The 92,731-nt window shown below is 43.1% G+C and carries 79 protein-coding genes, 6 tRNA genes, 1 other RNA gene and 4 pseudogenes; 38 read left to right on the forward strand and 52 right to left on the reverse strand.

Going from position 1 to position 92,731, the window contains the following annotated elements:
• Positions 1-71 precede the first annotated feature (71 nt).
• From BIW53_RS16175 to BIW53_RS16205, 7 genes and pseudogenes are all read right to left on the reverse strand, one after another.
• Positions 72-1,046: pseudogene (locus BIW53_RS16175) on the reverse strand (transposase).
• Positions 1,047-1,595: 549 nt separating this feature from the next.
• Positions 1,596-1,901: a hypothetical protein gene (locus tag BIW53_RS16180; protein ID WP_070993087.1), complete on the reverse strand. Its 306-nt coding sequence runs from the start codon at positions 1,899-1,901 to the stop codon at positions 1,596-1,598.
• 29 nt (positions 1,902-1,930) lie between these two features.
• A complete protein-coding gene (locus BIW53_RS16185) occupies positions 1,931-2,557 on the reverse strand; it encodes a hypothetical protein (RefSeq protein WP_070993088.1) in 627 nt (208 codons plus the stop codon).
• A gap of 50 nt (positions 2,558-2,607) precedes the next feature.
• Positions 2,608-3,504: a hypothetical protein gene (locus tag BIW53_RS16190; RefSeq protein WP_070993089.1), complete on the reverse strand. Its 897-nt coding sequence runs from the start codon at positions 3,502-3,504 to the stop codon at positions 2,608-2,610.
• 156 nt (positions 3,505-3,660) lie between these two features.
• Positions 3,661-5,505, reverse strand: coding sequence for a hypothetical protein (locus tag BIW53_RS16195; protein ID WP_070993090.1), 1,845 nt, complete (start codon positions 5,503-5,505; stop codon positions 3,661-3,663).
• Between the two features lie 340 nt (positions 5,506-5,845).
• Positions 5,846-5,942: signal recognition particle sRNA small type (ffs, locus tag BIW53_RS16200), an RNA gene on the reverse strand.
• 125 nt (positions 5,943-6,067) lie between these two features.
• Positions 6,068-6,967 (reverse strand): DUF3014 domain-containing protein, encoded by a 900-nt coding sequence (locus tag BIW53_RS16205; RefSeq protein ID WP_070993091.1) that lies wholly within the window; start codon positions 6,965-6,967, stop codon positions 6,068-6,070.
• 158 nt (positions 6,968-7,125) lie between these two features.
• On the opposite strand from BIW53_RS16205, the gene BIW53_RS16210 reads away from it, so the two are divergent.
• A complete protein-coding gene (locus BIW53_RS16210) occupies positions 7,126-8,277 on the forward strand; it encodes a patatin-like phospholipase family protein (protein ID WP_070993496.1) in 1,152 nt (383 codons plus the stop codon).
• A gap of 3 nt (positions 8,278-8,280) precedes the next feature.
• Here BIW53_RS16210 and BIW53_RS16215 read toward each other — a convergent pair whose 3' ends face one another.
• The gene (locus BIW53_RS16215; RefSeq protein ID WP_070993092.1) at positions 8,281-10,248 is read right to left on the reverse strand and encodes a monovalent cation:proton antiporter family protein; all 1,968 of its coding nucleotides are present in this window, start codon (positions 10,246-10,248) and stop codon (positions 8,281-8,283) included.
• 144 nt (positions 10,249-10,392) lie between these two features.
• Between BIW53_RS16215 and BIW53_RS16220 the strand changes: the two genes are divergently transcribed.
• Positions 10,393-11,289 (forward strand): GGDEF domain-containing protein, encoded by an 897-nt coding sequence (locus BIW53_RS16220; protein WP_070993093.1) that lies wholly within the window; start codon positions 10,393-10,395, stop codon positions 11,287-11,289.
• 58 nt (positions 11,290-11,347) lie between these two features.
• On the opposite strand, the gene BIW53_RS16225 is transcribed toward BIW53_RS16220, so the two are convergent.
• From BIW53_RS16225 to rpsB, 19 genes are all read right to left on the reverse strand, one after another.
• Entirely contained in the window at positions 11,348-11,701 is a 354-nt protein-coding gene (locus BIW53_RS16225; protein ID WP_070993094.1) for a hypothetical protein, read from the reverse strand.
• Entirely contained in the window at positions 11,694-13,010 is a 1,317-nt protein-coding gene (gene tilS, locus BIW53_RS16230; RefSeq protein WP_070993095.1) for a tRNA lysidine(34) synthetase TilS, read from the reverse strand. The genes BIW53_RS16225 and tilS overlap by 8 nt, the downstream gene beginning before the upstream one ends.
• 77 nt (positions 13,011-13,087) lie before the next feature.
• Positions 13,088-14,044 carry an acetyl-CoA carboxylase carboxyl transferase subunit alpha gene (accA, locus tag BIW53_RS16235; RefSeq protein ID WP_070993096.1) on the reverse strand — a complete coding sequence of 319 codons (957 nt, stop codon included), beginning with the start codon at positions 14,042-14,044 and terminating at the stop codon, positions 13,088-13,090.
• Positions 14,045-14,060: 16 nt separating this feature from the next.
• Positions 14,061-17,552: a DNA polymerase III subunit alpha gene (gene dnaE / locus BIW53_RS16240; RefSeq protein WP_070993097.1), complete on the reverse strand. Its 3,492-nt coding sequence runs from the start codon at positions 17,550-17,552 to the stop codon at positions 14,061-14,063.
• Between the two features lie 2 nt (positions 17,553-17,554).
• Entirely contained in the window at positions 17,555-18,151 is a 597-nt protein-coding gene (gene rnhB, locus BIW53_RS16245) for a ribonuclease HII (RefSeq protein ID WP_070993098.1), read from the reverse strand.
• Complete coding sequence (lpxB, locus tag BIW53_RS16250; RefSeq protein WP_070993099.1) at positions 18,141-19,295, reverse strand: lipid-A-disaccharide synthase; 1,155 nt, start codon at positions 19,293-19,295, stop codon at positions 18,141-18,143. The genes rnhB and lpxB overlap by 11 nt, the downstream gene beginning before the upstream one ends.
• 89 nt (positions 19,296-19,384) lie before the next feature.
• On the reverse strand, positions 19,385-20,155 hold the full coding sequence (gene lpxA / locus BIW53_RS16255) for an acyl-ACP--UDP-N-acetylglucosamine O-acyltransferase (protein ID WP_070993100.1): 771 nt from the start codon (positions 20,153-20,155) through the stop codon (positions 19,385-19,387).
• A 2-nt stretch (positions 20,156-20,157) separates the two neighbouring features.
• The gene (gene fabZ, locus BIW53_RS16260) at positions 20,158-20,610 is read right to left on the reverse strand and encodes a 3-hydroxyacyl-ACP dehydratase FabZ (RefSeq protein WP_070993101.1); all 453 of its coding nucleotides are present in this window, start codon (positions 20,608-20,610) and stop codon (positions 20,158-20,160) included.
• A gap of 15 nt (positions 20,611-20,625) precedes the next feature.
• The gene (gene lpxD, locus BIW53_RS16265) at positions 20,626-21,666 is read right to left on the reverse strand and encodes a UDP-3-O-(3-hydroxymyristoyl)glucosamine N-acyltransferase (RefSeq protein ID WP_070993102.1); all 1,041 of its coding nucleotides are present in this window, start codon (positions 21,664-21,666) and stop codon (positions 20,626-20,628) included.
• The gene (locus tag BIW53_RS16270) at positions 21,666-22,184 is read right to left on the reverse strand and encodes an OmpH/Skp family outer membrane protein (RefSeq protein ID WP_070993103.1); all 519 of its coding nucleotides are present in this window, start codon (positions 22,182-22,184) and stop codon (positions 21,666-21,668) included. The genes lpxD and BIW53_RS16270 overlap by 1 nt, the downstream gene beginning before the upstream one ends.
• Before the next feature lie 10 nt (positions 22,185-22,194).
• The gene (gene bamA / locus BIW53_RS16275; RefSeq protein WP_070993104.1) at positions 22,195-24,666 is read right to left on the reverse strand and encodes an outer membrane protein assembly factor BamA; all 2,472 of its coding nucleotides are present in this window, start codon (positions 24,664-24,666) and stop codon (positions 22,195-22,197) included.
• Positions 24,667-24,737: 71 nt separating this feature from the next.
• Positions 24,738-26,090: a sigma E protease regulator RseP gene (gene rseP, locus BIW53_RS16280; protein ID WP_070993105.1), complete on the reverse strand. Its 1,353-nt coding sequence runs from the start codon at positions 26,088-26,090 to the stop codon at positions 24,738-24,740.
• Between the two features lie 3 nt (positions 26,091-26,093).
• Positions 26,094-27,287: a 1-deoxy-D-xylulose-5-phosphate reductoisomerase gene (gene ispC, locus BIW53_RS16285; protein ID WP_070993106.1), complete on the reverse strand. Its 1,194-nt coding sequence runs from the start codon at positions 27,285-27,287 to the stop codon at positions 26,094-26,096.
• Positions 27,284-28,150: a phosphatidate cytidylyltransferase gene (locus BIW53_RS16290; RefSeq protein ID WP_070993107.1), complete on the reverse strand. Its 867-nt coding sequence runs from the start codon at positions 28,148-28,150 to the stop codon at positions 27,284-27,286. The genes ispC and BIW53_RS16290 overlap by 4 nt, the downstream gene beginning before the upstream one ends.
• Positions 28,151-28,162: 12 nt before the next feature.
• Entirely contained in the window at positions 28,163-28,936 is a 774-nt protein-coding gene (locus BIW53_RS16295; RefSeq protein ID WP_070993108.1) for an undecaprenyl pyrophosphate synthase, read from the reverse strand.
• A gap of 76 nt (positions 28,937-29,012) precedes the next feature.
• Complete coding sequence (gene frr / locus BIW53_RS16300) at positions 29,013-29,570, reverse strand: ribosome recycling factor (protein ID WP_070993109.1); 558 nt, start codon at positions 29,568-29,570, stop codon at positions 29,013-29,015.
• Positions 29,571-29,593: 23 nt separating this feature from the next.
• Entirely contained in the window at positions 29,594-30,331 is a 738-nt protein-coding gene (pyrH, locus tag BIW53_RS16305) for a UMP kinase (RefSeq protein WP_070993497.1), read from the reverse strand.
• A gap of 148 nt (positions 30,332-30,479) precedes the next feature.
• The gene (tsf, locus tag BIW53_RS16310; protein WP_070993110.1) at positions 30,480-31,331 is read right to left on the reverse strand and encodes a translation elongation factor Ts; all 852 of its coding nucleotides are present in this window, start codon (positions 31,329-31,331) and stop codon (positions 30,480-30,482) included.
• 104 nt (positions 31,332-31,435) lie between these two features.
• Positions 31,436-32,164 (reverse strand): 30S ribosomal protein S2, encoded by a 729-nt coding sequence (rpsB, locus tag BIW53_RS16315; protein WP_070993111.1) that lies wholly within the window; start codon positions 32,162-32,164, stop codon positions 31,436-31,438.
• Positions 32,165-32,428: 264 nt separating this feature from the next.
• Here rpsB and map point away from each other — a divergent pair, with 264 nt between their 5' ends.
• The 3 genes from map to dapD are packed head-to-tail and all read left to right on the forward strand — an operon-like array spanning position 32,429 to position 36,681.
• On the forward strand, positions 32,429-33,214 hold the full coding sequence (gene map, locus BIW53_RS16320) for a type I methionyl aminopeptidase (protein WP_070993112.1): 786 nt from the start codon (positions 32,429-32,431) through the stop codon (positions 33,212-33,214).
• A 9-nt stretch (positions 33,215-33,223) separates the two neighbouring features.
• Positions 33,224-35,842, forward strand: coding sequence for a [protein-PII] uridylyltransferase (gene glnD / locus BIW53_RS16325; protein ID WP_070993113.1), 2,619 nt, complete (start codon positions 33,224-33,226; stop codon positions 35,840-35,842).
• 11 nt (positions 35,843-35,853) lie between these two features.
• Positions 35,854-36,681, forward strand: a complete 828-nt coding sequence (gene dapD, locus BIW53_RS16330) for a 2,3,4,5-tetrahydropyridine-2,6-dicarboxylate N-succinyltransferase (RefSeq protein ID WP_070993114.1) — start codon at positions 35,854-35,856, stop codon at positions 36,679-36,681.
• A 59-nt stretch (positions 36,682-36,740) separates the two neighbouring features.
• Here dapD and BIW53_RS16335 read toward each other — a convergent pair whose 3' ends face one another.
• The 8 genes from BIW53_RS16335 to pspA form a co-directional block, all read right to left on the reverse strand.
• Entirely contained in the window at positions 36,741-37,085 is a 345-nt protein-coding gene (locus BIW53_RS16335) for a 4a-hydroxytetrahydrobiopterin dehydratase (RefSeq protein WP_070993115.1), read from the reverse strand.
• Between the two features lie 10 nt (positions 37,086-37,095).
• Entirely contained in the window at positions 37,096-37,893 is a 798-nt protein-coding gene (gene phhA / locus BIW53_RS16340) for a phenylalanine 4-monooxygenase (RefSeq protein WP_070993116.1), read from the reverse strand.
• A 219-nt stretch (positions 37,894-38,112) separates the two neighbouring features.
• Positions 38,113-39,291 carry a trans-sulfuration enzyme family protein gene (locus BIW53_RS16345; protein WP_070993117.1) on the reverse strand — a complete coding sequence of 393 codons (1,179 nt, stop codon included), beginning with the start codon at positions 39,289-39,291 and terminating at the stop codon, positions 38,113-38,115.
• A 137-nt stretch (positions 39,292-39,428) separates the two neighbouring features.
• The gene (locus tag BIW53_RS16350) at positions 39,429-40,472 is read right to left on the reverse strand and encodes a TIGR01620 family protein (RefSeq protein WP_070993118.1); all 1,044 of its coding nucleotides are present in this window, start codon (positions 40,470-40,472) and stop codon (positions 39,429-39,431) included.
• Positions 40,469-41,875: a YcjX family GTP-binding protein gene (locus tag BIW53_RS16355; RefSeq protein ID WP_070993119.1), complete on the reverse strand. Its 1,407-nt coding sequence runs from the start codon at positions 41,873-41,875 to the stop codon at positions 40,469-40,471. The genes BIW53_RS16350 and BIW53_RS16355 overlap by 4 nt, the downstream gene beginning before the upstream one ends.
• A 76-nt stretch (positions 41,876-41,951) precedes the next feature.
• Entirely contained in the window at positions 41,952-42,353 is a 402-nt protein-coding gene (gene pspC / locus BIW53_RS16360) for an envelope stress response membrane protein PspC (RefSeq protein WP_070993120.1), read from the reverse strand.
• The gene (gene pspB / locus BIW53_RS16365; protein WP_415839071.1) at positions 42,350-42,580 is read right to left on the reverse strand and encodes an envelope stress response membrane protein PspB; all 231 of its coding nucleotides are present in this window, start codon (positions 42,578-42,580) and stop codon (positions 42,350-42,352) included. The genes pspC and pspB overlap by 4 nt, the downstream gene beginning before the upstream one ends.
• Positions 42,581-42,656: 76 nt before the next feature.
• Complete coding sequence (pspA, locus tag BIW53_RS16370; RefSeq protein ID WP_070993122.1) at positions 42,657-43,319, reverse strand: phage shock protein PspA; 663 nt, start codon at positions 43,317-43,319, stop codon at positions 42,657-42,659.
• A gap of 186 nt (positions 43,320-43,505) precedes the next feature.
• Between pspA and pspF the strand changes: the two genes are divergently transcribed.
• From pspF to BIW53_RS20980, 13 genes are all read left to right on the forward strand, one after another.
• Positions 43,506-44,591: a phage shock protein operon transcriptional activator gene (pspF, locus tag BIW53_RS16375; RefSeq protein ID WP_070993123.1), complete on the forward strand. Its 1,086-nt coding sequence runs from the start codon at positions 43,506-43,508 to the stop codon at positions 44,589-44,591.
• A 2-nt stretch (positions 44,592-44,593) separates the two neighbouring features.
• On the forward strand, positions 44,594-46,198 hold the full coding sequence (locus BIW53_RS16380) for an ABC transporter substrate-binding protein (RefSeq protein ID WP_070993124.1): 1,605 nt from the start codon (positions 44,594-44,596) through the stop codon (positions 46,196-46,198).
• The gene (locus BIW53_RS16385) at positions 46,198-47,232 is read left to right on the forward strand and encodes an ABC transporter permease (protein ID WP_070993125.1); all 1,035 of its coding nucleotides are present in this window, start codon (positions 46,198-46,200) and stop codon (positions 47,230-47,232) included. The genes BIW53_RS16380 and BIW53_RS16385 overlap by 1 nt, the downstream gene beginning before the upstream one ends.
• Positions 47,219-48,112: an ABC transporter permease subunit gene (locus tag BIW53_RS16390; protein ID WP_070993126.1), complete on the forward strand. Its 894-nt coding sequence runs from the start codon at positions 47,219-47,221 to the stop codon at positions 48,110-48,112. Before BIW53_RS16385 ends, BIW53_RS16390 begins: the two co-directional genes overlap by 14 nt.
• Positions 48,112-49,119: a peptide ABC transporter ATP-binding protein gene (locus tag BIW53_RS16395; RefSeq protein ID WP_070993127.1), complete on the forward strand. Its 1,008-nt coding sequence runs from the start codon at positions 48,112-48,114 to the stop codon at positions 49,117-49,119. Before BIW53_RS16390 ends, BIW53_RS16395 begins: the two co-directional genes overlap by 1 nt.
• A complete protein-coding gene (locus BIW53_RS16400; protein ID WP_070993128.1) occupies positions 49,104-49,865 on the forward strand; it encodes an ATP-binding cassette domain-containing protein in 762 nt (253 codons plus the stop codon). The genes BIW53_RS16395 and BIW53_RS16400 overlap by 16 nt, the downstream gene beginning before the upstream one ends.
• A 437-nt stretch (positions 49,866-50,302) precedes the next feature.
• Positions 50,303-50,992, forward strand: a complete 690-nt coding sequence (locus BIW53_RS16405; RefSeq protein ID WP_084228218.1) for an ABC transporter ATP-binding protein — start codon at positions 50,303-50,305, stop codon at positions 50,990-50,992.
• A gap of 10 nt (positions 50,993-51,002) precedes the next feature.
• Positions 51,003-52,325: an ABC transporter permease gene (locus BIW53_RS16410; RefSeq protein WP_070993130.1), complete on the forward strand. Its 1,323-nt coding sequence runs from the start codon at positions 51,003-51,005 to the stop codon at positions 52,323-52,325.
• 9 nt (positions 52,326-52,334) lie between these two features.
• A complete protein-coding gene (locus BIW53_RS16415) occupies positions 52,335-53,546 on the forward strand; it encodes an ABC transporter permease (RefSeq protein ID WP_070993131.1) in 1,212 nt (403 codons plus the stop codon).
• A gap of 285 nt (positions 53,547-53,831) precedes the next feature.
• Positions 53,832-54,086 carry a helix-turn-helix domain-containing protein gene (locus BIW53_RS16420; RefSeq protein WP_070984186.1) on the forward strand — a complete coding sequence of 85 codons (255 nt, stop codon included), beginning with the start codon at positions 53,832-53,834 and terminating at the stop codon, positions 54,084-54,086.
• The gene (locus BIW53_RS16425; RefSeq protein ID WP_070993132.1) at positions 54,086-54,295 is read left to right on the forward strand and encodes a hypothetical protein; all 210 of its coding nucleotides are present in this window, start codon (positions 54,086-54,088) and stop codon (positions 54,293-54,295) included. The genes BIW53_RS16420 and BIW53_RS16425 overlap by 1 nt, the downstream gene beginning before the upstream one ends.
• A 3-nt stretch (positions 54,296-54,298) precedes the next feature.
• Complete coding sequence (locus BIW53_RS16430; protein ID WP_070993133.1) at positions 54,299-54,901, forward strand: hypothetical protein; 603 nt, start codon at positions 54,299-54,301, stop codon at positions 54,899-54,901.
• Between the two features lie 8 nt (positions 54,902-54,909).
• On the forward strand, positions 54,910-55,113 hold the full coding sequence (locus BIW53_RS20980; RefSeq protein WP_070993134.1) for a helix-turn-helix domain-containing protein: 204 nt from the start codon (positions 54,910-54,912) through the stop codon (positions 55,111-55,113).
• 437 nt (positions 55,114-55,550) lie between these two features.
• On the opposite strand, the gene BIW53_RS16440 is transcribed toward BIW53_RS20980, so the two are convergent.
• A complete protein-coding gene (locus tag BIW53_RS16440) occupies positions 55,551-58,736 on the reverse strand; it encodes an amidohydrolase family protein (RefSeq protein ID WP_070993135.1) in 3,186 nt (1,061 codons plus the stop codon).
• 110 nt (positions 58,737-58,846) lie between these two features.
• Positions 58,847-59,677 carry a M90 family metallopeptidase gene (locus tag BIW53_RS16445; RefSeq protein WP_070993136.1) on the reverse strand — a complete coding sequence of 277 codons (831 nt, stop codon included), beginning with the start codon at positions 59,675-59,677 and terminating at the stop codon, positions 58,847-58,849.
• 108 nt (positions 59,678-59,785) lie between these two features.
• Between BIW53_RS16445 and BIW53_RS16450 the strand changes: the two genes are divergently transcribed.
• Positions 59,786-62,113: a DEAD/DEAH box helicase gene (locus BIW53_RS16450; protein ID WP_070993137.1), complete on the forward strand. Its 2,328-nt coding sequence runs from the start codon at positions 59,786-59,788 to the stop codon at positions 62,111-62,113.
• A gap of 403 nt (positions 62,114-62,516) precedes the next feature.
• Positions 62,517-64,742: a TonB-dependent receptor gene (locus tag BIW53_RS16455; RefSeq protein WP_070993138.1), complete on the forward strand. Its 2,226-nt coding sequence runs from the start codon at positions 62,517-62,519 to the stop codon at positions 64,740-64,742.
• A gap of 46 nt (positions 64,743-64,788) precedes the next feature.
• Here BIW53_RS16455 and BIW53_RS16460 read toward each other — a convergent pair whose 3' ends face one another.
• The 3 genes from BIW53_RS16460 to BIW53_RS16470 form a co-directional block, all read right to left on the reverse strand.
• Entirely contained in the window at positions 64,789-66,138 is a 1,350-nt protein-coding gene (locus tag BIW53_RS16460; protein ID WP_070993139.1) for an alpha/beta fold hydrolase, read from the reverse strand.
• Positions 66,139-66,653: 515 nt separating this feature from the next.
• Entirely contained in the window at positions 66,654-68,666 is a 2,013-nt protein-coding gene (uvrB, locus tag BIW53_RS16465) for an excinuclease ABC subunit UvrB (RefSeq protein WP_070993140.1), read from the reverse strand.
• Positions 68,666-70,042 (reverse strand): MATE family efflux transporter, encoded by a 1,377-nt coding sequence (locus BIW53_RS16470; RefSeq protein WP_070993141.1) that lies wholly within the window; start codon positions 70,040-70,042, stop codon positions 68,666-68,668. Before BIW53_RS16470 ends, uvrB begins: the two co-directional genes overlap by 1 nt.
• A gap of 1,028 nt (positions 70,043-71,070) precedes the next feature.
• On the opposite strand from BIW53_RS16470, the gene BIW53_RS16475 reads away from it, so the two are divergent.
• The 12 genes from BIW53_RS16475 to nth all read left to right on the forward strand — a co-directional run bounded on the left by BIW53_RS16475 (position 71,071) and on the right by nth (position 80,373).
• Positions 71,071-71,147, forward strand: a tRNA-Asn gene (locus BIW53_RS16475).
• Between the two features lie 19 nt (positions 71,148-71,166).
• A tRNA-Asn gene (locus BIW53_RS16480) sits at positions 71,167-71,243 on the forward strand.
• Positions 71,244-71,260: 17 nt separating this feature from the next.
• Positions 71,261-71,337 (forward strand) — tRNA-Asn (locus tag BIW53_RS16485).
• A gap of 27 nt (positions 71,338-71,364) precedes the next feature.
• Positions 71,365-71,441 (forward strand) — tRNA-Asn (locus BIW53_RS16490).
• Positions 71,442-71,567: 126 nt separating this feature from the next.
• Positions 71,568-73,511, forward strand: a complete 1,944-nt coding sequence (locus tag BIW53_RS16495) for an EAL domain-containing protein (RefSeq protein ID WP_070993142.1) — start codon at positions 71,568-71,570, stop codon at positions 73,509-73,511.
• A gap of 200 nt (positions 73,512-73,711) precedes the next feature.
• Positions 73,712-74,293, forward strand: a complete 582-nt coding sequence (gene rsxA / locus BIW53_RS16500) for an electron transport complex subunit RsxA (protein WP_070993143.1) — start codon at positions 73,712-73,714, stop codon at positions 74,291-74,293.
• A 2-nt stretch (positions 74,294-74,295) separates the two neighbouring features.
• Positions 74,296-74,850, forward strand: coding sequence for an electron transport complex subunit RsxB (rsxB, locus tag BIW53_RS16505; protein ID WP_070993144.1), 555 nt, complete (start codon positions 74,296-74,298; stop codon positions 74,848-74,850).
• A gap of 9 nt (positions 74,851-74,859) precedes the next feature.
• Positions 74,860-77,337, forward strand: coding sequence for an electron transport complex subunit RsxC (gene rsxC, locus BIW53_RS16510; RefSeq protein WP_070993145.1), 2,478 nt, complete (start codon positions 74,860-74,862; stop codon positions 77,335-77,337).
• Positions 77,334-78,392 (forward strand): electron transport complex subunit RsxD, encoded by a 1,059-nt coding sequence (gene rsxD, locus BIW53_RS16515; RefSeq protein WP_070993146.1) that lies wholly within the window; start codon positions 77,334-77,336, stop codon positions 78,390-78,392. The genes rsxC and rsxD overlap by 4 nt, the downstream gene beginning before the upstream one ends.
• Positions 78,389-79,027, forward strand: coding sequence for an electron transport complex subunit RsxG (gene rsxG, locus BIW53_RS16520; protein WP_070993147.1), 639 nt, complete (start codon positions 78,389-78,391; stop codon positions 79,025-79,027). Before rsxD ends, rsxG begins: the two co-directional genes overlap by 4 nt.
• Positions 79,024-79,722: an electron transport complex subunit E gene (locus tag BIW53_RS16525; RefSeq protein ID WP_070993148.1), complete on the forward strand. Its 699-nt coding sequence runs from the start codon at positions 79,024-79,026 to the stop codon at positions 79,720-79,722. Before rsxG ends, BIW53_RS16525 begins: the two co-directional genes overlap by 4 nt.
• Positions 79,723-79,740: 18 nt before the next feature.
• The gene (gene nth / locus BIW53_RS16530) at positions 79,741-80,373 is read left to right on the forward strand and encodes an endonuclease III (RefSeq protein WP_070993149.1); all 633 of its coding nucleotides are present in this window, start codon (positions 79,741-79,743) and stop codon (positions 80,371-80,373) included.
• A 186-nt stretch (positions 80,374-80,559) separates the two neighbouring features.
• Here nth and BIW53_RS16535 read toward each other — a convergent pair whose 3' ends face one another.
• The 4 genes and pseudogenes from BIW53_RS16535 to BIW53_RS16550 all read right to left on the reverse strand — a co-directional run bounded on the left by BIW53_RS16535 (position 80,560) and on the right by BIW53_RS16550 (position 84,035).
• A complete protein-coding gene (locus tag BIW53_RS16535; protein ID WP_070993150.1) occupies positions 80,560-81,603 on the reverse strand; it encodes an NADP-dependent oxidoreductase in 1,044 nt (347 codons plus the stop codon).
• Between the two features lie 73 nt (positions 81,604-81,676).
• Positions 81,677-82,834, reverse strand: coding sequence for an iron-containing alcohol dehydrogenase (locus BIW53_RS16540; RefSeq protein WP_070993151.1), 1,158 nt, complete (start codon positions 82,832-82,834; stop codon positions 81,677-81,679).
• A gap of 50 nt (positions 82,835-82,884) precedes the next feature.
• Positions 82,885-83,297, reverse strand: a pseudogene (locus BIW53_RS16545) (organic hydroperoxide resistance protein).
• 51 nt (positions 83,298-83,348) lie between these two features.
• Positions 83,349-84,035, reverse strand: a complete 687-nt coding sequence (locus BIW53_RS16550) for a type 1 glutamine amidotransferase domain-containing protein (RefSeq protein WP_070993152.1) — start codon at positions 84,033-84,035, stop codon at positions 83,349-83,351.
• Positions 84,036-84,202: 167 nt separating this feature from the next.
• Here BIW53_RS16550 and BIW53_RS16555 point away from each other — a divergent pair, with 167 nt between their 5' ends.
• A complete protein-coding gene (locus BIW53_RS16555; protein ID WP_070993153.1) occupies positions 84,203-85,117 on the forward strand; it encodes a LysR family transcriptional regulator in 915 nt (304 codons plus the stop codon).
• A gap of 84 nt (positions 85,118-85,201) precedes the next feature.
• Positions 85,202-85,357, forward strand: a pseudogene (locus tag BIW53_RS21265) (endonuclease III); the annotation flags it as partial.
• A 117-nt stretch (positions 85,358-85,474) separates the two neighbouring features.
• Here the strand turns inward: BIW53_RS21265 and BIW53_RS21230 are convergent.
• Positions 85,475-87,040 (reverse strand): methyl-accepting chemotaxis protein, encoded by a 1,566-nt coding sequence (locus BIW53_RS21230; RefSeq protein ID WP_070993154.1) that lies wholly within the window; start codon positions 87,038-87,040, stop codon positions 85,475-85,477.
• A 185-nt stretch (positions 87,041-87,225) separates the two neighbouring features.
• On the opposite strand from BIW53_RS21230, the pseudogene BIW53_RS21135 reads away from it, so the two are divergent.
• Positions 87,226-87,373: pseudogene (locus BIW53_RS21135) on the forward strand (endonuclease III); the annotation flags it as partial.
• Positions 87,374-87,421: 48 nt separating this feature from the next.
• Here BIW53_RS21135 and BIW53_RS16565 read toward each other — a convergent pair.
• The 3 genes from BIW53_RS16565 to BIW53_RS20985 form a co-directional block, all read right to left on the reverse strand.
• Positions 87,422-88,072, reverse strand: a complete 651-nt coding sequence (locus BIW53_RS16565; RefSeq protein ID WP_070993155.1) for a hypothetical protein — start codon at positions 88,070-88,072, stop codon at positions 87,422-87,424.
• A 144-nt stretch (positions 88,073-88,216) separates the two neighbouring features.
• The gene (locus BIW53_RS16570) at positions 88,217-88,777 is read right to left on the reverse strand and encodes a hypothetical protein (protein ID WP_070993156.1); all 561 of its coding nucleotides are present in this window, start codon (positions 88,775-88,777) and stop codon (positions 88,217-88,219) included.
• Between the two features lie 19 nt (positions 88,778-88,796).
• A complete protein-coding gene (locus BIW53_RS20985) occupies positions 88,797-88,952 on the reverse strand; it encodes a hypothetical protein (protein ID WP_175442159.1) in 156 nt (51 codons plus the stop codon).
• A gap of 381 nt (positions 88,953-89,333) precedes the next feature.
• On the opposite strand from BIW53_RS20985, the gene BIW53_RS16575 reads away from it, so the two are divergent.
• Both BIW53_RS16575 and BIW53_RS16580 read left to right on the forward strand, forming a co-directional pair.
• Complete coding sequence (locus BIW53_RS16575) at positions 89,334-90,140, forward strand: LytR/AlgR family response regulator transcription factor (RefSeq protein WP_070993157.1); 807 nt, start codon at positions 89,334-89,336, stop codon at positions 90,138-90,140.
• Between the two features lie 129 nt (positions 90,141-90,269).
• Positions 90,270-90,812 (forward strand): cytochrome b, encoded by a 543-nt coding sequence (locus BIW53_RS16580; RefSeq protein ID WP_070993158.1) that lies wholly within the window; start codon positions 90,270-90,272, stop codon positions 90,810-90,812.
• A gap of 35 nt (positions 90,813-90,847) precedes the next feature.
• Here BIW53_RS16580 and BIW53_RS21310 read toward each other — a convergent pair whose 3' ends face one another.
• Positions 90,848-91,048, reverse strand: coding sequence for a hypothetical protein (locus BIW53_RS21310; protein WP_139158877.1), 201 nt, complete (start codon positions 91,046-91,048; stop codon positions 90,848-90,850).
• A 10-nt stretch (positions 91,049-91,058) separates the two neighbouring features.
• Here BIW53_RS21310 and BIW53_RS21315 point away from each other — a divergent pair, with 10 nt between their 5' ends.
• Positions 91,059-91,238, forward strand: coding sequence for an amidohydrolase family protein (locus BIW53_RS21315; RefSeq protein WP_139158878.1), 180 nt, complete (start codon positions 91,059-91,061; stop codon positions 91,236-91,238).
• A gap of 20 nt (positions 91,239-91,258) precedes the next feature.
• Here BIW53_RS21315 and BIW53_RS16590 read toward each other — a convergent pair whose 3' ends face one another.
• From BIW53_RS16590 to BIW53_RS16600, 3 genes are all read right to left on the reverse strand, one after another.
• Positions 91,259-92,182: an SDR family NAD(P)-dependent oxidoreductase gene (locus tag BIW53_RS16590; protein WP_070993160.1), complete on the reverse strand. Its 924-nt coding sequence runs from the start codon at positions 92,180-92,182 to the stop codon at positions 91,259-91,261.
• Positions 92,183-92,392: 210 nt separating this feature from the next.
• A tRNA-Glu gene (locus BIW53_RS16595) sits at positions 92,393-92,468 on the reverse strand.
• A gap of 73 nt (positions 92,469-92,541) precedes the next feature.
• Positions 92,542-92,617: transfer RNA gene (locus BIW53_RS16600), tRNA-Glu, on the reverse strand.
• Positions 92,618-92,731: the final 114 nt, after the last annotated feature.

Below are 92,731 nucleotides of genomic sequence, written 5' to 3' on the forward strand. Positions count from 1 at the left end.
ATGTGTTAAACGCAATGGTCCCTGCCTGTTACAGCATATCCCGCTTGGTGTGGATAATTGCTAGCTGGATATTAGGAAAATAGCGCTTCACTAATTTTGATACTTCGTCGCCGTTTATGCTGTTGTCGCTCACAGTACACATCAAGATTATGTGTTTTACCTACTGCGCCATGAAACACCTTTTCAAATTGCGTTGTGAGCTTTATCCAGTTGTAAGCTTGAATGTTTAATCGTTGCAAGATGGGCGCTTCATGTTCTTCTATGTAGCCACGTTTGTCTAAGCGAATACATTTACCTGTGAGCTCAACAAGCTGTAAGTAAGATTTAAGTTCGAATGGCAAACCCTTTGGTATATGTTTTCTGGGACTACCCGCAAAGCGTGCAAGCTGTTTTGGTTGTTTACCTGCTTTTGCATGTTGGCAACGTAGTTTAATACTGGTATGAGCTGAGTCTTCTGGTGTTTTTGCCATCTCCGCCCTGATAGGGTTTAAATCTATATAGGCCATACAGGCCATTAGAGCCGCGTCATCTAATAGCGCTTAGCTTTTGAACCGCCCTTCCCAAAAATGACCTGTGCATTTATCTTCTTTATTCGCCCTGCGCGCGATGTTTTCATTAAGGACACGCATAAACCAACTGATGCTTGAGAGTCTGTTTCTGTATTCTTTTATCTCTTTGTCTAAAAAGAAGCGCTGACCTTCATCTAAGCACTCTCCTTGTAAGTACATCAGAGCACGCTTTGAGCCTTTAAACAGCTTGTGCCAGCGTAGTAACACCGCTTTGTCACTCAACCTCTGTGCTTTTTCAGCATCTATATACAACACTACATGGGTGTGATTACTCATGACTGCAAAAGCACACACATCGATGCAAAACACCTTCGCTAAGAACAGTAAACGCTGCTCTACCCAGCCGCGGCGATGTTCATATGATTTACCCGTCAGCTTATCTTCTCCGCATAAAAATGCGCGGCGAACACAGCGTGACACACAGTGATAATAAGGTGTATCTGACAAACTGATTTGCCGCTTCCTTGCTAATCCCATCGTTCACTCCTTGAACTTAGAATTGATTATAAAATTGAAGAATTAATAGCTTAGACAAGACAGCTAAAGTTTCAAGTGGGAGTGACTGTCCATGTTACTATGATTGCCACAGGGGTAAATAGTGAAAACTATTGATTTAGAGAGCTAGTAATAAGGTTTAGCTTAATGAGAGAGTTGGTACAGAATTAGTATAGCTTTAGAGGGTATAGATGAAACGAGTGTTGGAGCTAGAAAAATTGGTGTTTGAAGTGACTTACAAATTTATAGTGGAAATCATACTAAATATACAAAAAATAATTAAAACAACAAGATATGGTAGTAAAAAATTAGTAACCCAAAAAGAAAAGTCAAAAACATAACGATTCATTTGTACTGGTCAACTTGACACGCTTCGTGCCAATAACAGACTTCAAGGCATGAATCTGAAACTCTGTTGGGTGACGCCTTCGGCTTAACCAACCTACCTTTGATGTAGGTCGGCATAAGGCGCGCAGTGCCGCCATCCGACAGAAATTATGAATTTACTCAGAAACAATGCGACTTACCGCGTTACCCTAAACACTCTTTTATAGCTTTAGTCATTTCTAAAATTTCAGGGCCATGCAAACCCAGAGTATTACGATTAAGGTTAGCAGCCTTCATGTTTTCAATATGCCTAAGCCAAGTCTTATGGTGATGCTCATTTCTTCTTATAACACTAATTCTAGATTCTTTTGTTTTAATTTTCGTCCAGTTATCATGTTCAGAGTCGATATAGCGATGATAAAGGTAAGAAACGAGAAAAGTAGCACCGATAGTTGTAAGCTGCTCCCCCCCTTCAAACGAAAAAGTATGCCTATGAAATTTAGTCACCATCACTTTCTCCAACTCAAGAGCTTCAATTATTATTTATCCACGCTATCCATAATTCTTTTAAGTAGCTTTTCTTGCTTTCCTTCCAACACATCAATAAGCTGCTTCGAGAGTTCAGTTATATTTTTTATCATCTTTTTATCTGCTCCATAAGCTTTCCAATGAACTGGCAAAACAAATGGTTCAAATCTACTTTTACCAGCCACATCTTCTACGTAAAGGACATAGCCATTTTCAAATGGGTCATCACCACTATGAGCCGCAAGGTTATGCCTCATTCTTCGTAACTCATCATGAACCACAATGTATTGCTTAGGTACAAGCTTCCTATTTAACTGAACTCCATGTCGCCCTTTTGTATCGGCGAAACACTTCCAGTAAGTCGTGAGCATTGACACAAATAAACTGTGCAGGATTGTTTTATTTTCAGGTGGTTGAATCTTTCTATCAAGCAAAGTCATAGCAATGTTTCCCCAACTCAACACACTTGCCAAATCAGCAATGATCAACTTATGGCCAATGTAGCTTTGAGATAATCTATCACCTAGGACTCGGGTTTTAAGGAGTTTTCTACGGTACGTCACTTTGTGAACTAACTGCCCTTTATCAGAATCAAAGAAAGCTTTAACCTCAAAACCTCCAATTTTTTCGTAGTACACTGAAACTCTCCTTTGGTGCTTACAAATTACTCCCATAGCCCGTGCGATTACTAGTTTCCCGCACTTGCTAAAACCTGTTTATATTCGTCAAACATTTCTTTGAAATTAAATGCCGATTCAGGATGGCTTAGCATGTACACCTCATTAAGCCCTGATTTTGAGCTAAGGTGAAGTTCTCCATACTGAACAACAGGAATTTGATAGTTGTCTGTATAACGTTTATCTCTGCTGCCATCTTTATTTGACATTGCCCAAGTATGATCAACCACTTCAGCATCACTTGGTACGGATTCACTTTCTATAAAATTTGTCAGAGTAAATTCTACATCAACGTCAAGTAAATCAATCAGAGCGAAGTCATCGCCGCTATCGACAAAGAGAAACTGAGGAAAAATATGCAAATCACCACCGTTAGCATTTTCTAAATGAAGTGCTTTGTAGTCACATTGTATTTTGCTGTTGCTTGTTCTCTTTAAACTGATCTCTTTGCGCTCAATGACATTGTTTGCAACCGTTCTTTCTGCAACACGATCTATCGACTGCGATGTTGTAATATCCCATACTTTCTTTATGTTAAGAACCTCTGAGAATCTATCATCAAGAGTACCAAAAGCGGCTTCAAGCTGGTCAGTCAGCTCAACTTCAAGCCCCAACGTGTGATTTTCATAGTCTTGCTCTTTTTTCCTTAGAACCTCGCTAGTTTTTGCTATAGCTTGTTTTTTTGATTCGATCTTACTTTGAAAAAAAAGTTTTAGAGGAAACCAATTAATCCACGAAAGCTCCGACTCCTGCTTTTTAAGCTGTTCGTTTGTGGCTTTGATTTCACTTTCGAGTTTACTCTTGCTACCCTCAATTTCAGTGAGAGTAGATTTGAGCTCATTCAAACTCTGTGATGACAACCTTCCTACTGCTTTGCTTTTGAAGTAAATCTTATCGAAATTATTCATACTCTTCCCTTTGAGACTACCTTTATATTAAAGTCAGTATATGCTTAAGGGTTAGATCTTGCGTTCTGTCATAGAACTGAGTATTAGCAAGTCAAAAAGCAAAACTTGACCCATTATTTAGTCTTTAAATTATGTTTAAAATTAAAGCACCCTCAATCAAATGTTCTTCGCTATTAGATCTGCTTTTAAAAGTCCGCCTTTGGTGAAAAGCTTTGCAGAGAATTTGGGATTTCGCCTAGATTTATATGCGTCTAAGATACGCTTAAGCCCTTCAGCTTCTAAAAGAGAAATATTAACCTCTGTATCCATTTCTGCGCTTTCTACAAAGTCATCAGAAAAAGTGGGAGCAACAATTAATACCTGAGCAACACGTTTCCCTGCGGACTCACAACGATTCACATAAGCCTTCACTTGCCTAGAGGTCGTTGAATACTTTGCAAAATCACCATTTTTACACGTTTTAACTTCACCAACGATCACATCGTCTTCACTCAAAGAAATCAGCACGTCAGCTTTGTCTTTCGATGTGTTGACCACTCTTCTCAAGTCTTCGTCTACTGCAAGTCCAAGCTGTTCAAATATAGCTTTAGTCACTTCTTCAAACTTGAAGCCAATATCAGTCTCGGCAATATCAATATTACTTGCTTTCAAAGATGCTAAGTCTCTACGAGCAAGTGCTGAATAGTTGTCTATCAGTTTGTCAGTCGCATCGGCAAAGCTATTTAAGATATTTAGACGTAAGTTTCCGCGCTTCTTAATACCCATACTTTCTACAACAATTTTGACTTCTTCATTGGTTAACATATAAAGAATGTCATATGGAGTGATGCTAAGCCCGCGCAGCTTTTCTACATCGAGCTCTTCTTGCTCTTCAAGTTCAAATTCATATCTGAGTACTTTTGAAAGCATGGGGAAGTGATTCTGAAGTGCAGAAAAAAGCTCTTTGAAGCCTGTGGCGCTGAGCACATTAAATTCATGCTCTGCACAGTTATTTAGAGAGTCTAGTATTATGCTTATTCTCTCTTCAAGGGTGCTGCCAAGCTTATCCAGATCCAATTCTAGATCTTGTATAAGAGTCTTTAACCTATCTTTCCTTTCATTGATGGTAACTTCATCACTAAATAGGTCATGCTGTAAGATTTGTGTTACTGGAATACCAAGTTTCATGATGTTTGAAACTTTCTCTTTACGCTCGACGCCTCTAATTTTTTTTCTGTGGTTTTTAAGTACATTCGATAACTCTGCGTCACTAAATGTTCTGAGAATCCTTAACAAGTGTTTATCTGCTAATTCTTTACCTTGAATGCGATGCATTAAACTCACAATTTCATCTGGAACATATACTGTTTGTAACTTTTTACTAATGAACACCAAACCAATTTCTCGTAGTTCATTCAAAGCTTCTTGAACGCCCCCCTTTGGTATCTTATCTACCAGATGCTCAATTCCAGCTTGATCATCTGCCGTTACATCCAACTGTTTAGCAAGCACATTGAGAATACCTCTTTCGTCATCTGTTATTTTGGCTTCTCTATTAATCCGCTCATCGTTAGAGTGAGCTTCGCTAAAGCATGCATAATAGATTCCCAGCCGTTTAGCGTCACTAAATGACTCACTGTCATCTGCCAGGTCGATCTCAGCTTTCAACTCAGTTGAGCGGCGATTAATGACTTTCCATTCTTTAGCATAAAGTGATTCTACCCAAGTCACTCTCGCTATACTGTTTCCATCTCGACTGAGTATATTCGTTAACAGAGTTGCTTGAGCCCCCAACATAGCTAGTCGTTCTCTCACGGCTTTTTCAAAGTAGGGTAGGATAATTTTAAATAGCTGAGTTATGTCAGTGCTAGAAGCATTTTTTATTTGTCCGTCAAGCTTGTTAAGTTGCGCCTCAATTTTTTTATCATGCTTAACCGCATCGCTACAAATACGGTCTACAGCATTTATAAATTTAGATTTTTCAACTTGGTTAACCAATGACAAAACATTTGATAATTTCATAAGCATCCTTGTTATTTATAATATTTTTTTATAGTTGGTCTGAAATTAACCATAGACCGCTAATACGTATACTGGCAAATAGTAACTACATAAATAGTTCATAAGAACTGTTATAAAGTACGTAACACACTCACAGAGCAATGACTTTGCCTAGCACAGCAAACGAAACCATTTGGTATAGTTGAGTTTTAGTTGATTAGTAGAAATAGACTATTGATTTAGAGGGCTAATAATATGATTTAAATAAGTTTAATGAGAGAACCGAAGATTAATAAAGCTTTAAAGGGTATAGATGAAACGAGTGTTGGAGCTAGAAAAATTTTTGGAGTTTGGGTGGTAGTCTTACCAGCCACATCCCGGCACACAAGTCACAAGCTGTGGCTGCTCCCTTCCGGGCCTGACCAGATTCACCTGCTATTGTTGCGAGAGGACCAATAAGACTACCATTGAGGGCCTTGTTTGGCGCGGGAGGGATTATCTCTACTTTCGGGTGCAGTTTCAAGGGAAAACTAGGTTAATTAAGCCAACTGCTTAAACATCCAGCAGTTGGCTGTTGGAGTTGCTACTTATTGAGCGACTTTTGCAGGGCTTCTAAGCGCTGTTTTACTTTCTTCATGTTTTCAGGACCCATACGCAAAAACTGTTTTTGCGCCTCAGATAGCTGCTCCCATTCAGGATAAGCATATCGATATGTCACAGAGTCTTTGATAAGCGGAATATTACTCTCTGGGATCGGTGTGTTTAAAAGCTCGGTGATGGCTTTATCCAAAGTCAGGTTAAAGTCATCTCCATCGTAACCAATTTCCTCATAGGCTTGCGATATTAGCGGCTTAAACTTATCAAATAGGCGTACTATCTGAGCGGTACTCATACTTGATAGCATATCAACGTATGGTGTGTAACGCTCAAAGCTGTTTGGGTCAGTCACCACAATGTCGCCTTCAAGAGCCATAAATGGTTCCTGAGGTTTTTTCACTGGCATATGCTTTTGCGCAACTTTACCTTTGGCGAGGTTATCAACAAATACCACGCCACGGCGAACCATGTCGTCACTCACCAACAGCGCCAAGGCTTTTTCACTCATCATCTGCGCCACACTTTGCTTAACGGCTTCATCGCTGCTATCAAGCGGTGGGAGCTCTGGGGCTTCTGGTGTTGCCGTGCGCACGTCTAATGGCTCTTCGTTGCGCTGTGCTTGCGGCGGTTGTTCAACGGGCTCAGGGGCACTGTCCTGTTCAGGTTCTTCCTGTTTTGATTGTGCGGTATTAATCTGTTGCGAGGTTTGCTGCTGTTGCTTTACCACGTCCTGCGAGAACTTAGCGTTTTCTTGCTTTTGTTCATTTTGTTTTGATAACACAAAAGTTACCACTATCACCAACGCCACCAGCACGCTGGCCGCCAGTAACAACTGACTGCGTGACGGACCCTTTTTGTGAGTATGCTCCGAACTGTGCTCTGACATAACCGCTCCATAAAATTAGCTTGAAAAACAATATTCTTTTTGAATATTTAAAAATTAAAACATAAAGTAAAAGTGAAAGCACTTATACTGCGATGATAGCAGGACTATTATCTACTGATGAGCAATATAGTAAAAAGTTCATTATTTTTCGAGGATATATGAATTTAAAGCAACGTAAAGCTAATCGCCCAAAGGTGGCCTTGCTGCTAACGGGAGGTGGTGCCCGCGCCGCATATCAGGTTGGCGTGCTCAAAGCACTGGCTCTTAGTATGCCGCGCACAGCGCCGGTTCCGTTTCAAATCATTAATGGCACCTCCGCCGGGGCCATAAACTCAGCGGCGTTGGCCTGCTATGCCTCTTGTATGCACCTTGCGGTACGTAAAATTGAATGGGTATGGAAGAGCTTCCAATCGCATATGGTGTATCGTAGCGACTTTCTAGGCTCATTTGGCTACCTTATCGCCAATGCCATGCGTAGTTTTCAGTCAAGCCATCTAAATCATCCACCTGCAAGCTTGCTTGATAACTCACCGCTGCGCAGTTTACTCAGTCAAGTATTAGATTTAAGTCGGATTGAGCGCAATATACACAAACAGTTTATCGATGCTATCTCTGTCACCGTATCGAGTTATTCAACTGGCCGCTCGGTGGCTTATTACCAAGCCAAAAATGCCGAAACCTGGCAACGCGCAAAACGTGAGGGTGTACCTGGCAGAATTTCATTAGATGTGTTGATGGCCTCCAGTGCCATTCCTATGGTTTTCCCCAGTGTACGGGTTAAACATCATTACTACGGTGATGGCTCAATTCACCAATTGTCACCGCTGAGCCCTTCTATTCATTTAGGGGCAGAAAAAATATTTGTGATTGGTGTAGAGCAGCCAAAAATACGCGCACCGCTAGGCTATGAGCCGCATTTCCCAGGTATGTCTGCAATTGCTGGTCACTTGCTCGATAGTGTCTTTAGTGACACGCTACAGTCAGATTTGGAGCGACTACACCGCGTCAACCGCACCATTAACTTGTTACCATCCAAAGACAAACACAAAGAGCTCAAGGCCATCGAAACATTAGTGATCAACCCTACGGTAAACTTCAGAGACATTGCCGAACAATATTATGATGATATGCCGCTGGCAATTAAGTTACTGATGCGTACTTTGGGTGTAAAACGCCACTCCAGCTCAAGTTTAACCAGCTATCTATTATTCGAGAAAAGTTACACGCAACATCTGATAGAAATTGGGTATCAAGACGGCATGGCTAGGCTTGATGAAATACGGGCATTTTTAGACTTAGATGATAAGTAACGGCTAACCATTTAACAAATACTGCTCGGCACGCTCTACTCTTCTAGGTTTACCTTTTAGCAGTAAGACATCATTGGCATGTAAAACCATACTTTGTACGGGAGCAGACAGCTCCTGCCCCCCTCGACGCAGTGCCGTGATCACCACTTTTTGTTTGTCTAAACTTAATTGCTCAATGGTCTTATCAACCGCGAAGGCTGACTCAGGCAATGCTAATGCGTGGAGGTACTCAAGCCTATCTACGTTGGCCTCTAATGGGTCTTGCTCATCTCCGGCAAAAAAGCCGTGTAAGTATTCATAGCGATTATGGCGCTCTTTACTGACTCGCTTGAAAATGCGCCGCATGGGCACACCTGACATATGCAACACATGCGACACTAGCATCAAACTGGCTTCCAACGCTTCTGGCACAACTTCGGTAACACCAAGCTCTTTTAGCGCATCAAGGTGACTATCATCGGTTGAACGAGCCAGTATTTTTACATCGGGTGCAACACGTCGTATCGCGTCGATGACCTCATGACTTTGATTGAAGTCTGAGCAAGTGATGATCACCAATCTGGCTTTATCCACATTAGCTGATTTTAGCAGTGCCGAAGAGCCCGAATAACCAAACATCACGGGCTCCCCTGCTGTCTGTGCTTCTTGTACTAGATTCGGGTTGCGCTCTATGGCCAGATAAGGAATGGCTTCGGGTTTTAAAAAACGGGCTATTGTTTGACCAACTCTCCCATACCCTAATATAACTACATGATCACTTAGCGTTTCACTATTGAACAGCTGGCTGTAGTCATTTTTATGATGGCCACCGTTAATATTGAGTTTTCGTAAAATCACAGGCGTTCTATCGATTAAATAAGGAGTAATAGCCATTGATAACACGCCTAAGGCCACCAAAAATGAGGTACTGTTTGCATCAAGTAAATTGTGCTTACTTGCTAATGCCACCAAAACAAACCCAAACTCCCCCATCTGCCACAACAATATTCCCGTTGCCATCGCATCTTTTTTACGCTCACCCATTAGCTGAGCAAGCAAAGCGATGATAAGCACTTTGAATAACAACAATGCCCCCAAAGCCAAAACGATATACCCTATTTTGTTCGCAACATATGGCACATTGAGCTGCATTCCGATAGTGACAAAGAATAACCCCATCAAAATATCACGAAATGGTCTGATCTCGGCCTCAAGCTGGTGCCGATATTGACTCTCACCAAGCATCATACCCGCTAAAAATGCGCCCAAAGCCATAGATAGCCCAAACAAGTAGGTCAACGCCCCTGCACACAAGGCAACCACAATAGTGGTCAGCACAAACAATTCATCGGTGCGCACCGAGGCGACTTCATTAAATATTTTCGGCAGGCACCACTTACCAATCGCCCAAAGCAACAAACATACAAATGCCCCTTTTGCCAAAGCAAAGGCCAGAGCACCAACTAATACCTGATTTTCTGATTGAGCGATCAGCGGAAAAGCAATTAATAAAGGTACCACGGCAATGTCTTGGAACAGCAACATGCCAATAGCCAATTGCCCTCTGCGTAAGTTTAAAGTGCCGCTTTCTTTGAGTATTTTGACTACCACAGCAGTTGACGAAAGCGCCATTAAACTGGCAATTACAAAAGCGCTTAACCAATCATAGTTAAGTGCTTTGACAGCAAACATTCCTACAATGGTGGTTACTAACACCTGTAAACTGCCAAGACCAAACACCAAGTTACGCATTGCCATGAGTTTTGGAACTGAAAACTCCAGCCCTAAACTGAACAATAAAAACACAATACCCAGCTCGGCGATAAAGTGCATCTCATAGCTGATACTCATCCAGCCAATACCATAACCACCAGCGAGCACCCCAGTCACTAAATAGGCCAAAATTGCTGGCAAGCCCACACGCTTAAACAACCACACCAAAACCGCAGCGGCAAGCAATAGGGCAAAAACCTCGGCAAAAATGTTCTGCAAGTGGCCTCCAAAGTGTCAAAAATCTGGGAAATAGCGAAGACGCTTGTCATTAAATATAGCAAGCAATTGTTTTTCAGCCAGTTTAAATTATTGGCACATTTTTCGCTTAGAGTAAGACAATAGTAGTACTTAGGGGAATACTGAATGGAAAATGTCCATATTTTGGCTCAACGCGTGTCAACACGCGGCGATTATTTGCCGTTCAACACCGAGCAATATACAAACCGTGAGGCGGATCCCATCCATAAACTTGTGGAGCAATTACAAACCACGCTTCATATAGATGAGTTGCTGACTGTGTTCGCCGAACACGCGCAACGCATTATTAAGTTGTCTGGTTTACAGTTTCACTCATCACTGGGTGTGGCACAAATGTACAATAGTGACAATCAGCATATACCGTTTAAGTTCGATCTTGAGTTAAACGAAGAGCATCTAGGCCAGCTTGTTTACTTTTGTCAGTACCAAATAAGCGATGCAATCAAAGCAAAGCTATGCCGCTTACACTGTGCACTGCTATACCCGATGCGCAATGCGTTGACCTATAACAGAGTATTAAAGCTTGCAACGAAAGATTCTTTAACGGGTCTTTATAACCGCAGCCAATTTAGTGATAGTTTGGCACAGCGTATTGAACGTACTCGCCGTTTGCAAAGCAATTTCAGTTTAATGTTGCTGGATTTGGACAATTTCAAACAAGTAAATGACCGCCATGGCCACAGTGCTGGTGATGATGTGTTAATTAAATTTGCTGATATCTTAAAGCAATCGGTACGCAGTACTGATACGGTATACCGCTTTGGTGGCGACGAGTTTGCCATCATAATTGACGACCCGCAATTTACTACCAATAAAGTGATTGCAGAGCGAGTTATGCATACGGTTCGTAAATGTCATTTACTGTCTAAATTTGGTGTTACCACCAGTATTGGTTTTACACTATCCAATATACAAGATTGCGAGGCGAGTATTTTTGCTCGTACCGATAAAGGCTTGTACAAAGCTAAAGCGCACGGGCGCAACTGCGCACGAACCAGTTAATCATTTTTAGCAGGCTCTGCTCCTTGAGCGGAGCGCCCCTAGCGGAGCCTGCAATTTTCTAATTAACCACAGTGTCTTTTAGAAATGCTAATCGGTAGATGATTAGTGCAATAGCAAAGCCAAAGAAGTAACCATTTATTACCCAAGCCAACGCTATAAAATTATTCAACTCACTCAATATGATCAAAAGTAATGGCATTAGTAATGCGAAAATAAAAAAGCTGCCACCTTTTTCATGCCAATAAAGCAGAAGAAGTGCTGTACTTATCGCACCAAACAACAACGCAAACAGAAGGTTTGCCAACAGTGGCGCCCCATCGATCACACCTAATAACGCAAACAAAGCAATATTAAGCAATAACGCCCAAGGCGCTTTACTTGCCAACGATTTTCCGATTTCTTGACTATTCACTTCTCGTTACTTCCCATTGTATACCTTGCTGTGGTTCGTACAGCGTATGTTCCAAATAAAATCCTACTACTTGCACCAACTGCTCATTATAATAAATCAGGGGTACGTGAGCACGTTGCCAACTGGGTACACCCGCTTCTTTAAGCCAGTGCTTTAGTGTATTGCGGCCCGGTTTATTCAACGGCCTTATTTTGTCACTCATACGGCCAAACACAACCGAGACTTGCTCATTTTCAGTGGGTAAGCGCACTCCCGGTCCAAATATGGCCTTGAGCATTTGCAAATCATCTATTGCTACGCAGTTTAGGCCAGTAATGACTTGCGACTGTGGCGTTATTTTCGGTGTGACCAAATATAAGTGCTGTCGATACCGCTTAACCTCGGCTTGCCCCATAACAATACTAAGTTGAGCATCTTGTTTACTGGTAAAAGCTTGATGTAACAACTGCTCCAATACCACCTTAGAGGGCATATTCATGCTATGGCTTTGCAACCAAGCTCGCACTACATTGGCTTGCCTAGCCTGACTCAGCTTTGACAGCGCCACAAGATTTAAGGTGCGCTCAGCCGTTTGACACAGTTGTAAATCTTGTGCGGTGATTTCATCAATCAACAATTGCTGTTGCTGTAGTAACTCAATACTACGCAAAGCACTGCTTAAAAACCCTTTAAAACGAGATTTAAGCAGTGGTAATACTTGGTTTCTAAGAAAGTTACGATCAAAACGATCATCTTGATTGGAATAGTCTTCGATGTGGGAAATAGCAAATGTTCTTGCAAACGCTTCAATATCTTGTCGGCTCACACTGAGCAATGGCCTAATACACTGACGCCCCGATTCAAGCTCGGCGCTTTGACGCATTGACGCCAAGCCACTTAGTCCTGAGCCACGCTTTAATCTAAGTAAGAATGTTTCCAGTTGATCATCACCATGCTGCCCTAATACCAAGAGGCTATCTTCGTGTGCAAGTTTATCCAACGCGGCATAACGTGCATCGCGAGCTTGTGACTCCAAACTGTGCCGTGCTTTTTGTTCGATAACCACCGAAGTGGTTTTAAACTCAACATGTAAAGTCTGACAAAGACGCTCACAAAACTGCTGCCAGGCTTTTGAGTCGGCTGATAAACCATGGTCAATATAGATAGCTTCTATGCGCAGATCAGTTTGTTGTGCACATAAAGTATGGCAAAGGTGGAGTAACACCACAGAATCAACGCCCCCCGACAAGGCTACGCTCATGGGCCGTCGATGAGGGTTTAGCGTATTAACCGCTGATAAAAACTGTTTATATAGCGTGGTATTTTTCATAATTCACAACGTAAAAAAGCCGCACATAGCGGCTCTTTTATTTTATCACTGGATCAGTGCATAAATACAGCAGACTTTTAGCAATAACCAAAAGACATAAGTCTCTGATAGCGCTGCTCTAGCATCTTATCAGTACCCAATTCTTCTAGCTCAGCCAAGTCGCGCTTTAATTGCACTTTTAGGTTCTTAGCCATTGCATCATAATCGCGATGTGCGCCACCTAACGGTTCTTCAATGATGTTGTTGATTAAGTCCAACTCTTTTACTCGTTGCGCAGATACACCCATAGCCTCAGCAGCCAGTGGTGCCTTTTCTGCACTCTTCCAAAGAATCGACGCACAACCTTCAGGTGAAATAACCGAGTAGGTGCTGTATTGCAACATATTAACGCGGTCGCCCACACCAATTGCCAATGCACCACCCGAACCACCTTCACCGATCACAGTACAAATAGTTGGCACTTTTAATGCGGCCATAACTTTTAAGTTACGGGCGATGGCTTCACTTTGACCACGCTCTTCAGCACCAACACCAGGATAAGCACCCGGAGTATCAATAAAGGTCATAATAGGCATTTTAAAACGCTCAGCCATTTCCATCAGGCGTAATGCTTTGCGATAACCTTCAGGTTTTGGCATACCGAAGTTGCGTTTAATTTTCTCAGCCGTGTCGCGCCCTTTTTGCTGACCGATCACCATAACTGGCTTACCGTCAAGACGTGCAACACCACCTAAAATAGCCGGATCATTGGCAAAAGTACGATCACCTGCAAACTCATCAAATTCCGTGAAAATACGGTTGATATAATCGCGAGTGTACGGACGAAGCGGATGACGAGCCAACTGAGAAACCTGCCAAGCACCTAAGCCTGAAAAGACTTTTTTGGTTAACTCAACATTTTTCTCTTTCAAGCGCGTAATTTCTTCTTCAAGGCTCAGATCTAAACTGCCTGAACGGCTAACATTTTGTAACTCTTTTATTTTTACTTCCAATTCTGCAATTGGAAGTTCAAAATCAAGATAATTGAGGCTCATGCTCTAAACTACCTAATTAGTTAAATTCTAGTTCTATTTCTTGCGCCGCCATTTGTGATAATCGAGTCAATAGATCATCAGTAGGCGTCACACACCATTGGGTTCCCAGCGTTAACTCAGCTAACGCATCTGGACGTTGGTACGTTATCTTTATCGGACACGTACCAAACTTGTAAGGTTCCAGTACTTTTCGTAAATTTTCGAAGAAGTTTGCTTCAATTTGCACCATATTTAGCGTCATTTTTATCGCACGAATACGTTTTTCTCGTGCCTGAGCTATAGTACACACGTCTCTGGCGGTCATTGTAATGCCCCCAGAGAAGTTATCAAAGCTGACCTGTCCGGTTATTACCAAGATTTGGTTAATTTGCAGCAATTCTTGGTACATTTCAAACTGTTCAGGGAATAAGCGTACATCAATCCGGGCACTCTTGTCATCTAAAGTTATCAAGCCCCAGCGATTCCCTTTCTTATTTATCAGGGTTCTTGCATTGATCACTAAACCCGCAGCGGTAGACTGAACGTCGCGGTTAGTGGGCTGCAAGTCAACTAGTCTGCCAGAAGTGTAGTGCTTTAATTCTTTTCTGTATTGATTGATCGGGTGACCGGTTAAATACAAGCCTAATGTCTCTTTCTCACCGTCTAACCACTGGTTGTCAGTAAGTGGTAAAGCACTGGTAAAGGCTTGTTCTACTTGCTCTGGCTCAACCGCTAACAGACCAAACAAGTCTGATTGACCAAGCGACTCTGCCTTGTGGTGTTGTTCAGCAGACTTCATTGCTCCTGTCAGACTAGCCAACAATGTAGCTCTTCCAGGCTGATTTTTCTCCGGCCCAAGTTTGTCTAAAGCGCCCGCATAAATGAGCTTTTCAACGACTCTTTTATTTAGCCGTTTTAAATCAACACGCGCACAAAAATCAAAGAGATCTTTAAACTCACCGCCTTTTTCTCTGGCTTCAAGAATTGCTTCGACTGGTCCCTCACCAACACCTTTAATGGCGCCAATACCGTAAACAATTTCGCCCTGACGATTTACGGTAAATTTATATACACCTGCATTCACATCTGGCGGCAATAAAGTGAGTTTCATGTTCTCACACTCATCAACCAATGTGACGATTTTGTCGGTGTTATCCATATCGGCAGACATTACCGCAGCCATGAATTCAGCCGGATAATGGGTTTTCATCCAAAGTGTTTGGTAAGACACTAATGCGTAGGCTGCCGAGTGAGACTTGTTAAAGCCATATCCCGCGAATTTCTCCACCAAATCGAAGATTTTCATCGCAAGTTCGCCATCAACGCCGTTAGCAATCGCCCCCTCTTCAAAAGTCGAACGCTGCTTGGCCATCTCCTCAGGCTTTTTCTTACCCATAGCTCGGCGCAGCATGTCTGCTCCGCCCAGCGTATACCCCGCCAGAACCTGAGCAATCTGCATTACTTGTTCCTGATACAAGATAATACCGTAGGTAGGCTCAAGAATTGGGATCAGGCTATCATGCTGCCACTGTACATCTGGGTAAGAAAGTTCTTCACGTCCATGCTTACGGTCAATGAAGTTATCTACCATGCCCGATTGCAATGGTCCCGGTCTAAATAGTGCAACCAGGGCTATCATATCCTCAAAGCAGTCAGGCTTTAGACGACGGATCAAATCCTTCATACCACGGGATTCTAGCTGGAATACCGCCGTGGTCTCTGCTCGTAACAACAGCTCAATACTAGGTTTGTCATTTAGTGGAATGGCGTTAATATCAACGGGTTCTTTGCCTTCGCGAGCTAGACGCTCGTTGGTCATATCCAGCGCCCATTGCAAGATAGTGAGCGTTCTTAACCCCAAGAAGTCGAATTTAACCAAACCTGCTGTTTCAACATCGTTTTTATCGAACTGGGTAACTGGAAACTTACCTTCTTCATCACAATATAAAGCAGCAAAGTCGGTAATTGTGGTCGGCGAGATAACAACACCACCGGCGTGCTTACCGGCGTTTCGTGTACACCCTTCCAAGATGCGACACATATCGATGAGATCTTTAACTTCCTCATCGCCATCGTATGCCTCTGGCAGCCTAGGTTCGACGTCAAAAGCTTTTGCCAGCGTCATACCTGGGTCGCCCGGCACCAGCTTAGAAATACGATCAACAAACCCATAAGGGTGCCCAAGCACACGACCAACATCTCGGATAACGGCTTTTGCTGCCATAGTACCAAAAGTGATGATCTGTGATACGGCGTCACGGCCATACAACATGGCTACATGGTCAATTACCTCATCTCGACGGTCCATACAAAAGTCAACGTCAAAGTCAGGCATCGAAACACGTTCAGGGTTGAGGAATCGTTCGAAAAGTAAATCAAACTCCAATGGATCAAGGTCGGTAATTTTTAACGCATAAGCGACCAATGAACCTGCACCTGAACCCCGTCCAGGGCCTACTGGAATATTGTTATCCTTACTCCACTGAATGAACTCCATTACTATCAAGAAGTAGCCGGGGAATCCCATCTGGTTGATAACGTCCAGCTCTATTTGCAAACGCTCATCGTATTCGCCACGTTTCTCGGCCCGTTCCTGATCATCTGGGAATAGAAACTGTAAGCGCTCTTCCAACCCATCTTTGGAGACCTTAACGAGGAAGTCCTCAATTTTCAAATCACCTGTGGGGTAATCGGGTAAGAAGTAGGTACCAAGTTGCACTGTAACGTTACAGCGTTTGGCGATTTCTACTGAGTTCTCAAGCGCTTCTGGAATATCACTAAATAACTCCAGCATTTGTTCAGGTGTTTTTAAATACTGCTCTTTGGAGAAGCGCTTTGGACGACGTTTATCTTCTAACGTGTAGCCATCATGAATAGCAACTCGGATCTCATGGGCTTCAAAGTCTTCTTCATGCAAAAATACCACTTCATTGGTGGCCACAACAGGTAAGTCTCGCTCGCTTGCCAAAGCGACTGCCGCATGTAAGTACTCTTCTTCTTGTGCTCGACCTGTACGTGTGAGTTCTAGGAAAAAATGGTCTTTAAAGTGTTGCTCGTAAAACGCCAACACATTCAGCGCTAATTGTTGATTACCTTTGAGTAGTGCCTTACCTACATCGCCATCTTTGGCACCGGACAGAAGAATAAGTCCTGATTTATGTTCTGCCAGCCATTGCTTATCAACCACAGGGCGATGAAAAACATGCCCCCGTTGATATGCTCGAGAAATAAGTAAAGTGAGATTTTTATAGCCTTCGTTGTCTTTGGCCAATACTACCAAACGACTAGGTTCATCAGGAAACTCATCGCTTTTTAGCCATATGTCCGCGCCCACAATCGGCTTAATTCCCGCCCCGTGAGCCGCATCATAAAAACGCACCAGACCACATAAATTCATTTGATCGGTAATAGCAAACGCGGGGAGCCCGAGTTCCTGTGCTCTGGCGACAATGGGTTTGGTTTTGGCGAGTCCATCCACCATGGAAAAATCACTGTGAACGCGTAAATGAACAAACTCTGGGGCAGCCATACCTATAGCTCCTTCATAGCCAATATACGCTGCACCGGTTTAAAGCTTTTCCGATGGTGCGGTGTAATACCATGCGCTTCTAACGCAGCAAAGTGTGCTTTAGTAGGGTAACCTTTGTGCCCCGCAAAACCAAATTCTGGATATTTAGCATCTAGCTCCATCATTTGATGATCACGCGCAACTTTAGCTATGATTGAAGCGGCACTGATCTCAGCGACAAGGCTGTCACCTTTGACAACACTTTGGGCTGGCATTAACAGCTTTGGTAAACGATTGCCGTCTACAAATACAAAATCAGGCTGAATACTCAGCCCCTCCACCGCTCTGCTCATCGCAAGCATAGTGGCGTGTAATATATTCAGTTCGTCAATTTCTTCTACCGACGCTCTGCCGATGCTAAAGCTCAGCGCTTTTTCTTTTATTTCTTGCGCCAGGAGTGTGCGTTTTTTTTCAGTCAGCTTTTTTGAATCATTCAATCCTTCAATTGGATTGTGAGGGTCTAGGATGACCGCAGCGGTCACCACATCACCTACCAGGGGCCCACGACCAACTTCATCTACGCCGGCGATATACTGTACGTCAGGGCGTTCAATCTGCATTAATTAACTCCTCAACTGCATTTGCCGCTTGTTTGCTGGCATCAAGACGAATGTTGTTGTGAATTTCATAAAACTTACTGATTAACGCGTCATTATCCCCTTTGAGCATGGGATACAAAGCGTCAACAAGTGCATCAGAGTTACACTCTTGCTGCAAAAATTCTGGTACTAAACGCTCGTCGGCCAATAAATTTGGCAAAGAGAAATATTTGATATTGAAGGTGAAAAAATTCTTAAAAATCCAATAACTTAGCGGTTTAAACTTATATCCAACCACCATTGGCTTTTTGTACAACATAGCTTCTAATGTCGCCGTTCCTGATGCCAGTAACACAGCATTAGCAGCAGACATCGCTGTACTAGATTGACCATCAAGCATCATAACGCTAAGGTCTGGTGCGGTTTGCTTTAGAACTGCTTCAAACTGTGCGCGGCGCTTAGCATTCACCAACGGAACAATGATTTTTAATGATGGTAAGCGCAACTTAAGTTTTTGCGCAGCATGTAAGTATGTTTCACTTAACAGCCCTACTTCTGAGCCTCTGCTTCCCGGTAATAAGGCAAGTACTAAATCGTCTTCACTTAAACCCAGCTCCGCACGCGCAGCACTGCTATCGTGGTCCAGTTCAATTTCATCAGCAAGCGTATGACCGACGAATCTACAAGGTACACCATGTTTGTCATAAAATGATTTCTCAAACGGCAGTAAAGACAGAACTAAATTAGTTGCCTCTGCAATGGTATAAATGCGCTTTTGACGCCATGCCCAAACTGAGGGGCTCACATATTGAACGGTCTTAATACCCGCCTTTTTGAGTGGTTTTTCAACTCGTAGATTAAAGTCAGGAGCATCTATGCCAACATAAATATCTGGTGGATTATCAATAAAGTATTGCACGAGTTGTTTACGGATCTTAAGTAATCTAGGCAATCGGCCTAACACTTCTACAAGCCCCATTACAGCTAATTCTTCCATGTCGAACAAGGTACGACACCCAGCGGCCTGCATTTTTGGACCTGCGATACCTACAAACTCAGCATCTGGATATTTCTTTTTTAGTGCGTTAATGAGTCCTGCGCCTAAAATATCACCCGATAATTCACCCGCCACCAGGCCAATAGTTAATTTTTTGTTATTTATCATCACATTAATCTATTTTATAAATAAAAACGCCATACATAAGCTTTGTATGGCGTTCATCAGCATATAGGCCTTGCTATCACAGTTTTTCGTTACCGAATAATACCGCGATCCGACGTATCTAAGAAATCTATCATTTGCTGCACAGCGGCAAATTCAGATGCTTCTTGCTGCATCGCTGCAACCGCTTCATCCAAACTTAAACCTTTGCGATACAGAGCTTTATAAGCTCGACGTACAGCCATGATTTCTTCACTGCTAAAGCCTCGGCGTTTCATACCTTCAGTATTTATTGCTGCTGGTTTTGCTGGGGTTCCCGTCGTTGTTACGAACGGCGGCACATCTTTGCTAACCCCAGAGTACATACCGATAAAGGCATGAGCACCAATCTTACAAAACTGGTGAACCCCTGTATTACCCGCCAAGATAGCCCAATCACCCACATGTACATGACCTGCAACACTGGCACCATTAGAGAAAATAACATTGCTGCCAATCACTGCATCGTGAGCTACATGGGTGTAGGCCATAAATAAGTTATTGCTGCCTATTTTTGTGACGCCCTGATCTTGAATTGTACCACGGTGGATTGTGGCACATTCACGGATGATATTGTTATCACCCATAATTAATTGTGTTGGTTCATCCTTGTACTTCTTATCTTGGCAAGCTTCCCCCACTGACGCGAACTGATAAATATGATTACCAGAGCCAATGGTTGATGGTCCTTTGATCACCACGTGAGATTCGATGATACAGTTATCACCAATCACTACATCATTCCCGATATAGCTATAAGGACCCACAGAGACGTTATCGCCTAGCTGTGCGCCTGGTTCAATAATCGCAGTAGGATGGATCACTATTACAACTCTCTTCTTGCACACATAAGGTCAGCGCAACAAACGACTTTACCATCAACCTTTGCTTCACCGTAAAACTTCCAGATATTACGACGCTCTTTGACAAATTCAATATGCAAATTCATCACATCACCTGGAAGAACAGGCTGCTTAAAGCGCGCATTATCAATTGCTGCAAACAAGTATAGCTCGTTCTCGCTGCGATTCTCTACCGTTTTAAAACCCAGTAGTCCAGTAGCCTGTGCCATAGCTTCGAGGATCATTACCCCCGGGAAAATAGGCTGGTCTGGGAAGTGGCCTGTGAAAAGTGGCTCGTTTACCGTCACATTCTTAACCGCGTGTAAATACTCACCTACTTTGTAATCAATAACTTTATCAACCAACAACATTGGGTAGCGGTGTGGTAATAACTTTAAGATTTCTTGGATATCAAAACCGTTCAGTTCGTTTGCCAAAATAGCATCCTTTTATTATTCATCTATCTTTTTTAGCTGCTCTGTTAAAGATTCAAGCGCCTTCAAACGCTGCTTAAAATCTGTCAGATTGCGTAAATGAGCCATATTGCGTCGCCACTCTTTGTTGGTACTGTGAGGTACACCTGAGGAGTAAACACCCGCCGTAGTAATCGATTTGGTGATCATTGTCATACCGGTGATCACAACACCATCGCAAATTTCCATATGACCATTGATACCTACTAACCCAGCAATTTGGCAATGCTTGCCAATTTTAGTGCTACCAGCAACCACCGATGCACCAGCTATCGCTGTGCCTTCACCAATTTCTACGTTATGCGCTATTTGAATAAGATTATCTAAAATTACATTATTATGAATAACCGTGTCATCTAATGCCCCGCGGTCAATCACGGTGTTGGCACCCACTTCAACACTGTCGCCAATAATAACGCGTCCAACTTGAGGGATTTTTACCCACGTTCCCTGATGGTTCGCATAACCGAAACCATCACTGCCAATGACTGCTCCCGACTGAAATAAACAATCTTTGCCTATTTCTACCTCGTGGTACACGCTGACATTCGCCCACAGTTTAGTGTTATCACCGATTTTTGCGCTGTTACCTACAAAACATCCAGCGCCAATTTGTACATTGTCACCGAGCTGTGCATTTGCTTCAATAACTGCATTAGCAGCGATTGAAACATTTTTTCCAAGCTTTGCCGACTCATGGACCACCGCACTTGGGTGCACACCTTCAGCACTGCGAGGTGTCGTATCCATAAGTTGAGCTAATTTGGCATAGGCAATATATGGATTTTTTACGATTAATTTATTGCCTTTGAAATGTTCGGCATCAGACTCAGATAATATCACGGCACCGGCATGAGTGGTTGCCAGTTGAGCACGATACTTACTGTTCGCTAAAAAGCTAATATCTTTATCTGTTGCCTGCGCGAGTGTCGCAATCTTATCGATTTGACACTCGCCGTTGCCAACCAGCACAGCATCAATCGATGCCGCCAGTTGAGCTAAACTATAATGTTTGGTCATTACTTTTTGCTTACCGCTTCAACAACTTTGTCAGAAAGGTCCGCTACTTTATCAGGGTTGAAGTAAATTGTCGTATCTTTTACTTTAACTTCATCGAACTTACCGCTTTTAGCGACATCTTCAATTACATCAATGATTAACTTTTGAACTTTTGCAAGTTCTTCATTTTGACGCTGTTTGATTTCTTGCTCAAGAGGACGACCTTTTTCTGTCAGCTCTTTTTGCATCCCCTGAATTTTGTCACGCAAAGTCGCTTTTTGCTCATCGCTCATAGTCGCGCCTTCACGCTGGAACTTTTCCATTTCAAAGCGAATGTCGCCTTGTAACTTCTCTAATGCCTGACGACGCTCAGCGAATTCTCCTTGTAGCTGCTGTTCGATTTTAGCTACTTGAGGAATATTTTTGTAGATCTGCTGCATGTCTACAATACCTACTTTATGCGCCAATGCACTTGCAGATGTCCCCATCATTAATGCTGCCATTAAACCCATTGCAGTTGTTTTTATAAGTGTTTTCACAATTAACTCCTTAGAATGTATTACTGATATTAAAACTGATCGTCTTGGTTTCGTCATCATCTTCTTTTTTCAATGGATAAGCGAAACTGATCAGCATGGGGCCCATCGGCGAGATCCACTGAACCGATAAACCGGTAGAGACCCTAAAACGGGTTGGATCCGAGTAATCCGAAAGCTTCTTATATTGATCTTCATGTAAGTTTGAATAACGGTCCACATCAAACTCAGTATCCCATACGTTGGCAGCATCAACAAAGAAGCTGGTACGTACAGAGCTGGTGTTGTCTTCGTCTAAAAATGGCGTTGGTACGATTAATTCAGCACCTAGTGTCGCTTTTGCGTTACCACCGATACGACCACCTGGCACAAGCGAATCGAATTCGCTGCTGCCACCGATATTCGAGGTGGTCGTGCCATCTGGTAACGTTGAGCCAGGGATCTCGGTCATTCTGCGCTGAATTGCACGCGGTAGTATGGTGTTGCGCTCAAAACCACGTAACTCATTTTCAGATATCCTAAAGAACTCTTGGAATGGTAAGGTCTGCTCATAACCATTTGTCTCACCATATCCGTTACCGTATGCAAGTCCCGCACGAGTTGAGAATACCCAGCGATGGTCATTACTGATAGGCCAGTAAAAACGTGAATCATAATCTACTTTAAAGTAGTTAAGGTCTGAATTTGGCGACGTAGCTCTAAACGTTAAGCTCTGGCGAGAACCCGCTGTTGGGAACATGCCTCGGTTTACGGTCATACGAGACCAGCCCGCACTCAGCTCGTATTTAGTAAAGTTATACGCGCCATCTGGGTCTTCTGGGTTTAGAAATGCTAGACGCAAAATACGTGTTTGCTCGTAGTCTGCGATGTAATCAAGCTTTTCGTCAATCCAACGTATACCAAAGTTGATTCTGTTAATCGCGTTGATTGGGAAACCGAAGTTAGTTCCAATACCATACTGACGAGAGTCGTAACCTATCAGGCCTAATTTACTGCCATCAAAGCTACTATAATAAATACTGCTACCTTGAGACACACCATCTGGCGTGAAGTATGGGTCTGTGTAAGAGATGCTGTAGTTATTCTGACTTTTTGAGGTATTGATGTTAAATGCAAGCTGATTACCCGTACCTAGGAAGTTAGACTCGCTCACCCCTACGTTGAACTGCATACCGCCGTATGAACCATACGCGACACCGGCTTGGAAACTACCTGCTGGTTGTTCTTTAACAGTAAAATCAACATCAACCATATCGTCAACGCCCGGTAGAGGCTTCACTTCAAAATCAACCTTTTCCATATAAGGTAAACGTTGGATCTGAAGCTTAGAACGCTCTAGATTCTGGTTAGACAACCACGCGCCTTCAAGCTGCGTCATTTCTCGACGTACCACTTCGTCAGCGGTCACTTGGTTACCGTTAACAAGAATACGACGGACATACACGCGCTTACCCGGGTTTACCGATAAGGTGAGCTGCACTTCTTTTGTTTCGTCATCGATTTCAGGAATGGTACGAACTTCGGCGTTGGCATAACCAAAACGCGCTAAATAACCTTTGATGAATTCCTCAGATGAGGTCACGATTGAACCGTTATATAGCTCACCCGCTTTAAGTGGAATAATACTCTTGATCAGCTCTTCACGGCCCAATAGATCACCGATGAAGTCATAGCCCTTAACGGTGTATGTATCCCCTTCGGAGATATTTGCCGTTACATAGACTGACTCTCTTTCAGGGCTAACAGACACCTGTGTAGAGTCAATATTGAAACGCAGATAACCTCTGTCTAGATAAAAACTACGGATTTTCTCTAAATCACCTTCAATGGTTTGCTTTTGATAGCGGTCGTTTGACATAAACTTCCACCAAGGCAAATCTTGTTGTGATTCAACTAAAGAAAGTAATTCCTCGTCAGAGAATAACTCGTTACCCACAAGGTTAATTTGACGAATTGATGCTGCATCACCTTCGTTAAACTCTAGTTTTAATCGCACACGGTTACGTGGTAAATCAACAATGCTCATCTCAATCTTGGCATTATATTTACCAATACTGTGGAAAAACTCGATCAACCCTTTTTCGATATTATCAATGACCGTTTTATCTAACGGCTCACCGACTCGAATATTCTGCTGCTCAAGGCTTTCATTAAGCTGCTCATCTTTGATGTCTTTGTTGCCATCAAAGTCAATTCCCGCAATAGTTGGACGCTCTTGAACCTTGAAAATGATTTGCTCACCGTCACGATACGCTACGATATCGTCAAAGTGACCAGACTTATATAACGCCTTAATAGTCTGAGAAATCGTGTACTGATCGACAGTATCACCAACGTTAATCGGAATATGCGTTAATGCCGCACCTAGTGCAACACGCTGCAAACCTTCCACTTTCAAATCTTCAACGATAAAGGAGTTTTGCCCTAAAGCGGCAAAACTAGCGCCAAGTAAACTCGTTACTGCAAGATGTTTTTTTATAGGCATTTTATTATCTTTATCCTTTACAACAGTTAGCGCCCTAAGCGCTTTGATGGACGTCACTCACGCCATTCGAGCTACAGCCTCGAGACATCGTTAAGTAATGCAAAACAAGTTAAAGCTATCAGTACTAATGCACCGACCTTAAACCCTAACTCTTGTGTCTTTTCAGAGACTGGTTTTTTGCGAATTAGTTCAATTATGTAATACATTAAATGCCCACCGTCCAAGACAGGTAGGGGCAATAAGTTAAAAACACCAAGGTTTACACTAATTAGTGCTAAGAAGCTTAAAAACGCAACAATTCCATAGCTAACACTGTTACCTGCACCAACGGCAATGCCAACAGGGCCACTTAAGTTTTTGACCGACACTTGCCCTGTAATGAGATTACCTATCATATCAAAACTCAGGCGGATCAACTCGAAAGTTTTCTCAGCGCCAAGCACCATACTATCCCATGGACCATAATGTCTAGTTTCCACATATCCATCTGGCCATTTTTCAAACAATGGCACAACACCCAAAAAGCCCTGTGATACACCATTTGGCCCAACTCGCTCTTGTGGAGTTACGGGCAATTCAACAATCTTACCCCCCCTAGACACACTGAGCATCAGCGGAGTATTCGCTGAGGACTGGATACTCTGTACAAACGCCTGCCAACTCTCAATTGGTTCACCATCTAGTGCGATTAAGGTATCGTTGACTTGTAATCCTGCTTGTTGCGCAGCAGAATCATCAGCGATGTGTCCAAGAGTTAGAGTTAGTGCGGGTCTAAAGGGAACAATACCAACAGCATTCAGTGGAGCTTCATCCTGTTTATCCAGTTTCCAGCCCTTAATATCTAGCGTTCTGATAGCAATTTGCTGATGCGCATCCTGCACTTTAATCTCTATGCGCTCTTCGCCAAGGTGGCGCATTAAACCAAAGGTCACATCCTGCCAAGAACTGACTTCTTTACCTGCCATGGTAAGAATATGATCACCGCTTTGAATATTGGACTGTGCGGCTCTTGAGTTGAGCTGAACCTCACCAACGATTGGTTTGGCATTTTGTACGCCAATCATATACATTGCTGCGAGCACAATAATAGCGAATAAGAAGTTAGCAATCGGGCCTGCTGCAACGACCGCTATACGAGACAGTACTGGCTTATTATTAAATGCGAGGTGGCGTTTTTCTGCGGGCACTTCATCGACTCGTTCGTCCAACATTTTCACGTAACCACCCAAGGGGATCATAGCAATCACGTACTCAGTCCCCTGTTTATCGTACCAACGACAAAGTGGCTTACCAAAACCGATGGAAAATCTTTGAACCTCTACACCAGCGCGCCTTGCTACCCAAAAATGACCATATTCATGTACTGTAACAAGGATACCTAAAGCAACAATAAACGACGTCAGGTTCCACAGAAAATCAAACATAACTTACCTTATCCGACTTACACATTCATGTGCCAATGCTCTGGCTTGCGCATCTTGCGCCATAATTTCGTGTACCGAGTTTAAAGAATGTAACGTGGACTTTTCAAGCACCTCAGCGTTAACACGGTAAATATCACAAAAACCGATCTGTCGGCGCAAAAATGCCTCAACTGCAATCTCATTTGCCGCGTTTACAACCGTTGTGGCAGCTTGTCCTGAGCGACAAGCATCAATAGCAAGAGCCAAATTGGGATAACGAGTAAAGTCTGGTTTGGTAAAGGTAAAGTCGCTGAGCGCAGCAAAATCTAAAGGTTTAACGCCCGCATCAATTCGCTCTGGATAGGCCAAGCCATATGCTATGGGTGTGCGCATATCGGGCTGACCCATTTGTGCGATAATAGAACCATCAGTATATTGGACCATGGAGTGGATCATACTTTGCGGGTGGATCACCACTTCTATATCTTCAGCCTGACAAGCAAACAACCACTTGGCTTCAATAAACTCTAAGCCTTTGTTCATCATAGTTGCAGAGTCTACCGATATTTTTTGCCCCATGGACCAGTTTGGATGGGCCACCGCTTGCTCAACTGTCACGTCTTTTAGGCTCGATAAATCACGCGTTAAAAAAGGACCGCCAGACCCCGTTAACAGAATTTTGCTAACGCCAAACTGACTTAGCCCCTGCTTTGCGTCTTGTTGCAAGGCGTGTGGCAAACATTGGTAAATTGCATTATGTTCGCTGTCAATCGGTAGCAAAGTCGCGCCGTGTTGGGCTACTTTGTCCATAAACAGTTGGCCTGACATCACCAGTGATTCTTTATTGGCTAGTAAAATCTTTTTGCCCGCTTCAACAGCCGCCAACGTAGGCATAAGACCTGCTGCGCCAACGATAGCTGACATCACTGTATCCACATCACTATGAGCGGCTACCTGCGCCATCTGCTCACAACCTTGTAGGACCTCTGTTTTTGTATGTGCTAGGTTTTCGCGTAATGATTTCGCCGCTTGCTCACAATCCATAATCGCAAACTTCGGCTGATGAGTAACACATAACTGCGTCATTAACTCAACATTACGACCCGCAGCCAAAGCATAAATCTTATAACGCTCACTGTTGCGCGCAATCACGTCTATGGTAGACAGACCGATAGAACCCGTTGCCCCTAAGATAACAACTTGTTCTACTTGCCTCATAGCGTTACCGTCCATGCGTAAAACAGTGCAAATATCGGCGCAGCCGCTGTGAGGCTGTCAATTCTATCCAAAATACCACCGTGTCCCGGTAAGCAAGAACCTGAATCTTTTAAGCCTACTTCACGCTTAAACATACTTTCCAGTAAATCACCAACCGCAGAAAACAAAGCGATAAACAGCGTCATTACCGCGTATATTGGCCATAGCCTTTGTTCAACTTGGGCAAAGTAACAAAATAGCACCACGAATATCACTGCTGTGATAGCGCCACCGATTAAACCTTCAATTGTTTTGTTTGGACTCACGTTAGGCATTAACTTATGTTTGCCAAAGTTTTTACCCGCAAAATAAGCGCCAATATCTGCGCTCCAAACAATCCCCAATACCACCATAATAAGTGTTGAACCGTATTGGTGGGCTTGTTGATACTCTGCACTGCGTAAAACGTTTAGTGCTAACCACAAAGGTACTAAAGTCAGTAACCCCGCCACTGCGCGCATTACAATCCCTTCATTCCATGCTTTTGCCATTCGAGGGTATTTAACAATCAAAAAGGTAGCAACCAACCACCACGCAAAGGCCAAAGTAAAGACATAGTTTGCATCAGCCAGTAAACGCCCCTCCTGCCACAAAGTGGTGATAGGCCAGTGCAAATGCAGCAATAGTAAAACACCAGACATTAAGATAACAAAGCTACTGCGCTGCTTTACTGACGACAAACCAATAAACGCAGACCATTCCCATGCGCCGAGCAATACAATTGCACCAGCAATAAAACTAAATAACGCTAAAGGTGTATAGAACACCAAAAGCATCGCCAATGGCGCAAGCACCACTGAGGTTAAAATTCGTTGTTTTAGCAAACTAATTTACCTTTAACTTGTTGTTTTGGACGCAGCGAGTAGTTGTTTTATTTGATCGCCGGTGCAGCCAAAGCGCCTTTCTCGAGATACATAGCAGGCAATTGCCTCTGAAAACGCCTCATCATTAAAATCAGGCCATAAAGTATCTGTAAAATAGAGCTCAGCGTAAGCTGCCTGCCAAAGCAAAAAGTTACTAATGCGGTAATCACCGCCAGTTCGTATCAGTAAATCAAGTTCGCTTTGGTTTGCCATTGTAAGATGTTTTGAAATTTCATCTTCCGTGATCTGTTCAGGTGTAAAGCTTCCTTCAGCCACCTGTGTCGCTAACTTTTGCGCTGCCTGAGTAATGTCCCAGCGGCCACCATAATTAGCAGCAACATTAAGTTGTAGTCCAGTATTTTCACTCGTCAACTGATGAGCGGTATTAATTCGCTCCTGCAAAGATGAGGGAAAACGAGCTAAATCTCCAATAACAGTTAATTTAACGTTGTTTTTATGTAGTTTCTTAACTTCTTTTGTCAGGACTAATAAAAACAGCTCCATCAGTGTGCTCACTTCGTCTTCTGGACGACGCCAGTTCTCGCTGCTAAATGCAAATAGCGTCAAAGATTCAATGCCCAACTTTGTGCAAAATTGCACAGCGTTGCGAACGGAGTCGACGCCCTTCTTATGCCCATATGTACGTGGTCGATTTCGAGACTGCGCCCAGCGACCATTCCCATCCATAATGATGGCAACATGTTTTGGCAAAGATTGCTGTGAAATTGTTTCAGCGTTTAAAACCATAATCCCGATTTAGATAAAAAAAAACGCCGCCTAGTATACCCCAGACGGCGTTGCAAAACTAATAGTTTTGAATTGCTTAGATTTCCATCAACTCAGCTTCTTTTGCGCTCAATTGTGTATCCATTTCTTTAACAAACTTATCTGTTAGCTTTTGAATTTCATCCTCTGCTTGACGTGCTTCGTCCTCAGAGATTTCTTTGTCTTTCAAAAGTGCTTTAATGTCACCGTTTGCATCACGTCGAATGTTACGAACAGCAACACGGCCACCTTCAACTTCGCCACGCACGACCTTGATTAAATCTTTACGACGTTCTTCCGTTAGCGGAGGAAGTGGAACGCGAATAATAGTACCCGCTGACATTGGATTTAAGCCTAAATCCGATGACATAATTGCCTTTTCAACTGCCTGCGCCAAAGACTTGTCAAATACACTGATTGTTAGTGTACGTGCGTCTTCTGTAGATACATTCGCTACCTGATTAAGTGGTGTATCTGCGCCATAATAAGAAACGGTAATACCGTCTAAAAGAGCTGGGTGAGCACGGCCAGTACGGATTTTAGATAATTGGCTAGCAAGTGCTGCTACGCTTTTTTGCATGCGCTCCTGCGCATCTTTTTTAATATCGTTAATCACAATTCAATCCTAGTCTTAACTGATTATTCCGAGGCTGCAGAAGAGATCAATGTGCCCTCTTCTTCGCCCATGATAACGCGTTTTAAAGCGCCTGGTTTATTCATGTTAAATACGCTCAAAGGCATATCATGGTCACGGGCTAGCGTAAATGCGGCTAGGTCCATCACCTTTAATTCTTGTTCTATCACTTCATTATACGTCAAATGGCGATAAAGTGTGGCGTCTGGGTTTTTCACCGGATCATCACTGAACACACCGTCTACTTTTGTTGCTTTGATAACTGTATCGGCTTCAATTTCGATACCACGTAAACACGCAGCTGAGTCAGTAGTAAAGAATGGATTACCAGTACCTGCAGAGAAAATTACCACTCGGCCAGACTTTAGTAAGCTGATCGCTTCTGCCCAGTTGTAAGCATCACATACCCCATTTAGAGGGATAGCGGACATCAAGCGCGCATTTACAAACGCACGGTGCAATGCATCACGCATTGCTAAGCCATTCATCACAGTGGCAAGCATTCCCATGTGGTCACCCACAACTCGGTTCATACCTGCTTCTGCCAATGAGCCACCGCGTAAGAAGTTACCACCACCGATAACTAAACCCACTTCTACGTCGAGCTCTACAAGTTCTTTGATTTCTTGTGCCATGCGATCCAACACTTTTGGATCGATACCAAAGCCTTCATCTCCCATTAAAGCTTCACCGCTTAATTTAAGAAGAACGCGTCTAAAAACAGGTTTTCGATTGATAGTCATATTTTCCGGGCCATTTGTGAAAGTGAGATAAAAAATAACCGCGCTTATGATATTCATAAATGCGCGGCTATTTTAAAGAATTTTCAGCATCGAAGCAAAAGCAAATCGAGGAAATACCATCGGTATTTGCCTTTGCCACTGAACAAAATTACTCGCCTTTTGCAGCAGCGATTTGTGCAGCAACTTCAGCAGCGAAGTCTTCTTCTTTCCTCTCGATACCTTCACCAACTTCTAAACGTACGAAGTTAGATACTGTAGCACCTTTCTCTTTAAGGATTTCGCCAACAGTTTTCTTAGGTTCCATGATGAAAGCTTGACCAGTAAGAGAAACCTCACCAGTGAACTTCTTCATACGGCCAACAACCATTTTCTCAGCGATTTCAGCAGGCTTACCTTCGTTCATCGCGATGTCGATTTGTACCGCTTTTTCTTTTTCAACTACGTCTGCAGGAACGTCTTCTGGGTTTACGTACTCAGGCTTAGAAGCAGCTACGTGCATTGCAACGTGCTTAAGTGTCTCTTCGTCAGCTTCACCTGCAACAACAACACCAATACGCTCACCGTGACGGTAAGTCGCAAGGTTAGCACCGTCGATGTACTCAACGCGACGAACGTTGATGTTTTCACCGATTTTAGCAACTAGAGCAACACGTGCTTCTTCGAACTGTGCTTGAAGATCAGCAATCGTTGTTTTAGATGCAGCAGCAACGTCTAGTACAGAGTTAGCGAACGCAAGGAAGTTAGCGTCTTTAGCAACGAAGTCAGTCTGACAGTTAACTTCTAATAGAGCAGCGAAACCTTCGCCTTCTTTGATAAGGATTGTACCTTCAGCAGCGATGTTACCCGCTTTTTTAGCAGCCTTTGCAGCACCGCTCTTACGCATATTTTCAATCGCTAGCTCAATGTCACCATTGGTTTCAGTTAGCGCTTTTTTACAATCCATCATGCCAGCGCCAGTACGCTCGCGTAATTCTTTTACTAGGGCAGCAGTTACAGCCATTAGAATATCCTCAAATATGAATTCTGTTTTAGGGAAGCGGAATAACCGCTCTTCAAGAATATCAAGTCTTCACCTCATTTAGATGAAGACTTGATGACAGCTAATTACTCAGCTTCTACGAAATCGTCGCTTTCTGCTTGAGCAACGATGTTGCTTTCACGACCTTCAGTGATAGCAGTAGCTACAGCGCCAGTGTAAAGCTGGATAGCGCGGATAGCATCGTCGTTACCAGGGATGATGAAATCAACACCATCTGGGTTCGAGTTAGTATCAACAACAGATACTACTGGAATACCTAGGTTGTTAGCTTCGCGAATTGCGATGTGCTCGTGGTCAGCGTCGATAACGAAGATAGCGTCAGGAAGACCACCCATATCTTTGATACCGCCAAGGCTCTTTTCAAGCTTTTCCATTTCACGAGTTAGCATTAACGCTTCTTTTTTAGTCAGCTTCTCGAAAGTACCGTCTTGGCTTTGAGCTTCAAGGTCTTTAAGACGCTTGATTGATTGACGAACTGTTTTCCAGTTAGTCAACATACCACCTAACCAACGGTGATTTACGAAGTACTGATCACTTTGAAGAGCTGCTTCTTTAACTGCTTCGCTTGCAGCGCGCTTAGTACCTACGAAAAGAATTTTACCTTTGTTAGATGCAGTGTTCTGTAAGAACTTAAGTGCATCGTTGAACATAGGAACAGTTTTTTCTAGGTTGATGATATGTACACGGTTACGAGCGCCGAAGATGAAAGGTTTCATCTTAGGGTTCCAGTAACGAGCTTGGTGACCGAAGTGAACACCAGCCTGAAGCATATCGCGCATTGAAACGTTTGCCATTTTAATTTCCTCTAATAGTTAGGGTTAAGCCTCCACATATCCCATAGCACCAACATGCTTAGATTTACCAAGACATGCACCCAAGTGTATGTGTCGATATGTGTGTGTGTTAATATGAATGTGTTTATCTTAAATACAAACAACCCCGTAAGATTTATTTGTAAAAAGACGGCGCGCTTTATACCATATAAAAGTGCATAACTCAACGATAAGTACAAAAATTGTGCGTTGTTGCTAACTTAAAAAAACCGACTTGGAGTGTCAATGAGTGCAGTGATTAAAACCCCTGATGAAATCGAAAAAATGCGTGTTGCCGGGCGTTTAGCCGCAGAAGTGTTAGAAATGATTGGGCCATATGTGAAGCCTGGGGTCACTACAGATGAGCTAAATACAATTTGTCACGATTATATTGTGAATGAGCAAAATGCGATACCAGCGCCACTAAATTATCATGGCTTTCCTAAATCAATTTGTACGTCTGTGAATCATGTTATCTGTCATGGTATTCCTAACGACAAACCGCTTAAAGAAGGTGACATTATTAATATCGATGTCACGGTGATTAAAGATGGTTACCACGGCGATACATCAAAAATGTTCTACGTTGGTGAGCCAACAATTCAAGGTAAGCGCTTGAGCGAAATTACCCAAGAAAGCCTTTACCTTGCCATCAAAATGGTGAAACCTGGCGTGCGTTTAGGTGACATTGGTGCCGCTATTCAAAAATTTGCTGAGGGCTTTAATTACTCTATCGTTCGTGAATATTGTGGACACGGCATTGGTAAAGAATTCCACGAAGAACCACAAGTCATGCACTATGGTAAACCAGGTACTGGCGAGATGCTAAAAGCTGGCATGTGTTTAACCATTGAGCCGATGGTTAATGCGGGCAAGCGTCAATGTAAGTTGCTAAAAGACGACTGGACTGTTGTAACCAAAGACCGTAGTCTATCAGCTCAGTGGGAGCATACATTACTGGTCACTGAAAATGGCGTTGAGATCCTTACCCTGCGTAACGACGAGACAATTGACAGAGTGATTGAACACTAGGAGCCTTAGGTGGCACTGCCTAACAGAGTAAAAAAGCTGCTCGACGATGCCGAGCAGCTAGATGATTATAAAGATTGTTCTGCTTATTTTTATAAATGGCTACACAACGAATTTTCAAAGCAACCTGTACGAAACCTGATCAACGCTCGCGCCGAGTTTATCGACCGCCTGTTGATTAAGTTGTTTAATGACACAGGTCTTGCACAATATCCAGAAATTGCTCTGATCGCTATCGGAGGCTATGGCCGAGGTGAGCTTCACCCCTACTCTGATGTTGACTTCTTGCTATTGGTACAATCACCTCCCGACGAACAACTCAAAGGTTGCTTAGAAACCTTTGTGACTCTATTGTGGGATTTAAATTTAGAGATAGGCCACAGCGTCCAAACACATGAGCAGGTGCTTGAACAAAAAAAGCAAGACGTTCACTTTACTACCAGCTTACTAGAAAGTCGCTTGATCTGCGGCAACCACATTGAATTTGAACGCTTAAAAAGTCACATTATGGAAACGCCGATCTGGCGTTCTGATGAATTTTTTATCGCCAAAGTAGACGAACAAAAAGTTCGTCATAGAAAGTGTCACGGCACCGCCTATAACCTTGAGCCAAATGTTAAAGAGAACCCTGGTGGATTACGGGATTTGCAGACCATTTTTTGGGTCGCAAAAAAGCACTTCCACGCTGAAACCCTCGAAGAGTTAATTAGTCATGGCTACCTGACTCATGAGGAGTATCAAGAGCTTCTAGAATGTATTGAAAACTTATGGAACATCCGCTTTGCTCTGCATTTAGCCGCTGGTCGTAACGAAAACCGCTTGTTGTTTGACCATCAACCCAATGCCGCTGAGTTACTAGGCTTTGGTGCCGAAGGTAAAGCATCGGTTGAGCGCATGATGAAACGCCTGTTTAGGATCATGAGTCGCGTACGAGAAATGAATCAGATGCTTTTGTCTTATTTTGAGCAAAGTATCTTACCAGAAAGCAGTGAGCAGGCCGTTGTGCCACTTGATAGAAACTTTGAGCGAGTGGGCAATAAAATTCGTGTTAAAAACCCTTCGGTGTTTTTCAGACGTGAACAACTATTTGTGCTTTTTGAACATATTGCCGACAACCCCGAAATTATTAGTATTGACCCAAATACCATCAGAACAATGCGTCAAGTACGACGAAGACTACTTGGCGACCTACAAGATTATGCCGGTTGTAGAGATGCGTTTTTACGTCTGTTAAAACACCCAAACGGCATGGGACGTGCGTTTACACTAATGCACAAGCATGGTTTGATGGCCGCTTATTTACCACAGTGGCGGAATATTTTTGGCCAAATGCAGTTCGACCTATTCCACGCCTACACTGTGGACGAACACACCCACAAACTTGTTAAAAATATTTATCACTACTTTGATAAAACTCAACCGAGTGAATTTCCTATTTGTAGCGAAATTGTCACTCGAATGGACAAACCCGAGTTACTGTATCTTGCGGCGATATTTCATGATATTGCCAAAGGCCGCGGGGGAGATCACTCTGAGTTAGGAGCTGTGGATGCATTAGCATTTTGTAAAATGCATGGTTTTACAACTTCAGATTCACGTCTTGTTGCCTGGCTGGTCAAAAGCCACCTGTTGATGTCTGTGACTGCACAACGAAAAGACATCAACGACCCTGATGTTATCAATGAATTTGCCTCACAGGTTAAAAACGAGCGTCAGTTAGATTATTTATACTGCCTGACAGTTGCTGATATTCGAGCAACCAACGACAACTTGTGGAACGATTGGAAAAATACCCTGCTTCGCGAGCTCTACTTACATGCGCAACGCGCATTGCGCCTCGGTCTTGAAAACCCTATGGATATGCGTGATCAAATCCGTGATAAAAAGCACCAAGCCAAGCAGCGACTGATCAACAAAGGCTTCGAAGAAGAGTTCATCGACCTAAGTTGGTCACGTTTTAAAGCGAATTACTTTACCGCATTTAGTGAGCAGCAAATATCTTGGCATAGCGAGCACTTACTTAAGTCCAAAGACCTAAGTCAAGCCAGTGTAATGGTCAGTGAAAAGCCTCTTCATGGCGGAACGCAGGTATTCGTATATAGTCCCTATGAAGTCACATTGTTTGCCAAACTGGTGAGTGTCATTGGCTCTAAAAAAGCACAGATCCAACACGCACAAGTCATGACGACCAAAGACGGCTATGTCGTATTTAGTTTTGTGATCTTGGAAGTCAACGGTAATCCTATTGCCAGTGCTCGAGCTAACTCAATTCGCAAGGGTATCGAGGCTGTATTACAAGACCCCAAGAAAAAAATACGCGTTAAAAAGAATCGCTCACAGCGTTTTAAAGACTTTAATATCAAACCAAAAGTCATCGTGCGCCCTCATCCGCGCAATGACAGAAACCTAATTGAAATTCAAGCGATTGATATCCAAGGTTTACTAACCAAAATAGCCGAAGTATTTCAAGCTAATTCACTGCATATTCATGCCGCGCGGATTACAACCGTGGGCGAACGTGCGGAAGATTTCTTTGTGGTATCCGATGAGAAGTACCAAGCTTTAAGCGAAGAACACAAAGCCGAATTGCATCGTGATTTAATGAGAAAATTAAACGCAGAATCCGAATAAAAGAGGACATTATGTCAGATCTAAAATTAATCATTGAACAAGCGTGGGAACAACGTGACAGCATCACACCGACGCAAGTATCAGAACCCGTAAAAAGTGCGATCACTCAAGTGCTGGAACTGCTTGATTCTGGTGCAGCTCGCGTGGCTGAAAAAATCAGTGGCGAGTGGGTAGTACACCAATGGTTAAAAAAGGCGGTATTACTATCATTTCGAATTCGTGACAATCAGCCTATGCACGATGGTGTAAGCCAATATTTCGATAAAGTACCTTTAAAATTCAGCGACTATACGCCTGAGCAGTTCAAACAAGGCGGTATGCGCGTTGTTCCTAACGCTGTAGCACGTCAGGGCAGCTTTGTAGGTAAGAACGTAGTGTTGATGCCTTCTTACGTTAACATCGGTGCTTATGTTGATGAGGGCACGATGGTCGACACATGGGCCACTGTTGGCTCGTGTGCGCAAATTGGTAAGAATGTACACCTATCGGGCGGTGTGGGCATAGGAGGCGTGCTAGAGCCGCTACAAGCCAATCCGACTATCATTGAAGATAATTGTTTTATCGGCGCTCGCTCTGAGATTGTTGAAGGGGTGATTGTTGAAGAAGGTGCGGTAATTTCAATGGGTGTGTACATTTCTCAAAGCACTCGAATCTACGACCGAGAGACTGGCGAAATTCACTATGGCAGAGTACCAGCGGGGGCTGTTGTAGTACCAGGGTCACTACCAAGCAAAGACGGCTCACATAGTTTGTATGCCGCAATTATTGTGAAAAAAGTTGACCAACAAACACGAGAGAAAGTCGGCATTAACGCCTTACTTCGCTCTGTTGATGAATAACCGAATCAGCTATTAAAAAAGCGCCAATTGGCGCTTTTTTTATCTCGAATCGCTATTCATTACAGGGCAGCAAATACGTCATCAGTTTTCGCGGCACAAACAAAATCGTTCTTATGAAGGCCCTTGATAGAGTGGCTCCACCAAGTTACGGTCACTTTACCCCACTCCGTTAACAATCCTGGGTGATGACCTTCTTCTTCTGCCATCGCACCGACTTTGTTGGTGAACTCAAGCGCGGCTTTGAAGTTTTTGAACTTGAACACGCGCTCAAGCTGCATGATGCCATCACGCACTTCAGGAACCCAATCAGGGATCTGCTTAATCAATACCGCTAGTTCCTCATCTGACACTTTAGGCGCATCCGCACGACACGCTTCACATTTTTGTGCACTTAAATCAGACATCTATAAATCCTTAACTTGCTAACTTTTCTTTAGGGGGAAATTTTGGCTCGAATAAGCCCAACTCTTTTGCTTTTTCAACCAATGACATGATATCCATTTGTGAAATATCAAACAAATCATGGATTGAGTTAATTGTGTAGTACACAGGCTGCATAATATCAATACGATACGGTGTACGAAGCACATCTAATACTTCCAGCGGTGAGATCTCTGGCTTATCTGTGTAAACGTATTGAGTCTCTCCTGGGCTTGATAAAATACCACCACCGTAAATACGCAGACCCTTTTCGGTTTGCATTAAACCAAATTCAACTGTAAACCAATATAAACGCGCCAGATACACTCTGTCTTTCTTTTGCGCCGCATAGCCTAACTGACCATACTTATGCGTAAACTCCGCAAAGTCAGGGTTGGTTAGCATTGCGCAATGACCAAAAATCTCGTGGAAAATATCAGGCTCTTGTAAGTAGTCAAACTCTTCTCGGCTACGTATAAACGTCGCCACAGGGAATTGTTTATTTGCTAACAAACGAAAGAATTCATCAAAGTCGATAAGCGCAGGAACAGGAGCCACTTGCCAGCCGGTTTCTTTACCAAGTACTTCATTAAGCTCATGCAACTGCGGTATACGATCCTGAGGTAGATTGATCTTCTTCAACCCCTCCATATATTCATCGCAGGCTTTGCCTTCAATGCACTTTAATTGACGAGCCACTAGCTCTGACCAAATTTTATTTTCTTCATCACTCCAAGCAATAATGCCATTTGCATCAGGTTGCTTTGAAGTATATTTGCTCGATTTAGCCATTTTAACCTTCTTATTACATCGGTCGATCTTTGATGATCGCGCCTCAACTTGTAACTACGATATTATGTAAAAGTAATAGAAAGTGTAATAGCTGACCCTCACTGCGCCACCTGAGCAACATGCAAATTTGTACACTTTATAATACAAATTTGTAATGAAAAACAAACACCCGCCAAAATGACGGGCTACAGTGGAGGTTTAAGTAAACACAAGTTTACACTAAAATGCTTTAAAAGCGTTATCCAAGTCATCGATGATGTCTTCAACATCCTCTAGACCGATAGAAATACGGATCAGGCCATCAGAGATACCTGCAGCTTGACGCTCTTCAGGAGTGTAAGGAGAGTGTGTCATTGATGCAGGATGCTGAATAAGTGTTTCAGGGTCTCCCAAGCTAACAGCAAGCGTGCACAGTTCAGTCGCATTGATAAATGTTTCACCATCTTGCAAGCTGCCAGCTATCTCGAAAGCAATCACACCGCCAGCGCCTTTCATCTGCTCACCCAAAAACTTATAACCTGGGTGAGATGCAAGCCCTGGGTAGTACACCTTGCTCACTTTAGGGTGCTTTTCCAAAAACTCTGCGACTTTTTGTGCACTTTCACAGTGACGGGCCATGCGAACAGCCAAAGTTTTCAGGCCTCGGTTAATTAACCACGCATCGTGTGGGCTTATCGTTGCTCCAATGTCTTTTAGCACCGTCAGTTTGATTAGTTCAATATGTTCTTTGCTTGCGCATACTATTCCAGCAACCACATCACCATGACCATTTAAATACTTAGTCGCACTGTGAATAACGATATCAATTCCAAAATGCTTAGGCTTTTGTAAAAGAGGCGTCATAAATGTATTGTCTATTACGCTTACCAATTGATGCTGCTTTGCAAAATCCCCCAACATTTTTAGGTCCAGAACCGTCATGTTTGGGTTGATAGGTGTTTCTGCAAATAACATTTTACTGTTCGGCTTTAAAGCTGCTTTCAACTCATCTTCATTAGTCATATCAACAAAAGTTACCTCAATACCGAACTTAGGTAACATGTGCGCAAACAATGCAAAGCTGCAACCATACAACGCACTTGAAGCTATCAGGTGATCCCCTTGTTGTAGGAAACTTAGCACAGAAGCAGAAACCGCCCCCATCCCTGTTGCAGTGGCAGCCGCATCTTCCATTTCTTCAAGTTGAGCGAGCTTTTGCTCCAGCTCACGTGTTGTTGGATTACCAAGACGGGTGTAAATGTAACCTGCTTCTTCCCCTGCGAAGCGCGCTGCCCCCTGTGCTGCGTCTTTAAATGCGAAAGTGGATGTTTGATATAGTGGCGCAGTGAGAGCACCATGTGGGTCATTGAAATGCTCAGGGCCGTGAATACATTGCGTGTTATCGTGATACTTCTTCATAAATTAACCTGCTAACTTATTATTCTTTAATTGATTTGCCTAATAAATAAGTCAGCATGGTAAAATTCACAAGCAAGCCAGACGCTAAGACGGCTAGCTCACTCTACTCGCTTGCTCACAGGTGTACATAATTGTTGTCACCTATCGTTTTTGGGGGACACTTCGGTACGCTTTAATAATGTTTTAACTATTTGATCGACAGTAGATTTAAGTAAATTAGGTTGATGCTCAAGACGTGGTAAGGGTCGACACAGTTCCATGGTCTTATATCCTAAACGTGCGGTAAACACACCAGCACTTAGCCCTTGACCGGCCCTCGCTGAAAGCTTGCCTAATAGCTCTGCACCTAAACTCGTCGCAGCAAGATCTGTGATCAGCTCTGTCGCCCCCACAAATACCATTTGTTTAAACAACAATTTGTACAAAGTAATACGACTTCGATAGGCTAATTTGATACCGTAATGTTTGGTAATTGCTTCTATCAAGTGGATACCACGCCACAGCACTGCCAGCATATCAACAAGCGCTAATGGGCTCATCGCCACCAGTAGAGCACTCGTTGTGGCGTGTTGGTTAATCATCTTTTTAGCTCGCTGATCTTGGGTTTGCAACAAGCTGGACTCATACAATTGCAGTACTTCTTTGTCCGTATGATGTGACTTTAGGGCTGCTTTAAACTCTTCTACTTGCTGTTTTGGATGATGAGCAAGCAACGGGCTTAACCAATCTTGTGCCTCGCCTATTTGGGTACTATTGAGTAGCCTCTGTCCATCTTGGCGATGTTGCTGATGATGCTTCAATTTACGTAATGCGCTTGCTTCTTTAACAACAAAAACCAGAGCACATAATACAGCTAACCCCAGTACACTGATGTAAAGTAATGCCAGTAGCCAAGAGCTTTGCAGTGCCTGTACAATACTGTATACGCTCTCCACCACAACAAGCGTAAGTAAACTAATTACAAAATAGCCAAACAACCCTAACCTTCTTTTTGGCTTTTGAAATACCTGCTCAAGTTCAAGTTCTTGTTCAGCTTCAAGCCCAACATTTTCATCGCCCATTAAAGGGTCAATATGCACACCTTCAACTCGTTTACCAGAATCTAGTGGCTGCTCTGCATGGTCCGGCTCAACACTGGTTGCAATACGCCTACCTGCGCGCAACTGATTAATGTCATTCATGCTAATTTGTCTCCGATGAGAAATTGTAATGTGTGATCGAGACGGATGTGACCGAGGTCTCCTTGTGATGCTTTTAAAGGAGAAAACGACAAAAATTCAAAACCCTGCTCTGGCCACTGTTGAGCTGACAGGCAATGATTTGGCGGTTGTGGCGGTAAATAGGTCGTCCAACAATCCTCTGCCAATACCTTGCCATACACACATTCTAGCGACTGCCCGCTTTCTTGTACCCGCTTAACTTGTGTGCTTTGTACCGAAGAAATCGCCATAGTATCCACAGCGACGCCAGCAAAACGCAAATCATTACTGTGCTCACCGAGCATATCATTGAGCAACAAGGCAATATCCGCTTGCTGTGATGGACTAACATGGTCACATTTATTGGCGGCAAACAATACTTTGTCTATCTTTGGGTAAAACAGTCGTTTGAGCAGTCCGGACTTGCCGTAATTAAAAACTTGCATTACATGCCCAATAGCCTCTTGTTGCTCCCGCAACGTGTCTGGTCCATCATTGAGGGCACTGAGCACATCAACCAATACCAATTGTCTATCAAACTGACAAAAATACTGTTTATAAAATGGTGTGACTACCTGCTGCTTATATGCTTCAAACCGCGCTTGTAGTTGTTCATACTGACTATTGTCACCACCTTGCGCTTGGGTGTCTACAGGAAAGAAGAGTAAAATAGGCGCCCCAGCTAGATCTCCTGGGATCAACATTCTACCTGGCTGAAGTTGTGCAAGATGGGTATTTTTTTTCAGTGCGCTTAACACTTCCTGATAACTCTTTGCTAGCGTTTTGAGTACTTGTTCATCAACTTGCTCGGCGCTGTTGAAATCAGCCAGTAACGATAAGAATTCTTCACTGTAAGGTTTATAAGCGTCGGCTTTTAACAAGGCTAACATCGCCTCACTCCACGTTTTATAATCCTGTGACATCATGGGTAAGTCTGCCAGCCACTCCCCTGGGTAATCTATAAGTTCTAGATATAGGGTACTAACGGCGGACAAGTGCTGCTTGATGCCGTGCTGTGTTTCAAATTTAATCGCCAATGTTAAGGTATTGATACGCTCGGTAGAAGGAGGCCATTGAGGCTCATCAGCAAGTAAACACGAGACCGCACTTTGATAATCAAATGTAGGAATATCTAATGCCCTTTGCGGGACTTGTTTGGCAGCAATAAGACGCTGTTCACGCACCACGTCAAAAAATGGCAGATTTTGCTTATTTGCCTGACTAGTCAGATGTTTAACCAAGGCGGTAATAAACGCAGTTTTGCCACTGCCACTAAATCCCGTCACAGCCAGTTTTACATGTCTGTCTAAGCTACGGTTAATGGCTTTTTTTGTGCTGGATTTGAGTTTTTCGAGGGCTTTTTCAGTAATAAGCTTAGCTTTCATGTTTGTTCAGATTCCCTCTTAAATTGCTTTTAAGCGCTGTGGCGCACACACGCCACATTAGCTTTTCAGTCCAATATTACAACTTGTTGATCTCTCTACTGACCGTAAATTCGCTTGAAGTCACGTACTTTTCCATATTTTGAATACGGCTATCTAAGCGAGTCAAACGATCTTTCAAGTCAAATAGCGCACGTCTTGGTGGTTCACCTTTTTGCCAAACTTTAAATTTGACAGAAATAGGGTCTTGACTATTTTTGTCGCTCTTGTGTGAATCAGAGTATGGTTTAGTATCTAAGATAAACCAACATGCAATGTACGCAACAACAAACAAGGGGCCGCCAGAGAGCAGTACAGCCGTGATAACTAAGATACGTACTAACCACAGCTCCATATTAAAGTAATCACTTAGCCCTGCGCATACACCAGCAATTTTGCCTCGTTTAGGGTCGCGATATAACTCGCGCTTTAAGCTACTCATACCTTACGTCTCCACTCTGGTGCCTCTTGGTCAAGCAATGCTTCTAGTGTCTCTACACGTTCAGCCATTTTTTCAGCTTTACTAGCAAGCTCACTCAGCTGACGATGTTCGTGTTCACTCAACCCCTGACTTACTTGTTTTTTACTGCGATAGTGCAGAATCAACCACAAGGGAGCGACTACCGCCATAAAAATAATAATCGGTGCAACTAAAACGTCTAATTCCATAATCTATTACTCCAAAACTAAGGCGTAACCTTACAGTTGGTATCTACTGAATTAGTTCAGCAGATACCAGTTAAGTTCATTTGTTTTTAGCCAGCTTTTTCTTTAGCTCAGCTAATTCGTCATCAATTTTTTCATTTTTTTGCAGGTCTGCAATTTCATCAGCCAACGACTTTTTGCCTAAATCATATGACTCAATTTGAGATTCTAGACCATCAATCTTACTTTCATAACGTTCGAAACGATTGAGTGCATCTTCTACTTTTGAGCTATCTAGCGCTTTTTTAACTTCTAGGCGCGACTCAGCAGAACGTTGACGAAGTACAATCGCTTTTTGTCTAGCTTTAGCGTCTGCCAGCTTTTCTTGCAACGTTGATACCTCTTGCTGCAACTTATCAATGTGCGTTTCAACATGCTCAAGTTCAGACATAACACTTTGTGCCGCCTCTTCAGACTTTTGTCTTTCAAGCAACGCTGCACGCGCTAGATCTTCACGCTCTTTATTCAGTGCTAACTCAGCCTTTTCCTGCCATTGTTGAGTTTGCGCATTAAGTTGTTCAACACGACGCGTCAACTCTTTCTTTTCAGCAAGTGTTTTAGCAGATGTAGAACGAACTTCAACTAATGTATCTTCCATTTCTTGAATGATAAGACGGACCATTTTTTCTGGATCTTCGGCTTTATCTAAAATGGCATTGATATTAGAATTAACGATGTCTGCAAAACGAGAGAAAATTCCCATAATCTTTACCTCTTTGGTTTATAAATTTGAATTGCTGACATGATATGTATCAAATTACTTGCCAACTTTTTAAAACCATAAAAGAACAACAATATCATAAGGTTAACAGATTTTAAAAATAACTTTAGTTCATTCTGTTTTTGAAATACACTAACAGTTAGCAAAAATAACTAAGAGTTAGTTAATATGATCCAATTTCGCCAGCAGGATAATTTACTCGGCCAATCTGACAGCTTTTTAGCTGTATTGGACCAAGTATCACAACTCGCTCCACTTGAGAAACCCGTTCTCATTATTGGTGAGCGTGGTACTGGTAAAGAACTTATCGCAGCAAGATTACATTATTTATCTGAGCGATGGGAACAAAACTATATCAAACTTAATTGCGCCGCACTCAATGAAAATTTGCTAGAAAGTGAACTGTTTGGCCATGAAAGTGGTGCCTTTACGGGTGCTAACAAGCGTCATGAAGGCCGCTTCGAGCGTGCTAACGGTGGCACCTTGTTTTTAGATGAATTGGCAAACACTTCAGCAATGGTGCAAGAAAAGCTACTTCGAGTCATAGAATATGGTGAGTTTGAGCGCGTTGGTGGCAAAAGTACGGTAAAAGTTGATACTCGTTTAGTTTGTGCAACCAATGAAGACCTACCAACCTTAGCTGATAATGGCGAGTTTCGTCACGACTTACTGGATAGGTTGGCCTTTGACGTGATCACTTTGCCACCACTGCGGTCCCGTCAAGAAGACATTATGTTATTGGCAGAGCAGTTTGCTATCAACATGGCTCGAGATCTCAACTGGTCTCTGTTTAGTGGCTTTACCCGTAAAGCCACTGATAAACTGTTGGAATATGACTGGCCTGGTAACATTCGTGAGCTAAAAAATGTAATCGAACGCAGTTTGTATCGTCATGGCAGCGAAAGTTTACCCGTACACAACATTGTTTTGGACCCGTTTGAGAGCCCGCATCGTCCCGCTCAGCGCGTAAAAGCCAAGGTGATATCCGAGACGGTTTCTCCTGCTGTGACGCCTGCCAATCAAGAAGCGACACAGGTTGCAGAACCAGTAAACAAAGCACATGACACAGGGTTTCCGTGCGACCTTAAGTCACTTTCCAATGAATTTGAAATCGACTTATTACAAAAAGCACTCGAACATAGCCAATTTAATCAAAAGAAAACTGCACAAATGCTTGGTTTAACGTATCATCAGCTACGTGGATATTTGAAAAAATACAACTTATTAGACTCGGGTCAAAAACAAGAGGCATAAGCGTGCGTAATTTGCTGTTAGGTGTATTGTGCACCTGCTTGCTCGGCTGTATAGATGCCAGCCAACAGACAATCAGAAAAACCCAAGGGTTAGTATATTGCTCTGAAGCAAATCCAGTGTCGTTTAACCCACAAGTGACGACCACAGGCTCAACCATTGATATCATAGCTAGCCAGCTCTATGACACGTTATTAAGTATTGACCCGGAAACCGCCGAGTTTAAACCCGAAATAGCCCATTCTTGGCAAGTAAGTGATGATGGCAAGATGGTGACATTTTACTTACGTAAAGATGTACAGTTTCATCATACTGACTACTTCAAGCCAACTCGATTACTAAACGCAGACGATGTGGTGTTCTCTTTTAGTCGCTTGTTTGACGTTTATAACCCCTACCACTTTGTGGGCGACGCTCACTACCCTTATTTTCAAAGTGTGGGTTTAGATCAGCTTATCCGTCAGGTCGTAAAAGTCGATGACTATACAGTGCGCTTTGAGCTATTTAATGCTGAAAGTAGCTTTCTTTCCAATTTAGCTACTGACTTTGCGGTGATCCTATCAGAGGAATATGCAAGTCACCTTGCGGCCCTTGAACAAAAAGAGTTATTTGATACCTACCCGATAGGGACTGGTCCATATAAATATAAGAACTTTTTGCGTGATAACCTGATCCGCTATCATCGTAACGAACACTACTGGAAACATCCTGTGCCAATGCAGCAACTGGTTTTTGATATTACCACCAATGGCACCAGTCGTATTGCGAAAATGCTAACCAAAGAGTGCGACATCACAGCACATCCAAGTGCTACACAATTGAGCGTTCTGGCGGCTCGCGATGATATTCGTGTAGATAAAGCTCCCAACCTCAACATCGGCTATTGGGCTTTTAATACAGAGAAGCCGCCTTTTGACAACCTGCTGGTTCGCAAAGCGCTGGCGCATTCCGTCGATTTTGAAAAGATAATGCAGGCAGTGTTTTACGGTAATGGCATCATTGCCAAATCTCATTTGCCACCATCATCTTGGGCTTTTCAAGCGCAAGATAATATGCCCACTTATAATCCCGAATACGCCAGGCAACTGCTAGTCGAAGCGGGCTATGAAGACGGCTTTAGTATGACCTTATGGGCGATGCCCGTATCGCGTATTTATAACCCAAATGCCAGAAAAATGGCCGAGCTAATTCAAAGTGATTTAAAGGGAATTGGGATCTCAGCCCAAATTGTTGAATATGAATGGAACACATTCATAGAGCGAATTGGCCAACATGAGCACGATAGTGTTTTGCTAGGATGGGCTGCTGACACCCCAGACCCTGATAACTTTTTCAGTCCATTATTAAGTTGTACTGCTACCTTCAGTGGTAAAAATCCAGCCAACTGGTGTAACCCTGAATTCGACTTACTACTTACTCAAGCTTTGGACACAACTGATGTAGAGCTGCGTAAAGCTTTCTACCATCAAGCACAGAAAATGATTATTGAACAGCTACCATTAGTACCCATTGCACATGGTATGCGCTTTCAAGCCACCAGCGTTGATGTCAAAGACATTACGCTTCGCCCATTTGGTGGTATCTCTCTAGGTAAAGCGAGGCGAGACTAATGTTATTTGAATATTTGTTGCGTCGTTTATCCTTGCTGTTGTTTATGGTATTCACCTTAACCGTGTTTACATTTTCTTTGAGTTATTTGTTCCCTGGTGAATTACTAGCTAATGTCAGTGGCCAAGTGAATCCATCATTCTCGCAAAGCCAACAACTTACCGAGAAATACCACCTTAATGAGGGTGTTATCGTTCAGTATTTGGCGTTCTTACAGCGCATTTTACACGGTGACTGGGGGGTTTCTTTATCTTCAGGTCAAAGCGTATTTGACCATGTGGTTAAGCTCTTTCCCGCCACATTAGAGCTATGTGTTTACGCCTTAGGGGTCGCAATCCTCGTAGGGATCCCAAGCGGAATCGTCGCCTCGGCCTATCACAAACGCTGGCCAGAAAAAGTGATCAATTCACTAAGCTTATTAGGGTTTTCTGTTCCAATATTCTGGCTAGCGCTATTGCTGATCATGATATTTTGTCTCGGACTGGGGTTGTTTCCCATGTCTGGCCGCATAGGCTTGCTGTATGAAGTTGAACCCATTAGCAACTTTATTTTGCTTGATATCGTTTTGCAGGGTTTCCCATATCAAGGCCTAGCATTTGTGGATGCATTGCATCATTTAGCCTTGCCAACTATCGTACTTGCAATGTATCCAACTACGGTGTTGATCCGCTTTACTAGAGACTCCATGCTTGATGTGTTGGAACAAAACTATATCAAAACGGCACGAGCAAAAGGCCTCAACCGACGCCAGTTGATCATGCATCATGCTTTACGAAATGCTTTGTTACCTGTGATTAAACAAATTGGTCTGCAATTTAGTACCTTGATCACCCTTGCGATGATCACTGAAGTCATTTTCTCTTGGCCAGGTGTTGGACGCTGGCTAATAGACAGTATTTATCAGCGCGATTACCCTGCAATTCAGGGGGGGCTGTTAGCTGTGTCAATGTTTGTTATTTTGGCCAACATGCTGGCTGAGTTTAGTCATACTTTATTTGACCCAATATCGAGAAATCAGGCCCATGGCAAAGTTTAGTTTATTTAGTGAAGAGTCAAACCGCTCGCCACTGTCTCGATTGTGGCGAAAGTTTAAGTCTAACCACCCAGCATTGGTGGGGCTATGGGTGTTCGTTGCCCTAACACTGTTGGCAATTACCGCTCCATTTATCGCGCCATATGGCATTAACCAACAGCATGGAGATGCGCTATTACTGCCACCATCATGGCATGACCTTGGGGATGTGCGTTTTATACTTGGCACCGATGATCTTGGCCGTGATGTACTATCTCGATTAATGAATGGTGCCACTTATACCTTTGGCCTATCAATTATCGCAGCGCTTGTAACAACCTTAATCGGCGTTGTACTAGGCACTTTCGCAGGGATCAGTAAAGGACTGCGCTCAAGCCTATTGAACCATCTATTAGATATAACCTTATCGATTCCCTCCCTATTATTGGCCATCATCATTATTGCGGTGTTAGGTCCTGGGTTGCTCAATACTGTGTGGGCCATTATTTTTGCCTTGTTACCCCAGCACGTGCATTCGGTAAGAAACTTAGTGGTAGAAGAGCTCAGCAAAGACTATATTAGTGCATTTCGTTTGGACGGCGCATCTAAATTACAGATCCTTGTCCGTGGGGTATTACCGAACATTTACGAACATATTGTGGTTATTTTTACCATGGCGTTATCTACCGCAATTTTGGATATTGCCGCACTGGGCTTTTTAAAATTAGGTGCTCAGCCCCCCACTACCGAATGGGGGGCGATCTTGGCTGAAAACCTCAGTCTCATTTACCTTGCGCCATGGACTGTTGGTCTTCCCGGTGTGTTACTATTTATTGCTGTATTGTCTACTAATCTAGTGGGCGATGGGTTAAGGCAGGTACTCAAAGGGCGAAAGGTGGATTAATGCAGTTGCTCGATATTCGAAATTTGACCATTGAATTGCAAACCGAAGAGGGTGTGATCCGAGCCGTTGATAGAATCAACCTCAGCCTAAAAGAGGGAGAAGTGCATGCCCTTGTGGGTGAATCAGGCTCAGGTAAAAGTTTGATTGCCAAAGCCATTGTAGGCGTATTGAACAAACGTTGGACGGTAACCGCAGACAGAATGCACTGGCAAGGGGTCGATTTAATGAGGTTAAGCCCCGAAAAGCGGCGAAAAATTGTTAGTCGAGATATGGCGATGATTTACCAAGAGCCAAGCCGAAGTCTAGATCCAACCGCCAAAATATACGATCAAGTCGCGGAGTCGATACCTGAAAGTAGCATCAAAAGCAGCTTTTTCTCCCGTAACAGCGAAAGAAAGAGTAAGGTCAAGGCACTGCTGCATAAAGTTGGGATCAGAGACGACAAAAAAGTGGCCAGCAGCTACCCACATGAACTCTCTGAGGGAGTGTGCCAAAAAGTCATGATCGCTATGGCTATCGCCCGTAGCCCTAAATTACTGATTGCAGATGAGCCGACCACCGCTCTTGAAAGCATCGCTAAAGCACAAGTATTCCGCCTGCTTAAGAGTCTTAATCAACTGAAAAACATGTCTATCTTAATGATTTCACATGAGCTGGAAGAGATCACTGATTGGTCACATGCCATGCATGTTTTATATTGTGGTCAGATGGTTGAAGCCGGTCCTACTGATAAAGTATTTTGCACCCCATTTCATCCTTACACGCAAGCTTTGGTAAAAAGTTTGCCCGACTACGCACAAGGGCTTGCTCACAAAGAACCGTTTTATGCGCTCAAAGGAACAATACCACCGCTACAGCATTTACCCATAGGTTGTCGACTTGGACCTCGCTGTCCGCAGGCACAAAAGCAATGTGTCGTCACTCCAACGCAGAGTAAAGTTCACAGTCATACTTATGCATGCCACTTTCCATTGATGAAGGATAAGCCTAAATGCAACCACTCTTAAAAGTACAAGCTCTGAACAAATCGTTTTGTACTCGCGCGGGAGTATTTAAACGCACTCACGTCCAAGTACTTACCGATATTTCCTTCTCGGTAGGAGTCGGTGAAACACTAGCCATCATAGGTGAAACGGGTTCGGGAAAAAGTACCTTAGCAAGACTATTAGCAGGCGCGGACCATGCTGACAAGGGGCAGATCTTACTAGATGGTGACACCATTGAAGATAATGGCCTGCGTAACGCACAATGCCGTCATATTCGCCTTATTTTTCAAGACCCAACGCGTTCACTAAATCCAGGTTTAACCATCGGTGACATGCTAGATGACTGTTTGCGTCTAAACACGGAGCTGACCATACAGCAACGAGATAAAAAGATTAAGCACACCCTAACCCGAGTAGGTCTGTTAACCGAGCACTACGACTACTACCCACATATGTTCAGTGGTGGCCAATTGCAGCGTATCGCATTGGCAAGAGCACTCATATTGGACCCAAAAGTTGTGGTGCTTGATGAAGCGCTATCATCACTGGACCCTTCGGTGAGAGCCCAAACCGTAAACTTGTTGTTAGAGCTACAGCGTGAGTCTGGATTGAGCTATGTTTTGATCACTCACCATTTGAGTTTAGTCAAGCATATGAGTGACCAGCTACTGGTACTAAATAAAGGGAAAATCGCTGAATACGGCAATACCCAAAGTATTTTTGCAGCCCCTAAGTCTCGCGTTATGCAACGACTTTTAAATGTGTAGTCATAAGTTGTGACAGCGTTTTGATGTATTGCTGTTTATTTCCCCTCCCCCAAAACAACATAGCAATATTGAAACTTAAACAAACACAAAGTTAACCATAGTTGATTCTGTGTTAAAAAAGTGTACACTGCTATGCAAAATTGGTGGCACTACTGGGTTTGAAATAACTGCAAATTCAGGCTCTGTTCAACATGGATAGCTTTGCACAGACCCACCATTAAGTGTCACACCAGCTTCATTCGTCACGTGCTTATAAAAAGGAAAGACATAAATGACGTCTGCATCTACTGCCAATTATCAGGCGGAGCTTTTCAATCTCTGTGCAACGCATTTTTCCACCTACCACCGACGTATGAATAATCTCATTAACAATAAAGACAGCCATTCTACTTTGCTATCACCAAACCATTTATTCATACAACAATAGGGAGATAAGTATGTTAACAATGAAAAAATTAGCCAAAACATTTTACGCAGATCGAATTAAAACCCAGGCGTTACATCCATTTGATTTACAGGTAGAGCAAGGAGAGTTTATTAGCATCATCGGCTCATCTGGCTCTGGGAAAACCACATTTTTAAATATCGCAGGGTTATTGGAAGAGCACAGTGAAGGTGTTTATCTACTTGATGGACAAGATGTAAAAACAATGAAAGACAAACAAAAGTCCGCTTTTCGAAATGAAAAAATAGGCTTTGTATTTCAAAGTTTTAATCTTATCCCAGAGTTAAACCTATATGACAATGTCGATATGCCACTGCGTTATAGAAAATTCACAGCAACAGAGCGTGACAAGCGTATTATGCAAGCGCTTGAACAAGTCGGCTTAGCAGGTAGAAAACATCACTACCCAAATCAGTTGTCAGGCGGACAACAGCAACGTGTTGCGATCGCCAGAGCTATTGCAGGCTCCCCTGCTGTTATCCTAGCCGACGAACCTACCGGCAATCTGGATTCTAAAATGGCACAGGGCATTATGGCGTTATTAAAAGACATCAACAGCCAAGGCACCAGCATCATCATGGTAACCCATGACAACGAGCAAGCAACTCAAGCCAACCGTATCATCCAAATTAAAGACGGCTATTTGAGCGAATTACAACCGCTAGAAAAAGCGATAGCATGAGTAACTAACTATGATGATCTACTATTTTAAACTGGCCTTTTTGGGCGTGCGGAAAACTCCATTTTTGAGCTTTTTAATTATCGCCATGATAGCCATTGGCATTGCTGCGACCATGACGACTTATACCGTCAGCTATATGATGTCAAAAGACCCAATACCAGCAAAAAGCCAAATGCTATTTAATGTACAGTTAGATAACTATACCAAGGAATATGCTATAGAAATGGGCGACAAGTTGGGTTATACAATCACCTACCAAGATGCAATGAACTTACTCAAGTCTGATATTCCAGTTAACCAAGTGGCGCTTAACTCCACCAAAGAAACGCTCTCAAACCCCTTACGCGCCGATCTAGACAAACTTAATGTGATGGTACGCACCACCACCCCCGACTTTTTTAGAATTTTCGACGTACCATTTACTTTTGGCAGTGGTTGGAGCCAGCATGCGGAGGATGACGCAGCACAGGTGATCGTACTGTCTAAAAAAATCAACGACCAGTTGTTTAACGGTGAAAACTCTGTAGGAAAAACCGTTGTCTTCGCCGATAAGATATTTACCGTTTCAGGCGTGCTCGACCATTGGTCGCCCATCCCCAAGTTTTATAGCACTGCCGTGGATACCTATAACGACCCATATGACGTATTTATCCCGTTAAATACGCAAATACAAAACGAGCTTTACTCCGCATTAAACTCTGATACTTACTGCACCCAAGAACCCGCCGACGGCTCGTTTGCGACACTACTCACATCCGAATGTACAATGATCAACATGTGGGTGGAACTACCCAATGAACAAACTAAGGCTCAATATAAAGATTTTCTCACCAGCTATGCTCAACAGCAACAAGCCTTTGGCCGCTTCCAAAATAGTACCCGCTCTAAGTTACTCAATGTGAAAGAGCGTTTAATTGATGATGATATGATCCCAAACGAAGGTAAACTGGCGGTGTGGCTTGCGGCTCTGTTCCTTGTCGTCTGTTTGCTCAATTGTATGAGCCTGATGATGGCGAAGTTTTTTGGCCGCGCCAGAGAAGTAGGCCTTCGCCGCGCCGTTGGCGCTAGCAAGCAAGCCATTGTTATACAGTTTTCAATTGAACTGGCACTACTTGGCACACTCGGTGGATTGCTAGGCTTAGCTTTGGCTCAACTTGGGCTGAAAATACTTACAGGCATTTATTACTATATGCCCGCAGGCATTATGCAGATGAACCTATCCCTAGCCTCGATAACTCTGCTACTTGCACTGGTGTCTAGTTTGCTATTTGGGCTTTTACCAGTATTAAAGGCAAGCCAAACAACACCATCTAGTCAACTTAAGAGCCTGTAGGAGCAAGATATGAAAGATTTTTTCCCAATTTTAAAATCGCTTAAAAAGCAAAAAATTGCACCGATTTTGCTCGCATTACAGGTTGCCATTACTTTTATGGTGCTGGTCAATACCGCCTATATGATAGGTGAGCGCAACAAAAAAATGCAGCGTCCTACAGGTTTGGATGAAGCAAACACATTTTATATTGTCTCCAATTTTTTAAGTGAACCGCATCAAGTCATATCGGAGCAAAATGATATCCTAAGACAGATTAGAGGCATAGAAGGTGTGGTAGGAGCATCAGCGCTACCTAGCTTGCCATTGGTTGGCTGGGGGCGTTACACCGACTTCTACCTAGAACCAACAGGCAACAGTGTTGGCTTCGGGGGTTATTTGAGTAGTGATGAGCACGCTTTAAAAACCCTTGACCTTGAGCTGATTGCCGGAGAATGGTTTGTGCCCAGTGATATTTTAGAAACTAATAAAGAAGGCACTTTTCTTCCCTCTCAAGTGGTCGTAACCCAAGCACTTGCACGCAAAATATACCCTGACAATTGGCGTGATATTGTCGGTACTACACTTTACTTTAATGACGCGCCACACCGCGTAAAGGGCGTGATAAAAACCCTACAAAATGCTTGGCAGTTTTGGTCAGCTGTTGATGCAACGGTGCTGGCGAGTGTGAACGAAGCTCAACCAACATCTCCCAGTCACATCGCGATCCGCACCCAACCGGGCAAGTTGGAAGAAGTGATGAACAACACCGTTGATACGCTCCTTAAAACCCCCGGTCGAAAGATTGAGAAGATGAGCACAATGAACGAGGTCAGGCAAAAAGCCTACAAAGAAGACTTAGCCACCAGCAAAATACTTACCGCCATTGGCGTGGGGCTGGCCATTATTACGGGTCTTGGTATATTCGGTCAGGCGCGTTACAACGTCAGTCGTAGAACCCAACAAATCGGTACTCGCAGAGCGCTTGGGGCAAACAAATGGGATGTTATTCGCTATTTCATGGTTGAAAACGCGGTTGTTTCAAGTATTGGTGTGGTGATTGGTTTACTTGGCGCTATCATTCTCAATAATCAGTTTGTTGAGCTGATGTCGATTAACCCCGTACCACTGAGCTATTTAATGATAGGGACTGTGCTGATTTTTGTACTCGGCCAACTGGCGGTTATCTACCCTGCCACCCGAGCCAGTAGAGTCTCCCCTGCCATCGCTACCCGCGGTGCCTAGTAACTAGCCAACATGCTCGTTAGCGATTTTAGTGTTAACGAGCATCCTATAGCCACTGATGATGCAAAATAGTATTTAACCACCATCCCTGTAAACAATATGTTGATTTTTTGTGCTTCTTAAAATATTCTGTACCTCATAGCCCTGCACGGCTTAAGTACTATTTATTACTAGCATTACTATAGTTGAAAAAACCATTTTTGTTTTACTAGAAACCACCATTGTTAATATTATGTATATTTAGATGCGGAAAAATCTCCCCATCGCAATAAAAAGGGAAAGGACGTGATTAATGGTGACGATCTAAGGTCGATGAGGTTAAAAGCCGGCATTTCTCAGGAGCAGATGGCTAGAAAACTGGAGTGCGACCGTAAAACAATCAGTAACTATGAATTTGGGGTGAGCGATATTCGCTCCAAAGAGCTATTCAAATGGTTTTTATATTGTAAAATCGATGTTGACTCATTGCTTAACCAAATCAAAGGCCTAAACGATGAAGTTAGCTGCTCTGAGAAATCAAAATTACAGGATGATGAATAATGAAAAGCGCCAACTTACTAAATATTTTTAATATTGGTTTAACTAACTCTGTCATTAACCAAAAGAAGCTAGTGAATCAAAACGTGAGATATAGCCTAAGCCTAGCACAATGTAATCTGATAGCTGGCGCTGGTGCATGGAAACCAACAAACACTCAGCAAACTTCTTGTTTATCACCTTTACCTAAGCCTGAGACGCAAGGCGGGTAACATATGAAGTTTTCACAGCTTATTGTCCTAACTATTATCTCAATGGCCATATTTTATATTATGGTAGGTAACCCTAAGATCACACAGGAGATTTATATCGTAGCCATTGCCTTAACGACTTGTTACGGGGCAATTAAAAAAGAGCCTAATGTGATGCATATCGCTTTAATACTACTGCTTATCAATTTATTGGATTATTTCGTCTTTGCGTTTGGTATTATTGATTTAAGTTCTGTAGGTAAAAATAGAATACTCCATGGCAGTTTAGTTTATGGAATACAATTGTTAATAAGCATCTTTGCCATTATCATTTTGATTTTGAGAGTGCAAATATCAAGAGCTATTTCGCGATCAAGTAAAATTGAATTAACCTACTTTGATGGTCTATTCCATTGGGTATTCATTTACTTATCCTTAATTTATATACTCGCTCTCATAGAAAACCTAGCTCAGCATGCACTAGGTTGGGACAGTATGACTCTGATCTACCACAATTTTGAATCGTTAGTTTATATTGGCTGGGCGGTTTCTTGTGCCTTACTTTTAACCATGGTGATGATCACTGAACAAAATGCGGGCAGCAAAGAGCTGAACCGTCATAGCTAGGGAGTGATATGATCAATGGTGACGACCTGAGGTTGATGAGGTTAAAGGCGGGTATTTCTCAGCAAGCCATGTCACAAAAACTCGAATGTGATCGAAATTTAGTAAGAGATCCTGACCCTCGTCAGGAAGACGAGGTGTTTGTTCAGCAGTACGTTCTTCCTAATTACTCTCGTCATTGTGAACTTGTTTCAGAATCTCATCACCTTCAATAAAAAGGCCATAACTTAGTGTTCATGCCATTCGCTTAAAAGATCCTGACCTTCGTCAGGAAGACACTATATTTGCTTGAACAATGCAGTCATCCTAATTTGTCCAAGTAATGCCGTCTCTTGGTAATGCCGTCTCTTGGTTATTCTCGTCATTCTGAACTTGTTTCAGAATCTCATCATCTTCAACAAAATATCCCAACTTAGTGTTTATATTTGTGCCATTCGCTTAAAAGATCCTGACCTTCGTCAGGAAGACGCTATATTTGCCTGAACAATGCCGTCATCCTAATTTGTCCAAGTAATGCCCTCTCCTTAGTTCGTCTAAGTAATGCCGTCTCTTGGTTGCTCTCGTCATTCTGAACTTGTTTCAGAATCTCTTCATCTTAAACAAAAAAGGCCACAACTTAGTGTGGCCTTTTTTAATTCAAGCAAAATAATGATTATTCAAAGAACAACTTATCACGCTCTTTTTTACCTACTTCATTCATGGTTTCGGCATCAAACAAACGACCGTTGATCATGGTATAAGCCACCTTATCGGTATCACGAATGTTCTTAAGAGGGTTGCTATCAAGCACCACTAAATCGGCAAGTTTACCGGCTTCAATCGAACCAATATGTTTGTCTAGACCCACATACTTAGCCGAGTCTAATGTTGCCGCACGTAGTGCTTCATGAGGCGTCATACCACCTTGGGCGAACATCCAGATTTCCCAGTGCGCCGCTAAACCTTCACGTTGACCGTGCGCACCAAGGTTAACCAAAATACCTAAATCTTGAAGTTCTTTGGCAACGCGCGCGTTGTTTACGTGGTTATAGTGATGTTCAGGTGACTTGATACGGCGCATAGAACGCGGTAGCAACTGGTTCTTAGGCACAAATTTACTTAAGCGTGGGTGGTTCCACACATCAGTTTTATCGTACCAGTAGTTTTCACCCCAAATACCACCATATGCCACGCCCAGTGTTGGTGTGTAACCTACTTCAGTTTGCGACCATAACTGCTTCACATCATCATAAATGTTAGCAACTGGAATAGAGTGTTCAACACCCGTGTGGCCATCTACCACCATCGTCAGGTTGTGTTGTAGCAGTGAACCGCCTTCCGGCATCACCATCATGCCCATTTCTCTTGCTGCTTCAACAACTTGTTGACGCTGTTCACGACGAGGCTGGTTATATGACTTAACGCTAAAAGCACCCACTTTTTGTAAACGCTCAAGGTGGAACTTAGCATCATCTAACGAGTCAATGTGTGCGGTATAACCCGGTACATTGGCACCGTATAAAATCGTACCTGTAGAGAAGATACGTGGTGCAACAATCTTACCCGCCTTTTGCATTTCGCTGGCAGCAAAAATTTCTGTGGTATCGTTTGATGGGTCGTGGATAGTGGTCACACCTAACGACAATCCAGCTAGGTTCTTCCAGTTTTGCTCTGGAATGATTTCATCACTGGCTTGCGCGCCGTGGGCGTGTACATCCACTAACCCTGGCATAATGGTTTTGCCTGTTACATCAATAACCTGAGCGCCTTTAGGGATTGCAACTTCAGCTGCACTACCTACAGACTTAATGTGCTTACCATCGGTCAGTACCACACCATTTTCAATCACTTTTTCGCCTTGCATAGTGATGATGGTGGCACCGGTTAGCGCAATCATACCTTTAGGTTCTGCCATGTCTTGTTTAAAGCCAATGTCAGTACCACTTTTCACTTTAAAATCAGCATCTTTGTCTTGCTTAATATCAAACATGCCATCCAAGCTTGCATGATATAGCTCAGGCCCAAGGCTCCAGTACAGCTTGTCACCTTTGGCACTCCAACTGATGTTTTCGCCCGCACGCACAGATAATTGCTGTACAGGGAACTGCTTGTCACTTGGCGAAATCGAAATGGTTTTGCCGGTTTGCACAAACGGCGTCACAAATACTTTAAAACGCTCAGCAAATGCTAAATACTTTCCATCTGGCGATACACGATACTCAGTGGCATGTTCAGCATCGTATAGTGTGCGAGATTTCTTGGTATCTAGTTCAATAGAACGTAACTCTGGGTTTTTACCCTGCGCCATCACGTAGATCACATCATTACTGTCAGCAAATTGTGCCTGGTAGCCGTCTTCGCTGATAAGCTCTGCTTCACCGCCATTGCTCGAAACCTGATATAAACCAGGCTTTAACGACCACTCTGGTGCCAAGATTGAGCTACCACGCGTTTTACGGAACACCACAGTTTTGCCATCAGGGCTAAAGGTCGGTTCAACGTATTTACCCGGCTCTTTTGTGAGAACTTTACCCTTACCGCCACTGGCTGAAACCACACGTACACTACCCTGCTCATTGTCATCCCAAGTGGTATAAACAATTTTTTTGCCATCACGAGAGAACTGCGGGAAGAATTCAAAGTGGTCGCTTTGTTTGGTCAAACGTTTCACTTTACCCGATGCCAAGTCACGAGAGTAAATATGACCCATGGCTTCAAATACTGCCGTTTTACCATTGGGTGAAACCTGCACATTACGCAGCATTTTTACGTCAAATTGTGTTTGGTCAATATCTTGTGCAAAGCGTAGGGCTTTTTGCACTTTTTTGCTGGTGTTTACACTGAACTCGATGGTTTCGAACGATTGGTCATCTACCGCCACCTTGTGAATTTTACCACCCGCCCAGAATACGATACTTTCATTATCTGGCGTCCACGCCATCGTTGGGTAAACCCCATGAATGGCCCATGTTTCTTGCATGTCACGTTCAAGGTTGCCATACAGCTTGGTTTCTTTACCCGATTCTAAGTCATACAAATACAGACTTGATTGGAAATCATCGCGCTTTACGTACGCCAGCGTTTTACCATCCGGTGACGGTGTAGGTCGAATTGCGCCGCCCATGCCAGAGAGAATCACTTTAATTTCACCTGTTTCACGGTCAAAACGCTTGATTTTATAGATACCCGCTACCGAGTCTTTTGAGTAGTGGAAAGTTTTACCAGGCGTTGCATCATGGGAGAAATATACATAGCGACCATCTGGAGAAAATGCAGGCTCACCTAAATCTTTTTGATCGTTTTCACGCTTAGTCAGTTGTACACCGCTGCCACCAGATTTGTGATACATCCAAACTTCACCCGCGCCTAAAGAGCGTGATGCGGTAAAGTGTTTACGCGCAACAAGAAAATCACCATCAGGACTCCAAGCTGGACTGTTCAACAAACGGAACGTCTCATTGGTGACAGCTTTTTGCTCTGAACCATCAGCGTTCATGAGCCAAATGTTATCACCACCGCCTTGATCCGAGGTAAAAGCTATATGCTTACCATCAGGGCTAAAACGTGGCTGCATCTGCCAACCAATATCACTGGTTAGCTGCTTAGCTTCACCACCAGAAATAGGCATGCTGTAAATATCACCCAGCAGATCAAACACTAAGGTTTTTCCATCTGGACTCACATCAACGTTCATCCAAGTACCTTGTGTGACGGAAATCTTGGCGTCTAAAAATTCACCTTGAGGGGCATCTACTTGCCATTTTTGCGATTTATCTTCTGTTGCATTGATTGCTGCACTGCTCGTTCCCAGTGCTAATGCGATAGAGAGCGACAGTGCGCTATATAACTGCTTTTTCATCATTCTTATACTCTCAACTAAAATTTGCACCATCACAGCAAAATTTAGCTAAAGTTGCCAGTAAAATGCTATCAATTACAGAATTACACGGCTATTGTCTGAATATATCCTTAATATCGCTGCCACTGCTGTGGATCAAACTGAAAATAGCGTATCAAGAGGCGATATAACTCGGGGTCATAACTTTTCAATTGGGCTGGTTTTTCGATAAAGGTTTCGGTGAGTACCGCAAAAAACTCCGCCTCATTGGTTGCCCCATAGCTATGCATCACATGTGGCATTTGATAGGCCACATGACTTTTTAAATTACTATATGCACGGTTAAATACTCGTGCCCAGTCTGCGTAATCCTGCTTTGATGCAAGCTGCGGCGTGCCATTGGTTTGGCCCGTTTGCTGATCTAACTGATGGGCAAACTCATGAAACACCAAATTATGACCATCCCCCGGTAAGCGGTTGCCCTCCAATACATCGTGCCAGCTCAATACCAATGTACCACCAGGCCAAGATTCCCCTTGTCTAACTGATGTGTGATAATTCACTAATCCCGCCGCATCAAGACTGGTTTGTGGTACGTAATAACTGCTGGGGTAGAGCAATACCTCTTTGACATTGGGGTAAAGCGGCCAAGACTGGTTAAGTACTAACAAGCAGGCATCGGCCGCAACAATCAATTCCATCGCCCGATTTACCTGTAATCCATCACGGCCCAAAATACGCTTTTCACCTAAAAACCACACGATGTGCTTTTCCAAAGTCGCTCTGTCGGCATCCGTCATCGCACGGTAAATAGGCATGTATTGCAACAGCACTTGCCTATCAGATTGACTTAGGGTTACCTCTTTATATTTTCGTGCCCAAAGTAAGTTTTGAATGTGTTGCCAACGCCAATACACCGCCACAAAAACCATTAAAGCCAACAGCAAAAAACCATTTATCATATTGATTACTTATTCATCTTTTTAAACATAGTTGGTACAAACTGCGGTATTTTCAATACAGCTTTGATAAAATTCGCCCTTGTGTGATTTTTATCTACGTGCCTATTTATGACTTTACCTATCTGTGCCATACAATCTGAATTCTTAACCACCCTTGCCAAGGAGCATGTCGTGGTCAGTGCAGCGACCGGTTCTGGAAAGTCTACCTGTTTACCTTTATGGGCACGTGAGCAAGGTCGAGTACTGGTTATAGAACCACGCCGAATTGCTTGTACGTCACTGGCTGAATATCTCGCACAACAAGCCAATACCGCGCTTGGCGAACAGATTGGTTATGCCATTCGCTTTGAGCATCATTTTACTGAACACACACAGGTGGTGTTTGCCACTCCGGGTGTTGCCCTGCGTTGGTATTTTGAAAATCAGCTAAGTGATTACGATGTCGTGATGCTGGATGAATTTCACGAACGACGTTGGGATATGGACTTGTTGCTCGCACTGCTCAAAACGCATAACCAGCACCGCTTAATCGTCACCTCTGCGACGCTCAACACCAAACCTCTTATCAATTATTTACAAGCTGCCACATTGCACTCAGATGGCAAAATGTTCCCAGTTGAAGAGCGTTTTATCGCCAATGACACGCGCGCTATGCCCAGTAAATATGATTTGAGTGAACGTGTACGTGAAGCCTGTGAACAGGCACTCGATAATACTGAGGGTGATATTTTGGTATTTTTACCCGGAAAAGGCGAAATTCAAGCCGCCGCTGGGCAACTGTCCCACTTAAATGCGCTGGTAGTACGCTTGTACGGTGGCTGTAACCCAGAGCAACAACGACTGGCGCTGAATGTTCAAAACCAGCAGCGAGTTATCTTAGCGACCAATGTTGCTGAAACCTCGTTGACCATTCCCAATGTAAGCTGCGTCATTGACTCAGGGCTTGAGCGACGCACACATCTGCGCGGTGGCAAAACCGTACTCAACCTTGAAGCCATCGCCAAAGACTCAGCAAAGCAGCGCCTAGGTCGCGCTGGGCGTACACAAGCAGGCTTATGTATTCGACTTTACGGAGAATACGCACCACTCATTGATACCACGCCACCGGAAATACACCGTGAAAGCCTTACTGAACTAGTCTTAGCCGCAGGTTGCTCTAGTGGCGGGGTTGATAGCTTAGAATTTATTGAGCCATTACCTCAGGCCTCTAAATCGGCTGCCATCGAACAATTGACCAAAATAAAAGCCATTGATGCTGGTCAACGCGCAACAGAGCTTGGCAAGCAGCTTTACCCATTACCCGTGGATGCACAGCTTGCTTATTTAGTCAGCACCATGCCAAGTAAATCTTTGCAACAAGCCATGGTCGATGCCATCTCAGTGCTCAGCGTCCCAGCTCGGGTTTATCAACTGCCAAGTTCATCAGAGCAAATCGATGCGCTGAACAAACAATTACCCAATCACTGTGATTTAGAATTTGTCATTGCCCTTGTGCGAGATCAATTAGAAGGTGTCAGCGTCGAGAATGATGCCCTAAAAGAAGCGAAGCAATTTAGTGATCAACTGCGTATTGCATTTGATTTACCTGAACGAAAGCACGCAGCCAGCTACGACAGAAACCGACTCGTTGAGGCTATCGCCAAAGCAAAGCCTGATTGGTTATTCGTCAAACGTAATAATCGACGCGGCGCATTCGGCAATGGCAAAAGTGAGGTCATTCCAGCAAAAGAAACCCGTATCAATGATAAGTGCCAAGCGATGTTAGTGCTCGATACTTATGCGCTTGCGGGCAAAGGCACCAAACAAGCCATGACGCTGGCAACCATGAATGTACCTGTGAGTCTAAACCTTGTCACAGCGTTGGGACTTGGTGAACAACATTTTATCGATGCAACTGTTATCAATGAGCGTATCATGGCAAAGTTTAGCACCTCTTATGCTGGGCTTGAGCTAAATGAGCAGCTCATAGAACCTGTCGGTCAATTGCTCATCGACGCCTGCATCTCTCTAATTTTAAAAGGTGAGCTACTGGCTCCAGCGGGTGAACAAATCGAACAGTCACTGGCCGAACATCAGCTTTATTACCAAGCTCACGGTACGCCCTTTGAAGCGCTCACCACAGCGCAATATTTACAAGACAAACTGCAACAACTTGGTGTTGAAGAGCAAGATGATATTGCGCTGATTGAACCACAGGATTTGTTCTATCAAGCACTTGAACCATGGGAACTTGCACCCTTTATCGAAAAGCACCCATTACATGTGAAGCTCAATGACTTACTTATGCAAGTAGAGTATTCGTTCACAGGCAAGCGTATTCAGTTAACCTATGTGAGTGGCAATCGAAAAGATGCCCCAAAAAAATGGGAGCTTCCCGCTTGGCCAGGCTTTAAAGTTAAATACAAAAAAGCCAGTAAAGTGGTCGATGTAAAATAACAGATAACTTTGTAAACAGATAAAAACAAACAATCTAAACATTCGATCGTTTGCCGCGAAAATCGGTAAAATTTTTCATATTAGCCCAATTATATAATAAATGTATTCAAAAAAGGCACTTGAAATGAACAGCTTTGCTAATTTTTTATTGCCAATTCTGCGTGCTTCATTGTAGAATACCCTCCCAATCGAATAGCAGCATTTTGCTGACCTTTCATTTTAGTAATAATTAGCCGTAAAAAATAAAAACAAATGAGCAGTCTCCTATGGATGATTGCGTTTTTTTGCGCGCGCGTTTTACAAACGGATCGGTTCGCAGTAGTTGTATTCACGGTTGGCGAGCACCTCGCAGAAACCAAAAACACACGAGATTTAAAACATTAACCGTTTCTGAGGAACAAATATGAGCACCACAGTACGCACTTTAAACCCTGTCGCAGGCGCTTTGGCGTTAGCATTTGCAAGCTTGGCTTCAACATCAGTGATGGCCGAAGAGCAAGAAGTACAAGCCGAAAAATCAAAAATCGAAGCCATTACCGTTACGGCAACTAAGCGCTCACAAGTTATCTATGAAGTACCAATTGCAATGAGTGCGTTCTCTGGTGATGACCTTGATTCACAAGGTATCTCAGACATTACTGATGTGGGTAAATTTGTTCCAAACCTAAATATCACAGGCTTCTCAGCAGGCCACAACTCTTCAGCCAACCCGTTCATTCGTGGTATCGGTTTACAAGATCACTTAATCACGACAGACCCTGGCGTGAGCGTTTATGTAGATGGTGTATACCTTGGCCGCCAAGTTGGTCAGAACTGGAACCTTGCGAATATCGAGCGTATCGAAGTATTGCGTGGTCCTCAGGGCACTCTGTATGGTCGTAACTCAATCGGCGGTGCAATCAACATCATCACCAAACAACCAGATCAAGCTGCTGTGACCAAAGTAAGTGCTGAGGTAGGTACTCGTGGCCGCCTTAAAGGCAGTATTTTCACTAACCAAGCTGTATCAGAAGACTTAGCTTTTAACTTCAACATGGGCTTTAACCGCCGCGGTGGTTTAGGTGAGTTTGTAAACCTACCTAACGCTGAATATGATGTGGGCGAGAACCAAGAGTTCCACGGGCGAGTATCGGTAAAGTACAATGCCAGCGAAGACCTACGTTTAGTATTCACCGCCGATGCAAACGACGGTGAAGGCGGTACGCGCCCTTACACTACATTAATCGACGAATTACCAAATGGTCGTTTATATCAAAATGGTTTACGCAATGCTCAAACCACAGCGGACCCATACGACAATGCGACCAGCACCATAGAAACCTCAACTGTTTCTAACAAAGCAAATGGCGTGTCATTAACCGCTGAATACGATATCAACCCAGATTTTGGCACTAAGTTCATTTTTTCTAAGCGTTCAAGTGAATACAAAGCGGGTTTAGATGATGACAGTACAGCGGTTGCGCTCGACCACTACCCAGAGCGCGGTACAGCTGACCAAACTTCAGTTGAATTACAACTAACTGGCTATTTAGGCCGCACTGATTTTGTAACGGGTGTTTATTGGTTCAATGAAGAAGGCTCAAACCGTCAAGATTCATCGGAAGCCAGTTTCGATGGTGGCCCAACAAAGCTTGAACTAGACCAAGAAACTACGAGTCGTGCAGTATTTATTAACGTTGGCTACGATGCCACTGACGATTTACGCATCTCCGGTGGTGTGCGTTATACAGAAGATGAGAAATCAGCCTCTACCAATGTTTTCGACCCAGTTGGCACTATCTATTCAGAGCGCGAATGGGATGAAATTTCTTGGGAATTAGCAGCAAACTACACCTTTGAAAATGGTTTAAACTGGTACGGCACGGTGCAAACGGGCTACCAGTCAGGTCAGTTCCCTGCTCGTCCATACTTCCTAATCGGTCAGTTCTTCGGTGCAGGTGGCTTTGAAAAGCAAGAAGAAGCCGCAGCTGCGGTTCGTGCAAACAATGCCTTTTTGGCCAGCGATAACATCAGCGCTATCAACTACGAGACCGGCTTCAAGGGCCAGTTAACTGATGATTTCAGCATGAGCTTGGCGTTTTTCAATACTGAGTATGATGACCTGCCTTATCAGGTTAACGTCGTAACAGAAGCAGGTTTCGATACCAACAACCTCATAGTTGAACAAACCTCTCGTGGTGTAGAGTTCGAAAGTACTTACTATGTAACCGATAGCTTCACGCTACATTCAAGCTTTGGCTTTATGGATGTTGACGTACAAGAACAAGATGGTGTTAAACCTGTTGCGCCACTAACCCCTGAGTGGACCGCGTCAATCAGCCCGTCGTATGAGTTTGGTTTAAGTAATGGTGCAACGGTAACAACTCGTTTGGACATTTCATACCGTGACGACATGTACGGGGAGCCAAGTTCAGACCCTCGTCGCATGACGCAAATCGACTCGCGTACCACCACTAACTTTGATATTTCATATGCTCCAGCTAACGCAAACTGGGATATCTCGCTATACGGCCGTAACATCTTTGATGAGCGCTACGATGATGCGCGCTTAAATACTGGCGACTACATCTTAGTGATCAAGAGTAACGACGCTAGCGAGTTTGGTGTACGCTACAAAGCGACATTCTAAGCTCAACGCTTCATGTGAAAAATGCCAGCTTCATGCTGGCATTTTCTTACAAAGGGTTATTTTTCTTTATAAAAACTTTAATTTTATCCGCCGCATGTTGCTTTTGCGAGCTCATCATAATGGCGTGAGGCATATCACTAAAAGTTTCAAGCTGATAATTGAGCTTTCCTTCGAACAATTTAATGTGTTTTTTCGCGCCATCGATGTGAGTTTTAGGGTCTAAATCACCATGTAAAATAAGTACGGGTGTGTCTGACTTTGGTACCTTGGCAAAAAACTCATCTCGCTCATAGGTGGGCAACCGGTTTTCTGCAATAAGTTTTGGTAATGGGCTTGTAAAGTACAGTGCCGCCTCTTCTTTTTGATGCTGTGCTTTGGTTTTATCTAAACGAAGGTTGTTTTCAGCTGATGTGATCACTTGGCTCAACATAATTGACATACCCGCGTTTGTATAACCACCCGCAGCTTGTTGTGACCATTGTGTAAAATCTGTAATAGCCTTGTTTAAAGAGTCATAGTTCTTTTGCGTGACGTCATCCACAATACTTGGAATTTGCTCGCGCAAAGACTCATTATCTAACAACAACCCCAACATCTGAGAGAGTGGTACTTTTGGTAACTGTGCGTCAGCATCTGATAACAACGCATACTTGCTTTGAAATTGCGTTATTTTATCCAACACCGACTGGCTATTGCTCAAAATGCGTGACAAATACGCTTGTCCTACAGAGTTGACCACTTGCGAGCGATTTGATAGGTCGTGCGCAGCATCAAGCTGATGAGGCACCAAAGAATCAAGTACTACCGCGTCTAATTTTACGCTGCCAAGCTGCATCACCCTCAGAGCGAGCTGAGTGCCATATGACACACCGTAAACATATGTTTTGCCAGTGCTATAATTTGAAATCAGCTGACTGATATCATGTGCTGCATTGGTAATGCTAAAGCTTTTAACATACTCAGGGTTTTGATAGATATATTCAAAACACTGTGGCCATTCTTGTCCAATAATTTCGCCCCCTCCAAGAGAGTCTAACTTTTCTTGTGGACAAATCCTCGCCGATGCGCCCGTCCCGCGATGATCTGGCACATAAATATCCATATTCGGAAATGCTTTTTGGTACAGTGAAATATCACTATAAAACCCAGCACCAGACTCCCCTGGGCCTCCAGCAAGAAGCCATAGCGAACCTAAAGATTGTTTTGCTGGAAACTTACGTACGAAAAGCGTTACGCTACCTTTCGATCGTTCGCTATATTGCAATGGTAATTGTACTGTAGCACATACTGAATCTTTTAAGTGCGCGTGGTCAGAATCAAGCTGGCACTCAGAAAAGTCTGACGGGCTCGCTGCGTTACTAGCACTAATTGCAGCAGCAAACATTATTGAGAACATCGTATCCCTAATTTCATTATTGTTTTCTTTATAGCAATTTAACCTTTAAAAGGAACAAACTGTCAACATCAGCGTGATTGACTCGTTCAGCAAATCGGCCATATTTAAGCCTTCGAAATACTACTCATGTTCGCGCTGATAAGCTCTACTAATGAAGTAGACAAGATACGTTATTTTTCTCACCAAAAGCGAAGCTGCTATTGTGACCCCAGTAAAGTTAAAAATAATGAAGTGAACACAGGAAACTACTTCATAGGGTGACCTGTTTGCAAGGTAACATTTGATGATAACAACATAACACCTACAGCTTTACGTCATGATGGTATGACAGACAAAACAACAACGGGTTATCTTCTAGTACAACCACAATTTAAAGCGTCAATTGCATGTACCAACCAACTATTTGCTAGATAGGCTCTGGGTATGCACAGCAAAATGGTTGAAGTCATAAAAAAGTCAGCACAAGGCTGACATTTTGTAGTCAAGATAACTGGGTACCGTAGTAGATATTGATGCTATGAAATACCCAACAACTGCTGCTGCAACTCATGAATTTGGTCGCGTACTTTTGCCGCTTGTTCAAACTCTAGTTCGCGTGCGTGTTGCATCATTTTCGCTTCAAGTTCACTAATTTGTGCTGCTAGTTGTTTAGGATCGGAGTCCACCACAGCCACTTTTGGTTTTCTATGTAGTTTGGCTTTGGCAATGTCTGCCTGTGACACCTCCTCCCCCGTATCCATCACGTCGGTAATTTTCTTCACCAATGCCTGTGGTTCAATGCCATGTTCTTCGTTGTACGCTTGTTGAATTGCACGACGACGCTCCGTTTCGTCAATGGCTTTACGCATAGACTTAGTTATCACATCACCATATAGAATCGCTTTACCATTGAGGTGACGCGCTGCACGACCAATCGTCTGGATGAGTGAACGAGCGGAACGTAAAAAACCTTCTTTGTCAGCATCTAAAATCGCCACCAAAGACACTTCTGGCATATCCAAACCTTCACGAAGTAAGTTAATACCCACTAGCACATCAAATACGCCTTTACGTAAATCTCGAATAATTTCCATACGCTCAACCGTGTCGATATCTGAGTGTAAGTAACGTACTTTTACATCGTGATCGCTTAAGTAATCCGTTAAGTCTTCAGACATTCGTTTAGTCAACGTAGTTACCAATACTCTTTCTTGCTTTTCAACCCGCAGGTAAATCTCAGACAACAGGTCATCAACCTGGGTGGCAACAGGACGCACTTCCAATTGAGGGTCAAGTAAACCTGTTGGACGAATAACTTGCTCTGCGACATCGCCATTGGATTTTTCCATTTCAAAATCACCCGGCGTCGCTGATACATAAATAGTTTGCGGGGCAATGGCTTCGAATTCATCAAACTTAAGAGGTCGGTTATCCATAGCAGAGGGCAGCCTAAAGCCATATTCCACCAAGTTCTCTTTACGGCTTCTATCACCCTTATACATTGCACCAATTTGCGATACAGTAACGTGTGATTCATCGATGATCATCAGCGCATCATCTGGCAAATAATCCAGTAATGTTGGTGGTGGCTCGCCTGGTGCTCTGCCCGACAAATAACGACTATAATTCTCAATGCCCGAGCAATAACCAAGCTCGGTCATCATTTCAATATCATACTGTGTACGTTGAGCGACGCGTTGTTCTTCAACCAACTTATTATTTTCTAGTAGCTGCGCACGACGATCTTTGAGTTCAACTTTAATATTTTCAATCGCGCCAAGAATTTTCTCTCTAGGCGTAACATAGTGAGTTTTGGGGTAAATTGTCGCGCGAATGAGGTGTTTGTCTACCGCACCGGTAAGCGGGTCAAAAACACTGATACGTTCAATTTCATCGTCGAACATTTCCACGCGAATAGCGTAAGAATCTGATTCAGCAGGAAAAACATCAATTACTTCGCCGCGCACCCGATAAGTACCTCGGCTAAAATCCATATCATTACGGGTATATTGCAGCTCAGCAAGACGTCGCAGCATATCACGCTGATCAACATTATCTCCCACCTTAAGTAACAACATCATTTTCATATACGAGTCTGGATCGCCCAAACCGTAAATCGCCGAAACGGATGCCACTATGATGGTATCTCGACGCTCAAGCAGGGCTTTTGTTGCCGACAAACGCATTTGCTCGATGTGTTCGTTAATTGAAGCGTCTTTTTCTATAAAAGTATCACTGGCAACGACATAAGCTTCTGGCTGATAATAGTCGTAGTAAGAAACAAAGTATTCAACAGCATTGTCAGGAAAGAACTCTTTCATTTCGCCATATAGCTGTGCCGCCAACGTTTTGTTATGCGCCATGATAATGGTTGGCCGATTCAGATTACTGATAATGTTGGCCATGGTAAATGTTTTTCCAGTACCCGTTGCACCTAGCAGGGTTTGATGGGCAAGCCCCGCTTCCAAGCCATCACATAACTGAGCGATCGCTGTGGGTTGATCGCCACTAGGTGAAAAGTGCGAAACCAGTTTAAACTCGTCACTCATTAGGCAAACTCCTTTAATGATGCATCATGCATTCTGGCCAGATTGTGATTAAACCATTGATACGCGACACAAGCCGTCACTAGATTACCTATCGCCGCTCCGATAAATAAACCTGCTAAGTCACCTATCACAGAACCAATATAGGCAAATGGTACATAAAAGATAAACAGACGAACCACACTCAGTAATAAAGCATTCATAGGTTTATGCAAGGCATTAAAAGATGAGTTAGTTAATATAATAATACCTTGTAAACCATAGCTCAGCGGCATGATATAAATAAACAACTCTATTACCCTTACGACTTCAGGTTCGTTACCAAAGGTTCGACTGATCACCCCTGAAAAAATAAATAAAATTAAATAGATGGCTAATTGCCACAACAGCACGAACTGAAGCGTTCGGCGGTACGCCAGCCTAACCCTATCGTATTTACCTGCGCCATAATTTTGACTAACAAACGGGGGCAGTGTCATAGACAGCGCTAGCACCACTAGGCTGGCAATAGACTCAATACGACTGCCCACTCCAAATGCTGCGACAGCCTCTGGGCCATAGCCCGCTACTATGGCCGTCATCACAGCCATAGCCATCGGCGTGAGCATATTGGCCCCAGCTGCAGGAAAACCAATTTTTAAAATTTTACGACTCGCACTTATCACGCCTTGTTGACCACCATGGAGACTCAATAAACGCTTTTTGATTGCCAACAGATATAAAATGATCACCACCGCCACAGACCAAGCTATAACACTGGCAATCGCCGCACCTTTTATACCTAGTTCTGGAAACGGGCCGACACCAAAAATAAGCAGCGGATCCAACAGCGCATTGATTAACCCTGCAAAACCCATAATAAAACTCGGAGTTTTCGTATCGCCGCTGGCACGCAACACTGAGTTACCAATCATGGGAGTTATTAAAAATACGCTACCTAAAAACCAAATGGAGATATAGTCATATATATAAGGCATTACCTGTGCACTAGCACCAAGTAATTTAAAGATAGGCTCAATGAATGCAAAACCTATAGCCGATAGCGAAAACACAAACACTGCTGATATAAGCAAAGAAATAGTTGCATCAAACTTAGCTTCTTCTATTTTATTGGCACCGAGCGCCTTGGCAATCACCGCAGATGTACCGATCCCCAAACCAATGGCTAAGCTGATAACTGTAAATGTCACTGGAAAGGTAAAACTGACCGCAGCTAGCTGTTCGGTTCCGAGTAAACTGATGAAAAACGTATCGACTATATTAAACATCATCAGTGTGATCATGCCGAAAATCATAGGGATGGTCATTCGTTTCAAAGTACTAGCAATGTCCCCGTGTAAGATATCATTGCCTTTATCTGGATTGTGCACTGACGACATATTAATGTGTATTCTCCTATTATGGGCCTGGCATTTTAGATCATCCCCGACTTTAAACCCAGTCAATTAAGCCACGATTTTACCTCTCGTCGACTACCATACCGAAAATCAGGATCGAAGGCGTTTGCCTATGATAGACCGGCCTAACCCTTAAAAATGTGCAAAACCCCCTTAAATGACAAATTAGTTACACATTTAACAACCTCGAGTATTTTTTTTGCACAACAAAAGTGCGTTTTGGTCATAAAAAGTTCACTTCTATCAAAAACTGCGCCAATAATAAGCGTTTTTAGTAACGTATTGATTTTTAGATGAAAAAATAATTGTATAAAACATATTGAAATGCTCGCAGGGCTCTATTTTCATAGCGTTGACACACTTCTTAAATATTAATAAACAATGTTATCCACAGATTCCGTGGATAACTCAATAAACACCAATAGAATAAAGGGCTGTAGAGTGATCATTTCTGACACGTTAATAATTATAAGTTGATCTGACAAATTAAAGCGACGATTTCGACGCTTGATCTTTGTATAAAAGCGGCATCGCCTTCGTTCCTTTTATAAATACATTTTATTCCACTTAGCAGCATAAAAAACTTACCCTTTGATTATTAATAAGTTTTTAAAACTGACAGATAATCTATGCAGATTTACTCAAAGCTCTCGTCGCAAAATTTCTATTCACACAGGGAATCAGGGTAATTTTCATCCCCCTTGGTGGTGATCTTTTATGAAAGATCTTCATATGCGAATTTAGATCACAAAGAAAAGTTTATAAAAAATGCAGTTCGATGTTTTTTTAGCTCAAAAGCTTAATAATCACACATTTTGTGTCTTTGACTTGATATGGAAATAATCTCGCCCTCCTCTTTTTTCATCCCAACCCCGTATTGAGTGACATAAATTTCAACAAATCGGATAGAAAAGCAGCGAATGAGAGAGTTTTTTAGTTTTATGACGTTTTATTGGTTGACACCTTGCAAAGGGGTCATTAATATTTCGCCCCGTTGAGAGATACACGCTTCCCCCTTAGCTCAGTTGGTTAGAGCGACGGACTGTTAATCCGCAGGTCCCCCGTTCGAGTCGGGGAGGGGGAGCCAAATTTTTCAATGTAACGATTCCCCCTTAGCTCAGTTGGTTAGAGCGACGGACTGTTAATCCGCAGGTCCCCCGTTCGAGTCGGGGAGGGGGAGCCAATCGTTAATGTAATCGTTCCCCCTTAGCTCAGTTGGTTAGAGCGACGGACTGTTAATCCGCAGGTCCCCCGTTCGAGTCGGGGAGGGGGAGCCACATTACACTCTCTTCTTTACATATTGTTCCCCCTTAGCTCAGTTGGTTAGAGCGACGGACTGTTAATCCGCAGGTCCCCCGTTCGAGTCGGGGAGGGGGAGCCAATATCACATTTAAATAGACATTCAAGCCCTTTTGCACTACCCTACAACAGCTTAGATCCAATCAAAAAGATTTTGATTTATTGCAGTTTTTTTCCCTCGGTTTTAGATAAAAATAATGGCTGAATAATGGCTAGTTTCAAGAAACTCGTATTGTTACAATTTTTCTCATGGTTGATGTTTTCACTCCTTGGTGTGCTATTTTTTGCATCGAGCTTCGACTCGGCAATAAGTAAAGCACAACAAAGTGCTCAATCTATGGTCACCCAGTACATCCATGATAAAACAATGGCCGAAGTGACACCTCAGCACATTCAAACCGCCCTCGCCGACGGAAAAGTCTTTTCTACGTTTATAGTACGTAACTTTAACGGTGAAACAGTTTTAAATATTAGCGAACCAAGTTCACTACCATTGTTGGCAAGCATGATCGAGTCCAGCATTAATGCTGTCAGACCGCAGTTTGCCGTAAATAAGACCAAGGATATTAAAATTGAGTTTGTGATCAACGCACAAAGTCAAGGCCAACTATTGCAGCAAGCTATGTTATTAACATTTGCAGTGACTGCCCTGCTTGCGTTTATTCCTATTTTTTATATGCGTACCATTTATCGTCGCCTTATTCGTAATGTAAGTACCACTGTTGCTGATGCCGTTGATGTTTACATCACCCGCAACCAAAATTCAGCAAACATTGACAGTGAGTTTGATACCGAAGAAATGCAGTCTCTAGGTGCCGACCTCACGCCCTCTTTTAAACGTCTCGCGCATTTTTTAAAGAGTAAAGAACACGATATAAAAAGTGCCGCACAAAGCATAAAACAAGAAGCTTATAAAGATGTGATCACGGGCCTTGGCAATCGCAACATGTTTGTTGAACACTATGAACATCATATTGAGTCTGCGACGAAGAAGACCTTTGGTAGCTTGGCTATGATCCGCTGTAGTGAGCTACAAATCATAAACCAAACTCGTGGCTATCAAAAAGGTGATGAATATATCAAATCTGTGTCAGACATCATCAAGCACGTCAGCGGTACCTATACAGGCAGTCAAACTTTTAGGCTAAACAGCTCTGATTTCGCCGTACTTCTACCCAATGTGCCTTCTAAAGAAGCGGAACACTTCGGTGAGACGTTACAGGCGAGATTCACCCAATTCCAACAGAATCAAGAGCTTAGCTCGGTAGCAAATACAGGTATAGTACCTTACGAAACAGGTAAACCGCTAGGTGAGCTGCTTTCTGTGGTTGATAACGCAATGAGCATGGCACAAAGTAAACAAGCCAATGCTTGGCACATCCAACGAGAGTCAGACCTTGTTAACAACGTGGGTGCTGGTTTTGGTAATCAAAACTGGCGCAAAGTGATCAGTGAAGTAATAAGCTCAAAGCGTGTTGCGCTGATGATGCAAAATATCATGCCGGTAGGTAAAAACACAAAAGCCTATGCCGAGATCCAAGCACGCTTTAAAACCGAAGAAAACCAAATGTTGCCAACGGCTTCATTTTTGGCAATGGCTGAAAAGCTCGAGATGGCCATTGATATTGACCGCTTAATCATTGATACCTCTTTGGAACTCATCAAGACACGTAACTTTACTGAGAAATATTTTGGTATCAACGTCACAGCATCCAGTGCCCATAGCGACCAATTTGTGATTTGGTTAGAACGTCGTTTACTTAAAGACGCTAATATTGCTTCTAAACTCATATTTGAAGTGAGCGAGTTTGGTCTGCAGCAAAATATTAAAGCTAGCAAACGCTTTATTGATATGGTTCATCGTGTTGGTGCACGTATCACGGTAGAGCGCTTCGGTGTTGGTTTAACTTCCTTCAAGTTCTTCAGAGACCTTAAACCGGACTTTATTAAGATGGATGCAAGTTATACCCGTGGCTTAGAAGAAGATAAAAACAATCAATATTTCATGCGCTTAATGGTCGATTTAGCACATAGGATCGGAGTAAACGTGTTTGCTGAAGGTGTTGAAACACAAGAAGAAAAACATATTGTTGAAACGCTCTGCTTAGATGGAGCACAAGGCTACTATATAGAAAAGCCCAAAGAAATTTAGCCACACGACCCTATTTTGCAAATAAGGCCATTTTATATGGCCTTATTTATTCTTTCACATTGGGTAAGTGTCAACAATTCAAGGCATACGTGCTCTGTCATAGTTTTTTATTCTGTCATTTTTTTATGATCTTGGCGCACAAAATTGCTAAAATCACGGCCATCTAAAACTCACCTCAGTTTTTCGCAAAAGGGGCAGCAATGACTGAATATATCATGTTGCTTATTGGCACTGTGCTGGTAAACAACTTTGTTCTGGTTCAATTTTTGGGACTTTGCCCATTCATGGGGGTCTCCGGAAAGTTAGACACAGCTGTGGGTATGTCTTTGGCAACCACGTTTGTGCTTACTTTGGCATCTGTAACCAGCTATTTAGTCAACCAATATATCCTGTTACCACTAGAACTAACGTTCCTAAGAACCATGAGCTTTATTTTGGTGATTGCGGTTGTGGTGCAATTTACTGAAATGGTGGTGCGCAAAACTAGCCCCACACTATACCGGCTATTAGGCATTTTCTTACCTCTGATCACCACAAACTGTGCGGTGTTGGGGGTGGCTTTATTGAACATTAAAAAGGATCACACCTTTATCGGTTCCGCAGTTTATGGGTTTGGCGCAGCCGTTGGTTTCTCTTTAGTGTTGGTTTTATTTGCTGCAATGCGTGAACGATTAGCAGCTGCTGACGTTCCCACCCCTTTTAAAGGTGCTTCTATTGCAATGATAACCGCAGGGCTTATGTCGCTTGCCTTTATGGGCTTTTCTGGATTAGTGAAATTATAACCATGACTTTGTTTTATGCCTTAATTGCGCTGGGCTCACTGGCGCTTGTATTTGGACTCATACTCGGCTTCGCCGCAGTCAAATACCGTGTTGAAAGCAACCCTATCGTTGATCAAGTAGATGCAATTTTACCTCAAACACAATGTGGGCAATGCGGTTACCCCGGATGTCGTCCCTACGCTGAAGCAATAGCCAATGGCGACGAAATAAATAAGTGTCCACCAGGTGGTGAAGCCACGGTAAAAAAACTGGCTGATTTAATGGGTGTTGAACCTAAACCATTAGCCGGGGGTGAACAAGCAGAACCTGTAAAAACAGTAGCTTATATTAGAGAAGATGAGTGTATTGGTTGTACCAAATGTATTCAAGCCTGTCCGGTTGACGCCATAGTCGGCGCAACAAGACAAATGCATACGGTCATTGACGATGAATGCACTGGCTGTGATTTATGTGTGGAACCTTGCCCTGTTGATTGTATTGACATGCTTCCGGTTGAGCAAACCAAACAAACCTGGAAATGGCAATTGGACGCCATTGCCGTTAAACAAATAGATTAAGAGGTTTAAGTGGACTCGTTACTTGAACAAATCGAACGTGGTACCCTGTGGCAATTCCCGGGGGGCGTTCACCCACCTCAGCAAAAGTCACTGTCTAATCAGCAGCCTACAGCAAGGTTGCCATTACCAGACAAGCTTGTATTACCTCTTAAACAGCATATAGGTGCTAATGGCCAGTTATTGGTTAAAGAAGGTGACAAAGTACTAAAAGGTCAACCGCTGACTAAACCCACAGCAAACTGGTCACTCCCCGTGCATGCGTCAACATCCGGTGAAATCACAGCAATTAAACCATTGCCTTCAGCACATCCTTCGGCTTTGCCAGAGTTGAGTATTGTTATTGCACCCGATGGCAACGACACTTGGTGTGAACTTAATCCCGTCAGTAATTTGCACGAACTCAGCCACAAAACGCTCATTGATATTTTACACAATGCCGGAATTGCAGGTATGGGAGGCGCAGGTTTTCCAACCTATATTAAAGCCGATAGCCACCAGCCAATAGAATTTCTTATTGTTAATGGCGTTGAGTGTGAACCTTATATCACCGCTGATGACCTCTTAATGCGTGAACATGCAAAAGAAATTGTGCAAGGCATTGAAGTAATGCAGCAACTGCTCAAACCGCAACGTATCCTGATTGGCATTGAAGATAACAAACCTGAAGCAATTGCTGCGATGCAACAGGCAAGTACACATAATACTAAAATTCTAGTACGACCCATACCAACAAAATACCCATCTGGTGGTGAAAAACAGCTTATTCGCGTGCTCACATCGAAAGAAGTGCCAAGCGCCGGGATCCCTGCAGATATTGGTGTACTAGTACAGAATGTCGGCACCCTGTTCGCTATTAGTGAAGCAATTTATAAAGGTAAGCCTCTGATTGAGCGTGTTGTAACTGTCACGGGTAACACAATTGGCAAACCACAAAATGTTTGGGCGCTTATTGGCACTGAAATTAAACACCTGCTTGATTGCCAAGGCTTTACTCCCGTATCTGAGCAACGTGTTGTGATGGGTGGTCCGATGATGGGCTTTACGTTACCTACGGTACGTATTCCGGTGGTAAAAACCACAAACTGTATCTTGGCCCCTGACAATCAAGAACTAGCTGAGCCTGGCGATGAAAAAGCCTGTATTCGTTGCAGCGCTTGTGCTGATGCCTGCCCACAAACCTTGCTCCCTCAACAGTTACAGTGGTTTGCCAAAAGCAAAGACTACGACAAGCTAGAAGCTTACAATCTATTTGATTGTATCGAATGCGGTGCCTGCTCTTACGTATGCCCCAGCGAGATCCCTCTGGTGCAATATTACCGAGTAGCTAAGGCTGAGATCAGAGAACAGAAACTAGATCAGATCAAAGCGGAGCGAGCTAAAGAGCGTTTCGAAGCTCGCAAAGAGCGATTAGAACGCGAGCAGCAAGAAAGACAAAATAAACATAAACGTTCAACCTCTCGTGCGGCCAAACCTGACGCTGAAAAAGCCAAAGTAGCTGATGCTCTTACCAGAGTAAAACAAAAGCAAGGTGATAAGTCGGCAGTACAAGCAGCGATTGAACGAGCTAAGGCGAAAAAAGCCGCTGATGGTAGTTTAGAACCTGATAACAGTGAAGTTGCATTGGAACGAGCCAGACGCAAAGAGCAAGCGCGGCAGTACAAGGAGCAAAAGCATTCCGAAGACACTGCTGTAAATGAAAATTCGAATGAGAGCAGCAGTAAAAAAGACGCCGTGGCTGCTGCCATAGCACGCGCTAAAGCGAAAAAAGCTGCGCAGCAGGCCGAGCAACAAAGCGAGCCGCCGCAACACGCGCAAGCCTCTGACTCTGATGCACCAAAAGCAGGTGATGACCCGCGCAAGGCCGCCGTGGCTGCTGCCATAGCACGCGCCAAGGCAAAGAAAGCCACGCAGCAGGCCGAGCAACAAAGCGAGCCGCCGCAACACGCGCAAGCCTCTGACTCTGGTGTACCAAAAGCAGATGACGACCCACGCAAGGCCGCCGTGGCTGCTGCCATAGCACGCGCCAAGGCAAAGAAAGCCGCACAGCAGGCCGAGCAACAAAGCGAGCCGCCGCAACACGCGCAAGTCTCTGACTCTGGTGTACCAAAAGCAGATGATGACCCGCGCAAGGCCGCCGTGGCTGCTGCCATAGCACGCGCCAAGGCAAAAAAAGCCGCACAGGCCGAGCAACAAAGCGAGCCGCCGCAACACGCGCAAGCCTCTGACTCTGGTGTACCAAAAACAGATGACGACCCGCGCAAGGCCGCCGTGGCTGCTGCCATAGCACGCGCCAAGGCAAAGAAAGCCGCACAGCAGGCCGAGCAACAAAGCGAGCCGCAGACAGAGCCTGCGCCTCAAAGTGAAGATAAATCAGACTCAGAGCCACAAACGCCAGAGCAAAAACGTCAGGCAGCCATCAAAGCCGCTGTCGCTAAAGCAAAGGCTAAGAAACAAGCCAAAGAACAAGAAGGAAATGATCCGTCATGAAACTAAGCATGGCCTCATCCCCACACAATCACAATCATAAAAACCTGAGTAGACTGATGCTTACGGTCATCGCGGCCTGTATTCCTGGTATTATTGCTCAGTGTTATTTCTTTGGTTTTGGTGTGATTGTACAACTGCTTTTAGCGCTAATCACCGCCAGCCTCAGTGAAGCCTTGATGTTGAGCATTCGTAAACGACCAGTTTGGCCAGCCCTTAGTGATGGCAGCGCTTGGTTAACTGCTGTGTTACTGGCTATCAGTATTCCGCCGCTTGCCCCGTGGTGGGTGATTGTGATCGGTACAGTGTTTGCTATTGCCATGGTTAAACAGCTCTATGGAGGGTTAGGTTTTAATTTGTTTAACCCAGCTATGGCAGCTTACGTGTTATTACTGATCTCGTTCCCAGTACAAATGACAAGTTGGACACCTGTCACCAGCCTGCTTGCCCAACCGCTGAGCTTAGCTGATCAAGTAACACTGATTTTCTTCGAATACTCAGCAAATCATCAAGACCTACTCAGTGCGATGACATCGGTCGATGGCACGACCATGGCTACACCGCTTGATACCTTAAAAACAGCTGTATCACAAAACTTTACTGTGACTGAAGCGATGATGGGTGAACAATTTACCGCCTTCGCTGGCATTGGTTGGATGTGGGTTAACCTCGCTTTCCTAGTTGGCGGCCTATTTTTATTAAAAGCAAAAGTGATTAACTGGCATATACCTGTTGCGCTACTTGGTACACTGGCATTTTGTTCCGCCATTGGCTTTATCATTGCACCTGGAAGTCATGCTGGCAGCTTATTTCACTTGCTTAGCGGCGGTACCATGCTAGGTGCATTTTTTATCGCCACTGATCCTGTGTCGGCCTCCACCACAAATCGTGGTCGATTGATTTACGGCGCTTGCATCGGCTTGCTGGTATATTTGATCCGCAACTACGGTGGTTATCCGGATGCCGTTGCCTTTGCGGTGTTAATTATGAACATGGCAGTGCCTTTAATCGATCACTACACGCAACCACGCACTTACGGCCATGGAGTAGCAAAATGATAGCGCAATCTATGTATCGAAATGGAGCGATTTTAACGGCCTTTGCACTGGCAACTACAGGCAGCGTAGCAATAGTACAATCAATGACCGCACAACGGATTGCTTTACAGGAAAAGCAGCACCTGATGCAGCTATTAGGGCAAGTTTTAAGCACCGATGAATATGACAATACCTTGTATCTAGACTGCACCCGTAGCAACGCGCCCGAACTTGGGCCCGGTTCACCACATATTATTTATCGTGCAACCAAAGCAGGACAGCCTGCAGCCCTATTAGTACGCCACGTTACACCAAAAGGTTACAGCGGTAATATTGATATTTTAACTGCCGTTAAAGCCGATGGCAGTATTAGCGGAGTGCGCGTCACTCGTCATGAAGAAACTCCAGGCCTTGGTGATAAGGTAGAGCTGGCAAAGTCTGATTGGATCACCACATTCAACGGTCTCACTGTTAACGCAGATAACGCAAAACAATTCGCAGTTAAAAAAGACGGCGGTCAATTTGACCAGTTTACAGGGGCCACTATCACGCCGCGTGCCGTTGTTGCCTCAGTGAAACAAGCTGTGGAGTATACACAACAAAACTTTGCCGCCTTATTTGCAGCTAAGAACCTGTGCAATGGAGACGTACAATGAGTGAAATGAAAACCTTGTTCAAAGAAGGTGTGTGGGTAAACAATCCCGCCCTTGTACAACTATTAGGGTTATGTCCACTGTTGGCAGTTACAAGCACAATTACCAATGCGCTGGGACTAGGGCTGGCAACTTTGTTAGTATTGGTGGGCTCTAATGTGACCGTTTCAGTGGTACGTAATTGGGTCCCTAAAGACATTCGTATTCCTGTTTTTGTTATGATCATCGCAGCGTTTGTGACCATAGTACAACTGTTGATGAACGCCTATACCTTTGGTTTATATCAATCCTTGGGAATATTTATCCCTTTGATTGTGACTAACTGTGCCATCATCGGCCGAGCAGAGGCTTTCGCCTCTAAAAACAACGCACTACTTAGCGCTTGGGATGGCGTTATGATGGGCCTAGGTTTTGCCATCGTATTAATTGTGCTCGGCACCCTACGTGAGTTGATTGGCCAAGGTACCCTGTTTGATGGTGCAAACTTGTTACTGGGCCCGTGGGCTGCTAGTTTGCGAGTGGAAGTTTTTCAGTTTGACAGTCAATTCTTAGTAGCGATTTTACCACCAGGTGCATTCCTCGGCTTAGGGCTACTGATCGCCGCTAAAAATGTAATTGATGCACAGATTAAAGCAAAAGCGGCCCCTTCAACAGAGCCAGAAAAAGCGCCCAGAGCTCGCGTCACTAGTTTAACGTAAAAGAATAAAGAAGCAGTTATGAACAAACAAAAACGTATTGAAATACTCACCCGCCTGCGCGATGACAATCCACATCCAGAAACTGAGCTTGAGTACTCATCGGCGTTTGAATTGTTAGTGGCGGTTACCCTGTCTGCACAGGCCACCGATGTGGGGGTCAACAAAGCCACTCGTAAACTGTTTCCTGTTGCCAATACGCCACAAGGCATTTTAGATTTGGGCTTAGAGGGCTTGCGCGACTACATTAAAACCATTGGCCTATTTAACTCAAAAGCAAACAACGTCTATAAAATGTGCCAAATTTTGGTTGAAAAGCACGCCAGTGAAGTACCTGAAAACCGAGAAGCGCTTGAAGCTCTACCTGGCGTGGGTAGAAAAACTGCTAACGTGGTATTGAACACCGCTTTTGGCTGGCCCACCATCGCCGTAGATACGCACATCTTCCGCGTTTCTAACCGCACTAAATTTGCCATGGGTAAAGATGTTGTAGCTGTAGAACAAAAGCTTGAAAAGGTGGTGCCTAAAGAGTTTAAAGTTGACGTTCACCACTGGCTTATTCTTCACGGGCGTTATGTGTGTACCGCTCGTAAACCTAAATGCGGTTCTTGTATGATTGAAGACTTGTGTGAGTTTAAGGATAAGACTGAGTAGAGCCATCCTTTCAACTACTTGTTCTGTGGCTTTGATAACTTGAATACATACCTCAGGATTTTGAGCACAGTCTTTTGCCGCTATTAAATGGCTGCCCCACTATTCTATGTAAATCATATTTATGACCTAGTGCAGGCTCAATTATAGTTAAAGGTAACGGCTATGTTACCTTTAACTTAACTATAATTATTTGAGTTCGTCAGGCCCTACTCGTACAACTAATTTACCAAAGTTTTCACCCTTTAATAAACCGATAAAAGCGCTTACAGAATTTTCAAGCCCGTCAACAACATGCTCTTTATAGGTTATTTGTCCGGCCAATAACCATTTTTCCATTTGCTGACTAAACTCGCCATGTCGATGGCCGTAATCATCAAAGACAATAAAACCCTGCATTTTAATGCGTTTCGTTAATAACATGCCCATTAATAAAGATAGTCTGTCAGGGCCACTGGGTAGTTCAGTTGCGTTATACTGAGAAATGAGTCCACATAAAGGCACCCGCGCACAGCTATTTAATAGCGGCATCACCGCGTCAAATACTTTACCGCCCACATTTTCAAAATACACATCAATACCCGATGAACAAACTTTTGCTAATTGCTGTGCTAAATCATCACTTTTGTGATCGAGACAGTAATCAAACCCTAACGTCTCAACCGCATATCGGCATTTGCTCTGGCCACCTGCAATACCCACCACTTTACAACCTTGTAACTTAGCGATTTGGCCCACTAAACTGCCCACTGCACCTGTTGCCGCAGCAACCACTACTGTTTCACCTGCTTTGGGCTGACCAATATCAAGTAAGCCCATATAAGCCGTTAATCCAGGCATCCCCAATACGCCTAAAGCATGTGAATGGTTAGCCATGTTATTATCAAGCTTGAGTAATTCATCTCCTTTAGCGACGCTATAATCCTGCCAACCGCCAAAAGCAACAACCCAATCACCTTGTTTATAATCTTCATGCCTTGATGCTTCTACTCGACATACGCTACCACCAACCATCACCTCATTTAAAGCAACGGGATCAGCATAAGATTTAGCATCATTCATTCGACCTCGCATATATGGGTCAAGAGAAAGATAAATGGTACGCAGCAAAACTTCTCCTGCTTCAGGTGTTGGCTTTTCACTTTGAACTAGGTTGAAGTTTTCAGCTACTGGGGCGCCTGATGGCCTTGATGCTAAAAGAATTTGGCGGTTTATATCAGTTGTTTGAGTCATAATACTTCCATAATAAAAGGGGTGACGAGTGGCGTGTAGAATTTCCTATGCGCCACTTGTGCTTGTCTGGTAGTTATAATGCTTGAATTAAGATCTCACGACTTTTATCTAAGGTTATATCACCGTGTTCACCAAGTGCCGTCATACCATGTTCTTCTAATCGCTTAATAAGTAAGTCAATATCTTTGATGCCAAGGTCAACGTCAGACAATCGAGTAGGTACTTGCATTTTAGTGAAAAACTGTTCGGTTAAGAGAATCGCTTGATCAATACGAGTATCATCATCACCTTCAGTTAATTGCCAAACTCGCGATGCATATTGGAGTAATTTCTCACGCTTTTTATCGCGACAGACTTTCATTACTGCCGGCAATACTATAGATAGGGTACGTGCGTGATCAATTCCGAATGCCCCAGTTAATTCATGGCCTATCATATGTGTTGACCAATCTTGTGGGACACCAGCACCAATCAGGCCATTTAATGCCATGGTTGCCGACCACATAATATTGGCTCTAACTTCTAGGTTTTCTTTAGTTGCAGGCTCTAGGGCTTTAGGCCCTTCTTCAATCAAGGTTTGCAATAGCCCTTCACTAAAACGATCCTGTACCTTGCCATTAACGCTATAGGTTAAATACTGCTCGATAGTATGAACAAATGCATCAACTACACCATTGCCGATTTGACGATCCGATAGTGACAAAGTGACTTTTGGATCTAACACTGCAAATAGTGGGCGAACCAGAGGGCTTGAAAATGGTAGTTTATTTCCGTCTCGAGTGACAACAGAGTTACCATTACTTTCAGAGCCTGTGGCAGGAAGAGTTAAAACCGCGCCAATAGGTAGTGCCTGCGTAATGGTTTGCTGCTTAGCAAGTATATTCCAAGGGTCATTGCCATCAAATAAAGTGGCAGCGGCAATAAATTTAGCGCCATCAACGACAGAGCCACCACCAACTGCAAGTATATAATCAATACTGTGTGCTTTAATGATCTTTTGAGCTTTCATTAAGGTGTCATAACTTGGGTTTGGCTCAATACCTGAAAATTCAAACCAAGTGTGTTTATTAAGCGCACTAACCACTTGTTGATATACCCCATTACTTTTTATTGAGCCACCACCATAAACCAGTAACACTCTTGCATCTAATGGGATCTCTTGGGAAATGGCGGCAATTTGCCCTTCACCAAAGTGAATACGGGTTGGGTTTTGAAAACTGAAATCTAACATTGTTATATCCTAAAGTGTTTTACGTAAGTAATTTTTAAATAAGTTCGGTATTAAATAATGGTTAAGCTCACGCCAATGTTACCGCGTGTAGCGTGTGAGTACGGGCAGACTTGATGTGCTTTCTCTACCACGTACTGTGCATTTTTATCCATATCACCTAATGCCATCGTAAGTCTCACTGCTATGTCAAAACCACCTTCAACTGTACCTATCTCGACTTCTGAATTGATATAAGTCTCGCGAGGTAAAGCTGCTTTCTCTTGACCCGCAACAAATCTTAATGCGCCAATAAAACAAGCGGCATAACCCGCTGCAACTAATTGCTCAAGATTAGTGCCCTGCCCGTCATCGCCGCCTAAACCTTTGAGTGTTGTAATCGGCCGTCGTCTGATTTTGCAGTGCCTTCACGACTACCAGTGGCTGTTACTTTTGCGACATAAGCTATGTTCTGTAATTTTTTCATCTTGAATTACAGTTAACTTTTGCGAAGTAATATGTTTATAAATACGTTAGTTTAAGCAAAAAGGTGAGCGAGTAACTTTTGAGCAACTAATGCTGAACTCGCTGGGTTTTGACCGGTAATAATAAGACCGTCTTGTACGACAAAAGCATGCCAGTCTTGTGCTTTTTGGTAGTTACCACCACGCTTAATGAGTTCATCTTCAAGTAAAAATGGCACCACTTCGGTTAATTGCACAGCTTCTTCTTCACTGTTAGTAAAGCCTGTTACCGCTTTACCTTTAATAGCAAAGTCGCCAGAAGCTTGCTTTACATTTAATAAAGCAGCACTGGCATGACAAACTGCCGCAACGGCTTTACCTGCTTTGAGAAAGTTTTCAATCAACGTAATTGAGTCGGTATTGTCGGTAAGATCCCACAAAGGACCATGACCACCAGGATAGAACACACCATCAAAGTCACTTTCGTTAACTGAAGATAATATTACCGTGTTCGCTATTTTAGCTTGCGCGACATCATCAGCCTCAAAGCGATGAGTGGCCTCAGTTTGGAAGTCTTCTAACGTGCTTGTTGGGTCAATAGGTGCTTGCCCGCCTTTTGGGGTAGCCAAGGTAACTTCAACACCCGCATCAACAAATGCGTAGTAAGGGGCAGCAAATTCCTCAACCCAAAAACCGGTTTTATTACCTGTGTTGCCAAGTTCATCGTGCGACGTAAGTACCATTAATATTTTTTTAGTCATATTATTTATCCTGTGATCAATACATGTGATGCGCTTAAGTGCTTTTTCATTGCCTATGTAAACAGTATAGGGCTATGAACATATATGAACAATGCAGATAAAACTGACAATATTGTATTAAAAATTGATACAATAAATGAGGTGTACTTTGATTGACGGGTAAGTGTATGAATGTATCATTTGAACAACTCAAAAGTATGGTTGTTTTTGCTCAAGTTATTGAACAAGGCAGTTTAAGTGCGGCAGCAAAACATTTAGGACTCTCTCGAGCAGTCGTCAGTTATCACCTAAAAAAGCTTGAAGCACAACTCGAAGTAAAGTTGCTTAATCGATCAACACGTTCGATTAATCTCACAGAAGCGGGACAAGCCTATTATGAACGCTGCCATGCAATTGCCGAACAAGCCAGTGCTGCTAATCTACAAATTGAAAACTTTAAAAATGAGCCTATCGGGTTACTTAAAATAACCTGTCCAGTAAATGTTGGCTTACAGACTATTGTGCCTGCACTCAATGAGTTTAAGAAAATTTATCCTAAAATTGAGCTTGATGTCATGCTGACCGATGAAGTGGTCAATATCATAAAAGAAGGGATCGATTTGGCGATCCGCGGAGCACCATTGCCTGACTCTGGTCTACAAGCGGTTAAATTAGCCACGTTAAAGACCTGTCTGTGTGGTTCTCCCGAGTATTTTCTTCAATATGGACAACCAAAAAATCCTGATGATTTAGTTAACCATCAATGGGTAATTTACAAATTAACCTCTGGGGTATTAAACCTAACGAAAGGAGGCCGCTCTTTTCGCATAGCCACCAAAGGAAGCATTACTACTAATAATGCTGCTGCTCGCACTGCATTTGTTGAAGCTGGCCACGGCTTAGCCAGAATTCCTGTTTATGATGCTTGGCCAAAAATTCAAGCTGGCACCCTACAAACCGTACTTGATGACTATGAATTTAATGACATAAATGTTTATGGTGTGTTCCCTCCTGGCACTGCCAACTCGAAAAAACTCAGATTATTACTTAATTATTTGAAGGAGTATTTTGCTGGCCAAATAAACTTAAGCTCTACCCAATGATGATTATCAGTATTCTTTGCTTTGTAGATACTTCTTACCTTAAAGATTCACCTTTTCTGAATATATGAAGTTGTCTACGAGCTTGAGAAAAAGTTCGAAAAAGTCGTGCCCAAGGAGTTTAAGGTAGACGTTCACCACTGGCTTATTTTAAACGGCCTTTATGTGTGTACGGCGCGTAAACCAAAGTGTGGCTCGTGTTTGATGGAAGACTTGTATGAGTTTAAAGACAAAACTGATTAGCTTCGATGTTAAAAACTGCCTTTTAGACAGGTGCGCTCTAAAAAGGTTAGTGTTAATGTTTAGCACTAACCTGAGCGCTAATCGTAAACCTGTCTGACTTATTGAATCTTAAGGCATCTAAGAAGCAAGGAAATTTGACAGGCCGTTCACATGCTCTTGGGTTTCCTTAATTAACCCGCCTATTTGGCTAGCAGCATCAGTAGAGGTTGAAGCTAATGCTCTCACTTCATCAGCCACCACGGCGAAACCTCGCCCGGCTTCACCCGCTCTCGCAGCCTCTATCGCCGCATTTAAAGCGAGTAAATTCGTCTGCTCAGAAACAGAATTTATGGTTTTCACTATACCTTGAATGCGATCTAAAACTTGACTCATCGCTGTATGGGTACTTTCAATTACAGAGTTCCTCTCCGATATATTATCGCCAAACGCAATAAACTTGTGCACTTCCCCATTTAGATTAACGATTGGCGTAACAATACAGTCGAGTAATATCGCTTTGTCACCGCTGTTCAAGTTCATGGTCAAATTTATCGATTCGCCATTTATCAATTTATGTTTATCTTGATCGGATGTGTGACTAAACAAATTGCCTATAATATTATTTACAACGGAAGATGACTGTTGCTCTAACTGGTTAAGGCAAAACTCATTCGCTTCTATCAACTCCCCTTCAAATTGAAATTCTATAACTACCGAATTCTTGTCAACTGCATCTCTTTGGGTGAGTTGTTCAATAACTTGACGTTTAATATCACGAATATCAGAACTTACACCAACAAAACCTGTGTGTATGCCATTTTCATCGAACGTTGGATTTACTGACAAGACAATCCAGTAGGGATTCCCTTGCTTATCAAAATTTAGAATCTCTTCATAAAAAGGCTGTTTGTTTTTTAGGTTTGCTGAAATACGAGCAACCGTCGCTTTATCTGTCTGTTCTCTTTGCAGCATGCTACCGGGACGTTTTCCCATAACCTCAGACGCGTGATAGCCTGTCAGTTTCTCAAAACCTGGGTTGACGTATAAAATTTCTCCCTTGGCATTGGTAACAATGACTGAACAAGTTGTGTTTTCTACGACCCGCTTCATGAGATCTATTTTCTGTGATTCACCCTCGTTTTGCTCTATCTCTTTAAATTTATATAATCGAGCACTTTTAATGTGGGGAAGCTGATAACAAAACACCTCAAACACTTTATCATTTAAAGTAATATTTTTTGTAGTGGAAAAGTTAGATATCACTTCATTTATATCAAGCTGCTTGATAACCGGCTCGAACATGGGAGAGCACTTCAAAACATTACCACTTTCGCTTATTAGGCAGTAGGCATCATTATCAACAGCGAGAAACTCGTCAAGAAACTCATCAACTCCCAGCAATAAAGTATCTAGTTCAAATTGCAAAAGCCACAAAGGGTTATTATCACTATTAATTTGAGTAGCAGTTGTTTTGTATACCGTTCCATCAATCAGAGTTTCTTGATGTCCCTCAGTTAACATCACGGAGGGTAGAACGCTGCTCAAAGTCACTGCATCTTGTTCTTTCGCCATGTCTAAAAGTTGCTTAGCCGATTTGCTAGTAGCAAGGATGTTGGCGTTTTGATCAACTAATAACGCAGGTGCACTGAGACAGTTAACAAATTGAATGTTTGCCTCTCGGACGATATTTTTTTTGAAGAACATTAAACCCACCACAGATAATTGGAAAATTACGTATTAACCTAACAACACTATGTTCTTTACGGTTATAAATCAAATTAGGTTCACACAGGGAACAAATAAAAGAAAATCTAAATATATGATTCGTACCAATAATAGAAAGCACATTAAGGCACGGCAGCCAACTTTCACAATATCTGTGAGCCAGTAAAACTGAAAGAGTGCTTCCCAAAGAGTTTAAAGTCGATGTTCATCACAGGCTGACCATGCGTGCTTGTGTGGACTGCGCGTACACCTAAATGTGGTTCGTGCATGGCTGAAGATTTGTGTGAGTTTAAAGAAAAGATTAACAGATAAGCCATACACTTGATTATCGTCCTCCTAAGGAGGACTTCGTTACTTCGATCAAGCTTCTTTGCGTTTTTCTCGATCAAGCTTCTTTGCGTTTTTATAGTACATCTTTGTCTGTTCAACAGGATATTTATAAATAGCAGCCAAGCAGGAAAGGTTAATGGCCCAGATGCAGGTTGCATACAGAGGTTTGAGCTCATGATAATCAAAGTAGCCTCTTGCTGTTAGCTGAATCATGAGTACCACGACCGTACACAACGAAAGTATCAGGCATCGATGTGCTGCAATTGACATAGCACAACCCCGTAATAAATGAAGCACGAGTACAGCCATTACATATGTAAACGTGTGAACCATCATCGCTAGATAGAACAGCCGAATTACCGGAATTCGACCAAAAGTTAAAGTAACGATGTATGATCCGTATTCTGAACCTAATACGTGAAAAACAAATGTACACACTGCGACGATAAAACACGAATGCATTTCGTGCAATTCGCGAGAAACCATGTCTCGCTTGGTAGCAAAGAACAGTGACCATCTATGACGAGGAAACTTTGCAACCAAAAACCAAACTATCGTTAAAAATTCAAATCCCTTGACGACCCATCCTGCACGATATAAAAACTCATTGAGTGTCATTAAACATAACCCGCATAATATTGCAGCACGGTAAACATGGGTATCGAACACATTGTTGTGCATCCACACACTAACAGATGAGAACGAACACTCATAATTCACATACTAATTGTCATAATTTGTTTACTCTTTATTTTGAGCAATAAAAATGGTGAGAATAAGCTCACCATTCTACATTTCAATGATATCTTACATCACTTGCCGGCATCACTCAGCCATTACATGTTTTTCTTTAAAATAGTCCTTTAAGCTGCGAATCGGGTAAGTGCATAACGCTGTGATAACTATTAAATTACAAACCCAAAAGCCGACTTTGTATACCATACTGAAGTCATGATAATCAAAATAGCCCCTTGCTATAAGCTGTATTCCCATAAGCATTATTGCCACTATTGTAGAATACGCACAAATACGAGCTGTCGGAGAAAAAGTACAGCCTCGTACTAAATGTAAACAAAATAGAGTTAAGAGTAAGGAGACCCTCAATACTATCATGCAGGGGTAGAACAGCTTTATATGTTCCGCCTTATCCATCTGGAGGGATAGCAAGAACTGCTCTAACTCTGACCCCATTAGATGAAAAATCAAAAAGCAAAACGCAGTTAAAAAACAGGAATAAAGCTCATGATGTTGAACTGAAGATAAATCCTTCTTTTGACCAAAAAACAGTTTCCATCGTATCTTGGAAAATTTGTATGACCAAAAAAGAACAATTAGCAGTTCAATTCCTTTTAAGCCCCAGCCAAAACCATATAAAATATCATTCATGCATCATCCTTTTTAATGCCTAACACGCACAACTATAAATAGTTGGGCAAGCGGCTGCTTGTGCTTGTTGAGGTTCGCCACCATCACTTGTACCACCACCAACTTGCTGCGCCTGTGCTTGTGATAGTTCTTTGAGTTTCTTTGCATTTACTTTAAGTTTAATTGAGGTTTTCATAATCTAATTCCTTATTTCTATTCATCTCTCACCTTAGCGCAAATGCTTACCATCGTATACAAAGTAGATGCATGGTTGAAGATTTGATTGAATCGCAAAGGTTTGGTTTATTAAAATTTATTAATACTCTCATACCTGAAAGGCTAATGTACTCAGCTAACAGGCTTTGTCATCTTACTTTCTAAACATTACTTCAACAAATAATTAAGTTAAAATGTATAACTGGTTAGGTAAATGATTGTAACAAAACCTCAATTAAGGTGTTCAGAAACAAGTTTTTAAATTTGCCAAAATCCGAAACTTTTCACCTTTGTTGTTGGTCTGTTTTAGTTAATTTATCATATTTGAAATGACTTCAACCCCCTGTCAGGTAATTGAACCGTGGATACATTACTGAAAAATCAATTTTTCAAACTTAAAGACTATCAAATTATGCTAATAGGCTGGGCGCTTATTCTCACTGTAGTATGCCTAAACTGTACGGTTCATAGCTTGTTGATAGCCAAAGAGCGTGTTGATATCTCTTCATCTATCATTTGGTCATTACAAAAGTTTGGAGTGTGGCTAGTTATGACTCCGGCGTTATGTAATGCGTTTAATTACCCCCGTTTTACATCACAGTTTAATAAGTATTCACTGGTTGGGTTGTACGCTATTGGGTTTGCACTTGCAGTGAATACCACTTTGGATATCATTGTTGAAAAGATCTCTTGGCAAGAAAGTCTATTTTATCAATGGCACCATCACGTTATTGCATATATAACGATAGTATTGGTGTGGCACCTTAAACATACCTTTTTCGAGCGTAATATTGAGCAAGTTACTGAAGCAACAACCATAGCCGATACAGCAAACGATGAGCTTTTGTATGAACCTACTATGCTCATCTTAGACGATACACATATCAAGTTGGTGGATATTTTATTTGTTAAAGCGGCAGGAAACTACATTGAGGTTGTCACCGATGAAAAAACACACCTTCTGCGTGGCACCATGAAAGAACTTGAGACCTTACTACCTCCCGAACAATTTTTCCGCTGCCACAGATCTTACTTTGTAAATATTACGCATGCACAAACTGTCATAAATGAACGTTCTGGACATGGTCAAATTCTGCTTACTACCGCTCAGCAGGTGCCTGTGAGTAAAGGTAAACGCAAAGATGCTCATTCATTGATAAGCCATTAGTCATCAACGCTTGGGACGAATGGCAAAGCTCCACCCATTGGTCCCAAAAAGTCTATTATTTGTCCCCTTGATGTGGCTGCCAAATATAAAACTAGGTAACTTTTTAGCTCCGTTAGTTAAGGAGCAAGTATGAATAATCAATCATCTCTTAGTGTTACAACCAGAGCCATGCACTGGCTGGTTGGCTTTACTATGCTTGGCCTGATCATGGTCGGCTTTTATATGGTTAATCTTGAAGTCTGGGCACTGTACCCTATTCACAAAGCGCTTGGTGTTTTGGCGCTATTGCTAGTTCTACCCAGAGTTATTTATCGTGTTAAACGTGGTTTTCCCGCCGCAGCTGAGGGTGTGTCACTTAGCAATCAGAAACTGGCTCATGTAGCACATTGGTTGTTATTACTTGGCACGCTTCTAATGCCTGTCAGTGGTATGCTTTACTCAGGGTTTGGTGGCTATGGCATTGATGTGTTTGGTTTTCATCTAGTGTCAGAAAACATCGTCGGCGATGAGGTTGTGCCATTAAACGAAACCATTTTTATCATTGCCAAAAATGCCCATAGTCTAATTGGCTATGGTTTATCCGCACTCATCGTTGCGCACATTGGTGCAGCATTCAAACATCATATGGTTGATAAAGACGCCACCCTGCGCAGAATGCTAGGCAGAGCCTAATTCTGCAATGAGTAGCTCAAGCCAAAGCATTTGGGCTACTCCAATTTAAGGTATTTAGACGAGGCTCTCAACTTATCATAAAGCCATATTTGATCGTTGTGTGTTACGCCTGCGAGCATCTGCTCGCCCAACAATGCCATATCCTTTGCGATGTTATTATTAAGTTCAATTTTCTCCACATAGCGACCATCATCACCGGTAATACTGGCATATAGATATTTGCTACTTGCAAACAAGTCATCATAAATGGCGATAACTGCAAACCCCGCACAAATACTCGGGTTGAACAAAGGGACTATCAAAATTAATAGTGATGCTGACTTGGTATTGCTAGATAAGCAGACCTTAGCGCCTTTGCATATTTGGAGCAATGGCCTACATATGGTTGAAAACGCTGTTCCCATCATAAAGGGCCTATTTGAATAACCTCTCTTCAGAGGGTTTAATTAAATCGCCCGCCCGAGTGGTGGGCGTTTTCTGTTGATCACAGGGGCGTCATTCCCGAGGTTCTTTAACTTGTTTATTGGCAAAGTAGGGTAACAAAAACCCGAGAGTCTCTCACACTCCCGCCACAACCAAGATGCCAGTTCATCATCTTTAGCTTTTTTACTCGTGGTAATTACCTTATTATCTTTGAAATATTGTCCTGTTGTGCACTCGCACTCCGTTGCTAAAGATAAAAACACGCCCGTTTGAGCACCTTTGAAGCTTGAGCGCGCTATTATTCTTCGAGCTAGTGGATACAGTAAAGTGAGTGATTTGGGAAAGGCTTGTTTTAACATTGGGGTATCAACGATACCCGGATCAAAGCAATTTACTGAGATAGTAGAATGCTGCAATAACTTGGCCAAATACCGAGTAAACAAGATGATAAATAGCTTACTGTTACAATAAGCATGCTCAGCGTTAAACTGAGACACAAGCTCTATATCTGAGGTGTTAACTTTTGCATCTTTGTGGCGGAATGAAGCGGTATTGACCACCCTTGCCTGCCTCGCATTATTTAGCAAAGGCAACAACTTTCCCGTTAGATAATATGGTGCAAGTTGGTTGACCGCAAAGGCCATTTCAATATGATCGGGGGATAATTCAAGCTCATTCTTTGGGTATATTCCCGCGTTATTAATCAATATATCAATGTGTCCTGTTACAGATTTGATATGATCACATGCTCGCTCTATTGAGCGCAAAGACCCTAAATCACATTCCACATAGTGTACTGGATTTTTTAATGGTTCACGCTCAATTAAAGCGTCAAATCGGCACCTATTACGAGCCAGTACAAAAAACTCTGCCTGTTGCTTGTTATCTAGCTGGCGTAACCAAGAGACCCCAAAACCTGAGGTAGCGCCCGATATCACGATTTTCACTATGTGTTTTCCTTAACCAAACTGTGTGCCACTGACGGTCACTTTAATGTAGCTTTTTTGGAAAGGCAATACTGTAAATATGAATGGCTTGACGAACTAAAGTTACAACGAGGCTCATAACTCTTTAGGTAATTTAGAAAATTTGCTGTGAAATTTTATATTTCATAGAATGAGATAAGTTACCAACGTAGTGCTGGCAAAAATAAGAATTGGCGTCCCCTAGGGGATTCGAACCCCTGTTACCGCCGTGAAAGGGCGGTGTCCTAGGCCTCTAGACGAAGGGGACACTGAATTAGTGTCACTAGGACTGGTTATTTTAACTCTCACCATATGAGCTTTGTTACTTTACCTAAGTAAAGTGGCGTCCCCTAGGGGATTCGAACCCCTGTTACCGCCGTGAAAGGGCGGTGTCCTAGGCCTCTAGACGAAGGGGACACTGGATTAGTGTCACTAGGACTGGTTATTTTAACTCTCACCATATGAGCTTTTGTTACTTTACCTAAGTAAAGTGGCGTCCCCTAGGGGATTCGAACCCCTGTTACCGCCGTG

This window comes from Pseudoalteromonas byunsanensis (genome assembly GCF_001854475.1).
Classification (GTDB): domain Bacteria; phylum Pseudomonadota; class Gammaproteobacteria; order Enterobacterales; family Alteromonadaceae; genus Pseudoalteromonas; species Pseudoalteromonas byunsanensis.

Excerpts from the sequence above, each read along its gene's own strand:
- tilS (WP_070993095.1), bottom strand. The coding sequence starts at position 13,010 with ATGAAAAATACCACGCTATATAAACAGTTTTTATCAGCGGTTAATACG.
- BIW53_RS16415 (WP_070993131.1), top strand. The coding sequence starts at position 52,335 with ATGAAAGATTTTTTCCCAATTTTAAAATCGCTTAAAAAGCAAAAAATT.
- pspA (WP_070993122.1), bottom strand. The coding sequence starts at position 43,319 with ATGGGAATTTTCTCTCGTTTTGCAGACATCGTTAATTCTAATATCAAT.
- BIW53_RS21315 (WP_139158878.1), top strand. The coding sequence starts at position 91,059 with ATGGCGATAACTGCAAACCCCGCACAAATACTCGGGTTGAACAAAGGG.
- BIW53_RS16295 (WP_070993108.1), bottom strand. The coding sequence starts at position 28,936 with ATGGTTTTAAACGCTGAAACAATTTCACAGCAATCTTTGCCAAAACAT.
- ispC (WP_070993106.1), bottom strand. The coding sequence starts at position 27,287 with ATGAGGCAAGTAGAACAAGTTGTTATCTTAGGGGCAACGGGTTCTATC.
- BIW53_RS16550 (WP_070993152.1), bottom strand. The coding sequence starts at position 84,035 with ATGACTAAAAAAATATTAATGGTACTTACGTCGCACGATGAACTTGGC.
- BIW53_RS16335 (WP_070993115.1), bottom strand. The coding sequence starts at position 37,085 with ATGTCTGATTTAAGTGCACAAAAATGTGAAGCGTGTCGTGCGGATGCG.
- BIW53_RS16570 (WP_070993156.1), bottom strand. The coding sequence starts at position 88,777 with ATGAATGATATTTTATATGGTTTTGGCTGGGGCTTAAAAGGAATTGAA.
- BIW53_RS16450 (WP_070993137.1), top strand. The coding sequence starts at position 59,786 with ATGACTTTACCTATCTGTGCCATACAATCTGAATTCTTAACCACCCTT.
- rsxD (WP_070993146.1), top strand. The coding sequence starts at position 77,334 with ATGAAACTAAGCATGGCCTCATCCCCACACAATCACAATCATAAAAAC.
- BIW53_RS16470 (WP_070993141.1), bottom strand. The coding sequence starts at position 70,042 with ATGTCGTCAGTGCACAATCCAGATAAAGGCAATGATATCTTACACGGG.
- pspF (WP_070993123.1), top strand. The coding sequence starts at position 43,506 with ATGATCCAATTTCGCCAGCAGGATAATTTACTCGGCCAATCTGACAGC.
- rsxA (WP_070993143.1), top strand. The coding sequence starts at position 73,712 with ATGACTGAATATATCATGTTGCTTATTGGCACTGTGCTGGTAAACAAC.
- dnaE (WP_070993097.1), bottom strand. The coding sequence starts at position 17,552 with ATGGCTGCCCCAGAGTTTGTTCATTTACGCGTTCACAGTGATTTTTCC.
- rsxG (WP_070993147.1), top strand. The coding sequence starts at position 78,389 with ATGATAGCGCAATCTATGTATCGAAATGGAGCGATTTTAACGGCCTTT.
- accA (WP_070993096.1), bottom strand. The coding sequence starts at position 14,044 with ATGAGCCTCAATTATCTTGATTTTGAACTTCCAATTGCAGAATTGGAA.
- BIW53_RS16525 (WP_070993148.1), top strand. The coding sequence starts at position 79,024 with ATGAGTGAAATGAAAACCTTGTTCAAAGAAGGTGTGTGGGTAAACAAT.
- BIW53_RS20980 (WP_070993134.1), top strand. The coding sequence starts at position 54,910 with ATGATCAATGGTGACGACCTGAGGTTGATGAGGTTAAAGGCGGGTATT.
- phhA (WP_070993116.1), bottom strand. The coding sequence starts at position 37,893 with ATGGCTAAATCGAGCAAATATACTTCAAAGCAACCTGATGCAAATGGC.
- BIW53_RS16445 (WP_070993136.1), bottom strand. The coding sequence starts at position 59,677 with ATGATAAATGGTTTTTTGCTGTTGGCTTTAATGGTTTTTGTGGCGGTG.
- BIW53_RS16395 (WP_070993127.1), top strand. The coding sequence starts at position 48,112 with ATGCAGTTGCTCGATATTCGAAATTTGACCATTGAATTGCAAACCGAA.
- BIW53_RS16555 (WP_070993153.1), top strand. The coding sequence starts at position 84,203 with ATGAATGTATCATTTGAACAACTCAAAAGTATGGTTGTTTTTGCTCAA.
- BIW53_RS16205 (WP_070993091.1), bottom strand. The coding sequence starts at position 6,967 with ATGTCAGAGCACAGTTCGGAGCATACTCACAAAAAGGGTCCGTCACGC.
- lpxB (WP_070993099.1), bottom strand. The coding sequence starts at position 19,295 with ATGATAAATAACAAAAAATTAACTATTGGCCTGGTGGCGGGTGAATTA.
- BIW53_RS16355 (WP_070993119.1), bottom strand. The coding sequence starts at position 41,875 with ATGAAAGCTAAGCTTATTACTGAAAAAGCCCTCGAAAAACTCAAATCC.
- BIW53_RS16345 (WP_070993117.1), bottom strand. The coding sequence starts at position 39,291 with ATGAAGAAGTATCACGATAACACGCAATGTATTCACGGCCCTGAGCAT.
- BIW53_RS16350 (WP_070993118.1), bottom strand. The coding sequence starts at position 40,472 with ATGAATGACATTAATCAGTTGCGCGCAGGTAGGCGTATTGCAACCAGT.
- map (WP_070993112.1), top strand. The coding sequence starts at position 32,429 with ATGAGTGCAGTGATTAAAACCCCTGATGAAATCGAAAAAATGCGTGTT.
- pspB (WP_415839071.1), bottom strand. The coding sequence starts at position 42,580 with ATGGAATTAGACGTTTTAGTTGCACCGATTATTATTTTTATGGCGGTA.
- tsf (WP_070993110.1), bottom strand. The coding sequence starts at position 31,331 with ATGGCTGTAACTGCTGCCCTAGTAAAAGAATTACGCGAGCGTACTGGC.
- BIW53_RS16390 (WP_070993126.1), top strand. The coding sequence starts at position 47,219 with ATGGCAAAGTTTAGTTTATTTAGTGAAGAGTCAAACCGCTCGCCACTG.
- BIW53_RS16425 (WP_070993132.1), top strand. The coding sequence starts at position 54,086 with ATGAAAAGCGCCAACTTACTAAATATTTTTAATATTGGTTTAACTAAC.
- BIW53_RS21230 (WP_070993154.1), bottom strand. The coding sequence starts at position 87,040 with ATGTTCTTCAAAAAAAATATCGTCCGAGAGGCAAACATTCAATTTGTT.
- BIW53_RS16400 (WP_070993128.1), top strand. The coding sequence starts at position 49,104 with ATGCAACCACTCTTAAAAGTACAAGCTCTGAACAAATCGTTTTGTACT.
- BIW53_RS16180 (WP_070993087.1), bottom strand. The coding sequence starts at position 1,901 with ATGGTGACTAAATTTCATAGGCATACTTTTTCGTTTGAAGGGGGGGAG.
- BIW53_RS16540 (WP_070993151.1), bottom strand. The coding sequence starts at position 82,834 with ATGTTAGATTTCAGTTTTCAAAACCCAACCCGTATTCACTTTGGTGAA.
- rsxB (WP_070993144.1), top strand. The coding sequence starts at position 74,296 with ATGACTTTGTTTTATGCCTTAATTGCGCTGGGCTCACTGGCGCTTGTA.
- BIW53_RS16190 (WP_070993089.1), bottom strand. The coding sequence starts at position 3,504 with ATGAATAATTTCGATAAGATTTACTTCAAAAGCAAAGCAGTAGGAAGG.
- bamA (WP_070993104.1), bottom strand. The coding sequence starts at position 24,666 with ATGCCTATAAAAAAACATCTTGCAGTAACGAGTTTACTTGGCGCTAGT.
- nth (WP_070993149.1), top strand. The coding sequence starts at position 79,741 with ATGAACAAACAAAAACGTATTGAAATACTCACCCGCCTGCGCGATGAC.
- BIW53_RS16455 (WP_070993138.1), top strand. The coding sequence starts at position 62,517 with ATGAGCACCACAGTACGCACTTTAAACCCTGTCGCAGGCGCTTTGGCG.
- BIW53_RS16220 (WP_070993093.1), top strand. The coding sequence starts at position 10,393 with ATGGAAAATGTCCATATTTTGGCTCAACGCGTGTCAACACGCGGCGAT.
- rnhB (WP_070993098.1), bottom strand. The coding sequence starts at position 18,151 with ATGCAGATTGAACGCCCTGACGTACAGTATATCGCCGGCGTAGATGAA.
- BIW53_RS16440 (WP_070993135.1), bottom strand. The coding sequence starts at position 58,736 with ATGAAAAAGCAGTTATATAGCGCACTGTCGCTCTCTATCGCATTAGCA.
- pyrH (WP_070993497.1), bottom strand. The coding sequence starts at position 30,331 with ATGACTATCAATCGAAAACCTGTTTTTAGACGCGTTCTTCTTAAATTA.
- rseP (WP_070993105.1), bottom strand. The coding sequence starts at position 26,090 with ATGTTTGATTTTCTGTGGAACCTGACGTCGTTTATTGTTGCTTTAGGT.
- lpxD (WP_070993102.1), bottom strand. The coding sequence starts at position 21,666 with ATGACCAAACATTATAGTTTAGCTCAACTGGCGGCATCGATTGATGCT.
- BIW53_RS16580 (WP_070993158.1), top strand. The coding sequence starts at position 90,270 with ATGAATAATCAATCATCTCTTAGTGTTACAACCAGAGCCATGCACTGG.
- uvrB (WP_070993140.1), bottom strand. The coding sequence starts at position 68,666 with ATGAGTGACGAGTTTAAACTGGTTTCGCACTTTTCACCTAGTGGCGAT.
- BIW53_RS16495 (WP_070993142.1), top strand. The coding sequence starts at position 71,568 with ATGGCTAGTTTCAAGAAACTCGTATTGTTACAATTTTTCTCATGGTTG.
- BIW53_RS20985 (WP_175442159.1), bottom strand. The coding sequence starts at position 88,952 with ATGAAAACCTCAATTAAACTTAAAGTAAATGCAAAGAAACTCAAAGAA.
- BIW53_RS16410 (WP_070993130.1), top strand. The coding sequence starts at position 51,003 with ATGATGATCTACTATTTTAAACTGGCCTTTTTGGGCGTGCGGAAAACT.
- pspC (WP_070993120.1), bottom strand. The coding sequence starts at position 42,353 with ATGAGTAGCTTAAAGCGCGAGTTATATCGCGACCCTAAACGAGGCAAA.
- BIW53_RS16385 (WP_070993125.1), top strand. The coding sequence starts at position 46,198 with ATGTTATTTGAATATTTGTTGCGTCGTTTATCCTTGCTGTTGTTTATG.
- BIW53_RS16460 (WP_070993139.1), bottom strand. The coding sequence starts at position 66,138 with ATGTTCTCAATAATGTTTGCTGCTGCAATTAGTGCTAGTAACGCAGCG.
- BIW53_RS16430 (WP_070993133.1), top strand. The coding sequence starts at position 54,299 with ATGAAGTTTTCACAGCTTATTGTCCTAACTATTATCTCAATGGCCATA.
- BIW53_RS16535 (WP_070993150.1), bottom strand. The coding sequence starts at position 81,603 with ATGACTCAAACAACTGATATAAACCGCCAAATTCTTTTAGCATCAAGG.
- dapD (WP_070993114.1), top strand. The coding sequence starts at position 35,854 with ATGTCAGATCTAAAATTAATCATTGAACAAGCGTGGGAACAACGTGAC.
- BIW53_RS16405 (WP_084228218.1), top strand. The coding sequence starts at position 50,303 with ATGTTAACAATGAAAAAATTAGCCAAAACATTTTACGCAGATCGAATT.
- BIW53_RS16210 (WP_070993496.1), top strand. The coding sequence starts at position 7,126 with ATGAATTTAAAGCAACGTAAAGCTAATCGCCCAAAGGTGGCCTTGCTG.
- BIW53_RS16195 (WP_070993090.1), bottom strand. The coding sequence starts at position 5,505 with ATGAAATTATCAAATGTTTTGTCATTGGTTAACCAAGTTGAAAAATCT.
- rpsB (WP_070993111.1), bottom strand. The coding sequence starts at position 32,164 with ATGGCAAACGTTTCAATGCGCGATATGCTTCAGGCTGGTGTTCACTTC.
- BIW53_RS16565 (WP_070993155.1), bottom strand. The coding sequence starts at position 88,072 with ATGCACAACAATGTGTTCGATACCCATGTTTACCGTGCTGCAATATTA.